The organism is Pseudomonas sp. GW821-FHT10B02, from assembly GCF_059415665.1.
Map to the genome: position 1 here is coordinate 1 of NZ_JBWKNR010000011.1, position 115,343 is coordinate 115,343.

Here is a 115,343-nt window from a genome sequence, read left to right on the forward strand (position 1 = left end):
CTAACTCGTTGAATCTCAAGGAGTTTTCCGTTCCGACTGCGCCGGAAGTGGGGCGAATTATAGAGAGATTAAACGGGCCGTCAAGGACTTATTTACGCTTTTGTTGCAGAAGCTGCTTTTCGACCCGCAAGGCGCGGAATTCGCTTGGCAAACAGCGGGATACGCAGCGCCAGCAGTAAGGCGCCAATGCCCGCATAAACAGCCCACTCCTTAAGGTCGGCCCGCACAACCCAAAGAAAGTGCAACAAACCCAAGGCAAGAATTACATAGACCAACTTGTGAAGCTTCTTCCAACGCGCTCCCAGACGTCGCTGACTGTAACGATTGGATGTTACGGCCAAAGCCAGCAATCCAACAAAGCCCAATGCCCCGACAATGATATAGGGTCGCTTGCTCAGCTCCACGCCCAACTGCCCCCAGTCCAACCCCAGCACGAAGACCATATACGAGGTCATGTGCAGCACTATATAAGCAAAGCACCACAACCCTAACTGCCGGCGCGAAACGATCCACCCCGCCCAACCGGTCAAACGCTGCAGCGGTGTCATGCTCAGAGTGATCAGCAGAAAGATCAGCGCGCCCAGCCCCAGCCGGTCGACGAGGATCTTGCCGGGATCCGGTCCCAGCGCATTCATGGCCGCCTCGTATAGCCACCACAACGGCCAGATGCTGGCCAGGACAAAGATGCCGAGTCGAAACAGTGGATAGCGCATCAATAGTTCTTCCGCAGATCAAGCCCGCTATAAAGCCCCGCCACTTCCTCGGCGTAGCCGTTGAACATCTGGGTAGGACGCACATTGGGACTGAACAGCCCGCTGGGCAGGCGCCGCTCCCGGGCCTGGGTCCAGCGCGGGTGATCTACCTCGGGATTGACGTTGGCGTAGAAGCCATATTCCTCTGGCGCGATGGCCTGCCAGGTAGTACGCGGCTGCTCCGCCACCAGGCTGATACGCACAATCGACTTGATACTCTTGAAGCCGTACTTCCAAGGCACCACCAAGCGTAACGGCGCCCCATTCTGATTGGGCAACTCGCGTCCATACATGCCAACGGCCAGAATCGCCAAAGGATTCATCGCCTCATCCAGACGCAAGCCCTCTACATAAGGCCAGTCGATAAGGGCGAAGCTGGAGCGCTGCCCCGGCATGCTCTTGGGATCCTGCAGTGTTTCGAAGCGAATGAAGCGCGCCTTCGAGGTTGGTTCTACCTGCTTGAGCAGAGTCGACAGTGGAAAGCCAAGCCAGGGAATGACCATGGACCAGGCCTCGACGCAACGCAGGCGATAGATACGCTCCTCCAGCTGATAAGGCTGAATGAAGTCTTCCAGCGCATAGCGCCCAGGCTTGCTCACTTCGCCGTCAATCACCACCGTCCAGGGTTCGGTCTTCAGGCTGCCGGCATTGGCTGCCGGATCGCCCTTGTCGGTACCGAACTCATAGAAGTTGTTGTAGTGAGTGGCATCTTTATAGGGGGTGATCGCCTCCCCCGGCGCAGTAACCGCCTGCCAGCGGGTCGCCGCCAGTTTGTCACTGAACCAGGCGGGCGCCGCGCCCGCCTCGGCATCGGCATCGGCGTAGCGCGACATTTCAGCAGCGCCAGCCCATCGAGGCAGTGCGCAAACCGCCAATGTAGCCGCCGTACCGCCGAGCAAGGCACGGCGCGAGACATACAGGGATTCTGGAGTGACGTCCGCTTCGCGGCAATCGGAGGCTTTGGACAGCTTGATGAGCATGATGGCTCCGTAGAACTGGAGGGCTGATGCACCAGTAGACTACGGAGCCCGAGCGAAATTACATCACTCGACGTTTTTACGCCGACGCATGCGCAACAGGTATTGCACAGGACCGGAGGCCGCATAGCCGAGGAACACCAGCAGCAGAATGCGTGGTGGATCACTGAAGACTACCGCGAACACCAGCACTACGGCGAGGATCGCTACGAACGGCACGCGCCCTTTGAGATCCAGCTCCTTGAAGCTGTTGTATTTGATGTTGCTGACCATCAGCATGCCCGCCGCGGCCACCAGCAACGCCACCAGGAACGAAAGCTTCGAACCCTGGATGCCAAAGTCACTGAAAGCCCAGACGGTACCGGCCACCACGCCGGCCGCTGCCGGGCTGGCCAGACCGATGAAGTAGCGTTTGTCGGCCGTGCCGACCTGGGTGTTAAAGCGCGCCAGACGCAATGCAGCACCAGCGACATAGATGAAGGCGACCATCCAGCCGACCTTGCCCATGTCACCCAGGGCCCAGCCGAACGCCAGCAACGCAGGCGCCACACCAAAGGCAACCATGTCCGACAGCGAGTCGTACTCGGCACCGAAGGCGCTTTGGGTGTTGGTCATGCGTGCAACACGGCCATCGAGGCCGTCGAGCACCATCGCGACAAAAATGGCAATGGCGGCAAATGCGAAGTACTTGCTCGCTTCACGCGGATCGCCAGCGCTCAGGGCAGCCTGGGCACTCATGGAATTGATGATGGAATAGAAACCGGCGAACAGGTTCGCGGTGGTGAACAGGTTGGGCAGCAGATAGATACCGCGATGCCGAACCTTGCGTCCTTCGGCGTCATGCCCTTCTTCAACATGCTCATCGATCGGTAGCAGGCTTTCGGCGTCAGAGGCCTTGTTCGGCTCTTCGGGACGTTCGCTCATGGACATTACCTTGCAACGGTGTGGAAAGTTTCGACAGAGGTCTGCGACGAGGGTTCGCCGACAGACGATGAAGCTTTATACCAGAAGCTGACCGCCTAAACGAAAAAACGCGGCCGAAGCCGCGTTTTCATCGCATCAAAAGCCGATTAGTTCTTGGCTTTGTCGACGATTTTGTTGGCTGCGATCCAAGGCATCATCGAGCGCAGTTGCTCGCCGATGACTTCGATGCCATGAGCGGCGTTGTTACGGCGCTTGGCGGTCATCGATGGGTAGCCGGTAGCACCTTCGCTGATGAACATCTTGGCGTACTCGCCGTCCTGGATGCGCTTCAGAGCGTTACGCATGGCCTGACGGGATTCGGCGTTGATGACTTCAGGGCCGGTCACGTACTCGCCGTATTCGGCGTTGTTGGAGATCGAGTAGTTCATGTTGGCGATACCGCCTTCGTACATGAGGTCAACGATCAGCTTCAGTTCGTGCAGGCACTCGAAGTAGGCCATTTCTGGCGCGTAGCCCGCCTCAACCAGGGTTTCGAAGCCAGCTTTGACCAGCTCGACGGTACCACCGCACAGAACAGCCTGCTCGCCGAACAGGTCGGTTTCGGTCTCGTCCTTGAAGGTGGTTTCGATGATGCCGGTACGGCCGCCACCAACGCCAGCGGCGTAGGACAGTGCGACGTTCTTGGCATTGCCCGAGGCGTCCTGGTAGATAGCGATCAGGTCAGGAATACCGCCGCCTTTGACGAACTCGGAACGCACGGTGTGACCTGGCGCTTTTGGCGCGATCATGATCACGTCCAGATCAGCGCGTGGCACAACCTGGTTGTAGTGGATGGCAAAACCGTGGGAGAAGGCCAGGGTGGCGCCTTTCTTGATGTTCGGTTCAATTTCGTTCTTGTACAGCTGGCCTTGGAATTCGTCCGGGGTCAGGATCATGACCAGGTCGGCAGCCGCAACGGCAGAAGCCACATCGGCAACTTTCAGGCCGTGAGCTTCGGCTTTGGCAACGGTAGCCGAGCCTTTACGCAGACCGACAGTGACATCCACACCGGAGTCTTTCAGGTTGCACGCTTGAGCGTGACCCTGTGAGCCGTAACCGATGATGGCAACTTTTTTGCCCTGGATGATCGAAAGGTCGCAGTCTTTGTCGTAGAAAACTTTCATGAACATACCCCTGTTATCTCGGCCCGATAGGGCCATCGCTAATTTTTTGAGTTAGATGCTGAGCACTTTGTCGCCACGGGCAATGCCGGTAACGCCGCTGCGCACTGTTTCGAGAATGGACGCGGTACCGATGGCCTGAATGAAGCTGTCAAGCTTGTCGCTGGCGCCAGTCAGCTGCACGGTGTAGACGCTGCTGCTGACATCGACGATCTGCCCACGATAGATATCGGTGGTGCGCTTGATCTCGGCACGCTGTGCGCCCGTGGCCTTGATCTTGACCAGCATCAGTTCACGTTCGATGTGCGCGCTTTCCGAGAGGTCGACCAGCTTGACGACTTCAACCAGCTTGTTCAGGTTTTTGGTGATCTGCTCGATCACCTCATCATGACCGACCGTGGTCAACGTCAGACGCGACAGGGTCGGGTCTTCGGTCGGGGCTACGGTCAGGCTTTCGATGTTGTAGTTACGCTGCGAGAACAGACCAACCACGCGAGACAAGGCACCGGGTTCGTTTTCCAACAGCAGGGAAATAATGTGCCGCATGATTAGGTACGCTCCGTCTTGCTCAGCCACATGTCGCGCATAGAGCCGTCTTTGATCTGCATCGGGTAGACGTGTTCGCTGTTGTCGACCTGGATGTCGATGAACACCAGGCGGTCTTTCATCGCGAACGCTTCTTCGAGCTTGGGCTTGAGGTCTTTCAGGCTGGTGATACGGATGCCCACGTGACCATAGGCTTCAGCCAGCTTGACGAAGTCAGGCAGCGATTCCATATAGGAGTGCGAGTGACGGCTGTTGTAGGCCATGTCCTGCCACTGGCGGACCATACCCAATACACCGTTGTTCAGGTTGACGATCTTCACCGGCAGGTCGTACTGCAGGCAGGTCGACAGCTCCTGAATGTTCATCTGGATGCTGCCCTCGCCGGTGACGCAGGCAACGTCCTGGTCCGGGAAGTTCAGCTTGACACCCATGGCCGCCGGGAAACCGAAGCCCATGGTGCCCAGACCACCGGAGTTGATCCAGCGGTTGGGTTTGTTGAAGCGGTAGTACTGCGCCGCGAACATCTGGTGCTGCCCCACATCGGAAGTGATGAAGGCATCGCCCTTGGTCACTTCGCAGAGGGTCTCGATCACGGTCTGCGGCTTGATGACGTTACCGTCGCCCTTGTCATAAGGGAACATGTCACGATCACCGCGCCACTCTTCGATCTGCTTCCACCAGGCATCCATCGCAGCTTTTTCCGGCTGCTCGCCGATTTCGCGCAGGGTCGCAACCATTTCGGTCAGGACGCTCTCGACCGGACCAACAATCGGCACGTCGGCCTTGATGGTCTTGGAGATCGACGCCGGATCGATATCGATGTGGATAACCTTGGCGTTCGGGCAGAACTTGGCCGGACCGTTGACCACACGGTCGTCAAAGCGCGCACCGACGGCGAAAATCACATCGGCGTGGTGCATGGCCAGGTTGGCGGTGTAGCTGCCGTGCATACCGAGCATGCCGAGGAACTGGCGATCGGTACCCGGATAGCCACCCAGCCCCATCAGGGTATTGGTGACTGGCAGATTGAGCATCTGCGCGATCTCGGTCAGGGCAGCCGAGCCGCCACCGAGGATCACGCCGCCACCGGCGTAGACCACTGGACGTTTGGCAGCCAGGAGCATTTCAGCTGCTTTGCGGATCTGCCCCGAGTGACCACGGACAGCCGGGCTGTAAGAGCGCAGCTTGACCTTTTTCGGGTAGACGTATTCGAACTTTTCCGCCGGGTTGGTCATGTCTTTCGGGATATCGACCACCACCGGACCCGGACGACCAGACTGCGCCAGGTAGAAGGCTTTTTTCAGGACTTCCGGGATTTCCGAGGCATGTTTGATCATGAAGCTGTGCTTCACGATCGGCCGGGAAATACCGATCATGTCGGTTTCCTGGAAGGCATCGGTACCTACCATGGTGCTAGGCACCTGGCCGGAAAGGATAACCATCGGAATGGAGTCCATGTACGCAGTGGCAATACCGGTAATAGCATTGGTTGCGCCCGGACCGGAGGTTACCAGTACCACGCCGGCCTTGCCGGTGGCACGGGCGTAACCGTCCGCCATATGGGTAGCCGCCTGCTCGTGACGAACCAGGATGTGGCTTACTTCCGGTTCTTTGAACAGGGCATCGTAAACATGCAGGAGAGCACCACCAGGGTACCCGTAGATGTGCTTAACGCCTTCGTCACGCAAAAAGCGGACGACCATCTCAGCGCCAGATAAAAGCTCCACGTTGTTCACCTCTAAAACGCCAGAATACCGCCCACGGTGGACGGGTCTTAATAGGTTTACTGCCAAGCAGAGCATGAGCGACGGAATCGCCGACTACGTCAGCACTGACTGAGCAAGTATTGGGAGCGCCCCAAAGTGTTGCGGGGTTTTCCCACCCAGCGCGAGGTAACGCGTTGCGGGGTGTAACAGGTCGGCGCGGGTGTGCGCCTCATGATCTGCTTAGCGGGTCTGCTTCTGGCAGTCCCTCTACAGCGGAATCTGGATTCTTCTTTTTCGGCGCGCGCAAGTCAAGAAAAATTATTGCCAATTTAGCGCAAGGACGAACTACAGCCACCACTAATGCTAGCGACAGCAGCAGAAAAACCAACATTACAAACAAAAAGAGCCACAAACTGTGGCTCCAAGGGTGAAAAGAGGGAAATTCAGGCAGATGGACTGATCAATTGGTCAAACTCTGCTAGCAGCCTGCGTAGCTCGCGGCTTTCCTCCGGGCGATCGGCATAAACCGTTTCAGCCATGACCAGGATCCCGGAGGCGTTTGGCAGCGCCAGGCCCTTCTCGAGAATCTCTTTCATTTTCGGCAGGAAAATCCACTGCAGCCACTGATCGAAGTTCATGCTGTCGACAGCAAAAGGCACAGTGCTGGCCAGTGCCTGGGCACTGGGCGCGGTCTCACTCCACCAACCCTGGGCGTGCAGCTCGTGCTCGATCAGCAACAGGTGATCGGCGATATCCAGAATGCGCGGGTCCATTACAGGTTGACCTGGGCTTTCTGCCGCGCCAGCGCCGCACCTGCCGAGTCGCCCTGCTTCTCGCGTGCCTGGGCAATGATGCCCCACAGGCCTGCTTGCAGGTCGGGGCGGCCGTTGGCATAAGTCAGGGCACGGCGGGCAAGCTGTTCCGATTGCGCTGCATCGCCCTGAGCCAGGCGCACCTGGGCCAGACGGTAAAGCACCTGCGGCTCGCGCGGGGCGATACGCTGGGCACGCTCAAGGCTCGACGAGGCACCGTTGTAATCACCACTGCCCTGCTGTTGCTGGGCGGTAGTCAGCAGCGCCAGCACCGGGCCGTCGAGCTGCTCGTCAGCCGACAGGCCACCACTGACCGCGCCGCTGCGCGGAATGCCACTAGGCGCGCTCGGAGCGCTAGTGCTCGGCATGGTGTAGCTGCCGGCATTGGTCGAACCGCTATCGAATGGCACCGAACTGCTTGGCCCCGGTGTAATCGGACCGGTGCTGATCGGCGCAGACGCCGTCGAAGCCGGGAATGTCTGAATCGGTGCCGCACCCGCGCCCTGCGGGACCATCACGGTGACACCGGAGTCCTGCGGCACGGCTTGGGCCTGACGAGTACCGGCGTTGACCTGGGCACCACGACTGGCCGTGACCCGTTCGCTATTGGACACGCGCGTACTCGAGTCGACCACGGGAATCGAGCCACGCTGAACGTTGGCGCAACCGTTGAGCAAAGCCAGTGCCGTCAAGGCAGGAATCCACCACTTGTTCACTTCACACCCTCTTTGCTTAATTCATCCAGCCCTTGACCCAGTCCATGACGGACTCGGCGGGATCCTGCGTGCCGCCACAGGCGGCGCCGGCAGGCGGCTCACTGCCGCGAATATACGGCATCTGTACTGCGCCCGGGCAACTGCTGTCGGAGCCCTGCCCGGAGTGTGGATCAATCCAGGCCTGGACCACGTTGTCAGGCAACGGCATGTCCAGCGGCAACGGGTCGGCCTTGCGCATGAAACTGGTCCAGACCTGCAGGGCACCGGTGGCACCGGTGAACGGCGTCTTGCCATTATCGTCCCGACCGAGCCAGACCACCGCCAGCAGATCCTGGCTGAAACCTGCGAACCAGCTGTCACGCGAATCGTTACTGGTACCGGTCTTGCCCGCCAGGTTCAACGAACTTGGCAATACACTGTAGACCGAGCGGCCGGTGCCTTCGCGCATCACCCGCTGCATGGCGTTCTGAACCAGATAGATCGCCCCCGGATCGAAGCTCTGCTGGATCTGGAACGGATAACGCTTGAGCGGTTCGCCCTCGGCGGTCAGTACACTGCGGATGCCGCGCATTGGCGTATTGAAACCACCGTTGGCCAGGGTCTGGTACATGGTCGCAACCTGCATCGGCGACATGCCGCCGGCACCCAGCAGCATCGACGGGAAGGCCGGCCAATCGACATTCACACCCAGCCGCCCAATGGTTTTGAGTACATTCGGCACGCCCAGTTCCAGACCGAGCTTGGCCGTCGACAGGTTGTAGGAGTTGGCCAGGCCCTGGTACAGATAAACGGTGCCATGGGAGCGGCGGTCATAGTTCTGCGGCCGCCAAACCTGGCCATCGCCACCTTTGACCGAGAACGGTTCATCCTGCACCCAACTGGTCAGGGTGTATTGGCTCGGCTTTTCCAGCGCCGTCAGGTAGACCGCCGGCTTGACCAGCGAGCCGATCGGCCGTACGGCGTCAATCGCCCGGTTGAAACCGGCAAATCCAGCCTGACGGCTGCCGATCAACGCCTGTACCTCACCGGTTTCAGGGTTGGTGACCACCATCGCCGCCTCGACCTCGTCGGCACCTTTGCGTCCGGCCAGGCGCTTGAAGGTCTCGGACATGGCCGATTCGGACTTCATCTGCAGGATCGGGTCAAAGCTGGTGAAGATTCGCAGGCCTTCTTCGGTCAAGTCTTCGTCACGGTAGTCCTGACGCAACTGACGTTTGACCAGATCAAGGAAACCGGGGAACGAGCTGTCGGCCAGGCTGCCGCGCTTGGTCACGCCGAGCGGCATTTTCTTCGCCGCAGCAACGGCTTCTGGTGTGGCCACGCCCTGCTCGGCCAACAGGTCCAGTACCAGGTTACGCCGCACGGTGGCGCGATCCGGGTAACGACGCGGATTGTAGTAGGACGGCCCCTTGACCATGCCCACCAGCAGCGCCACCTGATGCAGCTTCAATTCCGACAGCGGCTGACTGAAGAAGAACTGGCTGGCCAGGCCAAAACCGTGCACCGCACGTTGACCATCCTGACCGACGAACACCTCGTTGAGGTAAGCCTCAAGGATCTCGCGCTTGTCGTAGTGCAATTCCAGCAGCAAGGCCATCATGGCCTCGGTCAGCTTACGACTGAGGCTACGCTCGTTGGTCAGGTAGAAGTTTTTGACCAACTGCTGGGTCAGGGTACTGCCGCCCTGACGCATGGCACCCGACGAAGTGTTGACCCAGACCGCACGGGCGATCGACTTCGGCGATACACCAAAGTGACTGTAGAAGTCGCGATCTTCCACGGCCACCAGGGTTTCCAGCAGGTACGGCGGCACCTGGTCGAGCTTGATCAGGATGCGGTCTTCCAGGTTCTTCGGGTACAGCCCGCCGATCATCAGCGGCTCCAGCCGAACTACGTCGAGCTTGGAACCATTGATGCCACTCAAACCCGCCACATAGTCGCCGGAGAAGCGCACACGCACCGCTTGCGCCTGCTCCATGCCTTCATAGAACTGGAAACCACGGGTATTGAGGTCGACGGTATTGCCGCTGACGGCGGCGGCACCCGGGCCGTTGGCAACGCTTTCACGGCGATAGCCCAGGGCATCGAGTTCGATGAGGAAGTCGTTTTTGCTCAGTTTTTGCCCGACGAACAGTTCCAGCGGCCGGGCATACACCTTGGCCGGGATGGTCCAGCGCTTGCCGGAGAACTTCTCCTGGACCACAGCATCGAGGTAAATGGCAAAGCCGGCCAGCACCACAAGGCCAACCAGGCTGAGCTTGATGGCCCAGCCCAGCCAGGCGCGCGAGCGGCCAGACGGGCGTTTTTTAGCGGTACGGGGGGATCGGGTACGAGTCATGGCGGCGGATTATACGCACTTTATTGATCCTCGACAGGCGCCCTCCGGCGGTTTGCACCAGCCTCGCTTACCGCCATAATGGCCCACTCGAAATCACCAAGACCCAGAAGGATCGCCCGTGAGCCAAGCCTTGATCACCGCGCTGCAGAACCCCGCCCTGTTCCCTCACCCGGTGAAGGAGTTTCAGCTCATCGAGACCCACATCTCCTGGGTACTGCTGACTGGCGACTATGCCTACAAGATCAAGAAGCCGATGAATTTCGGCTTCCTCGATTTCACCGAACTGTCCGCACGCAAGCACTTCTGCAACGAAGAGCTGCGCCTGAACCAGCGCCTGACCGAAGGCCTGTACCTGGACGTCCTGCCGATCACCGGTAGCGCCGAAGCGCCGCAACTGGGTGGCGAAGGCGAAGCGATCGAGTACGCGCTGAAAATGCGCCAGTTCCCGCAGAACCAGATGCTCAGCACCCTGCAAGCCAACGGTGAACTGACTGCCGAACACATCGACCAGATGGCCCGGCAAATCGCCGAGTTCCACCTGCAGGCACCCAAGGTCTCGGTGGAGCATCCGCTGGGTACCCCGGACAGCGTCATGGCGCCGGTGGAGCAGAACTTCGAGCAGATTCGCCCGTTCCTCAGCGACAAAGCCGACCTGCAGCAACTCGACGCCCTGCAGGCCTGGGCCCAGGACAGCTTCAAGCGCCTTCACGGCTTGCTCGAGGCACGCAAGGCCGAAGGCTTCATTCGTGAGTGCCATGGTGACATCCACCTGGGCAACGCCACCCTGATCGACGGCAAGGTCGTCATCTTCGACTGCATCGAATTCAACGAGCCGTTCCGCCTGACCGACGTCTACGCCGACACCGCGTTCCTGGCCATGGACCTTGAAGACCGTGGCCTGAAGTCGCTGTCACGGCGCTTCATCAGCCAGTACCTGGAACTGACCGGCGACTATGCAGGCCTTGAACTGCTGAACTTCTACAAGGCTTACCGCGCCCTGGTCCGGGCCAAGGTCGCCCTGTTCAGCATGCCGGCCAATGCCGATGCCGTGCAGCGTGCCACCACCCTGCGCACCTACCGCAACTATGCCAACCTGGCCGAAAGCTACAGCGCCATTCCTTCGCGCTTCCTGGCCATCACCCACGGTGTTTCCGCGGTGGGCAAAAGCCATGTGGCGATGCGCCTGGTCGATGCCCTGGGCGCGATCCGTCTGCGCTCGGATGTAGAGCGCAAGCGTATGTTCGGCGAGCAGCAGGCAGGCGATGCCGGTCAGCTGCAGCAAGGAATCTATAACAACGATGCCAGCCAGGCCACCTATGCCCGCCTGCACAACCTGGCCGAAACCATCCTGCGTGCCGGTTTCCCGGTGGTCATTGACGCCACCTACCTCAAGCAGGCTCAGCGCCAGGCGGCGGCCGGCGTTGCCAGCGAGACCGGGGTGCCTTTCCTGATCCTCGACTGCAATGCCCCGCAAGCGGTTATCGCCAGCTGGCTGGCACAACGTCAGGCCGACAAGAATGATCCTTCCGATGCAACGCTGGAAGTGGTCGAAGCCCAGCTGGCCAGTCGAGAGCCGCTGAGCAGCGAAGAACTGCTGCAAAGCAAGCGTGTCGAAACCAACGAAAGCGGCAGCCTCGATCTGCTGGTCAAGCAGATCCGTCAGCGCCTTCCCGGGCTCTGATATGCCCCAGGACGTGAAGCAGTCGACACTTCACGCCTGATCTCCGGCGCCTCCGCAATGATGGCACTATAGTGTCACCACAAGTGCAAACAAGGAGGCGCCTTCATGAATCAGCCACGGCAACTGGACAGCGCACTGTATGCGCTGGTGCATGACGAACAGATCGCCAGCTTCAACCGCGAAAAACCCAGGGACGTCAGTATCGACTTTCGCGGCGGCGATTTCCGCGGCCTCGACCTGCGGGAGCTGGACACCAGCGGAATTGATTTCACCGATGCCTATTTCCGCGCTGCCGATCTGCGCGGCCTCGACCTGCGCCACAACGGGCTCGAAGGCGCAAGCCTGGCCCATGCCCAGATCTCCGGTACCTACTTCCCCACTGAGCTGAGCGCCGACGAAATTCTCATGTCAGTCAATTTCGGCACTCGACTGCGCTATCGCACCCGCTGATTTTTCCGCTGAACCCCCGCCAGCCGTGGCCTGGCGGGTTTCTTTCGGCTACTTGTCGGCAGCCCGATGGCAAAACGCCGCGTATTTCCCAAGTGCCGCTACACTGCTCATTGACCTGCCAGCGATTCCTCCACAAGACCCGTTCAGCCGTCGCAAGGAGGCTTGATGAACGATGAACTCCAGCATCTGAAAAACCTTGGCAAGACTTCCGCGCAGTGGTTGCATGCGGTCGGCATCCACAGTGCTTCGGATCTGCGCCGGCTGGGTGCGGTAAACGCCTACAAAGCGGTGCGCACCCGTGGCTTCCGGGCCTCGAAGGTATTGCTCTACGCGATTGAAGGCGCCTTGCTCGACGTGCACTGGAATGACATTCCGGCCGAACGCAAGGAAGCCCTGAACCAACAGCTCGATGCAAAAGCCGTTCAGAAAAATAATTGAGAATATTGAGTAGCGGCGGTTGACACCGTAATGAGAATCGTTATGATTATCACAACTGGTCGCGAGACTGGTTGGGTAACCTGAAAGCCCCTGGTTCGGACTCTCAGATTATCTCCTCATCAGGCTAATCACGGTTATTGACCCGGCTCTTTGCCGGGTCTTTTTTTTGCCCGGAGTTGGTATCGTTTGGTAGCGTCAAACCAACAGTGACTCCAGGTAACTCCCTGCTATGCATTTTCTCTGCTTATCCGACCAATTAGGCGAAGGCCGCAGTCGTGGCTTCAGCGTTGACGACACCGCCGTGTTTGCCGTGCGCCGCGCAGGCCGGGTCTACCTGTACCGCAACCGCTGCCCGCACCGCGGCATCCCGCTGAACTGGGAGCCCGATCAGTTTCTCGACAGCAGCGCCAGCCTGATCGCCTGCGGCCGGCATGGCGCCCTGTTTCTGATCGAGTCCGGAGAATGCGTGGCCGGCCCCTGCGCCGGGGAGCAACTGACCGCCCTGGACTGCCTTGAAGACAGCCAGGGCATCTGGCTCATGGCGTAAGCAGGACCGGCAAAGCCCGGTCGATATAGACCTGCTCACCATCGACGCGCGTGCCATAGGCCAGCACCTCGACACCATCGGCTACGGCGGCGCGCAACGCTTGCGCGTAGACCGCATCGATTTCCTCGGCTGGCCGCACGGCTTCGATCGCGCTGAGATTTACGCAGTACAGTTGCACCGCCCGCACACCCTGGCGGGCCAGCGCCGCCAGTTCGCGCAGGTGCTTGGCGCCCCGCTGGGTGACCGCATCAGGGAAAGCCGCAACGGCTGAACCTTCAAAACCCAGGGTCACGCTCTTGACCTCGACATAAGCCGGCCCATCGGCAAACTCCAGACGAAAGTCCACCCGGCTGCGCTCCTCGCCGTAGGCCACTTCGCGCCTGAGCCCGGTAAAACCTGCCAGTTCGCTGATGATTCCGGCGTGCAGAGCTTCCTCGACCAGCGCATTGGCCCGCCCGGTATTCACACAGGCCAGACGCCCTTGCGGCGTCTCACTGATTTCCCAGGTGCCAGGCAACTTGCGTTTGGGATCATTGGAACGACTGAACCAGACCTGCCCCCCTTCGACCATGCAATTGAGCATCGAGCCGGTATTGGGGCAATGAATGGTGATCTGCTCGCCACTGGCCAGTTCGATATCGGCCAGAAAGCGCTTGTAGCGACGCAGCAGTCGCGCGGTTTCCAGTGCTGGAGAAAAACGCATCAGCCTTGCCAGCTCCGCAGACCACGGGCAATGCGCTCCACCGCTTCCTGCAGGCGTGGCAGGCTCTGGGTGTAGGCAAACCGCACGTGATGCCCGGCCTGATAGCGACCGAAGTCCAGGCCCGGCGTAAAGGCAACATGCTCGGTTTCAAGGAAGTGCTGGCAGAAGGCGAAGGCATCACCGCCAAAGGCGCTGATATCCGCGTACAGATAAAAAGCCCCCTGCGGCTCGACGGCAATCTTGAAGCCCAGCTCACGCAGAGCAGGCAACAGGAAGTCGCGACGACGGCCGAATTCGGCACGACGCTCTTCGAGAATCGCCAGTGTCTGTGGCTGGAAACAGGCCAGAGCGGCATGTTGAGCCATGCTCGGGGCACTGATGTAGAGGTTCTGTGCCAGCTTTTCCAGGTCACTGACCGCTGCCGGTGGCGCCACCAGCCAGCCGAGTCGCCAACCGGTCATCCCGAAATATTTGGAAAAACTGTTCAGGACGAAGGCATGGTCATCGACTTCCAGAACGCTGGCTGCATCCATGCCGTAGGTGAGCCCGTGGTAGATCTCATCGACCACCAGATGCCCATTGTGAGCACGGGTTGCCGCCGACAGACTGGCCAACTCGCTGCGGTCAAGCACGGTGCCGGTCGGGTTGGCCGGGGACGCCACCAGTGCGCCAACGGTGTCCTGATCCCAATAGCGTTCGACCAGGTCAGCGGTCAGTTGGTAGTTGACCTCGGGGCCCACCGGTACCAGTTGCGCGCCGCCTTCGACCAAACGCAAAAAGTGCCGATTGCACGGGTAGCCGGGGTCCGCCAGCAGCCAGTGTTTGCCCGGATCCACCAGCAAACTGCTGGCCAGCAGCAAGGCACCGGAGCCGCCCGGCGTGATGAGGATTCGTTCGGGGTCGATGCTCAGGCCATAGCGCTGCTGGTAAAAGCCGGCAATCGCCTCACGCAGCGCCGGCACACCTCGCGCCGCGGTGTAGCGGGTATGCCCGGCGGCCAGGGCAGCCTGGCCAGCCTCGACGATCGGCGCGGCGGTGGTGAAGTCCGGTTCACCGATTTCCAGGTGAATCACATCACGGCCGCTGGCTTGCAGCTCGTTGGCGCGGGCCAGCAGGGCCATGACGTGGAACGGTTCTATGGCGCGGCTGCGCGCACTGTAGGACTGGGCCATCAACCTTCTCTCAAATAGGTCTAGAATGATGATTCTACCCGTGTGCTGAAGCGAACGTGTGGCTAAACCTGCTGTCAACCACGAAGACACCGGGAGTAGCGCGCCCCGATTCGATCTGGTAAGTTCGGCGGCTCGCAGTCGCAGGGCCGGCGGGCGCCGGAGATGGAGCAGCCTGCGCAATGGATTAGAAGAGTGAGAGGCGGTCTATTCATGTCCACCCAAGAAAAGCAACAAAGTCAACTCGTTCGCGGCTTCGAACCCTATAAAGAAACCAAGGGTGAGGAGTACATGGGTGCCCCAATGCGCGCGCACTTCACTAAACTTCTGCACAAATGGAAGCAGGAGCTGATGGAAGGCGTAGACAAGACTGTGGACCACATGAAAGACGAGGCAGCCAACTTCCCTGACCCGGCCGATCGCGCCAGCCAGGAAGAAGAGTTCGCCCTGGAGTTGCGTAATCGCGACCGCGAACGCAAGCTGATCAAGAAAATCGACAAAACCTTGCAGTTGATCGAAGACGAAGAGTACGGCTGGTGCGAAAGCTGCGGCGTGGAAATCGGTATTCGTCGCCTGGAGGCCCGTCCGACTGCAGACCTGTGCTACGACTGCAAGACACTGGCGGAAATCAAGGAAAAACAGGTCGGCAAAGCCTGATCTGACCAGAACGGGGCGCTCAAGGCGCCCCGCTTCATTTATGGCTGCGACGATTGCCCAGTACCTGCATTGATGAGTATGAACAACCCTCGCTACATCGGGCGTTTCGCCCCCACCCCAAGCGGGTTCCTGCACTTCGGTTCGTTGGTCGCTGCGCTCGCCTCCTGGCTTGATGCCCGCGCGGTTGGCGGCCAGTGGCTGCTGCGCATGGAAGATATCGACCCTCCCCGCGAAGCCCCCGGCGCTCAGGCGGCAATCCTGCACACCCTGGAAAGCTACGGCCTGGAGTGGGATGGCGAGGTGGTCTACCAGAGTCAGCGCCATGAGGCCTACGCCGAAGTCGTCGAGCGTCTGTTCCGCCAGGGCCTGGCTTATGCCTGCACCTGTTCGCGCAAGCAACTGGAGGGTTACAACGGCATTTACCCCGGCCTGTGCCGCAATGCCGGCCATGCTCAACAGGACGCCGCCATCCGCCTGCGCGTGCCGGAGCTGACCTACCGGTTCGAAGACCGCGTTCAGGGCCCTTTCGAACAACACCTGGGCCGTGAGGTGGGTGATTTCGTCATCCGTCGTCGCGACGGGCTCTATGCGTATCAACTGGCGGTGGTGCTGGACGATGCCTGGCAAGGGGTGACCGACATCGTACGCGGCGCCGACTTGCTGGATAACACCCCGCGCCAGCTTTACCTACAGGAACTGCTGGGGCTGTCGCAACCGCGTTATCTACATGTGCCGCTGATTACCCAGCCTGATGGCCATAAGCTGGGCAAGAGCTACCGTTCCGCGCCGTTACCCGCCGAGCACGCCACGCCGCTGCTCCTGCGGGCCCTGCGCGCCCTGGGCCAAACCACCGACACAGCGATGGAACAGGCCCGGCCCGCCGAAGTACTGGCCCATGCCACCCGACACTGGTCGAGCGGTGCGATCCCACGCAGTCGAACCCTGGCCGAGGCGCAACTGGCCTGACCCTTGCCGATAGACAGAAAGCCCAATAAATTCAAATCTTTGGCTAAAACGTGCAAGGACGTTTGCAGCCGTCAGCCCATCCGTTACCATCGCCGCAGCCATTTGCGCCAATAATAAGTCCAAGCAGCAACGCCCTAACCTTTGAGGCCAGCATGTATATCTATCGTTTGGTCCTGCTTCTGGTCGTGGGGATCTATCTGTTCTCCCCGGCCATCATGGACTGGTGGATCGAGCCAACCGGAGCCTGGTATCGCCCTTACCTGCTCTGGCTGATCCTGATCGTCGTGACCTTTATCCTGCAGAGCCAACGTGATGCCGATGAGCTTTAGCCTGACCCAGATGATCCTGATCAGCGCCGCCTACCTGCTGGTGCTGTTCGGCGTGGCCTGGATCAGCGAACGCGGCATGATCCCGCGCGCAATCATTCGCCACCCCCTGACCTACACCCTGTCGCTAGGTGTCTATGCCAGTGCCTGGGCGTTCTACGGCTCAGTCGGTCTGGCCTACCAGTACGGTTACGGTTTTCTGGCCTGTTACCTGGGGGTTTCCGGGGCTTTCCTGCTGGCGCCGGTACTGCTTTACCCGATTTTGAAGATCACCCGCACCTATCAGCTGTCGTCACTGGCCGACCTCATCGCCTTCCGCTTTCGCAGCACCTGGGCCGGGGCGCTGACCACGATATTCATGCTGATCGGCGTCCTGCCGTTGCTGGCCCTGCAGATCCAGGCGGTGGCCGACTCGATCAGCATCCTCACCGGCGAGCCGGTCAAGGCCCGGGTGGCGATGGCCTTCTGTGCCTTGATTACCTTGTTCACCATCTTTTTCGGCTCCCGGCACATCGCTACCCGGGAAAAGCACGAAGGCCTGGTGTTCGCCATTGCCTTTGAGTCGGTGATCAAGCTGCTGGCCCTGGGCGGAATTGGTCTGTACGCGCTGTACGGCGTATTCGGCGGGCCGCACCAGCTGGAAGTCTGGCTGCTGCAGAACCAGACCGCCCTGGCCGCTCTGCACACACCATTGCAGGAAGGCCCATGGCGGACCCTGCTGCTGGTGTTCTTCGCCTCGGCCATCGTCATGCCGCACATGTATCACATGGCCTTCACCGAGAACCTCAACCCGCGCTCGCTGGTCAGCGCCAGTTGGGGCTTGCCGCTGTTCCTGCTGCTGATGAGCCTGGCCGTGCCTTTGATCCTCTGGGCGGGTTTGAAGATGGGCGCCAGCACCAGCCCGGAATACTTCACCCTGGGCCTGGGGATCGCCGCCAACAACCAGGCGCTGGCACTGCTCGCATATGTCGGTGGGCTGTCAGCCTCCAGCGGCTTGATCATCGTTACCACCCTCGCCCTCTCGGGCATGGCCCTGAACCACCTGGTACTGCCGCTCTACCAGCCACCGGCCGAGGGCAATATCTATCGTTGGCTGAAATGGACCCGCCGCGCGCTGATCGTCGCGATCATCGCCGCCGGCTTCGGCTTCTACCTGACCCTTGGCAGCCAGCAAGACCTGGCCAACCTCGGCATCGTCGCCTTTGTCGCCACCCTGCAGTTCCTGCCAGGCGTGCTTTCGGTACTGTACTGGCCGACCGCCAACCGCCGCGGCTTCATCGCCGGTTTGCTGGCCGGGATCCTGGTGTGGATGGTGACCATGTTGCTGCCACTGGTGGGCAACCTGCAGGGTTTCTACATCCCGTTGCTGAACATGATCTATGTGCTCGACGACACCAGTTGGCACATGGCGGCCATTGCCTCGCTGGCGGCCAACGTGTTGCTGTTCACCCTGATTTCGCTGTTCACCAACGCCAGCAGTGAAGAAGTCAGCGCCGCCGAAGCGTGCGCGGTGGATAACGTGCGCCGTCCGCAACGCCGCGAACTGCATGCCGCCTCGCCGCAGGAATTCGCCACGCAACTGGCCAAGCCCCTGGGCGCCAAGGCCGCCCAGAAGGAAGTCGAACAAGCCCTGCGTGATCTCTACCTGCCCTTCGACGAGCGCCGTCCCTACGCCTTGCGCCGCCTGCGCGACCGTATCGAAGCCAACCTGTCGGGGCTGATGGGGCCAAGTGTGGCTCAGGACATGGTCGAGACCTTCCTTCCTTACAAGTCGGGTAACGAAAACTACGTTACCGAAGACATTCACTTCATCGAAAGTCGCCTGGAAGACTACCACTCGCGCCTCACCGGCCTTGCCGCCGAGCTCGATGCCCTGCGCCGCTACCACCGCCAGACCTTGCAGGAACTGCCCATGGGTGTCTGCTCGCTGGCCAAGGATCAGGAGATCCTGATGTGGAACAAGGCCATGGAAGAACTCACCGGCATTCCCGCCAAGCGTGTGGTCGGCTCACGCCTGACCACCATCAGCGAACCTTGGCGTGGCCTGCTGCTGGGCTTCACCAACATCCCCGATGAACACCTGCACAAGCAGCGCCTGGGCCTGGACGGCCAGACCCGCTGGCTGAACCTGCACAAGGCCGCCATTGACGAGCCCCTGGCGCCGGGCAACAGTGGTCTGGTGGTGCTGGTCGAAGACCTCACCGAGACCCAGGCTCTGGAAGACAAGCTGGTGCACTCCGAACGCCTGGCCAGCATCGGTCGCCTGGCGGCCGGGGTGGCCCACGAAATCGGCAACCCGGTCACCGGCATCGCTTGCCTGGCGCAGAATCTGCGTGAAGAGCGCGAGGAAGATGGCGAGATTACCGAGTTGAGCAGCCAGATCCTCGAGCAGACCAAGCGCATTTCCCGCATCGTTCAGTCACTGATGAGCTTTGCCCACGCCGGCAGCCATCAGCACAGCGACGAGCCGGTGTGCCTGGCCGAAGTGGCGCAGGACGCCATCGGCCTGCTGGCCTTGAACCGGCGCAATTTCGAAGTACAGTTCTTCAACCTGTGCGATCCCGAGCACTGGGTCGATGGCGACCCGCAACGCCTGGCCCAGGTCCTGATCAACTTGCTGTCCAACGCCCGCGATGCCTCACCGCCCGGCAGTGCCGTGCGGGTCAAGAGCGAAGCGAGCGAGCATACCGTTGACCTGATCGTCGAGGACGAAGGCAGCGGTATTCCGAAAAACATCATGGATCGTCTGTTCGAACCCTTCTTCACTACCAAGGACCCGGGCGAAGGTACCGGACTGGGGCTTGCTCTGGTCTATTCCATCGTGGAAGAGCATTATGGACAAATCACCATCGACAGCCCGGCCGATACCCAGAGCCAGCGTGGCACTCGGATCCGAGTCACCCTGCCGCGCCATGTCGTAGCGACGTCCGCTGTGAACTGAGACCGTCGAGAGAATTGAATCAATGCCGCATATTCTGATCGTCGAAGACGAAACCATCATCCGCTCGGCACTGCGTCGACTACTGGAACGGAACCAGTATCAGGTCAGCGAAGCCGGATCGGTGCAGGAAGCACAGGAGCGCTTCAGCATTGCCACCTTCGACCTGATTGTCAGTGACCTGCGCCTGCCCGGCGCCCCGGGTACCGAACTGATCAAGCTCGGCCAGGGCACACCGGTGCTGATCATGACCAGCTACGCGAGCCTGCGCTCTGCCGTCGATTCGATGAAAATGGGCGCGGTGGACTACATCGCCAAGCCTTTCGATCATGACGAAATGCTCCAGGCCGTGGCGCGCATCCTGCGTGACCGCCAGAACGCGCCAGCCGCGCCTGCCGAAGCACGTGGTAACGGCAAGACCGGCATGGCCGACAAAGGCAGCAGCAATGCCGCCAATGGCGAAATCGGCATCATCGGTTCCTGCCCACCGATGCAAGACCTGTACGGCAAGATCCGCAAGGTTGCCCCGACTGACTCGAATGTACTGATCCAGGGCGAATCGGGGACCGGTAAAGAGCTGGTTGCCCGCGCCCTGCACAACCTCTCGCGCCGCGCCAAGGCACCGATGATCTCGGTGAACTGTGCGGCCATTCCGGAAACCCTGATCGAGTCGGAACTGTTCGGCCATGAAAAAGGCGCCTTCACCGGTGCCAGCGCCGGTCGCGCCGGCCTGGTCGAAGCTGCCGACGGCGGTACCCTGTTCCTCGACGAAATCGGTGAATTGCCACTGGAAGCCCAGGCTCGCCTGCTGCGGGTGCTTCAGGAAGGCGAAATCCGCCGGGTCGGTTCGGTGCAGTCACAAAAGGTCGATGTGCGCCTGATCGCTGCGACCCACCGTGACCTGAAAAACCTGGCCAAGATCGGCCAGTTCCGCGAAGACCTTTATTACCGTCTGCACGTTATCGCCCTCAAGCTGCCTGCCCTGCGCGAGCGCGGCGCCGACGTCAACGAAATCGCCAATGCCTTCCTCGCCCGCCAAAGCGCGCGTGTCGGCCGTAACGACCTGCGCTTTGGCCACGATGCCGAACAGGCCATCCGTCATTACTCCTGGCCGGGTAACGTCCGTGAGCTGGAAAACGCCGTTGAGCGTGCGGTGATTCTCTGCGAGAGCCCGGAAATCTCTGCCGACCTGCTGGGCATCGATATTGAGCTGAGCGACCTGGAAGACGACGAACCGTTCGCCAGCCTGTCCGGCAATGGCAGCACGGCCAACAACACCAGCCACGAACCAACCGAAGACCTGTCCCTGGAAGACTACTTCCAGCACTTCGTCCTCGAACATCAGGACCACATGACCGAGACCGAGCTGGCGCGCAAACTCGGGGTCAGTCGCAAGTGCCTGTGGGAACGTCGCCAGCGCCTGGGCATCCCGCGGCGCAAGAGCGGTGCCACCAGCGACAGCTGATCCCTTTCAGCTGTCACCGAGGCGCGAAGGGGTAACACGGGCAAATGTGAAAAAACTGTTACCTCGCCACAATCTCGTAACAAAAACCGGGGCTTACGGTAACGAAGCCCCGGTTTTTTTTCGCCTCAACAACACCGTGAAATCGCTCCAAGCCCTTGTTTTACTGGGGTTTGCAAAAGTTGGCACGGCACCTGCTATATGTTTGGTACAAGAACAATAACAAGCACTGCAAAAGACAATAAAAATAAGACGAATCGGCTCACGCACAATAAGAACAAGACGGCGGAGGCGCAGCTAACTGATTCTTTTGGAGAGGAGTTGTATTTGGGGCTTGCCCCACAACCAGGCAGAGAATAATAAAAACTGCACTCAAGCAGGGCCTGAACTGGTTGGATCGCATGATCATTGCAACCTCAGCGACCAAAGCAATCCGTTTGCTCTTGAATCCCGGTTAGGGAGATCGTCCACAAGCTTTGCGTTTTGTGGATAGGGCACTCAACAAAAACAAGAAGCCCGGCAAAAAAACAATAAGAGCACGCAACTACTTTCTTGGGGAGCTTCGGCTCCCCTTGTAGTTTCTCCCCTCCGCATCACCCCCGCTTTGCTAGCGCCTACACCATCCTCCCAGTAAATGCTAGAATCCCCGCCCATCATGCGGCCATTCTTCGTTTTTGGCCGAACATTCCTTCAAACAGTGCATCCCATGCTGAAGAAGCTGTTCCAGTCGTTCCGTCCTCCCGTACGTGGCCCGCACCACAAGCGCACCACGCCTGAAGTGATCAATAGCGGTCAACACTCGCTGCAACGTGGCCAATTCAGTCGTCATGCGGTGAGTATCGTTGAGCGCCTGCAAAATGCTGGCTACCAGGCCTACCTGGTCGGTGGCTGCGTGCGCGACCAACTCCTGGGTATCACCCCCAAGGACTTCGATGTCGCCACCAGCGCCACCCCCGAACAAGTCCGTGCCGAATTTCGCAATGCGCGCATCATCGGCCGCCGTTTCAAGCTGGTTCACATCCATTTCGGTCGTGAAATCATCGAAGTCGCCACCTTCCGTGCCAATCACCCGGAAAGCGAAGCAGAAGACAGCCACACCTCGTCGCGTAACGAGAGCGGGCGCATCCTGCGTGACAATGTCTACGGCACCCTGGAAGAAGACGCGCAGCGCCGTGACTTCACCATCAACGCCCTGTACTACGATCCGGTCAGCGAACGCATCCTCGACTACGCCAATGGTGTACACGACATCCGCAATCGTTTGATCCGCCTGATCGGTGATCCGACCCAGCGTTACCAGGAAGACCCGGTGCGGATGCTGCGCGCCGTGCGTTTCGCGGCCAAGCTGAACTTCGGCATCGAGAAGCACACGGTGCAGCCGATTCGCCAGCTGGCACCGATGCTGCGCGAGATCCCGTCTGCCCGCCTGTTCGAAGAAACGCTCAAGCTGTTCCTCTCCGGGCATGCTGCCGACACCTTCGAAATGCTGGTCGACCTGCAGTTGTTCGATCCGCTGTTCCCGGCCAGTGCCGAGGCACTGGAAGAACACCCGACCTACACCCACACCCTGATCAGCCAGGCATTGATCAACACCGACCTGCGCATCAAGCAGGGCAAACCGGTAACCCCTGCCTTCCTGTTCGCCGCCCTGCTCTGGCCAGCCTTGCCAGGCCGTGCACTACGCCTGCAAAGCCGTGGCATGCCGCCGATTCCGGCGATGAACGAAGCCGCCCACGAGCTGATCAGCGAACAGTGCCAGCGCATCGCGATTCCGAAACGCTTCACCCTGCCGATCCGCGAGATCTGGGATATGCAGGAGCGCCTGCCACGCCGCAGCGGCAAGCGTGCCGACCTGCTGCTCGACAACCCGCGCTTCCGTGCCGGTTACGACTTCCTGCTGCTGCGTGAAAGCGCAGGTGAGGAAACCGATGGCCTGGGCCAATGGTGGACCGACTATCAGGACAGTAATGACAGCGAGCGGCGCGACATGATCCGTGACCTGGGCAGCCGCGATGAAGGCGCCTCTGCCGGCCCGCGTAAACGCAAGCGCAGCCCGAGCAAACGCAAGCGTGCCGATGGCGGCGCAGGCGAATAAGCATGGAACGCGTGTACATCGGCCTGGGCAGTAATCTGGATGAACCGCAGGAACAACTGCGCAGTGCTATCGATGCGCTGCGTGAGTTGCCCGACACATCGCTGGCGGCGGCCTCTGCTTTCTACAGCAGCGAATCGCTGTCACCCGGCCAGCCACGCTACACCAATGCCGTGGCCGCTCTGGACACCAGGTTAGCGCCCCTGGACCTGCTCGACAGCCTGCAGGCCATCGAAGCCGCCCAGGGCCGTGAGCGCAAGGAGCGCTGGGGCCCGCGCACCCTGGACCTGGATATCCTGCTGTACGGCGATCATCTGATCGACATCCCGCGCCTGAAAGTCCCGCACTACCACATGCAGGCGCGACCGTTCGTCCTTTACCCGCTGGCCGAACTGGTCCCGGCCGACTTCCTGCTGGCCGACCAGCGCAGCCTTGCCCAACTGCTGGCAGATTGCCCGTTCGTCGGTCTGGAACGCCTGTAAACCGGGCGTTCCCCCATGCGGTAACGCCTGTAACAGTGCATTCGTAACAATGCGGTAACAGGGTAATTGACTTCAGCCCCCTCCCTCACGACTATAGGCGTCCGACGGCGCCTGTGCGCCGAAAAAAGGCGTATATAGGCCTGGAACAGGTCGCAATTAAAACACCACGATCGATGATGTGCTGTTCCAGAAGATGAATACACGCGTTGTACGCAGTCGTTTTTCACAGCGCCTGAATGAGGATTCCTTTTCATGCCAGATGTAACCCTGACCACCCTGCAGAGCCTCAAGGCCAAGGGTGAGAAAATAGCCATGCTGACCTGCTACGACGCAACCTTCGCCCAGGCTGCCAGCCGTGCCGGCGTGGAAATCCTGCTGGTCGGAGACTCGCTGGGCATGGTCCTGCAGGGTCATGACAGTACCTTGCCGGTGACCAACGCCGAGATGGCTTATCACACCGCCTGCGTCAAACGTGGCAACGACGGCGCATTGATCCTCGCTGACTTGCCATTCATGGCCTGTGCCACCATTGAGCAGGCTTTCGCCAACAGCGGCGCCCTGATGCAAGCGGGCGCGCACATGGTCAAAGTCGAGGGCGCCGCCTGGCTCGCGGAAACCATCCGCCTTCTGGCCGAACGTGGCGTTCCGGTTTGCGCGCATATGGGCCTGACCCCGCAGACCGTGAACATCCTCGGCGGCTACAAAGTCCAGGGCCGCCAGGAAAACCAGGCGCGGCAGATGCGTGCCGACGCCATTGCCCTGGAGCAGGCTGGTGCGGCGATGCTGCTGCTCGAATGCGTACCCAGCGAACTTGCCGCGGAAATCACCCAGGCGGTGAGCATCCCGGTGATCGGTATCGGTGCCGGCAGTGCCACCGATGGCCAGGTACTGGTGCTACACGACATGCTCGGCTTGTCGCTGACCGGACGCGTGCCGAAGTTCGTGAAAAACTTCATGGTCGGCCAGAGCGATATCCAGGCTGCGCTCAAGGCTTACGTAACAGCCGTCAAGGACGTCAGCTTCCCAGGCAGCGAACACGGGTTCAGTGCATGAATACAGTCAAGACCGTCCGCGAACTGCGCGCCGCCGTGGCGCGGGCACGCAGTGAAGGCAAACGCATCGGTTTCGTACCGACCATGGGCAACCTGCACAGCGGCCACGCCGCCTTGGTGACCAAGGCCGCACAGCGCGTCGATTTCGTCGTTGCGAGTATCTTCGTCAACCCGCTGCAGTTCGGCCCCAGCGAAGACCTCGACAAGTACCCGCGAACCCTCGCTGCCGACCAGGAGAAACTGCTCCAGGCCGGGTGCCACCTGCTGTTCGCCCCCAGCGTCGAAGAGATGTACCCCGACGGTATGGACGGCCAGACCCGCGTCAACGTTGCGCAGCTGTCCGAAGGCCTGTGTGGCGCCAGCCGTCCAGGCCATTTCGAAGGTGTGGCGACAGTGGTCAGCAAGCTGTTCAACATGGTCCAGCCGGATCTGGCCGTCTTCGGTCAGAAAGACTTCCAGCAGTTGGCGGTGATCCGCGCCCTGGTGCGCGATCTGAACATGCCGATCCAGATCATTGGCGAACCGACCGTGCGTGCCGAAGATGGCCTGGCGCTGTCTTCTCGCAACGGTTATCTGAACGAAGAACAACGTGCCATCGCGCCAGCGCTGTATCGACTCCTGGGCCAGATGGCCGCGGCCATCGAACAGGGTGAACGCGACTATCCGGCCTTGATCGCTAACGGTCAGCAACAGCTGAAAAACGCCGGTTTGCGCCCTGACTACCTGGAAATTCGCCAGGCCCTGAGCCTGCGTCCGGCGACAGCCGAAGACCGCGATGTGGTGATCCTGGCCGCGGCCTACCTCGGTGCCACCCGCCTGATCGACAACCTGCACCTGAATCTCGACGACAAGTAACAAGGTCGCCCGCCGAGCCCACTCCCTGTAAGCCGGGCTGATGCCTATAATTGGCATCAGCCTGCAAACGGGGCGCTGGTTTCAGTGTCCAAGGCAGTTCACGCAATAAGGAAATCCGCAGCGATGGCTTACTACCGCACCCCTCATGATGTCACCGCTCTGCCCGCCTGGCAGGCGCTCCAGCAACACCGCGAAGCCATGCAGGACTTCAGCATGCGCGAGGCATTCAATGCCGAACCGCAGCGCTTCGACCGGTTCTCTCTGAGTACCTGCGGACTGTTCCTCGACTACTCGAAGAACCTGATCAATGGCCAGACTCGCGACCTGCTGGTCAACCTGGCCAATGAAGTCGGCCTGCAAGAGGCAATCAAGGCACTGTTCGCCGGTGAAATCCTCAACGCCTCAGAAGGCCGCCCGGCCCTGCACACCGCACTGCGCCGGCCAGTAGGCGATAAATTGAGTGTCAACGGCGTCAACGTGATGCCTGAAGTGCACAAAGTCCTCAACCAGGTCACCGAGCTGGTTGGCCGTATCCATGACGGGCTGTGGCGCGGCTACAGCGAGAAGCCGATCACCGACGTGGTCAACATCGGTATCGGTGGCTCGTTCCTCGGCCCTGAACTGGTCTCCGAGGCGCTGCTGCCCTACGCCCAGCGCGGCGTACGCTGCCATTACCTGGCCAATATCGACGGCAGCGAGTTCCATGAACTGTCGGCCAAACTGCGCGCTGAAACCACCCTGTTCATCGTTTCCTCGAAATCCTTCAACACCCTGGAAACGTTGAAGAACGCCCAGGCTGCACGTGGCTGGTACCTGGCCCAGGGCGGCTCGGAAGCCGAGCTGTACAAACACTTCATCGCCGTGTCGAGCAACAAGGCCGCCGCTGTGGCCTTCGGCATCCGCGAAGAAAACATCTTCCCGATGTGGGACTGGGTCGGCGGTCGTTACTCGCTGTGGTCAGCCATTGGTCTGCCAATTGCCCTGGCCATTGGCACCGCCAACTTCAAAGAGCTGCTGTCCGGTGCCTACACCATGGACCAGCATTTCCAGAACGCCCCGTTCGAGCAGAACATGCCCGTACTGCTGGCTTTGCTGGGCGTGTGGTACGGTAACTTCTGGGGTGCGCAGAGCCACGCGATCCTGCCGTACGATCACTACCTGCGTAACATCACCAAGCACCTGCAGCAGCTGGATATGGAGTCCAACGGCAAGAGCGTTCGCCAGGATGGCACACCGGTCAACCATGACACCGGTCCGGTGATCTGGGGTGGCGTTGGCTGCAACGGCCAGCATGCCTACCACCAGTTGCTGCACCAGGGCACTCAACTGATCCCGGCGGACTTCATCGTTCCGGTGGTCAGCTTCAACCCGGTTGCCGACCACCATCAATGGCTGTATGCCAACTGCCTGTCGCAGAGCCAGGCGCTGATGCTCGGCAAGACCCGTAGCGAGGCCGAAGCCGAGCTGCGCGACAAGGGCATGAGCGAAGCCGATATCCAGAAGCTGGCACCCCACAAGGTGATCCCGGGCAACCGTCCGAGCAACACCCTGGTGGTCGAGCGCATCAGCCCACGCCGTCTCGGCGCGCTGGTAGCGATGTACGAACACAAGGTGTTTGTGCAGAGCGTGGTCTGGGGCATCAATGCCTTCGACCAGTGGGGCGTGGAACTGGGCAAAGAGCTCGGCAAAGGCGTTTATCAGCGCCTGACCGGCGGCATCGAAGATGCGGCCGAAGACCCATCGACCCAGGGCCTGATCAATTTCTTCCGTAGTCGTCACCGCGGTTGATCGCCTGCGCTACCCCTGGCTGAGCGAACGCAGCCGGGGGTAGCGGCTACACTGTCCTGACAAAAACAATCAGGACAGGACCCCGCCATGTTCGATATCAGCGACTTTCCCCAAGCCGATGCCGTCAGCAAAGCGGCGCAACTGAGCCAGGCCGACTATCAGCGCCTGTACCGCCAGTCCATCGAAGACCCCGACGTTTTCTGGGCAGACCAGGCCAAAGTTCTCGACTGGATCAAGCCTTGGAGCAGCATCCAGCGCAGTGACATGAAGACCGGCCAGGCCACCTGGTTCGAGGGTGCCCGACTTAACGTCAGCTATAACTGCATCGACCGTCACCTCACCACCCGAGGCGACCAGCCGGCGATCATCCGCGAAGGCGACAATCCTGCCGACTCCAGCGTCATTACCTACCGTGAACTGCACCAGCATGTCTGCCGTCTGGCCAATGTGCTTAAACAGCGCGGCGTTAAAAAAGGTGATCGGGTATGCATCTACATGCCCATGGTCCCCGAGGCCGCCTATGCCATGCTTGCCTGCAGCCGCATCGGCGCGATTCATTCGGTGGTGTTCGGCGGTTTCTCACCCGATGCTCTGCGTGACCGTATCCTCGACGCCGATTGCCGCACCGTAATCACTGCCGATGAAGGCATTCGCGGCGCCAAGACCGTAGCGCTGAAGAACAACGTCGACAAGGCGCTGCTCAGTTGCCCGGATGTCAGTACGGTGGTGGTGATCAAGCGCACCGGCGGCCAGGTCGCCTGGAGTGAAGGCCGCGACCTCTGGTACCACGAAGCGATCAAACAGGTCAGCGATGACTGCCCGCCCGAGCCGATGGACGCTGAAGACCCGCTATTCATCCTCTACACCTCCGGCAGCACCGGCAAACCCAAAGGAGTGCTGCACACCACCGCCGGCTACCTGCTGCAGGCCACCCTGACCTTCAAGACCGTATTCGATTACCGTGACGGCGAAGTGTTCTGGTGCACCGCCGATGTCGGCTGGGTAACCGGGCACAGCTATATCGTTTACGGGCCGCTGGCCAATGGTGCTATCACCCTGATGTTCGAAGGCGTGCCCAACTACCCCGACACCTCGCGCTTCTGGCAGGTGGTCGACAAACACCAGGTGAACATTTTCTATACCGCCCCCACCGCCCTGCGCGCCTTGATGCGTGATGGTAATGGGCCGCTGCAGAACACTTCGCGCAAGAGCCTGCGCCTGCTCGGCAGCGTCGGCGAACCGATCAACCCGGAAGCCTGGGAGTGGTATTTCAATGCAGTGGGCGAGCAACGCTGCCCCATCGTCGACACCTGGTGGCAGACCGAAACCGGCGGCATCATGATCAGCCCACTGGTAAGCAGCCGGCGGATAAAACCCGGGTGCGCCACCCAACCGATGTTCGGCATACAACCCGTGCTGCTCGATGACCAGGGCAAGCTGATCGAAGGTCCGGGTAGCGGCATGCTGGCGATCAAGGCCAGCTGGCCCGGGCAGATCCGCAGCGTGTATGGCGACCCGCAACGGATGATCGACACCTACTTCAAACCGCTGCCGGGTTACTACTTCACTGGCGACGGTGCCCGCCGCGACGAGGACGGCGACCTGTGGATAACCGGGCGCATCGATGACGTGATCAACGTCTCAGGGCACCGCATCGGCACCGCCGAAGTCGAAAGTGCGCTGGTATTGCACGACAGCATCGCCGAGGCCGCTGTAGTCGGGTACCCTCACGATCTCAAGGGGCAAGGCATCTATGCCTTTGTCACGCCGATGAACGGGGTGAACCCGGACGACACGCTCAAGCAGGCGCTGCTGGCCCTGGTCAGCAAGGAAATCGGCAGCTTCGCCAAGCCGGAACTGATCCAGTGGGCACCAGCACTGCCCAAGACTCGCTCCGGCAAGATCATGCGCCGCATCCTGCGCAAGATCGCCTGCAACGAGCTGGACAACCTGGGCGACACTTCGACCCTGGCTGACCCCAGTGTGGTCCAGGGCCTGATCGACAAACGTTTGAATACATAACCGGCAGCAGGTCATGGCTGCCTCGCACGCAAGGTAACCATGGAAGCGATTCGCCGCCGTATCGAAACCCAGGTGATGAGCCTGACTGGCTTGTCCCTGGGGCAGCTTGACCTGGAAAACCCCAAGGGCGACCCCGGCCTGTTCGGCCCGGACAGCATCAGCTGGCGTGTACACGGCGACTTCCCGAGCATGCTGGTGGGCGGTATCAGTGCTCTGCTCCTGCAACTGCTGCATCCGCTGGCCCTGGCCGGGGTCTGGGATCACTCCAATTTTCGCCAGGACCTGCTCGGACGCCTGCGCCGCACCAGTCAGTTCATCTCCGGCACCACCTTCGGTGCCACCGGCGATGCCAACTGGCTGATCGAGAAAGTCCGCACCATCCATCTACAAGTCGTCGGTAGCGCTGCCGATGGGCGCCCCTATGCAGCCAGCGACCCAGTGCTGTTGACCTGGGTGCATGTGGCCGAGGTCAGCAGCTTTCTTGCCGCCCACCTGCGTTACCGCAATCCGAACCTGCCCCACGCCGAACAGGATGCCTACTACGCCGAAATCGCCCTGATCGCCGAACGCCTGGGGGCCCGGGATGTACCACGCTCGCGTCAACAGGTAACGGATTACCTGCAGGCCATGCGTCCACAGTTGTACGCCGATGAACGAAGCCAGGAAGTGGTGCAGGTATTGCTCGATGCCCCCGCGCCCAGCCGTCTGGCCAAGCCGGTGGGCAGCCTGATGCTGCGTGCCGGCATCGATCTGCTGCCAGAATGGGCCCGTGACATGCTGGAGCTGCAACAGCATCCCTTGCAGCAGCGATTGATTCGCCTGGGTATCAACAGCACGGCCCCGGTGCTGCGCTGGGCCATGCGTGACGGCTCGGCGCATCGAGCGCGGCGGCGCATGGGTATTCACTGAAGGCGACCGAGCGGTTCGCCATTAGCGATTCCCCGAGCATCTATGCCACCATGACGGTTGATCAAGGCCCCGCAGGGGCCTGTGCTGTTCTGACGCCAAATCGAATAATAGTGAGGACCCGCGCCATGCAAGATGTTGTTATCGTTGCCGCCACCCGAACCGCTGTCGGTAGCTACCAAGGAGCGCTGGCCGCCATTCCCGCCGTTGACCTCGGCGCTGCGGTGATTCGCCAACTGCTGACCCTGACCGGTATCGATGCCGAGCTGGTCGATGAAGTGATCCTTGGCCAGGTGCTGACCGCTGGTGCCGGGCAAAACCCTGCGCGCCAGGCCGCGATCAAGGCCGGCCTGCCTCACGCGGTACCGGCCATGACCCTGAACAAAGTCTGCGGCTCCGGCCTCAAGGCCCTGCACCTGGCAACCCAGGCCATCCGCTGCGGCGACGCCGAAGTGATCATCGCCGGCGGCCAGGAAAACATGAGCCTGGCCAACTACGTCATGCCCGGCGCCCGTACCGGTTTGCGCATGGGCCACAGCACGCTGATCGACAGCATGATCAGCGACGGTCTGTGGGATGCCTTCAACGACTACCACATGGGCATCACCGCCGAGAACCTGGTGGAAAAGTACGGCATCAGCCGTGAAGACCAGGATGCGTTCGCCGCCGCCTCCCAGCAAAAAGCCGCTGCCGCCATCGAAGCCCGACGCTTCGTCGACGAAATCACCCCGATCCTGATTCCTCAGCGCAAGGGCGATCCGGTTGCCTTCGCCACTGACGAACAACCACGTGCCGGCACCACTGCCGAATCGCTGGGCAAACTCAAGCCGGCCTTCAAGAAAGACGGTACTGTCACTGCCGGTAACGCTTCGTCGCTCAACGACGGTGCCGCCGCCGTGATGCTGATGAGTGCAGCCAAGGCCCAGCAACTGGGCCTGCCGATCCTGGCGCGGATCAAGGCTTACGCCAATGCCGGTGTCGACCCTGCGATCATGGGCATTGGCCCGGTCAGCGCCACCCGCCGCTGCCTGGAAAAAGCTGGCTGGGATCTGGCCGACCTCGACCTGATCGAAGCCAACGAGGCCTTTGCCGCCCAGGCCCTGTCGGTAGGCAAGGAGCTGGGTTGGGACGCCAGCAAGGTCAACGTCAACGGCGGCGCCATTGCCCTGGGTCACCCGATCGGTGCTTCGGGTTGCCGGGTGCTGGTAACCCTGTTGCACGAAATGATCAAGCGTGATGCCAGCAAAGGCCTGGCCACCTTGTGCATCGGCGGCGGTCAGGGTGTAGCCCTGGCGATCGAACGCTGATAACAGCGGGAGGGGCTGCAACGGCCCCTCCCCTGGCTTGAACTGATAAACTGCACGTCCGCAAACCAAGGCCACGTGCATGTCCCTCTTGAATCAGGCGCTGCGCGCCGCCCTCGACGCCCGCCAGGGCCTAATCGCCGAACTGCATGCCCAGGGCACTGACTGCTACCGCCTGTTCCATGGCAGTCAGGAAGGCTCCAGCGGCCTGACCGTTGACCGCTATGGCCCGCAACTGCTGGTGCAGAGTTTCCATCAGACGCTTGAGAGCAGCGCCTTGCTTGAACTGCACGCCATGATTGAGGCGCAGCTTGGCCTTGAGCTGCTGCTGGTCTACAACGACCGCTCCCAGGGCAACAGCCGCATCGACCGCCGTGACCCGGTTTACCAGGCCAGCGAAGCGGCCCTGGCCGACCATGTCGGGCATGAGTGGGGGCTGAACTACCGTGTCCGTGGCCGCCATGCCGGTCAAGACCCACTGCTGTTCCTCGACCTGCGCAACGCCCGCGGCTGGGTCAAGCAACACAGTGCCGGCAAGCGTGTGCTGAACCTGTTCGCCTATACCTGCGGTGTCGGTCTCAGTGCTGCAGCAGGCGGCGCCCGTGAGGTGTGCAACCTGGACTTCGCCGAAGGCAACCTGGCAGTGGGCAAGGAGAACGCGGCACTCAACCCGGGGCTGGTGCCGATGAGCTTCATCCAGTCCGATTATTTTCCGGCGATCCGCCAGTTCGCCGGTTTGCCGATCAGTCAGCGCCGCGGTCACAAGCTGCCAGCGTACCCGCGCCTGGAGCAGCGCCAGTTCGATCTGGTGTTTCTCGACCCGCCGGCCTGGGCCAAAAGCGCCTTCGGCACCGTCGATCTGCTGCGCGACTACCAGAGCCTGCTCAAGCCGGCCCTGCTCAGCACCGCCGAAGACGGCGTACTGATCTGCTGTAACAACCTGGCCAAGGTCAGCCTCGACGACTGGCGCGAACAAGTACTGCGCTGCGCGGAGAAAGCCGGGCGCCCGGTACGCGACTGCCAGGTACTTAAACCGGCCAGTGACTTTCCGTCGCAGGACCAGCAACCACCGCTGAAGACCTTGATTCTTCAGCTTTAAAACAAAAAACCGGTAATTTCCGAGCTATCTTCGGAACCGATTTTACGTGCCATACTCCAAGCACTCCCGTTCCAGACAGACGACGCCGCACATGCCCAAAGGATTGAAACGCGCCCTAGGCGCCATGTTGGCCGCTTTGGCCCTGTACAGCCTGCTTGGCTTTCTGATTCTCCCAGGGGTTGCCCTGCGTATCGCCAACCAGCAATTGGCCAACTACGCCACGGTGCCTGCGCACTTGCAGCGTATCGAGCTCAACCCCTTCAGTCTTGAGCTGACTCTCTGGGGCCTGCAGATTGGCGAGCCGGACAAGAAACAGGTCGGCTTTGAACGCCTGTACGCCAACCTTGAGCTCGACAGCCTGTGGACCGGTGCCCTGCACCTGGCCGGCGTCGAGCTGGAAAAGCCGCATACCGAATTGCTGTTCGCCAAGGATGGAAAACTGAACCTGGCACAGCTGTTCAAACTTCCGCCCAGCGAAGCGAAACCCGAAGCGCCCCCCAGCGACCCGTTCCCGCTGCGCATCGACAGCATCAAGCTCGTTGAAGGCCTCCTGCACTTCGAGGACTTGCGGCCCAGCGAACCTATCGAGTTCCTCTACGATTCGATGAACCTGGAACTGAAGAACCTCAGCACCCTGCCTGAAGACAGCTCCGACATGACCCTGGTGGCGATCGGCCCGCACGGCGGCCGCATCGACTGGAGCGGAACGTTCAGCCTGATACCCATCGCTTCCGAAGGCACGCTGAAAATCACTGAAGGCAAGATGAAAGCCTTCTGGCCCTATGTCCGCGATGCCGTGCCGTTGGTACTGGAAGAAGGCGTCATCAGTCTCGACACCCACTACAAACTGAACCTGTCCAAGGAAACCGAGCTGCTGCTCGACAACACCTCGGTGAGCATCGCGCCCTTTGCCATCAAGGCGCCGGATGGTCGCCCACTGGCGCGTCTGGCACGCCTGGATGTCAGTGAAACGTCTGTAGACCTCGCCAAACAACTGGTAACCGTAGGCAAGATCCGCAGCGAGAAGCTGGAAACCTGGGCCGCGCTGGAAGCCGATGGCCAACTCGACTGGCAAAAGCTGTTCGCCAGCCAGCCGGCCAAGGCCACACCGAAGGAGAAAGCCGAACCTGCTGCAGCCGAGCCTGATAGCCAGGCGCAAGCGACCCCTGCCGAGCCAGGCAAGCCCTGGCAGGTGCTGCTCAAGGATGTGCAACTGCGCAACTACCAGGTGCACCTGGCCGATCGTTCGCAAAAACAGCCGGTAGCGCTGGACGTGGGCCCGTTGAACCTCGACCTGCAGAACTTCGACAGCCTCAACCAGTCGCCTTTCACCCTCAAGCTCGATACCGGCGTGGGCAAGCAAGGCAAGTTGCAGGCTGCCGGTGAAGTCAACCTGGCGCCGGTGACCGCCAAGCTCAAGGTCAGCACCCAGGACATCGACTTGCGCATCGCCCAGGCCTACATCACGCCGTACATCCGTCTGGAGCTGCGCAGCGGCATGCTTGGCAGTGACCTCAACGTCAACCTCAGCAACGTTGATCCGCTGGCCTTCAGCATTGACGGCAAGGCGCAAGTCAACCAGCTGCATACCCTGGACACCATCAAGGATCGCGACTTCGTCAAATGGCAGCAGCTCAACCTTGACGGGCTGTCGTACCGTCACGGTGATGCATTGAGCATCGGCAAGGTCAGCCTGAAGCAGCCTTATGCGCGCTTCATGATCAACGAAGACCGCACCACCAACGTCGACGACCTGCTGATCCCGCAGCCGGCCACCGCGCCAACCAGTGCCCAGGCGAAAACCAAGGCACCGGCCAGCAGCGACAAGCCGTTGGGCATCCGCATCGGTGCAATCGACATCAACGATGGCTCGGCGAACTTTGCCGACTTCAGCCTGACCCCCAACTTCGCCACCGCCATCCAGCAACTCAACGGCCAGATTGGCACCATCGACAACCGCCAGCCCAAGCCGGCCAAGGTCGATATCAAGGGCAAGGTCGATCGCTACGCACCCGTGACCATCAAGGGCGCGCTGAACCCTTTCGACCCGATGGCCAGCCTGGACATTGCCACCAGCTTCAAACGCGTCGAGCTGACCACCCTGACGCCTTACTCAGGCAAGTTCGCTGGCTTTCGCATCCGCAAGGGCCGGCTGAACATCGACCTGCACTACGTCATCACCCAGGGCAAGCTCAAAGCCGAGAACAAAGTGGTGGTCGAGCAGTTGCAGCTTGGTGAGAAGGTCGAAAGCCCGGATGCGGTGGATCTGCCGATTCGCCTGGCAGTGGCCTTGCTCAAGGACACCGAAGGCAAGATCTCCATCGAATTGCCGGTGACCGGCGACCTGAACGATCCGCAGTTCAGCGTCATGCCGATCGTCTGGCAGACCCTGCGTAACCTGGTGCTGCGCGCCGCCCAGGCACCATTCAAGTTCATCGGTGGCCTGATCACCGGCGGCGATGCCCAGGACCTGGGCAGCGTCGCCTTTGCCGCCGGTTCCAGCGATCTGGCACCTGATGCCAAGAGCGCCCTCGACAAGCTGGCGGCGGCGCTCAAGGAACGCCCTGCCCTGCGTCTGGAGATCGAAGGTACCAGCGCGCAAAGCAGCGATGGACCGTTGATTGCCCAGCAACGTCTGGAGCGTGAGTACCAGAGTACCTACTACAAGATCCTCCAGCGTCGCGGTGACAAGGTGCCAGCCCAGGCTTCCGACCTGAAGGTCCCGGATGGTGACAAACCGGCGATGCTTGAAGGGATCTACCGCACCCGCATGAAGCAGCAGCCACCGGCCGACTGGGAACAGCTGGACCGCGAGCAGCGCACCACTCAGTTGCGCGATGCGGTGCTCAAGTCCTGGGGCGAGAGCCCTCTACTGCTACGCCAGCTGGGTCAGGCCCGGGCCAGCAGTATCAAGGACTACCTGGTCGACAAGGGCAAGCTGGAAGATGATCGGGTGTACTTCATTGATGCCAGCCTCGGCCAGGCGGAAGCGGATGGGCGGGTAATCACGCCGCTGCATCTGGATGCTGAGTAACAGCTAGATCCCGCCGCCGTTCGCCCAGTAAAAAGCCCCGGCAACCTGTGCCGGGGCTTTTGTTTACGCAGGTCAGTCGGTTTTCAGGCCATCAGCCGAAACCGCCTTAACGCCATCGATCTTCTTGGTGATCATGACCGCCGTGTCTTTCTGCGACTTGGTCAGCGCAGTATCGGAAGACAGGGAAACCACACCTTTATTGGTTTCTACCTTGATGTCTGTGCCTGGAATACCTTTCTCGGTCATCAGGTCGGATTTGACCTTGGTGGTGATCCAGGTGTCTTTGGTCGCTTCTGTTGCCTTGTCCATTTCACCGGCAGCAACAGTCAGCGGAGCCTGGGCAGGCTGTTGGGCAAATGCCGCGTTAGCCAGGGTCAGAGTCAGGGCGGTGGCAGTAGCGGCAGCAATAGCGAACTTCTTCATACGAGACACTCCTGTTTTTCGAAAAGTCTGCGCCGTAAGTCCTGGCAGCAGGGGTATGACTACCGTTGCAGGGTCTATGCCAGCTTTTCTAATTGATTATTTCCTTATAAATCAGGCGTTTAGAGTTAGACGAAAAAACCGCAATCGTGCAATTTGCAAGCCTCGGCAGAATCCTGCATGCAAGATGCAAGTCCGCAAGACAATTGCCGCAGGCATAAAAAAAGGACCCCGAAGGGTCCTTTTCTTTACGCTACGTTCTTAGACGCCGGATGCCTTGGCAGCGGCAACGTCCTTGATCGACAGCTTGATACGACCGCGGTTGTCCACGTCCAGTACCAGTACTTCAACTTCCTGGCCTTCTTTGAGGATGTCGGTCACTTTCTCGACGCGAGCATCGCTCAGCATGGAGATGTGAACCAGACCGTCCTTGCCCGGCAGGATGTTGACGAAGGCACCGAAGTCAACGATGCGCTCGACCTTACCGACGTAGATCTTGCCGATTTCAGCTTCTGCAGTGATGCTCAGAACGCGCTGACGAGCAGCTTCAGCGGCGTCTTTGGTCTCACCGAAGATCTTGATCGAGCCGTCGTCTTCGATATCGATCGAAGCCTTGGTTTCTTCGCAGATGGCACGAATGGTCGCGCCGCCTTTGCCGATAACGTCACGGATCTTGTCGGTGTCGATCTTCATGGCGATCATGGTCGGAGCATTTTCCGACAGCTCGCTACGCGACTGACCGATGATCTGGTTCATCTGACCGAGGATGTTCAGGCGCGCTTCCAGGGCCTGACCCAGGGCGATTTCCATGATCTCTTCGGTGATGCCGTTGATCTTGATGTCCATCTGCAGCGCGGTAACACCTTTGGCGGTACCGGCTACTTTGAAGTCCATGTCGCCCAGGTGGTCTTCGTCACCGAGGATGTCGGTCAGAACAGCGAACTTCTCGCCTTCTTTAACCAGACCCATGGCGATACCGGCAACCGGAGCCTTCATCGGCACACCGGCGTCCATCAGAGCCAGGGAAGCACCGCAGACCGAAGCCATGGAGCTGGAGCCGTTGGATTCGGTGATTTCCGATACCACGCGGATGGTGTACGGGAACACGTCAGCGGCAGGCAGCATGGCCTGGACCGAACGACGGGCCAGACGGCCGTGACCGATTTCACGACGACCAGCACCGCCCATGCGACCACACTCGCCTACCGAGAACGGCGGGAAGTTGTAGTGCAGCATGAAGGGGTCTTTCTTCTCGCCTTCGAGGGTGTCCAGCAGCTGGGCGTCACGCGCAGTACCCAGGGTCGCAACGACCAGGGCCTGGGTTTCGCCACGGGTGAACAGCGCCGAACCGTGAGTCTTCGGCAGAACGCCGACTTCGATGTTCAGCGGACGAACAGTCTTGGTGTCGCGGCCGTCGATACGTGGCTTGCCGTTAACGATGTTTTCGCGAACGGTGCGGTATTCGATTTCACCGAAGATCTCTTTGACTTCGCCGGCCGATGGCTGGCCTTCTTCACCGGAGAACTTGGCAATCGCCTGATCGCGCAGTTCACCCAGGCGAGCGTAACGGTCAGCCTTGACGGTGATGGTATAAGCCTGGGAAACCGCTTCGCCCAGTTCAGCGCGAATGGCGCTCAGCAGGGAAGTGTTCTCAGCCTTGGCAGTCCAGTCCCAAGTAGGCTTGGCAGCTTCGGCGGCCAGCTCTTTGACAGCCTGGATAACAGCCTGGAATTCGTCGTGGGCGAACAGTACGGCGCCCAGCATCTGGTCTTCGGTCAGCTCTTTGGCTTCCGATTCAACCATCAGTACGGCGTCGGAAGTACCGGCAACGACCATGTCCAGGCTAGAGGCAGCCAGTTGCTCGTAAGTCGGGTTCAGCAGGTAGCCGGTGCTTTCGTGGAAAGCAACGCGCGCGGCACCGATCGGGCCTTCGAATGGAATACCGGAGATTGCCAGGGCAGCCGAGGTACCGATCATCGCAGCGATGTCCGGATCGGTCTTCTTGCTGGTGGAAACGACGGTGCAGACAACCTGCACTTCGTTCATGAAGCCTTCTGGGAACAGCGGACGGATCGGACGGTCGATCAGACGCGAGGTCAGGGTTTCTTTCTCGGAAGGACGGCCTTCACGCTTGAAGAAACCACCAGGGATCTTGCCGGCGGCGTAGGTCTTTTCCTGATAGTGAACGGACAGGGGGAAGAAGCCTTTGCCTGGATCGGCCTGTTTGGCACCGACCACGGTCACCAGTACGGTGACATCGTTGTCGACGGTGACCAATACGGCGCCGGACGCTTGACGAGCAATACGGCCCGTCTCGAGGGTAACGGTCGATTGACCGAACTGGAATTTCTTGATTACCGGGTTCACGGTTTCCTACCTTCTTCAGTGGCTCTGGGGGAACTGGTTCTTGCGAATTCTTGGGCAGCACAGGGAATCGGCCCTGTCGGCAGTCCAGATAAAACTAGAGGTTGGGAGCCTGCCCTGCCCTTGCGGAAAACCGCTCAGGCGAGACAGACAGCCAACCTCATAGATACGCGCAGCGTGCTCTTCGCTGCCGATGCCAGGCATCGGCAGCGAAGAATGCAGCACGCCGTGCACACCACTGGCCAGGCCGCTATTAGCGACGCAGACCCAGGCGACCGATCAGGGCGCTGTAACGAGTGGTGTCTTTGCCCTTCAGGTAGTCCAGCAGCTTACGACGCTGGTTAACCATGCGGATCAGACCACGACGGGAGTGGTGGTCTTTGCCGTTGGCCTTGAAGTGGCCTTGCAGCTTGTTGATGTTGGCGGTCAGCAGTGCAACTTGCACTTCTGGGCTACCGGTGTCACCGGCGGCTTGCTGGTATTCGCCAACGATCTTTGCTTTTTCTTCAACGCTGAGTGCCATCTGGCTTCTCCAAATCAAGGGAAACCGAACAAACGGTTTCCAATAGGCCAGGGACAAATCCCTGTATTCATAAAGTGAGGCGTAACCGTGCCTATTGACAGCCATCCTCTTTGCCACCAGTGCCAGGCCGGGGCCCGACACTGAAGGTTTCGATCATTCTGACCGAATCAGTCGACGCGGCGCGATGCGCCCGTCTTCGCTCACTTCACCGATACCGATGAAACGACCGTTGTGATCCTGTACCCGGACCATGCCGAACTTCGGCGCGTCGGGGGCTCTGACCGGCTGACCGTGCAGCCAGTAAAAAGCGCTGTGCTCGGAAAACTGCAGCAGAGGCCAGTCTTGCAGGCCGCTGTCCGAAGGCATCAGGAAGCGATCGACCGCTTCGTTGCCACCTTCGGCGTGAACCGCTTCGAGTTCTTCGAGGGTCACGGTCTGCGCCAGTTCGAATGGCCCGGCGTGCGTGCGACGCAGTTCGGCGACATAGGCGCCACAACCGAGCATCTCGCCGATATCTTCGACCAGGGTGCGGATGTAGGTGCCTTTGCTGCAGCCGACCGACAGTCGAACGCGGGTGCCTTCGCACTCGAGCAACTCCAAGCGGTTAATAGTAACAGAACGCGCCTCGCGCTCCACTACTTCACCTGCACGGGCGAGCTTGTACAACGGCTGTCCGTCGCGCTTGAGGGCCGAGTACATCGGCGGTATCTGACTGATTTCACCACGAAATTGTGGCAGAACGGCTTCAACATCGGCGCGACCAACGGTCACTTCGCGGGTTTTCAGCACTTCACCCTCGGCATCGCCGGTGGTGGTGGTCTGCCCCAGTTGCATGACCGTCTCGTAACCTTTATCGGAATCGAGCAGGTACTGGGAAAACTTGGTGGCTTCACCGAAGCACAGCGGCAGCACGCCACTGGCCAGCGGGTCGAGACTGCCGGTGTGACCGGCCTTCTCGGCATTGAGCAGCCAGCGGACCTTCTGCAGCGCAGCGTTGGAGGTAAACCCCAACGGCTTGTCGAGCAGGATGATGCCACTGACGTTACGACGAATACGTTTGACCTGGGCCACCGCTTACTCCTTGGTGTCCGGGGTATCGGCGGCCTGGTGCTGACTGTCTTCGGCAACAGCACGCTCGATCAGCGCCGACAGGTGGGCACCACGCGTCACGCTCTCGTCGTAGTGGAAATGCAGCTGCGGCACACTGCGCAGTTTCATTTCCTTGCCCAATTGCATGCGCAGGAAGCCTGCGGCGGAATTGAGCACTTTAAGGCTTTGCTTGATGTCTTCAGCGCTGTCCTGGCCCATCACGGTGATATACACCTTGGCGTGGCCGACATCGCGGCTGACGTCGACGGCAGTGATGGTCACAAGACCCACGCGTGGATCTTTGACTTCGCGACGAATCAGTTGCGCGAGTTCACGCTGCATCTGATCGCCAATGCGTTGGGTACGGCTATATTCTTTGGCCATTTTTGCTACCTGTAACTAAAGCGGCAAACGCCCGACCAGGCTTGAGCCTGACCGGGCGTTGCGTTCAGAGGCGCTGACAACCGCCTTGCGACGGGCATTTCGCGCTTCCCATGCTCGATGCTTAGAGCGTACGAGCCACTTGGACTTTCTCGAAGACTTCGATCTTGTCGCCGACTTTGACGTCGTTGTAGCTCTTCACGCCGATACCGCATTCCATGCCGGCACGCACTTCGGACGCATCGTCCTTGAAGCGACGCAGCGATTCCAGCTCGCCTTCGAAGATCACCACGTCGTCGCGCAGTACGCGGATCGGACGGTTGCGGTAGACCACACCCTCGGTGACCATGCAGCCAGCGATGGCGCCGAACTTCGGCGAACGGAACACATCACGCACTTCGGCGATACCCAGGATGTTCTCGCGAACATCGCTGCCGAGCATACCGGTCAGGGCTTTCTTGACGTCTTCAATGATGTCGTAGATCACGTTGTAGTAACGCATATCCAGACCTTCCTGCTCGACGATCTTGCGCGCGCCGGCATCGGCACGCACGTTGAAGCCGAACAGTACTGCATTGGAAGCCAGGGCCAGGTTGGCGTCGCTCTCGGTGATACCACCGACACCGCCACCGATCACACGAACCTGTACTTCGTCGTTGCCCAGACCGCTCAGGGAGCCCTGCAGGGCCTCGAGAGAACCACGTACATCGGACTTGAGTACGATGTTGAGGGTCTTCTTCTCTTCCTGGCCCATGTTCTCGAAGATGTTTTCGAGTTTGCCGGCATGTGCGCGAGCCAGTTTGACTTCGCGGAACTTGCCTTGACGGAACAGCGCGACTTCACGGGCTTTCTTCTCGTCAGCCACTACCGACAGCTCGTCACCCGCATCCGGGGTGCCGTCCAGGCCGAGGATCTCGACCGGGATTGCCGGGCCGGCTTCCTTAACAGGCTTGCCGTTTTCGTCGAGCATGGCCCGTACACGGCCATAGTTCGAACCGCACAGGACCATATCGCCCTGACGCAGGGTACCGTCCTGAACCAGCACGGTAGCCACCGGGCCGCGACCCTTGTCCAGACGCGACTCGACGACGACACCACGACCCGGGGCCGATGGCGTGGCCTTGAGCTCGAGGATCTCGGCTTGCAGCAGAACGGCTTCGAGCAGTTCGTCGACACCGGTACCCATCTTCGCGGAAACCTTGACGAACGGCGTGTCTCCACCCCAGTCCTCGGAGGTAACGCCTTCGACGGACAGCTCGTTACGGATGCGATCGAGGTCGGCACCCGGCTTGTCGATCTTGTTCACTGCAACAACCAGTGGAACGCCAGCAGCCTTGGCATGCTGAACGGCTTCACGGGTTTGCGGCATCACACCGTCGTCCGCCGCGACCACCAGGATCACGATGTCAGTAGCCTTGGCACCACGGGCACGCATGGCGGTAAACGCGGCGTGACCAGGGGTATCGAGGAAGGTGACCATGCCGCGGTCGGTTTCCACGTGGTAGGCACCGATGTGCTGGGTAATACCACCGGCTTCGCCAGCAGCTACCTTGGCACGACGGATGTAGTCGAGCAGCGAGGTCTTACCGTGGTCAACGTGGCCCATTACGGTCACGACCGGCGCACGGGTCTCGGTCTCACCTTCAAACTTCAGCGATTCGGCCAGGGAGTCTTCCAGGGCAGTGTCGCTGATCAGGGTGACCTTGTGGCCCAGCTCTTCGGCGACCAGCTGAGCGGTCTCCTGGTCGAGCACCTGGTTGATGGTCACCGGAGTGCCCAGCTTGAACATGAACTTGACCACTTCAGCGCCCTTGACGGACATCTGGTTGGCCAGATCGGAAACAGTGATGGTCTCGCCGATCTGCACGTCACGGATAACCGGACCGGTCGGGCTCTGGAAACCATGGGCATTGCGCTTCTTCGGCTTGCCCTTGCCACGGCCACCACGACGGAAGCCATCGCTTTCTTCGTCGGTGGTACGCGGAGCGGCACGCGGCGTTGGCGCCTTTTCCTTTTCCTTGACCTTGACCGAAACGCGTGGCGCTTCGTTACGGCGCTCGCCACCACGACGATCGTCGTCACGCGACTTGTCGTTGCGACGCACGTCGTCTTTCTTGCGCTCGGCAACCGGTGCCGGAGCGACGTCGGCAGTCTCGATCACCGGGGCCGGAGCCGGGGCAACCGGGGCAGCGGCGGCGGCAGCAGGTGCTGCAGCTGGCTGGCGACGGTTTTCTTCCTCGGCACGCTGACGTGCTTCGGCGTCGGCCTTCTCACGGGCAGCGTTTTCGGCTGCACGGCGCTCTTCCAGCTCGCGCTTCTGCTCGGCCTGGATTTCTTCCGGGCTGCGCTGAACGAATACTTTCTTCTTGCGTACTTCTACGCTGATGCTCTTGCTACCGGCAACACGCAGGGTGCTGGTGGTCTTGCGCTGCAAGGTGATCTTGCGCGGCTCTTCCACCTTCGCCTTGTGGCTGCTCTTCAAATGAGCCAGCAGAGCCTGCTTCTCATTGTCGGTCACTACCTGACCGGCGTCGGTGTGCGGCAGACCTGCCTCACGCATCTGCTGCAGCAGGCGCTCTACCGGTGCAGCGACCTCTTGGGCCAATTCTTTCACCGTGACTTGCGTCATGCACTTCTCTCCTCAGGCCGCGCCTAATTACTCGAACCAGTGGGCTCGGGCGGCCATGATCAACTTGCCGGCACGCTCTTGGTCGATGCCGTCGATGTCGAGCAGGTCGTCAATCGACTGCTCGGCCAGGTCTTCGCGGGTAACTACGCCGCGCACCGCCAGTTCCATCGCCAAATCCTTGTCCATACCCTCAAGCGAGAGCAGGTCTTCGGCCGGATGGGCGTCTGCCAGCTTTTCCTCAGTAGCGATGGCTTTGGTCAACAAACGATCCTTGGCGCGAGCACGAAGCTCATTGACGATGTCTTCGTCAAAGCCGTCGATGTTGAGCATTTCTTCCAACGGTACGTAGGCAATCTCTTCCAGGCTGGTGAAGCCTTCATCGACCAGCACCTGTGCCAGCTCTTCGTCGACTTCCAGCTCGTCGATGAAGTTGCGCAGGATGTCACCGGTTTCAGCTTGCTGCTTGGCCTGGATGTCCGATTCGGTCATCACGTTCAGGGTCCAGCCGGTCAACTGGCTGGCAAGACGCACGTTCTGGCCACCACGGCCAATTGCCTGGGCCAGGTTGTCGGCACCCACGGCGATATCCATGGCGTGGGCATCTTCATCGACGATGATCGCCGCGACTTCAGCCGGCGACATTGCGTTGATGACGAACTGTGCAGGGTTGTCGTCCCAGAGGACGATATCCACACGTTCGCCGCCCAGTTCACCGGACACAGCCTGGACACGCGAACCGCGCATGCCGATACAGGCACCTTGCGGGTCAATGCGCTTGTCCTTGGAGCGTACGGCGATTTTGGCGCGCGAACCCGGATCACGGGACGCGGCCATGACTTCGATCAGGCCCTCGGCGATTTCCGGCACTTCGATGCGGAACAGTTCGATCAGCATCTGTGGCGCGGTACGCGACAGGATCAACTGCGGGCCGCGGTTCTCGGTGCGGATTTCCTTGAGCAGGGCGCGCAGGCGCACACCGACACGGAAAGTCTCGCGAGAGATGATGTCTTCACGGGCCAGCAACGCTTCGGCGTTGTTGCCCAGGTCAACGATGACATTGTCACGGGTGACCTTCTTGACGGTACCGGAGATGATCTCGCCCAGACGCTCGCGGTAAGCATCTACCACCTGAGCGCGCTCGGCTTCACGGACCTTCTGGACGATGACTTGCTTGGCGGTCTGGGCGGCAATACGGCCGAACTCGATCGACTCGATCTTTTCTTCGATCACGTCACCGACTTTGGCTTCAGGATGAGTCTCCTGAATCTTCGCCGGCCACACTTCGATCGCCGGATCGTCCAGATCTTTCTCTTCGACGACAGTCCAGCGACGGAAGGTTTCGTAGCTACCGGTGTGGCGATTGATTTCCACACGCAGGTCAACTTCGTCGTCAAAACGTTTTTTGGTTGCAGTGGCCAGAGCCACTTCCAGCGCTTCAAAAATTACGCCGGCCGGTACGCCCTTTTCGTTGGATACCGACTCAACAACCAGCAGTACTTCTTTGCTCATCGTACGCCTCGCCTTTCGCAAGCCATTGGATCCGCGCGGTCCGCGGGATCCGGCACGTCTCAGTCAAAACTGGGAATAATGTTGGCCTTGTCGATCGAATCGATCGGCAACAGGAACTCTTGGTTGTCTACCTGGACAACCACGTCCTGCTCCTCCACGCCACGGAGAAGGCCCTGAAAGTTACGACGACCTTCAAAGGGCGTACGCAGCTTGATCTTCACTTGTTCGCCGGCATGCGAAGCAAACTGTTCCAAAGTGAACAGCGGGCGATCCATGCCAGGAGAGGACACTTCAAGGGTGTATTCGGAACTGATCGGATCTTCGACATCCAGAATTGCACTGGCCTGGTGACTGACGATTGCGCAGTCATCAACCAGAATGCCTTCCTCTTTATCGATATAGATACGCAGGACCGAATGTTTGCCTTGAGAGATGAATTCGATCCCCCAGCATTGATAGCCAAGAGCCTCGACCACCGGGGCCAACAAGGCCTGCAACTGTTCTAGCTTGCTCGACACCTGAACCCCCTCGTGCATGCTATGCAAATAAAAAATGGGCAAAGCGCCCATCCCTGATACGCCGTTGAATACCGGCGTTATGACTGTTCAGCCAAGAAAAAGCCCCTGCAAAAGGGGCTCCGCTGAAACTGGTTGCGGGGGCTGGATTTGAACCAACGACCTTCGGGTTATGAGCCCGACGAGCTACCAGACTGCTCCACCCCGCGACAAAGCTGGGGCGAAAGTATACGACCGAACCCTGTTAGGGTCAATCTAACCTCCACCTACAAGAAAGCCCGCTGTAGCGGGCTGTCTTGTTTCAATTGGTACCGAGAAGGGGACTCGAACCCCTACACCCTATGGGCACAACCACCTCAAGGTTGCGTGTCTACCAATTCCACCACCTCGGCAATACTACTTTGAAACCCGTTACTTCTGCTCTTGAGCGGGAGGAACATCGCCAGTGTTAGTGGCTTCGTTCTTCTGCTCCTGGAGCACCGGTACATCATCTGTTGCCGGTTTTTGCTGCTTCACTTCAAGTACCGCTGGATCTGGCAACCCTACCTGAGTCAGCTCATGAGCTTTCTCTTTAGCAAAGTATCCTAACCCAAGAGCAGTTAAGAAGAAAGAGGCAGCTAGTATAGCAGTAAACTTACTCAGAAAGGTAGCAGAACCTTGGCTTCCGAACACAGTATTTGAAGCACCTGCGCCGAAAGATGCACCCGCTTCCGCACCTTTACCCTGTTGCAGCAACACCAGCACTACCAAACCCAGTGCGCCCATCAGATGCAAAACAACGATCACTGTTTCCAGCATTTTTCAGTTTCCTGCGGCGCGACAAATTGCACCGAATTCGTCTGCGTTCAGAGAAGCCCCACCAATCAGGCCCCCATCGATATCCGGCATGCCGAACAGTTCAGCCGCATTGGCCGCCTTCACGCTGCCGCCGTATAGAAGCCGCACATTCTTCGCGACTTCCGGGTTCTTTGCCGCCAGCTGCTCACGAATGGCCTTATGCACATCCTGAGCCTGCTGTGGCGAGGCTGTCAGCCCTGTACCGATGGCCCATACAGGCTCATAAGCAATCACCGCACTGGCGAAGACATCAACACCGAACGCTTCGATGACGCTGTCCAGCTGACGCCCGACAATCTCAAGCGTTTTACCTGCTTCGCGCTCTTCGAGGGTTTCCCCTACACAGAGCACCGGCTTCAAACCGCAAGCCTGTGCCGCAGCGAACTTGCGATTGAGGACTTCGTCGTTCTCGCCAATGATCTGGCGGCGCTCGGAGTGCCCAATCAGTACCAGCTCGCAACCTGTCTCAGCCAGCTGGCTCGGTGCAATTTCACCGGTCAGCGCGCCTTGTTCAGGCTGTACCGCAGAATTCTGAGCGCCAACGGCGATCGACTTACCCTGCAATCCATCAATCACCTGATTGATGTACAGCGAGGAAGGAAACACCGCGACCTCAACACCGCTCGGCAAGGCCTGATTACTCAAGCCCTTGATCAGCTCAGCGACGCTGGCGCGGGTACCGTGCATCTTCCAGTTACCAGCTACCATAGGGCGACGCATGCTGTACCTCGTCGGTCAAAGTGGGCGCAGATGTTACCCAACCAAATCACTGCTGGCAAGCGTATTTCAAACGCAAACTTCACTTACCAGTTTTGCCAGGGTTTCGGCGTGTGCGCGAACCTGGCTTTCGTCATCGCCTTCGACCATTACCCGCACCAAAGGCTCTGTTCCGGACTTGCGCAGCAACACGCGACCACGCCCGGCCATTTCCTCGGTTACCCGGGCAGAAGCCTCCTTCACCGCCGGATGCTCCAGCGGGTCGACCTTGCTGGTACCGAAGCGAACATTGATCAGCACCTGCGGGCACTTGCGCAGGGCCTGACGGGCCTGGGCAAGGGTCTCGTCGCGACGCTTGAGGGCCATCAGCACCTGCAACGCAGCGATAATCGCATCCCCCGTGGTGGTGTGATTGAAACACACCACATGCCCGGAGTTCTCGCCGCCAATGATCCATTCGCGCTCTAGCAACTCGGCCATCACATAGCGGTCGCCGACCTTGGCGCGCACAAAGGGGATATCGAGGTCCTTGAGCGCCAGCTCCAGGCCCAGATTGCTCATCAGCGTACCAACCACCCCACCCTGCAGCTTGCCGCGCTCCTGCAGGTCACGGGCAATGATGAACAGCAATTCATCACCATCGACGACTGCACCGGTATGGTCGACCATCAACACCCGGTCGCCATCGCCATCGAAGGCAATACCCAGGTCAGCATGACCAACCAGAACCGCCGCTTGCAGCGATTCGATATGGGTCGAACCACAGTTTTCGTTGATATTCAGGCCGTCTGGCTGTGCCGAAAGCACCGTGACATCAGCACCCAGCTCGCGAAACACGCTTGGCGCGACCTTGTAGGTAGCGCCGTGAGCGCAATCGACCACCAGCTTGAGGCCGGCAAAATCGGTGCTGGTCGGCACGCTGCTTTTGCAGAACTCGATATAGCGCCCGGCAGCGTCGTTGATTCTCGACACCTTGCCCAGCTTGCTCGACTCGACCACGGTCATTGGCTGATCGAGCAACTCTTCGATCATCAGCTCGACTTCGTCAGGCAGCTTGGTGCCCTGGCCGGAGAAGAACTTGATACCGTTGTCATCATGTGGATTATGCGAGGCGCTGATAACGATACCCGCCTCGGCATGGAAGGTCCGGGTCAGGTAGGCGATGGCCGGGGTCGGCATCGGCCCGAGCAACATCACATCAGCACCGGCGGCGGACAAACCAGCTTCCAGGGCCGATTCGAACATGTACCCGGAAATGCGGGTATCCTTGCCCACCAGCACCCGGCAAGCGCCCATCTTGCGAAAGGCCATACCCGCGGCCCAGCCGAGCTTGAGCATGAAGTCAGGGGTGATGGGGTATTCACCGACACGGCCACGGATACCGTCGGTACCAAAATATTTTCTGCTCATAGATGCTCCATCACGCTTATTCGGCGGTTTGAACCGCTGCAATCATCCGCACTACATCGGCGGTTTCGGCGACATCGTGAACACGCAGGATGCTCGCACCCTTGGTCATCGCCAGTGCAGCCAGGGCAAGGCTGCCATAGAGCCGTTCTCCGACCGGACGACCAAGGGCCAGGCCGATCATGCTCTTGCGCGAAACGCCCACCAGCAAGGGACGCCCCAGCTGATAAAGCGCTTCCATGTGCTTGAACAGGCTAAGGTTGTGCTCCAGCTTCTTGGCAAAGCCGAAACCCGGATCAAGAATGATCCGCTCGGCCTCGATACCGACGGCCGCGCAAGCCGCCATTCGCTCTTCAAGATAGCTCGCAACCTCGGCAGTGACATCCTGGTAATGCGGATTGTCCTGCATGTCGCCCGGCTCGCCGCGCATATGCATCAGGCACACTGGCAAACCGGTAGCTGCAGCAGCATCCAGGGCACCGTCACGACTGAGTGAACGCACATCATTGATCAGCCCGGCACCGAGCCTGGCTGACTCGCGGATCACCGCTGGCGTCGAGGTATCAACCGAGATGATCACATCGAGCTCACGATTGATGGCTTCGACGATCGGGGCAACGCGCTCCAGCTCTTCAAGCGCAGACACCACTCGAGCACCAGGACGAGTGGACTCGCCACCGACATCGACCAGGGTCGCACCGGCAGCCACCATCGCCTCGGCATGACGCAATGCCGCATCACGCTGGGTGAAACGACCGCCATCGGAGAAGGAATCGGGGGTGATATTGAGGATACCCATGACATGGGTACGGGACAAATCAAGAACCCGGTTGCCGCAAGGCAACCGGGTTGGGTACTGCTTTGACGTCATAAAAGCCCTTAGATTTGCGCCGCCGGGCCGCCAATCGGCGATTCCGGGCGATCACTCTGCTGTGCAGGCGTACCCGAGCCATCCTCCCAGTCACGCGGCTCGCGCGGAGTACGGCCAGCCATGATGTCGTCGATCTGCTCGGCATCGATGGTCTCGTACTTCATCAATGCATCAGCCATGGCGTCGAGCTTGTCGCGGTTATCCGTAAGGATCTGCTTGGCGGTGGCATAGCACTGATCGATGATGCTGCGCACCTCGGAGTCGATCAGCTTGGCCGTTTCGCCCGAGACGCTGGCATGCTGGGAGCCGGCGCTGCGACCCAGGAAGACTTCACCTTCTTCTTCGGCATACATCAGCGGCCCGAGTTTTTCCGACAGGCCCCACTTGGTGACCATGTTCCGGGCAATCTGGCTCGCACGCATGATGTCGTTGGAAGCACCGGTAGTCACACCGTCGAAACCAAGGGTCATTTCCTCGGCGATACGGCCGCCGTACAGCGAGCAGATCTGGCTGATCAGCGCACGCTTGGACAGGCTGTAACGGTCTTCCTCAGGAAGGAACATGGTGACACCCAGGGCGCGACCACGTGGAATGATCGACACTTTGTAGACCGGATCATGCTCAGGCACGACGCGACCAACGATGGCATGACCCGCTTCGTGATAAGCCGTATTGCGCTTCTCTTTCTCGGACATGACCATGGTTTTGCGCTCGGCGCCCATCATGATCTTGTCTTTGGCCAGCTCGAACTCTTTCATCTCGACGACGCGCTTACCGCCACGGGCAGCAAACAGCGAGGCTTCATTGACCAGGTTGGCAAGGTCGGCACCGGAGAAACCAGGGGTACCACGGGCGATGACTGCCGGGTTGACGTTGTCGCCGACCGGCACTTTGCGCATGTGTACCTTGAGGATCTGCTCACGACCGCGAATGTCCGGCAAGCCGACCACGACCTGGCGGTCGAAGCGACCAGGACGCAGCAGCGCCGGGTCGAGCACATCAGGACGGTTGGTCGCGGCAATGACGATGATGCCGTCATTCATCTCGAAACCATCCATCTCCACCAGCAACTGGTTGAGGGTCTGCTCGCGCTCGTCGTGACCGCCACCCATGCCGGCGCCACGATGGCGACCGACGGCGTCGATTTCGTCGATGAAGATGATGCACGGTGCGTGTTTCTTGGCCTGTTCGAACATGTCGCGAACACGGCTGGCGCCGACACCGACGAACATTTCGACGAAGTCGGAACCGGAGATGGTGAAGAACGGAACCTTGGCTTCACCGGCAATCGCCTTGGCCAGCAAGGTTTTACCGGTACCCGGCGGGCCGACCATCAGCACGCCACGGGGAATGCGACCACCCAGGCGCTGGAACTTGCCTGGATCGCGCAGGAACTCTACCAGTTCGCCAACCTCTTCCTTGGCTTCGTCGCAACCTGCGACATCGGCCAGAGTAGTCTTGACCTGGTCTTCGGATAGCAGACGCGCCTTGCTCTTGCCGAAGCTCATCGGCCCGCCCTTGCCGCCGGCACCACCCTGCATCTGGCGCATGAAGAACATGAATACGGCAATGATGACCAGGATCGGGAAGCTGGCGACCAGCAGTTGGGTCCAGATGGACTGTTGCTCAGGCTGCTTGCCCTCGACCACGACGTGGTTGTCGACCAGATCACCGATCAGGCCGTTGTCCTGGATGGCCGGACGGATGGTCTTGAAGCTGTCGCCATCAGTACGCTTGCCGGTGATGACATAGCCATCGACCGCTACGCGCTCGACCTTGCCATCCTTGACCTGCTGAATGAAGTCGGAATAGTTGAGGGTCTGTGGCTCATTCGGGCTGGAGAAGTTGTTCATCACTGTCACCAGGACAGCCGCGATGATCAACCACAGGATCAAGTTCTTTGCCATATCGTTCAATTAGCTACCCTCTGAAGCCGGCTGACGGCGCAGCCGTGCCTCGCATGATATTCACCGGCCTAACTTACTACATAACCTACACATCTGCAGGCGCCGTCTGTAACCCTTTGTGAAACCTAGACTACACGATGTTCATCCAGGTAAGGCAGGACAGCCGATTGGAAATAACTATCGGGCGCCCTGAAAGTCACCGGCCTGAAGCCTTACTCGCCGCGATAACCCCTCGCCAGCAAGTACTGCTCGCGGGAGCGATCCCGCGAAGAGTCAGGCTTGATCATCTGAACCTTGTCGAATTTCTGACGAGCGTCCTTCAGATATACGTCAAAGCCTTCGCCCTGGAAAATCTTGATCAGGAAATCCCCACCCGGCTTGAGTACCCGGGTCGCCAGATCAAGGGCCAGTTCACACAGGAACATGGACTTGGGGATATCCACAGCAGGCGTACCACTCATATTGGGGGCCATATCGGAAATCACAAGGTCTACGTGTGAATTACCGACCGCCGCAAGGATCTGCTCCAGCACTTCGTCCTGGGTGAAGTCGCCCTGGACGAAGGTAACGTCCGGAATACTGTCCATCTCCAGAATGTCCGAAGCGATCAGACGACCCTGACCGCCGATCAGACGACTGGTCACCTGCGACCAGCCACCCGGCGCCGCGCCGAGATCGACTACGCTCATACCAGGGCGAATAATTCGGTACTTTTCCTGAATTTCCAGCAATTTGTAGCTCGCTCGCGAGCGATAACCATCCTTTTGCGCCTTTTTGACATAAGGATCGTTGAAGTGTTCTTTCAGCCAGCCAAGGCTTGTCTTGGAACGCGCCACTGGGCACCTCGATGATTAGGGTCGTGATTAACTGGGCGGATCCACGGGCCCTCGGGTAAAATGGCCGCCATTTTTACAGAATCAGACACAAGGGTCAGATTATGCCGCTCAATAACGAGCAGAAGAAACAGTACAAATCCATTGGCCACGATCTGAAACCAGTTCTGATTGTGGCAGGCAACGGGCTGACTGAGGGCGTTATCGCCGAACTCGAACGCGCTCTGGCCGATCACGAACTGATCAAGGTCGAGATTCGTTCGGAAGATCGGGAAGAACGTGCCGCCGCAATCGCCGCACTGTGCAAAGCCGGTCGCGCCGAGCTGGTACAGACCATCGGCAAAAAGGCGCTGATCTATCGCCGCAACCCACAGCCGAACAAGCAGCTGTCGAACATCCATCGCTACAAGTGATGTTCGCCGCGGTCAGTGGCGCGCCCTGCGCGCCCTGCCCGGCACCGGCTGCATGACCAGCAGCAAGCCGGTAAGACCCAACACCAGGTAGCAGAACAGCTGCCAGCGCAATTCCCCCGGCATGCCCACGCGCAAAGCGAAATACACCACGCACGCCAGCATTGCCATCGACAACAACTGCCCCCGCATGTCCCGCCACAGACTGGCCAGGCCCTGCGCCTGAATCAGCACCAGTGCCTGCACGCCTGCGCAAAATGCCGCAAACGCCACCAGCAACGATGCCATCAGGCTACCAATATCCTCGATCAACAGCGGCGCCAGGCCAATCTGGCCCAACGCCGGCAGCAGACCGAAATGCAGCATCCACAGGCCACCCACCCAGAACACCTGGGTCAGTTGCCAGATTGCCGGGGCGGCAGCAAAGCCCCGGCGACGGTCAGATGTGTTTGACTTCGACAATCTCGTACTCGACCGTACCGCTTGGCGTTTTGATCACCACGGTATCACCCTCTTCCTTGCCAATGATGGCGCGGGCGATCGGAGCACCGACCGAGAGTTTGCCCTGCTTCACGTCCGCTTCGTCTTCACCCACGATCTGGTAAGTCACCTGATCGCCGGTCTCGGTGTTTTCCAGGTCCACGGTGGTACCGAAAATCACTTTGCCAGTGTGGGCGATGGTGGTGACATCGATCACCACCGAGTTCTGCAGGCGGCCTTCGATATCGCGAATACGCGCCTCGACCATACCCTGCTCTTCGCGGGCAGCGTGGTACTCGGCGTTTTCCTTGAGATCGCCCAGTTCGCGGGCTTCACCAATGGCCTGGCTCAGGCGCGGACGCTCGGTCTTGCTCAGGAAAAGGTGCTCTTCCTCCAGGGCGCGAGCGCCCTGGACGGTCATCGGGTACTTGGTAATGCTCATGCTTTGAGTCCTGCATGCAGATCCTGCAAGCGGCGAACGGTCTTTTCAGGACCAAATTTCAGCGCTTCGCAGATGGCTTCACCGGCCGCAATGGTGGTGGTGCAGTAAATCTTGTGCTGCAACGCATTGCGACGAATCGAGTAGGAGTCGGCGATCGACTGGCGGCCTTCGGTGGTGTTGATGATCAGCGACACTTCGTCGTTCTTGATCATGTCGACCACGTGCGGACGACCTTCGGTCACCTTGTTCACGCGACGCACTTTCAGGCCAGCCGCTTCGATAACCTTGGCGGTACCGACGGTGGCAACCACTTCGAAGCCCAGGGCGATCAGATCACGGGCAACACCGGCCACTTGTGGCTTGTCGTCGTCACGCACGCTGATGAACGCAGTACCGCCGGTCGGCAGCACTTCGCTGGCACCCATCTGGGCTTTGGCGAAGGCCTCACCGAAGCTGTCGCCGACACCCATGACTTCACCGGTGGATTTCATCTCAGGGCCGAGGATCGGGTCAACACCCGGGAACTTGGCAAACGGGAACACCGCTTCTTTGACACTGTAGAAGTTAGGAATGATTTCCTGGGTGAAACCGATTTCTTTCAGCGATTTGCCAGCCATGACGCGCGCGGCAATCATCGCCAGCGAAGTGCCGATGCACTTGGAGACGAAAGGCACGGTACGCGAAGCGCGCGGGTTGACTTCGATCACGTAGATCTTGTCGCCCTGCAGCGCCAGCTGGACGTTCATCAGGCCGACAACACCCAGTTCCAGGGCCATTTTCTTGACCTGTTCGCGGACCTCGTCCTGAACATGGGCCGGCAGCGAGTACGGTGGCAGCGAGCAAGCCGAGTCACCGGAGTGGACACCCGCCTGTTCGATGTGCTGCATGATCGCGCCGATCACTACGTCCTTGCCGTCGCAGACCGCATCCACGTCCATCTCGATGGCGCAGTTGAGGAAGTGGTCGAGCAATACCGGGCTGTCGTTGGACACTTGTACCGCTTCGCGCAGGTAGCGCTTGAGCTCGTCCAGTTCGTAGACGATTTCCATCGCACGGCCGCCCAGTACGTAGGACGGGCGCACCACCAGCGGGTAACCGATAACGCCGGCAGCACGAATCGCTTCGTCTTCGCTGCGCACGGTGGCGTTAGGCGGCTGCAGCAGGTTCAGGCGCTGAACCATGTGCTGGAAGCGCTCACGGTCTTCCGCGCGGTCGATGGCGTCAGGGCTGGTGCCGATGATTGGTACGCCGGCTTCTTCCAGGGCACGCGCCAGCTTCAGCGGAGTCTGGCCGCCGTAGTGGACGATCACGCCTTTTGGCTTCTCGACACGCACCACTTCCAGCACGTCTTCCAGGGTCAGCGGCTCGAAGTACAGACGGTCGGAGGTGTCGTAGTCGGTGGAGACGGTTTCCGGGTTGCAGTTGACCATGATGGTCTCGTAACCGTCTTCACGCAGGGCCAGTGCCGCGTGTACGCAGCAGTAGTCGAACTCGATACCCTGACCGATACGGTTAGGACCGCCGCCGAGGATCATGATCTTGTCGCGGGTCGACGGGTTCGCTTCACACTCTTCCTCGTAGGTCGAGTACAGGTAGGCGGTGTCGGTGGCGAACTCGGCCGCGCAGGTGTCAACGCGCTTGTAGACCGGGAACACTTCCAGCTTGTGGCGGTGACGACGCAGGTTCTTGTCGGTGATACCCAGCAGCTTGGCCAGACGCTGGTCGGAGAAGCCCTTGCGCTTGAGACGCAGCATCAGGTCCTTGTCGATCGCCGACAGGGCCAGGGTCTTGACCTTCTCTTCTTCTTTGATCAGGTCTTCCATCTGCACCAGGAACCAGTGGTCGATACCGGTCAGGGCGAAGATTTCGTCGCAGGTCATGCCCGAGCGCATGGCGTCAGCCACGTACCAGATGCGCTCGGCACCCGGCACGGTCAGCTCGCGCTTGAGGATGCTGGCAGCGTCAGGGCTGGCCAGGTCGACTTTCGGGTCGAGGCCGCAAACACCGACTTCCAGACCGCGCAGGGCTTTCTGCAGGGATTCCTGGAAGGTCCGGCCGATGGCCATGACTTCACCCACGGATTTCATCTGGGTGGTCAGGCGGGCGTCGGCTTTCGGGAATTTTTCGAAGGCGAAACGTGGCAGCTTGGTAACGACGTAGTCGATCGACGGCTCGAAGGAAGCCGGGGTACGGCCGCCAGTGATGTCGTTCTGCAGTTCGTCGAGGGTGTAACCGACAGCCAGCTTGGCGGCGATCTTGGCGATCGGGAAGCCAGTGGCTTTCGAGGCCAGGGCCGAGGAACGCGATACCCGCGGGTTCATCTCGATCACGACCATGCGGCCGGTGTCCGGGCAGATGCCGAACTGCACGTTGGAACCGCCGGTTTCAACACCGATTTCACGCAGCACCGCCAGCGAGGCGTTGCGCATGATCTGGTATTCCTTGTCGGTCAAGGTCTGTGCCGGAGCCACGGTGATCGAGTCACCGGTGTGCACGCCCATCGGGTCGAAGTTCTCGATCGAGCAGACGATGATGCAGTTGTCCTTTTTGTCGCGGACCACTTCCATCTCGTACTCTTTCCAGCCGATCAGCGATTCGTCGATCAGCAGCTCTTTGGTCGGCGACAGGTCCAGACCACGGGCGCAGATTTCTTCGAATTCTTCCCGATTGTAAGCAATACCGCCACCGGTGCCGCCCATGGTGAAGGACGGACGGATGATGCACGGGAAGCCGAGCTTCTCGAGCACTGCGTTGGCTTCTTCCATGCTGTGGGCGATACCGGAGCGCGGGCATTCCAGGCCGATGGCCTTCATGGCGGTATCGAAGCGCGAACGGTCTTCGGCTTTGTCGATGGTGTCGGCGTTGGCACCGATCATTTCCACGCCGAACTTTTCCAGGACGCCTTCGCGCTCCAGGTCCAGGGCGCAGTTCAGGGCGGTCTGGCCACCCATGGTCGGCAGCAGCGCGTCAGGGCGTTCTTTTTCGATGATCTTGGCAACGGTCTGCCACTTGATCGGCTCGATGTAGGTGGCGTCGGCCATGGCCGGGTCGGTCATGATGGTGGCCGGGTTGGAGTTCACCAGGATGACGCGATAGCCCTCTTCGCGCAGGGCTTTACAGGCCTGGGCGCCGGAGTAGTCGAATTCGCAGGCCTGGCCGATCACGATCGGGCCAGCGCCAAGAATCAGGATGCTTTTAATGTCTGTACGTTTTGGCATGGGTATCACTCAATTCCGCAGGTCAGTCGGCAAGCCGCTTTGAACAATCTTGGGACAGCACCTGAACGCGGCTTGCACCGGTTCAGGGCCTTCTCGCAGGTGCTCAGCGGCGCTTGGCCATGGCATCGATGAAACGGTCGAACAGAGGCGCGACGTCAGTCGGGCCCGGGCTGGCTTCAGGGTGGCCCTGGAAGCTGAACGCGCTCTTGTCGGTGCGCTCGATACCCTGCAGGGTACCGTCGAACAGCGACTTGTGGATGGCGCGGACGTTGCCCGGCAGGGTGGCCTCATCAACCGCGAAACCGTGGTTCTGGCTGGTGATCATCACCACGCCGGTATCCAGGTCCTGGACCGGGTGGTTGGCACCGTGGTGACCATGACCCATTTTCACGGTCTTGGCACCGGAGGCCAGGGCCAGCAGCTGGTGACCCAGGCAGATACCGAATACCGGGATTTCGGTTTCGAGGATGTCCTTGATCGCCTGGATCGCGTAGTCGCATGGCTCCGGATCACCAGGGCCGTTGGACAGGAACACGCCATCCGGGTTGAGCGCCAGGACTTCGCTGGCCGGAGTTTGTGCCGGCACCACGGTCAGGCGGCAGCCGCGGGCAACCAGCATGCGCAGGATGTTCAGCTTGACGCCGTAGTCGTAGGCAACCACGTGGTACGGCAGATCGGCGGCATCGATGGTCGCGTGGCTGTCGGTTTTCAGCTCCCAGACGCTGGAGCGCCATTCGTAGCTAGACTTGGTGCTGACAACTTTCGCCAGGTCCATGCCCTTGAGGCCAGGGAAACCGCGAGCGGCGGCGATTGCAGCCTCTTCGCTGATGTTGTCGCCGGCCAGGATGCAACCGTTCTGCGCGCCCTTCTCACGCAGGATGCGCGTCAGACGACGCGTGTCGATGCCGGCGATCGCTACCACGTTATTGGCTTTGAGGTAGTCAGGCAGCGACTGCTTGTTGCGCCAGTTGCTCGCGATAAGTGGCAGGTCGCGAATCACCAGACCGGCCGACCAGACGCGATCGGACTCGGCGTCTTCCGGCGTGGTGCCGGTGTTGCCGATGTGTGGGTAAGTCAGGGTAACGATTTGCTGCGCATAGGAAGGGTCAGTCAGGATTTCCTGATAGCCGGTCATTGCGGTGTTAAACACCACCTCACCAACGGTTTGTCCGTCGGCTCCAATGGCTTCACCGCGAAAAATGCTGCCATCGGCAAGGGCGAGTATGGCTGGCTTAGTCAAGAAGACCTCCCGTAAATCTAGCCTGAAGGGGCGATCGCAGGTTGCAAAAAAGCGGAATGACGTATAGACACGTCACCCCGCTTTCTTAATCGAATTATCTGCGCGCTTTTAGTGGACACACTAAAGCTGTAGCTTACAGAAAAACGCTTTTTTGGTCTACCACTGATGTGCCTGAAAAGCTCAGGAATGCGACAGGGCGCATTGGAGGGGTGCTGTGGGAGGGGCAAGCCCGCCCCCACAGGAGTGTTGCCATCAACGCAGGTCGAGTACGTCCTGCATGTCGTACAAGCCAGGCTCGCGCCCGTCCAGCCACAGGGCGGCACGCACCGCACCCTTGGCAAAGGTCATGCGACTTGAAGCCTTGTGAGTGATCTCAAGGCGCTCACCGTCAGCGGCGAACAACACGGTGTGATCACCAACCACGTCGCCGGCACGCACAGTGGCGAAACCGATGGTCTGACGGTCACGGGCACCGGTCTGGCCTTCACGGCCGTACACCGCCACTTCCTGCAGGTCACGCCCCAGCGCATTGGCGACGACTTCGCCCATGCGCAGCGCGGTACCCGATGGCGCATCGACCTTGTGCCGATGGTGAGCTTCGATGATTTCGATATCGACATCATCCCCGAGCACTCGCGCAGCCATGTCCAGCAGTTTCAGACTGAGGTTGACGCCAACACTGAAGTTGGCCGCAAAGACGATCGGGATATCTTTACCCGCCTCGGCCAGCAACTGCTTCTCTTCGACACTGAAACCGGTAGTACCGATGATCATGGCCTTGCCCGCCTTACGGCAGAACTCCAGGTTCTTCAGGGTCACCGACGGGTGAGTGAAATCGATCAGCACGTCGAATTCGTCAGCAACCTTGGCCAGATCGTCGGACAGCGGTACGCCGATCCGACCCAGCGCCGCCAGCTCACCGGCATCAGCCCCGACCAGCGAACTGTCCGGACGATCAATCGCCGCAGTCAGCCCCGCACCCGGAGCCTGCTGTACTGCTTCGATCAGGGTCTTGCCCATGCGCCCTGCCGCGCCCATTACCGCTATACGTCGCATGCCCTATTCCTTCTTACAAGTCGCCGAAGAAGCGCTTTACGCCTTCGAACCAGCCATTGGCTTTCGGCGAATGGGAACTGTCGCCTTCCAGCGAATCGCGCAGCTCTTCGAGCAGCTCACGCTGGCGACGACTGAGGTTGACCGGTGTTTCGACTGCGACGCGGCACATCAGGTCGCCAGCACCACCACCACGAACCGGCGCCACACCCTTACCACGCAGTCGGAACTGCTTGCCGGTCTGGGTACCTTCCGGAATCTTCAGCTTGACCCGACCATCGAGAGTCGGCACTTCCAGCTCGCCACCCAGGGCAGCATCGGTGTAGCTGATCGGTACTTCGCAGTACAGGTGCTTGCCGTCACGCTGGAAGATCGGGTGTTCGCGCACGTTGATCACAACGTACAGATCACCGGTCGGACCGCCATGAGAACCGGCTTCACCTTCACCGGACAGACGAATGCGATCGCCCGTATCGACACCGGCCGGCACCTTGACCGAAAGGGTCTTGTATTCTTCGACACGACCTTCGCCGTGGCAGGAACCGCACGGATCAGTAATGATCTTGCCCTGGCCATGGCAACGCGGGCAGGTCTGCTGGACCGAGAAGAAGCCCTGCTGCATGCGCACCTGACCAATACCACCGCAGGTCGGACAGGTCGAAGGCGACGAGCCCTTCTTGGCACCGGAACCATCGCACGGCTCGCAGTTGACCAGTGTCGGCACACGGATATTGACCGTGGTACCACGCACCGCTTCTTCCAGGTTCAGCTCCAGGGTGTAGCGCAGGTCGCTGCCACGCTGGGCACCACCGCGCGAGCCACCGCGGCCGCCACCGAAGAAGTCGCTGAACACGTCACCAAAAATATCGGAGAAGTTCGCGCCACCAAAGCCGGCACCGCCGCCACCCATGCTCGGATCGACACCGGCATGACCGTACTGATCATAGGCGGCGCGCTTGCTGGCATCGGAGAGCACTTCGTAAGCCTCGTTGGCTTCCTTGAATTTCTCTTCCGACTCTTTGTCATCAGGGTTACGGTCCGGGTGATGCTTCATCGCCAGGCGGCGATAGGCCTTCTTCAGGTCCGCTTCACTGGAGCCGCGCTCAACTCCCAGAACTTCGTAATAGTCACGCTTTGCCATAAGTCTTTGCACTCTTGAGGACGTTCGGCAAACCTCTGCGCATTCCGCGCTGTGCCGCCAGCAGCTGCCTCAACCCCCTCCAGGAGGCCTGACAGATGCTGTAAAAATTCGGGTATTGCAGACACGCCAACGCGGGAGCAAGCCCCCGCGCGGCGACATCCTACCAGCCAACCACTAGAAAGCAGTCAACCGGCCGACAACCTGTAGCAATTACTTGTTGTCTTTGACTTCTTCGAACTCAGCATCAACGACGTCGTCGTGCTTGGCTTCTTCAGCCTGCTGTGCGCCAGCCTGTGGCTGCTCGGCCTGCTGCTCGGCGTACATCTTCTGAGCAACTGGAGCCGAAACTTTCGACAGCTCTTCGACCTTGGCGTCGATGGCAGCCTTGTCGTCGCCTTTGATAGCGGCTTCCAGGGCAACCACGGCAGCTTCGATCGCAGTCTTCTCTTCAGCAGTGACCTTGTCACCGGCGTCAGCGACCATCTTGCGAGTCGAGTGAACCAGTGCATCACCCTGGTTGCGGGCAGCGGCCAGTTCTTCGAACTTGCGGTCTTCTTCCGAGTTCGCTTCGGCGTCGCGGATCATCTGCTGAATTTCTTCATCAGACAGACCGGAGTTGGCCTTGATCACGATCGACTGAGTCTTGCCAGTAGCCTTGTCTTTGGCGCCTACGTGCAGGATGCCGTTGGCGTCGATGTCGAAGGTTACTTCGATCTGTGGCACGCCACGTGGTGCTGGTGGAATCTCGGCCAGGTCGAACTTGCCCAGGGACTTGTTCTGTGCAGCCTGCTTACGCTCACCTTGCAGCACGTGAATGGTCACGGCGCTCTGGTTGTCATCGGCAGTCGAGAACACCTGCGACTTTTTGGTCGGGATAGTGGTGTTCTTCTCGATCAGCGCAGTCATCACGCCACCCATGGTTTCGATACCCAGGGTCAGCGGGCTGACGTCCAGCAGCAGTACGTCTTTGACGTCACCGGCCAGTACCGCACCCTGGATAGCAGCACCCATGGCAACAGCTTCGTCAGGGTTGACGTCTTTACGCGCTTCTTTACCGAAGAAATCGGTAACCGCTTTCTGTACCAGCGGCATACGGGTCTGACCGCCAACCAGGATCACGTCGTCGATCTTGCTGACGTCGATACCGGCGTCTTTCATCGCAATGCGGCAAGGCTCGATGGTGCGCTGAACCAGGTCTTCGACCAGCGACTCCAGCTTGGCGCGGGAGATCTTCACGTTCAGGTGCTTAGGACCGGTGGCATCTGCAGTGATGTACGGCAGGTTGACGTCGGTCTGCTGGCTCGAGGACAGCTCGATCTTGGCTTTTTCAGCGGCTTCTTTCAGGCGCTGCATGGCCAGCGGGTCACCTTTGAGGTTCATGCCGCTTTCTTTCTTGAACTCGTCGACGAGGTAGTCGATCAGGCGAATGTCGAAGTCTTCACCACCGAGGAAAGTGTCACCGTTGGTGGCCAATACTTCGAACTGGTGCTCGCCATCGACTTCGGCGATTTCGATCACCGAAACGTCGAAGGTACCACCACCGAGGTCATAAACGATCACGGTGTGGTCGCCTTTGGCCTTGTCCATACCGTACGCCAGCGCAGCCGCGGTTGGTTCGTTGATGATACGTTTTACGTCCAGACCGGCGATGCGACCGGCATCCTTGGTGGCCTGACGCTGGCTGTCGTTGAAGTAGGCCGGAACGGTGATGACCGCCTCGGTCACTGGCTCGCCGAGGTAGTCTTCGGCGGTTTTCTTCATCTTTTTCAGGATTTCAGCCGAGATTTGTGGCGGTGCCATTTTCTGGCCGTTCACTTCAACCCAGGCGTCGCTGTTGTCCGCTTTGACAATTTTGTACGGAACCATCTGGATGTCTTTCTGCACGACGTCTTCATCGAAGCGACGGCCGATCAGACGCTTTACCGCGTACAGGGTGTTGTGCGGGTTGGTGACAGCCTGACGCTTGGCCGACTGGCCAACCAGGATCTCGCCATCGTTGGCATAAGCGATGATCGACGGCGTGGTACGCGCGCCTTCAGCGTTCTCGATAACCTTGGCGCTGCCGTTTTCCAGAATGGAGACGCAGGAGTTGGTGGTCCCCAGGTCGATACCGATGATTTTACCCATGTTAACTCTCCCGAAACTTGAATTTGGTTGCCGCAGCAGTGGTGGCTAACTGCGGTAATACTTGAATGCTTGACACCTAGATGGGGGCGCCAGAAACGATTTCAAGCCTGCTCGTCAATCGACGGCGAAACCGCTGCCGGGGCCTTGCTGACCACGACCATGGCCGGGCGCAGCAGGCGACCGTTGAGCTGGTAGCCCTTCTGGAACACCTTGAGCACGCTGTTGGGCTCGACCTCGGCGCTTTCCTGCATGGCCATGGCCTGGTGGTGCTCGGCATTGAAGGGTTCGCCGTGCGGGTCAATCGCCTCGAGGTTGTAGCGCTTGAGGGTGTCGTGGAACATCTTCAGGGTCAGCTCGATACCTTCGCGCATAGGGCGAATGTTCTCGTCCTCGGCGCTGGACAGTTCCAGGCCACGCTCGAGGCTGTCGATGACCGGCAGCAGGTCACCGGCGAATTTTTCCAGGGCGAACTTGTGCGCCTTCTCTACGTCCTGCTCGGCGCGACGGCGCACGTTCTGCAGGTCAGCGGCGGTGCGCAGGGATTGATCCTGGGCCGCCGCCAGCTGCTCTTCGAGCACCTGTACGCGGGCGCTCAGGTCTTGGTCGCCAGTCGCTTCGGCGTTCAGATTCTGTTCATCCAGCTGTTCGTCAGCCATAAAATCTCTCCTCTCGAATAAGGTCTGCGAGCATTACTCGCGCTTCTGCCGCCTATATGGGGTCGCAAAACCCAGGTTCAAGGGCTACGAAACAGCTCACGCGCATTCACTCATAACCCATCGCAATCAGAACCGCGCCCTGATAACCAAATTGAACTAAACGGCAGCATTGTCAGAGGATTTGAAAACACTGTATAAATAACCAGACTTAACGCCTGGGAGCCGCCCCAATGCTGGTGCACCTGTCCGTACACAACTATGCCATCGTCGAACACCTGGACCTCGAGCTCGCCCGCGGGATGAGCGTCATTACCGGCGAAACCGGGGCCGGCAAATCGATCATGCTCGACGCCCTCGGCCTGACTCTGGGTGATCGTGCCGACAGTGGCGTGGTGCGCCCAGGCGCCGACAAGGCCGACATCCTCGCCACCTTCGATCTGGCAGACATTCCCGAGGCCCGCACCTGGCTGGCCGAGCGCGACCTGGACAATGATGGTCCGTGCATCCTGCGCCGGGTGATCACCGCCGAAGGCCGCAGCCGCGGCTACATCAACGGCACGCCCTGCCCGCTCGGCGACCTCAAGGCCCTCGGCGAGCTGCTCATAGATATCCACAGCCAGCACGAGCACCAGTCGCTACTGAAGTCCGATACCCACCGCCGCCTGCTTGACGAGTACGCCGGTGCCACCGACCTGGCCCGCCAGGTGCAACTGGCCGCCCAGCGCTGGCGCCAGACCCGCCAGGAGCTGGAGCGCCTGTCCAACTCCGGCGACGAGCAGCGGGCGCAACATCAATTGCTCAGCTACCAGCTCGAAGAACTCGACAACCTCGGCCTGGGCGAGAACGAACTGGAGCAGCTGGAGCAGGAACACAAGAACCTGACCAACGCCGAAGCACTCTTTGGCATCTGCCGCCAGGTGATCGATCACTGCAGCGAAAACGATTCCGGGAATGTGCTCAACGCCCTGACCGCCAGCCTCAATCGCCTGACCGCAGTGCAAAATGCGCCCAAGGCACTGGGCGAAGCCGCCAACATGATCGCCAGCGCACAGATCCAGGTTGAAGAAGCGGTCGGCGAGCTGAACCGCTTCCTTGATCACTTCGACGCCGACCCCGCGCGCCTGCAGCAACTCGAAGAACGTCTCGACAGCATCTATACCCTCGCCCGCAAACACCGTGTGCACCCGACAGAACTGGCAAACCTGCAACAGCGGCTGATGGAAGAACTCGAAGGCCTGAATGCCAATGACGAGTCCATCGAGCGTCTTGGCGAAGAACTGGCGGCCTTTGCCCGCCATTACCAGGACAAAGCCGGTGAGTTGAGCGCCCTGCGCATTCAGGCTGCCAACCAGCTGGCCGGCGCGGTCGAGCAGGAAATCCAGCGCTTGGGCATGCCCGGCGGCCGCTTCAGCATCGAACTGCACGCCAATGGCAGCGACGAGCTGTCTCCCCACGGCCTGGAGCAGGTGGAGCTACTGGTCAGCGCCAACCCCGGCCAGCCGCTCAAGGGCCTAGCCAAAGTCGCCTCCGGAGGTGAGCTGTCACGGATCAGCCTGGCCATCCAGGTGATCACCGCGCAAACCTCGCGCATCCCGACGCTGGTCTTCGACGAAGTCGATGTCGGGATCGGCGGCCCGACGGCAGAGATCGTCGGTCAATTGTTGCGACGCCTGGGCGAACGCGGCCAGGTACTGACCGTGACCCACCTGCCACAAGTGGCCGCCCAGGGCCATCATCACCTGTTTGTCCACAAGGTGCGCAACAGTGACGCCACACATACCGCCGTGGCCAACCTGGGCAAGCGCGAACGGGTTGAAGAAGTGGCGCGGATGCTCGGCGGTATCGACCTGACCAAGGAGTCCCTGGCCCACGCCCGCAAGATGGTGGTCACCAGCAAAGCCTGATACCCGACCCAGAAAGCACAAAGGCGACCCCAGGGTCGCCTTTGATGCTGCGCAACAAGAAGTGTTACTTACTTTTCTTGCGCACGTACAGGACCAGATTATGGTCAACCAGTTCGAAACCATGTTCGGCAACGATTTCTTTCTGGCGCTTTTCAATTTCGCTATCGAAGAACTCGATAACTTCGCCAGTCTCCATGTTGACCATATGGTCATGGTGGCCGCCATCGGCCAGCTCGAACACGGCGTGACCGCCGTCGAAGTTGTGGCGCACTACCAGACCGGCAGCTTCGAACTGGGTCAGAACACGGTAGACCGTGGCCAGACCGACATCCTCGCCTGCCTCCATCAGCGCCTTGTAGACATCCTCAGCACTCATGTGACGTTGCTCGGTAGAGTCGAGCATCTGTAGAATTTTTACTCGAGGCAGTGTCACCTTGAGACCGGCTTTGCGCAGTTCGCTATTTTCAACCATGGTCAGCTTTCTCGCCGATGCTGCTTCGCAGCTTCTCTGAATACGGGTATGATCGGGGTTTACGTTGTCCAGCCAAGATAGTGGAAGTCGCCCACCGATGCAAAACACCAAGCTCTTGCTAACCAGCCTCACCTTTGTGGGACTGCTCGCACTCGCCGGTTGCTCGTTCCCCGGGGTTTACAAAATCGACATCCAGCAGGGCAATGTCGTCACGCAAGACATGATAGACCAATTACGCCCCGGAATGACCCGCCGGCAAGTACGGTTTATCATGGGTAACCCGCTGATCCAGGATACCTTCCACACCAACCGCTGGGATTACCTGTACAGCTTGCAACCTGGTGGCGGCCAACGCCAGCAGGAACGCATGAGCATTTTCTTCAACGAGAACGATCAACTGGTCAGCCTGTCCGGCGACTTCATGCCAGGCGTCAGCCGCGACCAGGAAATCCTCGGCGGCAGCGGCGACACCAGCGTCAGCCCGGCACAGCCAGGCACCACCACGGAGCCGACCGAACAGGTCAAAGAAACCCCGGCCAAGCCAGGCTCCCTGGAAGAGAAGATCCAGCGCGAAGTCGATACCATCGAAACGATCCCGGTACCGACCCCAGCCCCACTGGAAACCTCGCCGCAGTAAGCATTCTGCAGGCAAAGAAAAGCCCGGACATTCCGGGCTTTTTTGTGCCTGCAATTCAGCGCTTGGCTTTCTTGAAGACCCTCGCCACCTTGTCGGCGCGCTGTTTACGCACTTCCTTGGGGTCGATCAACAAAGGCCTGTACAGCTCAATACGATCACCTTCAGCGACCGCCTGCTGCGCCGCCTCGTTGACGACTTTACCAAAGATGCCAAGCGGACACGCGTCTACATCCAGACCCGGCACTTGTTCGGCGATGCCCGACAACCGCACCGCTTCACGCAGTGTCGTGCCAGGCGCCACGTCCACAGCCAGCAACCATTGCTGCTCGGCCGTGGCGTAAACCACTTCAACCCGCAAGTTGTTTGGCCCGCTGACAGAAGGCATCGACCAGGGTATTGGCCGCCTGATTGAACAGCGGCCCGAGGGTCGCCCGCACTAGTGGTCCGGCGTAGTCGAAAGACAGGTCCAGACTGATCTTGCAGGCCTTCTCGCCCAATGGCTTGAAGATCCACAGACCGTGCAACTGATTGAACGGCCCCTCCTCCAGGTTCATCTCGATGGATTGCCCGGGCACCAGTACATTACGGGTAACAAACTTCTGGCTCATGCCTCCCTTGGCCACTTCCAGGCTGGCGCGCATCAACTCGTCATTGACCTCGAGCACCGTGCTGGACGAGCACCAGGGCAGGAACTCCGGGTAGCGCGCAACATCGTTGACCAGGTCGTACAACGCCTGGGCCGGATAGGGCAGCAGGGCCGAACGTTGAATATGGGTAGTCATCCAGGTGTCACTTCCAAAGCTGAGCGGCAAACACAACCAGAATGCCGAGTGGCGCCACATAGCGCATCAAGAAGAAAGTCAGAGCAAACAGCAACGGGCTGCGCATTGCCAATTCATCGCGCACCGCCTCACGCCCCATGATCCAACCCGCGAATATCACAAAGCACAAACCACCCAGCGGCAACATGATCCGCGAGGTGAAAAAGTCGATCACGCCAAAGAAGTCCAGCCCGCCGCTCACACCCCACTGGTAGAGCTGAAAACCGCTGCCGTCGTTCACGAAAAAGCGTGCCTGTTGCCAGATATTGAACGAAAACACTGTACCCAGGCCGACCAACCAGCAACTGAAAGCCAGCCAGGTAGTGATCCAGCCACGGCGTACGCCAGTACGTTCCACCAGGTAGGCGACCATGGGCTCAAGCAGGGAAATCGCCGAGCTCCAGGCCGCCACCGCCACTAGAACAAAGAATACGACGCCCATCAATTGACCAAAGGCCACATTACCGAAGGCAAACGGCAAGGCGACAAACATCAGGCCCGGGCCCTCGCTCGGGTTCAGGCCGGCAGCGAAGACGATCGGGAACAGGGCCAGGCCGGCCAGCAGCGAAACAAAGGTATCGAGCAAGGCAACAGCAACGATGGTGCCGCCAATAGAGGCGCCTTTCGGCATGTAGGCCCCATAGATCAACAGCGAGCCGACACCGACACTCAACGAGAAAAAGGCGTGCCCCATGGCCGGCAACAAGCCATCCAGTAGGCGCGAGGTGTCGAAGTCGAACATGAAGTGCAGGCCCTGCATGAAGTGCCCGGTCGTCAGGCTGTACCCCAGCAGGATTACCAGCAGCAGGAACAACAGCGGCATCATGATCCGCAGGCTTTTCTCCAACCCCGCCACCACGCCACGGGCAATCACCAGCGCCGACAGCAGCATGAACAGGCTGTGCCACAGCACCAGCCGCCAAGGGTCGCTGATCACGCCATTGAAGTAACCGCCGACCTGATCAGCCGTCACCCCCTGAAAATCGCCCCGGCCCATATTGATGATGTAGTCGAACGACCAACCACCGACCACGCTGTAAAACGACAGGATCAGCAACGCCGTGACCATCCCGGCGAATGCCCACCAGGACCAGCGCGGCGAATGCCCGGCCTCCAGCGCCAGGTCACGCAGGGCGTTGGCCGGGCTTTGCCGGGTGCGGCGGCCGATCAGGGTCTCGGCCAGCATCACCGGAATACCAATCAAGGCAATACAGGCCAGAAACACCAGAACAAAGGCACCGCCACCGTAGACGCCGACCATGTAGGGGAATTTCCAGATACTCCCCAAGCCCACCGCGGCACCGGTCGCCGCCAGTACAAATACCCAGCGACTGGCCCAGCCACCATGGACAGAAACCTTGTCCGTCGACATCAACACGCTCAACTGTGGAAAAAAAGAGCGCGCATTGTCCGGGATTCACCTCACAGGCTCAAGCGCACTGCTACCCCGTAGCCGACAGCGCAACGACTGCCTATAATGCCGCCCCTATGGCTAAACAAACGAAACATCCGACAGGGACCATCGCGCAGAATAAAAAGGCGCGACACGATTACTTCATCGAGCACAAGTTCGAGGCCGGATTGGTCCTGTCCGGTTGGGAAGTAAAAAGTCTGCGTGCCGGCAAGGCGCATCTGACCGACAGTTACGTGGTGCTCAAAGATGGCGAGGCCTGGCTGATGGGCAGCCATATCACGCCGCTGACGGCCGCCAGTACGCATGTCATTGCCGACCCGACACGCACCCGCAAACTGCTGCTCAATAAACGCGAGCTGGAGCGCCTGCACGCTGCCGTCCAGCAAAAGGGCTACACCTGCGTAGCCTTGTCGATTTATTGGAGCAAGCACCTGATCAAGTGCGAAATCGCGCTCGGCAAGGGCAAGAAGGAATACGACAAGCGCGATACCCAGCGCGAGCGTGATTCCAATCGCGAATTGCAGCGTGCGGTGCGCAACAAGGGCAAGGAAGACTGATTCTTTCTGGCAGGTGACCCCGGGTTGCCTGTTATGTCCTCATCGCTGGCAAGGCCAGCTCCCACAGCAGAGCTTCAGATTACTGCTATTTCTGTGGGAGCCGGCATTGCCGGCGATGCAAGGCACAGCCTTGCACGCGCCAACTAACGCCCACTACGCCGCTCCGCTCGCGCTGTTCGCTGCACTTCCTGGCGCACTTCATCGAGCACTTCCTGCACATACAGAATGTGTCGGCTGGACACCTCGCGAGCATCCTCTGCCCGCCCTTCGACGATCGCCAGGTACAGCTCACGGTGCTGATTGATCAGCATGTCGCGGGTTTCGGCACGCTGCTTGTACATGCCGCCAATGTTGGTCACCACGTTACGCTTGAGCAGATCGAACAGCCCACGGATGGTGTGCAGCAACACCGCATTGTGGCTGGCTTCAGCAATCGCCAGATGAAAACGTGCATCAGCAGCGCCCTCCTCGGCCCGATCCACTTCACCCGAGCGGGCGTAACAATCCTGCAAGGTATCGAACGCTGCCTTGAGGCGCTGACGATCCGGCTCAGTCGCGCGGATTGCCGCGTAATAGGCGCACGATGCCTCCAGGGTATGCCGGAATTCCAGCAGATCGCGCTGGGCCTCAGGATTACTCTCCAGTAGCTGCAACAACGGATCGCTGAAAGTCGAACCCAACGCCTCGGCCACATAGTTGCCGCCGCCCTGGCGACTGACCAGCAACCCTTTGGCCACCAGCTTCTGGATCGCTTCACGCAATGAAGGCCGCGACACCCCGAACTGTTCAGCCAATACCCGCTCGGCAGGCAGCCGCTGACCGGCAGTCAGGGTGCCCTCAAGAATCATCCCCTCAAGCCTGTCGACGATATCGTCGGACAAACGGCGTTGGCGGACCTGATCAAAAACCATCACATGCTCTCCACAATCCCGAGTGCGTTCGGGGCCGTCTATTCTGGCCTATCCGCTCCCTGCCGACACCCATCAGATTGCAACTTTCGCTGCCGCTCAGGCCAGTTCGCCGACACCCATCCGACGAAAGTTTTCTTGGGACAAATTGACACACCCACAGCGAGGCTTTTAACCTAGCGCCTCGACATTGTAAATTGGTCTTACCAATTATCCAATGCCAGTGCTGACCAACAACAATTAGGGGCCACCCCATATGCAAACCTGGCAACAGCTCTACAGTCCGCTTGGTAGTCTTGGCCTGTCCGCGCTCGCGGCAGTCATCCCGATCGTGTTCTTCTTTCTCGCTCTGGCAGTGTTCCGGCTCAAGGGCCACGTCGCCGGCAGCATCACCCTCGGTTTGTCGATCCTGGTAGCGATCTTCGCCTTCCAGATGCCCGCCGACATGGCGCTTGCCGCCGCCGGATACGGTTTTGCCTATGGCCTGTGGCCAATCGCCTGGATCATCGTCGCGGCGGTGTTCCTCTACAAACTGACAGTCAAGAGCGGCCAGTTCGAAGTGATCCGCAGCTCGGTGCTGTCGATTACCGATGACCAACGCCTGCAGGTGCTGCTGATCGGCTTCTGCTTCGGCGCCTTCCTTGAAGGTGCGGCAGGCTTCGGCGCGCCGGTGGCGATTACCGCTGCGCTGCTGGTCGGCCTGGGCTTCAATCCGCTGTACGCGGCCGGCCTGTGCCTGATCGCCAACACCGCGCCAGTGGCCTTCGGCGCTCTCGGCATCCCGATCATCGTCGCCGGTCAGGTGACCGGTATCGACGCCTTCAAGATCGGCGCCATGACCGGTCGCCAGCTGCCGCTGCTGTCGCTGTTCGTGCCGTTCTGGCTGGTGTTCATGATGGACGGCCTGCGCGGCGTCAAAGAGACCTGGCCTGCCGCGCTGGTAGCCGGCCTGAGCTTCGCTGTGACCCAGTACTTCACCTCGAACTTCATCGGCCCGGAACTGCCGGACATCACCTCGGCCCTGGCCAGCCTGGTATCCCTGACTCTGTTCCTCAAAGTCTGGCAGCCCAAGCGTTCGTTCGCTGGCGCCACCGGCAGCGTCGGCGCAGCAGTGGTCAAAGGCGGCAGTCAGCCTTCGCCATACAGCCTCGGCGAGATCTTCAAAGCCTGGTCGCCATTCCTGATCCTCACCGTGCTGGTCACCATCTGGACCCTCAAGCCGTTCAAGGCAGCCTTCGCCGCCGGCGGTTCGATGTACAGCTGGGTGTTCAACTTCGCCATCCCGCACCTTGATCAACTGGTGATCAAGACCGCCCCGATCGTCGCCACCCCGACTGCGATTCCGGCCGTGTTCAAACTCGACCCGATTTCCGCCACCGGTACAGCGATTTTCTTCTCGGCGCTGATCTCCATGCTGGTCCTGAAGATCAACTTCAAAACTGGTCTTACCACTTTGAAAGAGACCTTCTTCGAACTGCGCTGGCCGATTCTGTCGATCGGTATGGTTCTGGCCTTTGCCTTCGTTACCAACTACTCGGGCATGTCTTCGACCATGGCCCTGGTACTGGCCGGCACCGGCGCGGCATTCCCGTTCTTCTCGCCGTTCCTCGGCTGGCTGGGTGTGTTCCTGACCGGTTCCGACACCTCGTCCAACGCCCTGTTCAGCTCGCTGCAGGCCACCACTGCGCACCAGATCGGGGTCAACGACACCCTGCTAGTTGCGGCCAACACCAGCGGCGGCGTAACCGGCAAGATGATTTCGCCTCAGTCGATCGCGGTAGCCTGTGCGGCCACCGGCCTGGTCGGCAAGGAATCCGACCTGTTCCGCTTCACCCTCAAGCACAGCCTGTTCTTCGCCACCATCGTCGGCCTGATCACCCTGATCCAGGCATATTGGCTGACCGGCATGCTGGTTCACTAAAGTGTCAGAGGCCGGGCGCGTTGCTGCGCGCCCGGCATCCGCCCTTTTCCACCGACGCAGCGAGACCACATGATCATTTCTGCCTCTACCGACTACCGCGCCGCAGCACAACGCAAGCTGCCGCCGTTCCTGTTCCATTACGCCGACGGCGGCGCCTACGCCGAGTACACGCTGCGCCACAACGTCGAAGACCTGGCCAGCATTGCACTGCGTCAGCGCGTGCTGAAAAACATGTCCGAGCTGAGCCTTGAGACCCAACTGTTCAACGAAACGCTAAGCATGCCGGTGGCCCTGGCGCCGGTCGGCCTGACCGGCATGTACGCCCGACGCGGCGAAGTCCAGGCTGCCCGTGCGGCCGCGGCCAAGGGCATCCCCTTCACGATGTCGACGGTGTCGGTCTGCCCGATCGAGGAAGTCGCTCCGGCCATCAATCGTCCGATGTGGTTCCAGCTCTACGTCCTCAAGGACCGCGGTTTCATGCGCAATGCCCTGGAGCGGGCGAAAGCCGCCGGTGTCACCACCCTGGTGTTCACCGTCGACATGCCGGTACCTGGCGCCCGCTACCGTGACGCACACTCGGGCATGAGCGGCCCGAATGCGCCGCTGCGCCGCATCTGGCAAGCCATGACCCATCCGCAGTGGGCGCTGGATGTCGGCCTGCTGGGCAAGCCGCACGATCTGGGCAACATTTCCACCTACCGTGGCAGCCCAACGGGCCTGGCCGACTATATCGGCTGGCTGGGTGCGAACTTCGACCCGTCGATTTCCTGGAAGGACCTGGAGTGGATCCGCGAGTTCTGGGATGGCCCGATGGTGATCAAGGGCATCCTTGATCCGCAGGATGCCAAGGACGCGGTGAAGTTCGGTGCCGACGGTATCGTCGTTTCCAACCACGGCGGCCGCCAACTCGATGGCGTGCTGTCCAGCGCCCGAGCCCTGCCGGCGATCGCCGATGCGGTAAAAGGCGACCTGAAGATCCTCGCTGACTCCGGCATTCGCAGCGGCCTGGATGTGGTGCGCATGATCGCCCTGGGTGCAGACACGGTGCTGATCGGTCGTGCATTCCTCTATGCGCTGGCCACCGCCGGTGAAGCCGGAGTGAAGAACCTGCTGGACCTGTTCGAGAAAGAAATGCGCGTGGCCATGGTGCTAACCGGCGCCAAGACCATCAGCGAGATCACCCGTGATTCGCTGGTACGCGAACTGGGCGCCTGATTGCCGCGCCCGCACCGATCACCGCCTGATTGACCGGGACACATGGCGCACCAGACGCCGCGGTCCCGCGAGGAGATTGCATGAGTCTGCCCGCCGCGTTCCTCGACACGGTTGAACACCTGATCCCCCGCGAGCGGCGTTTCGACGACCCGCTCTCGACCCTGGCCTTCGGTACCGACGCGAGTTTTTACCGGCTGATTCCCAAGCTGGTGATCCGCGTCGAGAGCGAAGACGAAGTCGCCACCCTGCTCAAGGCAGCACACGCCCAGCAGGTTGCAGTCACCTTCCGCGCTGCCGGCACCAGCCTGTCCGGTCAGGCGGTGAGCGACTCGGTGCTGCTGGTGCTGGGGGACAACTGGAACGGCCGAGACATCCGCGATGGCGGCAAGCAGATCCGTCTGCAGCCAGGCGTGATCGGCGCCCAGGCCAACGCCTGGCTGACCCCGTTCGGACGCAAGATCGGCCCGGACCCAGCCTCGATCAATGCCTGCAAAATCGGCGGCATCGTCGCCAACAACGCCAGCGGCATGTGCTGCGGCACCGCGCAGAACAGCTACCACACCCTCGCCGGCATGCGTCTGCTGCTGGCCGACGGCACCTTGCTCGACAGCGAGATTCCCGAGAGCGTCACGCGTCTGCGCGAAAGTCACGGCGCGCTGCTCGATCAACTCGGTGAACTGGGTCGGCAGACCCGCGCCAACACCGAGCTGGCAGCCAGGATCCGCCATAAATACCGGCTGAAAAACACCACTGGACTGTCGCTCAATGCGCTGGTGGACTACGACGAACCGGTGGATATCCTCACCCACCTGATGGTCGGCTCCGAAGGTACCCTCGGTTTCATCAGCGCAGTGACCTACAACACCGTGCCGGACCATCCGCACAAGGCCAGTGCGCTGATCGTCTTCCCCGATGTCGAGACTTGTTGCAACGCAGTGCCGGTGCTCAAGCAGCAACCGGTGTCCGCTGTCGAGCTGCTCGACCGCCGCAGCCTGCGCTCGGTGGAGAACATGCAAGGCATGCCGGTGTGGGTGAAGAGCCTGTCCGCTGGTGCCTGTGCGCTGCTCATCGAATCCCGCGCCGCCACACAATCGCTGCTGCACGAGCAACTGGCACACATCAGTGCCTCGATCGCCGGCTTCCCGGTGGAAAAACAGGTTGATTTCAGCGAAGACCCGGTGGTTTACAACCAGCTCTGGCGCATCCGCAAAGACACCTTCCCGGCTGTCGGTGCAGTGCGCGAGACCGGCACCACGGTGATCATCGAAGACGTCACCTTCCCCGTGGAAAAACTGGCCGAAGGCGTCAATCGCCTGATCGCGCTGTTCGACAAGCACGGCTATGACGAGGCAATCCTGTTCGGTCATGCCCTGGAAGGCAACCTGCACTTTGTCTTCACCCAGGGCTTCGACTCGCCACAGCAGGTGGCGCGCTATTCGGCCTTCATGGATGACGTCGCCCAGCTGGTTGCCGTGGAGTACGGCGGTTCGCTGAAGGCCGAGCACGGCACCGGTCGCAACATGGCGCCCTTTGTCGAGCTGGAATGGGGTAGCGACGCCTATCAATTGATGTGGCAGCTCAAGCGTCTGCTCGACCCGGCCGGCATTCTCAACCCTGATGTGGTGCTGACCGACGATCCGCAACTGCACCTGAAAAACCTCAAGCCGCTGCCGGCCGCCGACGAGATTGTCGATAAATGCATCGAATGCGGCTTCTGCGAACCGGTGTGCCCATCCAAAGGGCTGACGCTCAGCCCGCGCCAGCGCATCGTCATGTGGCGCGATATCCAGGCGCAGAAACGTGCGGGCAACGATACCCGGCAGCTCGAACGTGACTACCAATACCAAGGCATCGACACCTGTGCCGCCACCGGCTTGTGCGCCCAGCGCTGCCCGGTGGGCATCAACACTGGCGAGTTGGTGAAGAAACTGCGCGGCCAGGTCGCGGAGCATGTGAAAACCGCCGACTGGCTGGCAGAAAATTTCCACACTGCCCTCAGTGGTGCACGCTTTACCCTGCGGGCTGCCAATGGCGCACGCAGGTTGCTCGGCGCCCCGCGCCTGAGTCGCCTCAGCGCCCACCTCAGCAAAGTCAGTCACGGCCGGATTCCGCAGTGGACGGCGGCCATGCCGCAACCGCTGAAGGCCATTTCGTTCGGCCCGACGAGCAACGATGCGCGGCCACGGGTGGTGTACCTGGCAGCGTGCGTGTCGCGGGTGATGGGCCCGGCGGCGGCCGACCGCGAACAGACCTCGTTGCTCGACAAAACCCGCGCCCTGCTGGAAAAAGCCGGCTATCAAGTGGTGTTCCCGGAAAACCAGGACAACCTGTGCTGCGGCCAGCCCTTTGCATCCAAGGGCTACGCCGAACAGGCCGAACACAAGCGCCAGGAGCTGATCAACGCGCTGCTGCATGCCAGCCGTGGCGGGCTTGATCCGATCTACTGCGACACCAGCCCCTGCACCCTGCGCCTGGTTCAGGACCTGGCCGAAACCCGCCTGGATCTCTATGACCCGGTGCGCTTCATCCGCACCCATCTGATCGACAGGCTGGAATTCACCCCGCAAGACGAACCGATTGCCGTGCACGTGACCTGCAGCACCCAGCACCTGGGCGAAAGCCAGGCGCTGATCGACCTTGCGCGGCGCTGCAGCAAGCAGGTGGTGATCCCTGAGGGTATCCACTGCTGTGGCTTTGCCGGTGACAAGGGCTTCACCACCCCTGAGCTCAACGCCCATTCGCTGCGCAGCCTCAAGGACGCGGTGCAATACTGCAGTGAAGGAATTTCCACCAGCCGTACCTGTGAAATCGGCCTGTCGAATCATGGCGGGATCGATTATCACGGACTAGTTTATCTGGTGGACCGCGTGACCCGACCTCGGAACCTCTGAACTCCGATCGCGGGGCAAGCCCGCTCCTACCGGTAGGAGCGGGATTGCCCCGCGAAGAGGCCATCTAATCTGAACCCCCGGCAAGCGTCGCAGTCCATCCAGAAAGGCCCGTTTTTCCCAGGGCCATCCCGCCAAGGAGATTCACATGAAGCGTACTGCGATTTCCGGACTGTTCATCACCGCCGCACTGCTTGCCTCCCCTGTGTTCGCGGCTGAAGACCTGTGCACTGCCAACCTGCAGAAAATCAGCGACTCTATGGCCACCGCCGGCGCCACCCCAGAAGGGCTCGACGAGAGCATTGCCAAACACGTCGAAGATGCCAAGAAAGCCCAGGCCGCAGGCAATGACAAAGATTGCATCGCGATCACCAGCAAAGTGATCGAGCGCCTGGAAAAAACCGAAAAAGGCGGCCAGTAGCGGATTAGCAGGGCGACTGGAACCGCAGTCGACGTCGCCCGACCGATGGCGTATACTGATCCCCGAGCGTTGAAAAACGCTTCAGCTAGAGCGCAACAAATGGGGCCGATTAGGATTCGACGCCGGTAGTGAAACTCTAGGTGCATGCCGAGTTGGTAACAGAACTCGTAAATCCACTGTTGCAACTTTCTATAGTTGCCAATGACGAAAACTACGAGGGTTACGCTCTCGCTGCGTAAGCAGCTGAGCCCGCTCTCCTGGTAGCTTCGGCTCCAGCAATCACTAGGGGATGCCTGTAAACCCGAAGTGATTGTCATACAGAACAGGATCGCCGTGCAGTACGTTGTGGACGAAGCGGCTAAAACTTACACAACTCGTCCAAAGCACCCTGCCCGTCGGGCGGCTGCGGATTAACTCAATAGACACGGCTAAGCATGTAGGACCGACAGCGGAGCACTGGCGGACGGGGGTTCAAATCCCCCCGGTTCCACCAATTTGTCTTCCCAGGAAGACCCAGAAAAGCCGTAAAGCCTAGAGAAATCAAAGCTTTACGGCTTTTTTATTGCCCACACTTTCCCACCTAATCCCAGGGCATCCCATGGTTGACGGGGGCATATATGGGGGCATAAAACGCTCATCAGCTCGCTCAGAGAGGATGTGCCCCCAATGCCTTTGAAAGACACCAATTGCCGAAACGCCAAGCCCCAGGACAAACCATATCGTCTGTATGACGAACAGGGTCTATACCTTGAAGTTCAGCCCAACGGAGGCCGTTACTGGCGCTTGAAGTACCGCTTTCTGGGAAAGGAAAAGCGGCTGGCTCTTGGTGTTTACCCCGAGGTCGGCTTGCAGGATGCTCGGCGCAAGCGTGATGACGCTCGTGTTCAGCTTGCCGGCGGCCAAGATCCTTCACTGCAAAGACGTATGGCCAAGGTGGTCAGCCAGCTCGATCACCAGCACACCTTTGAATCGGTTGCCGCGCAATGGCTCAGTATTCGCGAGTCCTCCTGGGACCCGGAGTACACCCGTACGGTACGCCAGCGCCTTGAGCTCAATGCCTACCCTTGGTTGGGAAAACTCCCGATCAGCAGCATCAGTACGCCCATGCTGGTCGAAAACCTGCAGCGCATCATCAAGCGCGGCGCTGGAGAGACGGCCCGCCGTGTCGCCCAGATCTACAAACAGATTTTCGAGTTCGCCGAAGCTGCCGGAATCACCCCACCCAACCAGATTGGAAATCTCTCACGTACGCTCCCAGCCAAGCGGGTGAAACATTTTGCTGCCGTAACCGATCCTGAAAAATTCGGCGCTCTGCTCAAAGCATTGGATAGCTATACGGGAACACTGCCAGTTTGTTGTGCACTCAAACTGGCCCCGTTGCTGTTCTGCCGGCCCGGAGACCTTCGGCACATGGAATGGTCGGAGGTCAATCTGGATGCTGGCGAATGGTTAATTCCTGGCCACAAGATGAAAGGACTCACTACCACCAAACAGGATCGCCCGGATCATTTGGTTCCCCTCAGCCAACAAGCAGTCGCCGTTTTGCGCGAGCTGAAACCACTCACCGGTAGACATCAATATGTCTTCCCCTCAGCCCGAGGAGGCTACCGACCGATGTCCAACAATGCCGTCCTCAGCGCGTTACGCCGTATGGACATCAGCGGCGACGAAATGACAGGGCATGGCTTTCGTGCGACCGCGAGAACCATAGGTGCTGAGGTGCTGGGGTTTCGTCCCGACCTACTTGAGCACCAATTGGCGCATACCGTGAAAAGCCCGCTAGGTAGAGCGTATGACCGCACCACATTCTTGCCGGAGCGCCGTGAAATGATGCAGATCTGGGCGGACTTTTTGGAGTCGATAAAACGCTGAATGCGAGTTTCCCCCTATCAATCAGCGATCCTTGAAGCTAGTACGAGCACTATCTTATCGCTCCAGTACTGGCCGAATTGCTAAACTGCGCCGATTTGGCGCCTGTAATGCGCCAGACGCAGACCAAAAGGAATTCCTACCGATGTCAGCCTTATCAGCTTTGCTGAATACCTACCGCAGCGCTTCTGTCACCGAACGCGAAAAAGGTACTTACTTCGAAGAGCTGATTTGCACTTACCTCCGTAATGAAGCCACCTACCGCGACCTGTACGACAAAGTATGGACGTATGCGGAATGGGCGAAGGAACAAAGCCTCAGTGGCAAGGATGCGGGCATTGATTTAGTGGCTCGCACCCAGGGCACCGGCGAGTACCACGCCATCCAGTGCAAGCTGTACGCCGAGGACTACAAAGTCCAGAAGAAGGACATAGACAGCTTCTTCACTGCCTCGGGCAAGGCGCCGTTCTCGCACCGCATCATCGTTGCCACCACCAACAACTGGAGCGAGCACGCCGAAGATGCATTGCAAGGCCAGCAGCCGCCGGTCAGCAAGATAGATCTACAAGCTCTGGAAGACAGCCAGATTGACTGGGCCAAATACCGGCCCAACCAGTCGGTGGTGCTCAAGACGCGCAAGCAGCTGCGCGATCATCAGCAGACCGCACTGAACGCCGTGGCCGCCGGCCTCAAGGATGCCGAGCGTGGCAAGCTGATCATGGCTTGCGGCACAGGCAAGACCTTCACTAGCCTGAAAATTGCCGAGCAGCAGGCCGGCAAGGGCAAGCGTGTACTGTTCCTAGTGCCCAGCCTGTCGCTGCTATCGCAGACCCTCACCGAGTGGACACAGGAAAGTGCAACCCCGCTCCACAGCTTTGCCGTCTGCTCCGACAGCGACGTAGGCAAGAAGCGCAAAGCCGAGGATGACGCGGTTCAGGTATTCACCCACGAGCTACGTTACCCGGCCACTACCAAGGCAGATCGCCTCGCGGCGGAAATGCTCAAGCGCCACGATGCCGACCACATGAGCGTGGTGTTCTCCACCTATCACTCCATCGACGTGATCAGCCGTGCCCAGGCAGATCATGGCCTGCCCGCTTTCGATCTGGTGATCTGCGACGAAGCGCACCGCACCACGGGAGCCACCTTTGGCGATGACGACGAAAGCAACTTCGTGCGCGTTCACGATGCCGACTACATCCGCGCCACCAAGCGTCTGTACATGACCGCCACGCCGCGCATCTACGGTGACAACGCGAAGATCAAGGCTGAGTCCGGCGAAGTCACACTTTGCTCGATGGATGACGACGCGCTATACGGCAAGGAACTGTTCGTCATCAACTTCTCCGAGGCCGTTCAGCGCGGCCTGCTCACCGATTACAAGGTGCTGGTACTCACCGTCGAGGAGAGCACCATCAGCCGCCGCCTTCAGGACATGCTGAAGGACGAGAACAACCAGCTCAAGGTGGATGACGCGGCCAAGATCGTAGGCTGCTGGAAGGCGTTGGCCAAGCAGGGCCTTCATGAGCAGCTTATAGGTGATGACGAGCCGATGAAGCGTGCCGTGGCTTTCTGCCAGGTTATCTCGCCCAACTACAAGGGCACCAAACACAAGGTCAGCTCTATCAACATCGCCAGCATGTTCCAGTCGGTGGTGGAGGCTTACCAAGAGTCTGAGGAAATCGAAGAGGCCTCACGACTGATCTGCGAGGCCGAGCACGTCGATGGCGGTATGAATGCCAGTGCCAAGGAAGCCAAGCTCAACTGGCTGAAGGAAGAACCGCCAGCCAATACCTGCCGCATCCTCAGCAACGTACGCTGCCTGTCCGAAGGCGTGGATGTGCCAGCGCTGGACGCCGTGCTCTTCCTCACCCCGCGTAATTCCCAGGTGGACGTGGTGCAATCGGTGGGCCGAGTGATGCGCAATGCACCGGGCAAAAAGCGTGGTTACGTGGTGCTGCCGGTGGTGATTCCTGCCGGCATGGAGCCCCACGAAGCGCTGAACGACAACCAGACCTACAAGGTGGTCTGGCAGGTGCTTCAGGCACTGCGTTCGCACGACGACAGCTTCGATGCCATGGTCAACAAGCTCGACCTGATCGGCTCTGACCCGCGCAAGATGGAAGTCATCGCCATCACCGACAAGGCCGAGAAAAAAGCTAGGAAAGCTAGCGGCACCAGCAACGGCCAGGCCGGCAAAGGCCAGTACGGCATTGGTGAGAAACGCACTAAGTACGAAGCCGAAGGCCAGATGACCCAGCAGGCCGAGCTGACCTACGAGGTGGGTGAAATCGAGAAGGCCATCTACGCCAAAATCGTCGACAAGTGCGGCAACCGCCACCACTGGGAAGACTGGGCCAACGACATCGCCAAAATCGCCCATACCCACATCGACCGCATCCAGGGCATTTTGGAGAACCCTGAATACACCAAGGAGAGAGCGACTTTCGAGGCCTTCGCCGCTGAGCTTCGCGATGATCTCAACGACAGCATCAGCGATGGCGAGATCGTCGAAATGCTTGCCCAGCATCTGGTAACCAAGCCAGTGTTCGATGCGCTGTTCGATGAATACAGCTTTGCCAGCCACAACCCTATGTCCAAGGCCATGCAAGGCGTACTGGACGCGCTTCATGAACATCATCTGGCCAAGGAAGCCGATACCCTGGAAAAGTTCTACGCCAGCGTGCGGCAACGCGCGGCCGGCATCGACAACGCCCAGGGCAAGCAGAAGATCATCGTCGAGCTGTACGACAAGTTCTTCCGCAATGCCTTCCCCAAGATGACCGAACGTTTGGGCATCGTTTACACCCCGGTCGAGGTGGTGGACTTCATCCTCCACAGCGTCAACCACCTGCTACAAAAGGAGTTCGGCCAAACCCTGGGCAGCAAGGGTGTTCACATCATTGACCCCTTTACTGGCACCGGCACCTTTATCACCCGCCTGATTCAGTCAGGCCTGATCAAGCCGGAAGAGTTGCCACACAAATACCGGCACGAGATCCACGCTAACGAGCTGGTACTACTGGCCTACTACATCGCTGCCATCAATATCGAAGCGGCCTACCACGGCGAAGTGATCGACGAATACACCCCGTTTGAAGGGATCTGCCTGACCGATACCTTCCAAATGTATGAGAAGGACGACCTGGTAGACGCGCTGCTGGAAGACAACAGCGCCCGGCGTAAGCGGCAGAAGGCGTTGGACATTCGGGTGATTGTGGGTAATCCGCCGTATTCGGCGGGACAGACTAGCGCTAATGACAACAACGCCAACGTTGGATACCCAACGCTGGACGAGCGAATTCGCACTACCTATGTTGTTCGTTCAGATGCCACCAACAAAAACGCCCTGTACGACAGCTACATTCGCGCCATCCGCTGGGCCAGTGATCGTATTGGCAATGCCGGCATCATCGGCTTTGTCACCAACGCCGGCTTTGTTGAGGCCAATACCGCCGATGGCTTGCGCAAGTGTCTGGCCGATGAATTCTCCAGCCTGTATGTGTTCCATCTACGCGGCAACCAGCGCACCAGTGGTGAAACCTCGCGCAAGGAAGGAGGCAAGATCTTTGGAAGTGGCAGCCGCGCCCCTATTGCAATTTCGCTGCTGGTCAAAAATCCCGACGCGCAGGCGCACGGGCAGATTTATTTCCATGACATTGGCGACTACCTAAGCCGCGAAGAAAAGCTGGAAAAAATCGAACAGTTCGCCAGCGTGGTCGGCATCGAAAACTGGCAAAGCATTACCCCGGATGAGCACGGCGACTGGCTCAAGCAGCGCGATGACAGTTTCAATCAGTTTATGGTATTGGGCGACAAGGGCAATAAACGGACATTGACGCAGTTCGAGAACTATTCAAATGGAGTGCAAACAAACAGAGATGCGTGGTGTTACAACCAGTCAAAGCTCTGTTTGGTGAAAAACATGGAAAGCATGATTTCTGTCTATAACGCCGAACTATCACGTTTCCAGCAAGAGCATGGCGATAAGGACAGAAAAACACGCGAAGACCTAGTTGATAATTTTATCAGCCTGGATGCTACTCAAATTAGCTGGTCAAGCAGCTTAGTTGCAGATCTTGTTAGGTTAAAGAAGGGTGTTTTTGACCAATCAAAAATCATGGTTTCGTTGTATAGACCATTCACTAAGTCTTGGATCTATTACGATAGGATGTTTAATCATCGCCCTTATCAAATGCCACACATATACCCTGATGCCTCCGTGGAAAATAGGGTTATTTGGACAACTGGTGTCAGCGCTTCAATGGCGTTTTGCTGTTTTATTAGTGACTGTGTCCCTGATCTTCAGGGGCCTGCAAAGGTGCAGTGCTTTCCTCTCTACCTCTACGACGAATCAGCTCAAGCCTCAGAACACGAACTTTTTTCAGAGCCGGTTGAGAGCGGCTTGCGCCGCCGAGATGCCATCTCTGACGCTGGTCTGGCTCACTTCCAGTCGGCTTACCCAGGCGAGTCGATTAGCAAAGAAGACCTGTTCTACTACGTCTACGGCATCCTCCATTCACCCGATTACCGAGAGCGCTATGCCGACAACCTGAGCAAGGAACTGCCGCGCATTCCGGCAGTGAAGAAAGCCGCCGACTTCTGGGCCTTCAGCAAAGCCGGCCGCGCCTTGGCCGACCTTCACCTTAACTACGAAACTGTCGAGCTGTACCCTCTGACCATCGAAACCAAGGGCCCGCTCACCAATGCCGATTACCGCGTAGAGAAGATAAAGTTCGCCAAGAAGGGCGACAAGAGCACTGTGATCTACAACCACCGCATTACCCTGAAAGGCATTCCCGAAGCGGCCTGGGACTACGTGGTAAACGGCAAGGCCGCACTGGACTGGGTTATGGAGCGCCAAGCCGTGCGCACCGACAAAGCCAGCGGCATCGTCAACGACGCCAACGACTGGGCCGTGGAAACCATGGGCAACCCCAAGTACCCACTGGAGCTGTTCCAGCGCGTGGTCACCGTGAGCTTAGAAACTCAGAAAATCGTCAAGGCGCTGCCCAAACTCGATATCGCTACAGATGACTAGTTGAGTCCGATCAAACGCTGAGCACTCAGTCAACTACTGCCCTGGTTGGGTCACCCTTTCCCAACCAAGGCGGAGCACCTGCTGATTGCCAGCCTGGCACTCTCATGTTAAACAGTCTCCGTCCCAAGCGATCCTTATCGATCCACAACGGTCCGCCACGTCGCCCTGGTAACGACGTTAAAAACTTTCGCCTCGTTCGCATCCGCTGAACGGGCCGCATCAGCTGCCATTAGTTGATTTGCGTATCTGGCCAGTACACTCTCAGCCCGTACTGCCACTAGAAGCCTTAGGACCCTAGAACTTCTGTAGCCCACAACGACCTCCGACGCTACCGAACATTAATCTCGGAAACGCGCACATACCTATGCGTGCGGCAAATGCCCGTGCTCGCTATATGGCCAGCCGATATCCGTCTTTTACCCTTTTTAGCAGTAGTGCCGGAGGACGCTGCCCCACGCTTCAGGACCTAGGACTCAAAACCTATGGCAATGCACGTTAGCAACTTTGACGACTTCGGCGACGATGACAAAATTCTTCGTTTACGCGATGTCGAGGCAATCGTCGGCCTAAAACGCTCAACAATCTATCGCAAAATATCGGAGGGCCATTTCCCGCGCCAACGCCTTTTGTGCGGCTCCAGCGTCGGCTGGCGTAACAGTGAAATCCAGGCTTGGATTCGGCAAAGGGAGGCGCTGTAATGCAGCGCCAAACGCCTAAACAATCAGGCTGGGCGGTAGAACTCACAGCAGCGGTCGACATTCCAGCGGAAAAAATCCAGTGGATATGGCCAGGCTGGTTACCAAGGGCAAAGCTATCAATTCTTGCCGGCGCTGGTGGGTGCGGTAAAACTACGCTGGCAATCTCGCTCGCCGCCACGCTCAGTAGGGGTAGTGACTGGCCAGACGGCAGCAAAGGTGAGACTGCTGGCAACGTCGTAATCTGGAGCGGCGAGGATGGTATAGCTGACACGATCATTCCTCGCCTTACGGCTGCAGATGCAGACCTAACCCGCGTGCACATCATCGAAGGGCTCAGGGATCAGTGTGGAAACAGGCGACAGTTTGATCCTGCAGCCAACTTTGCCCTTTTGAATGAGGCAACCGTACGGATTGACGGCGTCGCATTGCTTATTTTCGACCCACTGATCAATCTCATTCGTGGGGACATGCACCGAGCAAACGAAGTTCGACAGGGGCTACAAATGGTAGTGGATTTCGCAGAGCGACATTGTTGCGCTGTCCTAGGCATATCTCACCTGAGCAAAGGTGCGTCCCAGTCCTCCGCAGCTAATCGTGTAATAGGCAGCCAGGCATTCTCCGCACTCGCTCGGACTGTACTAGTGGCAGAGAAATGTCAGAATTCAGAAGCAAGGGTGCTTGTCCGAGCAAAATCCAACGTTTCGATTGATAGCGGAGGTATCGAGTATTTCGTTGAGCCCATCGTTATAGACGAGCAGCTGGAGACAACCTGCATCCGATGGGGAGCCGCCATCGAAGGAAGCGCTGAAGCCATCCTGGCTGCTGTCGAGCAACCGGGGGGCACAATACCAGCATCGGCGACTCAAGAAGCTTGCATTTTTCTTGACGCAGCACTGCAAGCAGGGCCCGTTGCAATCACTACGTTGCAGTCTTTAGCTGAGGAGTCTTGCATCTCTTGGGCGTCTGTTCGTAGAGCCCAGAAACAGCTGGGTATTCGCTCACACAAGACAGGTATGCAGGGCGGATGGGTATGGGCTCTGCCCGCCTCCCCCTGAAGGTGCTCAACACCCATCGAAGGTGCTCAATACTCATGTTGAGCACCTTCGTTATAATGAACGCCTTCGACTAACGAGAGAGTCTGTACGACTGATCACACTTCCCAGGCCACATTTGATTTCGGCGAACCGACGTAGCGGTATAGGGTTGTTCGAGAAACGCCATACCGTCGGGCAACATCGGTTACCTGTATCTCAGGATGTCTGAGAAGAGTCCGTATCTCGCGTACCTGACGATCATCCAGCGCAGGCTTGCGTCCCCCCTTCCGACCACGAGCCCGAGCCGCAGCCAGTCCTGCGCGAGTTCGCTCACGAATGAGGTTGCGCTCGAACTCTGCCAGCGCAGCGAAAACATGAAATATGAGCTTGCCGGCAGCGCTGGTAGTTTCGATTCGTTCGTTGATGGACTCGAAGGCCGCGCCCTCCTGTTCCAAGCGACTGACGATCCCAACCAGGTCAGGCAGAGAGCGGCCGAGACGATCCAGCCGCCATACGACCAGAGTGTCACCACTACGCAAAGCCTTGAGACAGTGCTCCAGCTCCGGCCTATCCGCTGACTTGCCGCTCATGGTCTCTTCGTAAACCACGTAGCACCCAGCCAGAGCAAGTGCATCTCGCTGCAGGTCGAGATTCTGATCATCAGTCGAAACTCGGGCGTACCCAATCCGCTTCCCCATACGTTTTTCTCACACTGATTTCGGTATGGGAAAATTGACAGGAAAGCGGTAAATCCCAAGCCCAAAAGCTCATCTGGAATAGGCGTGCTATAAACGACCGTTTACGGGACGGGCGTGCTCGTCAATTTCAGGCGCTGAAAGCGACCGAAAACGAATCCCAGAATACTTTCTATCGCTCAACATTTCCTTTAGCAGCTCAGCACCTGAGCTGAATGGAGGAGTGACCATGAAGCAGAGCTTCCATCTACATTTTGATCGGGACTTGAGCAAGGCCGGTTCGACGATCCTCTGGGAGGCAGTCCGGCGCGGCCGCCTCAGCCAACACGAGGCCATGATCCACGACCAGCAGTGGGCACAGTTTAGTATTTACGCCAAGGAGTCCCATGAGGTGGATATCCTTGAGTTCGTCAGTAAAAAACTGGTGCGGCAATACGGCGAAGAACTCTGTACGCAGGTGTACCACGGGAATCTTTCGGTGCAGACCGCGTTGGGCCTTCTTGAGACCGTGAGTTCAGTTATGACACTCGCGACCAGTGCTGCCTGGAAAGTCGTGATGCCTGATATTGGCTCTCCTGAGCATGCACGGATTACCGCCCCACACAGCCTTGATCAAGCGAAGTTCGAAGCCGCAGTGGAAGATGTTCAGACTCGCCTATCAGAGCACCTGGCGGCGGTGTTGATGTTAGTGCGGCACCTCGGCATCTCACTACGTGAAGCCGTTTTCTTCGACGCACAAGCGGCTCTAGAAGCAGCCAAGGGGGGCGAATGTATTTCTCTGGAAAGCGGTAAAAAAGGGCCATATACGGGCAGGACAATTAACATCTCTACGTCCAAACAGATCGCCGTTTTGGAGACTGCATCCGCCGTCCAAGATGTTCATCGCTATCCACAATCAAAGCAGACATGGCGGCTCTGGAAGCAAAACAGATTTCCTGCTGCTGAGGAGATTTTACTTGCTCATGGGCTGAGCTTCTGTGATTGCCGAGCAGCCTTCGCATGTGAGCTTTACGAGCAGTGGTCCGGTCATGAAGCCCCGATTCTTGGAGGGAGCGCTCCTAATGTCGAGGATCTAGAGGCGCGAAATCACATTGCCTACGAGCTCGGGAATTTGCGTATCTGGGAAACTGATGCGTATGTTGGTGCCCGAGCCAACCTGCGGAAGGAAGCCGCCGGCACCAGTCGCTAAGCCATCACACCGCAGATTTGGGATTAGATCAGGCGCCCTTAACCTTGGCAGATCTCGAATCAAAGGAGTCAGGGCATGGATCGTTTTGAGTTTCTTGTATATGCCGTGCTTGCCGTCATCAGTGCGCTGACTATCGCAGGTGTAATTGGCTATATGGTCGCAACGTATCTGGACAAGAAGCACGGCGACAATTGAGCCTTCAGCGGAACGACCAGATATCTGCAACAAACTGCCCGCTGCCCCTAGGCAGCGGGCGCTTACCCAAATCCATCGGCAAGGCACCCTACCGCTGCGATACGCAGTATTTTCCCAAGCCTATGAGGTCATGGGATGACTTCGTAGGGGCTGTCAATTTCCGCATAATAGCGAAAGTGACCGGAGCGCCGAAGCGTTTAGATCAGCGACATGCACGCCCGCCATGTGGCGAGCTAGCTCGACCAGTACGCTAAAACTCGTGCGCCGCCTCGCAGGCAACGTCTGTTCTTGGGTTTTCCGAAAGCCACCGGAGAGTGTCTAGCGACCTCATCTACCCGGAGCACCACCATGGAATTTCGTCACCTCGGTAACGGGCAGTACTTCCCACCTATTGCACCAAACGGTCGGGTTTACGCTGTACCTCTTGGACAGGAAACCCAGGTAGAAATTTTCTGCCTGACCCCAGTAGGTATCATTGGCGCGGGCATCCAATCGCACTGGTCAGAAATCGTTGGTTGTTACTACGACGACGAATCATGGGAGATCATCCCGCGCAATTACTCGGGACGAGGATTGCGCTTCCGTAGAGGCCTATCCTGCATCATGGTGATCGCAGGCAACGAAGCCATCACAACCCACATCCAGGGCTACCCCATCCCCATGTGCGTAATGAACCGCATTGCATTCGAACAGCAACGAGGCAGTGAGGGGTAGCGCGTCACCGTCACCACCCGCTACGCGACACGGGTACCAGCTAGGCCGACACCTACCAAAGATTATTTTATGAAAGTAAAGCCTTTCACTACTAATACAGATCGCAGTACGCCAGCCGACTCGGACTCACGCGTCACTGCTAATAGAAAATATAGCCTACAAGCCCCGCCTGTATGGCTTTGCCGGCTGGCCGCGGTCAGATGTAGCACCTTACACAGCTAATAGCCGCATCCTTCTAAAGCGCTACAGCATGTCGCGCAGGGGTTCACTGCTGATACAAGAAAGCCCCGTCAGACCAATATACACAGGGCTTCCGTGCGTTAAAGCCGGTTCAGGTCCATTTGGCACTGCTCATTAGCACTCGGCCTTTACTCTCCCGAATAAAGGTCGCCACGGTCGAGAGCTTGGTATCTAGACAGTTTCTTTTCATAAGCCACCAACGTCCGCCGCAGCTGGCGGTTCTCACTGGCGATGCGGCGAATCTCAGCAAGCTGCTCCTCAACCTGCAAAACCAGGTTGCGATAAGGGTATTTAACGAACTCGAACGAGGAAGTCGGATATTTGTGTTTGCCATTGCCCTTGGGAATAGTCAGGGGCGCGAATTTGTTTTTTTGCCCTTGCAATGGCACTAGTTTGCACCAGTAGATAGAGAACGCATTTGGGCTCACCTGCTTGATTGACACAGCAGCCACAACAGATCTGATCCCGGTCTTTTTGTACAGTTTCACGGACGCACTCACATAGGTTTGTACTAGGCTTCTCGCCTGCGCCAAAACCTGATCGTATTGCTGATCCAGTAGCGTGACTATCGTTTGTGCTTCTTTGCTCATGACCAAAGCTCCTCATTCTGTAAGAATCCAAATGATGACTGAACTCTTATCAATACAAACTCGCTTTCAAACGATTTTATCGACGGAAATTGGCAGAGACTTGAGTTAGTCCGGTATCGCTGATAAAGACTAAATGAGCCAAAATTATTTTTACCAAAAATGAAACCGCTTTAATCAGACTCAGTCTCGTTCACAGCAGACAAACAACTGTCGATTGCACTCACCGCCCGCATCAGGTCATTCCTCAATGATGGAAGCGTTGTTCGTATTATAGAGCTGCTTCGCCTTGACATATCGAGGAAAGTTGCCAATGCAGCGTCGGAGTGCTGTACAAGACGGGCTAGATGTTCACCGCGAGGACCACAAGTCCCTTTTAACCAGTTTTTTGCGGTACGTTCATTTGCATTCGTCCACCTCATCAATGTCTTCACAGCCTGGTGCGTCGAACCCAACTCACTTTGTAAAGCTAACGCCAGTCCCGACGCATACTCTTGTCTATCCGGAAAAGTTTTGCCCTTTTTAGGAAACATTTTTCCTCCTTAAGTCCTCTATGGTTGAAAAGGCACACCGCTGGCCTGAGTAGCAAGCAAAATGGGTGCGCCCGATGGAGCAAGTCCAGTGTGGATGCTCGCAGGAGCTATTGCGTATGCGCAGTCGAAAAAGTGCTCACTCAGGAAACTCCCTCCAAGCCCCAGGATTGGCAGCTGCTTATGTCCGGATGTCCACAGAACATCAGCAGTACTCAACTGAAAACCAGCTCGACACTATCAAGCTTTACGCAACATCACATTCTCTCGAAATCGTCAGAATTTATACCGACGCCGGAAAAAGTGGCCTTCGCTTAGAAGGACGTGATGCGCTAATTCAACTGTTCAGCGATGTAGAGAGCGGTGCACCCGGTTTTTCGACTGTTCTCGTCTACGACGTCAGCCGCTGGGGCCGCTTTCAAGATCCGGATTTGGCGGCCAGCTTCGAGGTCCGTTGCAGGCAGGCCGGCGTCTCGGTTCACTACTGCGCGGAGCAGTTCTCCAATGATGGCTCTCCCGTTTCTAACATCGTCAAAAGCCTGAAGCGCATGATGGCTGGCGAGTACAGTCGAGAGCTGTCTGTCAAAGTCTTTGCGGGACAATCCCGCCTCATTCAGCTGGGCTATCGGCAAGGGGGAATTGCGGGCTACGGGCTCAGGCGTCAGTTGGTGGACGCGGCTGGCACCCCCAAAGCGGAACTAGCAATTGGCGAACACAAAAGCATCCAAACCGACCGAGTAAAACTTGTTCCCGGACCACCAGTGGAGGTTTCAACCGTCCATTGGATCTATCAACAGTTTGTTGAAGCCGGTTACTCAGAGAAAGAGATCGCTCAACAACTAAATAGTCAAGGGCTTCGGAATGACTTAGCCAGGCCGTGGACCAAAGGGGGAATCCATCAGATCCTGACCAACGAGAAGTACATCGGCAACAACGTTTGGAATCGGTCCTCTTTCAAACTTAAAAAAGAACATGTACGGAATGATCCAGAGCACTGGATACGCGCGGACAGTGTCTTTCCCTCTTTAGTCGACCACGTAATATTCGCCGCCGCCCAAGAAATTATCCTGTCTCGCAGCTACCGCATGGCCGACTCCGAAATGCTGGAGAGGCTAAAAAAACTCTATGAGAAAGCCGGGTATTTATCCGGCATGATCATTGACGAGTCTGACGACTGCCCTTCCAGCACGGCGTATCAATACCGGTTTGGCAGCCTTCTGCGTACGTATTCGCTCATTGGCTACACCCCTTCACGGGACTACGACTACGTCGCCGCCAACCATCAGCTTCGACTGATGTATCCACTGCTGCTGGCTCGAACCGTGGAGCAAATTCAGCAAGTCGGGGGAAGAGTTGCAATAGACCCAACCAGTGACCTGCTCCTAGTCAACGAAGAACTACTGATTTCCCTCGTCCTGTGCCGATGCCAGCGCAGTGACTCGGGAGCAAATCGTTGGAAAATACGTTTCGATCTTGGCCTATCACCTGATATCACCGTTGCCGTCCGAATGGAACCCGGGGAAGAGATCGCCCGCGATTACTACATCCTGCCAACCATCGATATTCAACAGCCCAACATTCGTCTGAGTGAGTCAAACGCCTCCAGCCTGGAAATCTATCGTTACGACAGCCTCGAAGCCCTCGCGCAACTTTCTCGTCGAACTGTTGTGGGGAGAGCCGCATGAATATGCCGCAACAACCTCGAAGCCCACACCATGTTGGGGAAGCGACGACCGTTCTAATGGTCAGCCTGGATCGTATTCGCATCCTCAATCCCCGCGCGCGCAACAAGCAGGTATTTGCCAAACTGGTCGAAAACATTTCGAGCTTGGGCCTGAAGCGACCGATTACGGTCACTCCCAGCAGCGACCAAGACAATGCTGGTTTTTTCGAACTGGTCTGTGGGCAAGGTCGATACGAAGCCTTTTGTGCGTTGGGCGAGAGAGAAATTCCCTGTGTTGTCGTCAGTGCCGGTGAAGCCGACCGTTTTCTCATCAGCCTAGTCGAAAACCTGGCCCGTCGTAAGCACACGAACAAGGACCTGCTCTACTCTATTCAAATCCTGTCTGACCGCGGTTACACCACTAAACAAATCAGCATGAAAACCAGCCTGGACCCCACCTACATCAACGCCATTCTTCTGCTTTTACGTCAAGGGGAAGAGCGACTAATCGCAGCAGTCGAAAAAGGCTGGCTACCCATCTCGCTCGCGACAATGGTGGCTAGGTCGAGTGACACCGAAGTACAGATTGCGATGGTGGAAGCCTATGAAACGGGCGTCTTGAAAGGAGAGCAATTGCTTAAGGTCAGACGTCTGATTGATAGACGTCGATTTTTAGGAAAACACTACGGTCAAAAGCGATCAACCACCGAGCAACCGACGACGCCTCAAAAACTTCTAAGTACTTACCAGACCGAAGTTAGACGCCAACGAGTCATGCTCAAAAAAGCCGATATTAACGAGCAACGCGTACTGATCATTGTCACTGCTATGCGCCGACTGCTGGCTGACGACTATTTCTGTACGCTCCTACGCAGTGAGAACATCGCGGACATGCCCAAGTCGCTGGCAGACCGCATCCATGGAGAGGGGTGATCATGGGCCAGGTGAAACAAGGCTTTGAACGGCAGATCATCCCAGTCCCCCTCGACCGAATTCTTCCGACCCGATCTGTAGACAAGGATATAGAACAAACCAAAAAATACTTGACTATCCTAACTTCGATTCGGGAGTTGGGCGTCATTGAACCGCTGGCAGTGCATCGGCAACAGACCAATGTGGAGGGGGCAGCAACTTTCGTGTTGCTCGACGGCCATCTTCGCCTGCACGCCCTTAAAGCGCTGGGCGCTACTGAGGCACTGTGCCTGCTGTCAATCGATGATGAAAGCTTCACATACAACCGGCAGATCAACCGCTTAACTCCCGTGCAAGAACACAAGATGATTCTCACGGCTGTGCGTGAGGGCATTTCCCCCGCCCTGATCGCCAAGGTCTTGGGCATCAACATCGAGCGCATCCATGAACGGCAGCACTTGCTTGATGGCATCGCGCCCGAAGTGGTGGAAATGCTCAAAGTCAAAATGGTCAGCCAAGGAGTATTCCGCACATTAAGAAAAATGAAACCCATGCGCCAAATCGAAACCGTAGAGCTGATGATGTCCGCCAATTGCTTCACCCAGACCTACGCCGACATGGTGCTTGCTGCTTCACGTCCGGACATGCTGATCGAAAAAAAATCCAAGCTCTCCACCGAGGTCAGCGTCGAAGAACTGGCGAGGATGGAACGCGAGATGGAAAAGCTGTTTCACGATTACAAGGTCGTGGAGGACACGCTGGGAGAGACCATGTTGTTTTTGGTCGTTGCCAAGGGTTATCTCGCCCGTCTCCTGCGCAATGAAACCATTTCGGGCTACTTAACCCGTTGCCACGCCGAACTTCTAGATGAGTTAACCGCAATCATGGAGGCGGTTAGTTCCGATGCAAGAAAGCCAGAACGAGAGTGATTATTCGACTTAGCGAGGGTAGCGATATATTCAGCGATTCTGATGAATTTGGAACACAGAGTGTTGGCAATTTTTTAATGTCTTGAGGGTTTTGCCTGGACTCTCGGCATGACCAGAACTTCTGCTAGCAATTCAACACCTAGCGTCTCAACTGGGTGGGCTGGTTGCTGCCTGTCAATCGTCGATGAAACCCGTTTGTCAGCAGTCAACAAACCAATTGTAAAAACGATATCCCGCAGCCACCGACACTGCGCATGTTCCAAGACTTAATAGAGGCCACTGCCCCTCAATACCAAGCCACCACTGGACTTTGAACAAAAGTGCTCCCACAAGAATACAGGCCAGAACACCCAATGCCAGGCCAACCAACGCAAACAGCCGAGCCCCTAAACTTGGGTTTCCCCCGTGCCAGTTCTCGCTCAGGCAAAAAGGACAATGATTCGACGAAGGCAAGTAGCCCCAGAAACCACGGCTGTATGTCGCTCTCGGAATCATCGCTTTGCCACAGTTGTGACAGGTAACTATTGAATGCCTCACACCACACCTCAGATCAGATCGCCCTAGATGAGTCCATGGTGCGTTACCGCGAAAAATACCCAACAACATGACCCGACCGCTACCCAGCGTCCAGTTCGTCAATTCAACCTCTTTAAGAACCGTTCATCGGAATTGTGTGTGCGGGGCATTTGTGGGGGCACTTCCTTAACAGATAAAATAAAAATTTATTAAAAACATATAGTTATGATTTCTATTGAAATCCCCCCGGTTCCACCAAACACGCAAAACGAAAAAGGCATCTGACGCTCTGCGCAGATGCCTTTTTTGTTGCCTTAAATTCCCCTTACCAGCCCCCAGGCAACCAGCCCAGTGCACTGGCAATCGCATAGGCCATGCTGCACAGGTACAAAATCACCACCAGTACCTGAATCAGCGGATGAGCGATCCAGCCACACTGCCAGGCGGGAACAATGTCACCGTTCTTGCGCGCCGAACGCAGCATCAGGATCGGCATGATCGACAGGATCACGCCACTGAACACCCCGGCGAAGTACAGGGCGTTGACGAAGCCGACCATGCCACTGTAAGCCAGGATGAATGGCGGTACGCAGACGATACCAAGCACCAACAGACGGTTCTTGGGGTTGCTTTCCGAGCCCAGGCTTTTGAACTTGTCGAAGATGTTGGTCAGGAAGCTGCCGCCCAGGCCCCAGTAAGACGTCATCATGGCGCACAGGGCAAAGGTGTTGGCGGTGTAGAACGCCCACTGCCCAAGAGCCTGGCCCCAGGCCAGGGTGGCGACTTCGGTCTGGTTTTCCAGGCCGTTCAGGGCAATCACCGACATCGGCACGATCGCCAGCAAGATGAAGGTAATCACCATCCCGGTGATAACTGCGACAGGCAGGCGCTTGGGGGCATGGCTGAAACCACGGGCCATTTCCGGCACCACGTACTGCGCCGAAAAACAGAACACGGCAATGTTGAACACCGGGATCATGTAGATCCAGCTGCCCTCGAACAGGTTGGCAAAATCGGTGCGCTCGTTGATCAATGTCGCAATCACCAGCACCAGGGTCATCGAGACCATACCGATACTGATGAACTTTTCACCCTTGCCGATCGCCTTCAGTCCCAGGTACAGCACAAATGCCGCAGGCAGGAAGAACAGCAGGCTGCCCAACGCCGGACTGATACCGAAGAACTCGCTGAGGATCTTGCCGCTGCCGCTCATGTAGGCGGTCAAGGCGCCGATGCTGTTGACCGCCACCGAAAGGAAGATCGCCCAGGCACCGAAGGAGCCGACATAGCGTTGCGCCAGACCGCTCAACTGATGATGGCTGCGGGTACGCAAGGTCGTTTCCGAGACATAGAGCATGGAGATGGTGGTGAAGACACCGGCAACCGCCAGCCACAAAAGCAGCGGCATGTAACCGGCCAGACGGCTGGCGTAGGCCATCGACAACACGCCGGCACCGATGTTGGTGCCGACGATCATCGCCACGGCCTCGACGAAGGTCAGGCGTTTGACCTCCAGGCCCGATGATTCGGAAACGGACGCGTCAGCACCGCCCACGGCGATGTTGGGGTTTACACTCATGATCACACTCACTGCTATTTATATTTATTACCGGAAGCACCTGAAACGATGCGTCACAGGCCCATCGTCAGGACGAAGGCGCTGTGCCATGGATTTTTCGAGCGGCGGGCAAAATATCACACAAGGTGTTTGAAATAACATTCATTCGAGGCGTGAGAGTGTGAACCGAGATTTCAGGAAATTTGTTTAAAAGCAGGTGGTTAGTGATCTTCAGCGTTGTAGCGCAGAGGTCAAGCCCGACCAAGGTCGGGCTGCCTCGCAGGCGAGTACGATCAGAATTCCAGGCAGATCTTGCCGAAATGCTGGTTGCTTTCCTGGTAGCGGAACGCATCGACGATCTGCTCCAGAGCGAAGGTTTTGTCGATCACCGGACGCAAACCGTTGGCATCGATTGCCCGCACCATCGCCTGCTGCTGGGCTCGGCTGCCGACCAGTACCCCTTGCAAGCGGATCTGGCGTACCAGTGCCTGCACCAGCGGCAGCTGGCCAGCGACCCCGGTGAGAATTCCGATCAGCGAAATGTGCCCGCCAATACGCGCGGCGATCATCGATTGCTCGAGCGTCGCCGGGCCGCCCACTTCGATGACGTGATCCACTCCACGATTGCCCGTGAGCTGGCGTACCGTTTCGCCCCAGGCCGGCGTCTTGCGGTAGTTGATCAGGTGATCGGCGCCCATGGCCTTGAGGCGTTCGAGTTTCTCGTCACTGGACGAGGTGGCAATCACCGTGGCGCCGGCCAGTTTGGCGAATTGCAGGGCGAAGATCGAAACACCGCCAGTGCCCTGCACCAGCACGGTATCGCCCGGTTTGAGTGAGTCGTCGGCCATCAGCGCGCGCCAGGCGGTAAGCCCTGCGGTGGTGAGGGTCGCCGCCTCGGCATGGCTGTAGCCTTTGGGGGCATGGGTAAACGAGGTAGCACGCGCGGTGACCTGTTCGCGGGCATAGCCATCGATACCGTCTCCTGGCACCGTGGCAAAGCCTTCCACCAGCGCCTGGCCGTCGAGCCAGTCGGGGAAGAAGGTGCTGACCACGGCATCGCCCACTGCAAATTCCGTCACGCCGCTACCCACTGCCGTGACCACACCGGCACCGTCAGCCATGGGGATGCGCGACTCGGTCGGTCCCCACATGCCGCTGACCACGGCAAAATCGTGATAGTTGAGCGAGTTGGCGTGCAGACGAACGCTGATCTCGCCAGACTTGGGTGCGGCCGCCTCGCAGGTACCGACTTGAACCTTGTCGTAACCACCGCCCGCCTGGACATAAATAGCCTTGCTGGTCATGCGAACCTCCTGGTTGGATCGGGTAAATAGCTGATCAGTCTTTGCCTCGGCTTGGCAGCGGTCAAGCGCCAGTACTTGCGAAATATCCAGACAAACAACAATAATGCGACTAATTATCAATTACTGCGCTGGTTGTCGTTCATGCCCGCTCCCGATCATGCCGCTCTGCATACGCTCTACAGCGAACACCACGGTTGGCTGAAAAGCTGGCTACGCGCCCGCCTGGGCAACGCCAGCGATGCTGCTGACCTGGCCCAGGACACCTTTATCCGGGTACTGACCGCGCGCAATGCCCAGACCATTCGCGAGCCACGCAGCTATCTGGGCGCCATCGCCAATGCACTGATGATCGACAAATTCCGCCGCAAGGCGCTGGAGCAAGCTTATCTTGCCGAACTGGCAAGCCGCCCGGAACGGATGGCCGATTCACCGGAAAAACGCTTGCTGATCCTCGAAACCCTGGTGGCTGTCGATACCCTGCTCGACGGCCTGGGTGAACGCACCCGCCGCATCTTCCTCGCGGTGCAACTGGAAGGCCTGAGCTATGTCGCCACTGCTGAGCGCCTGGGGGTTTCGGTCACCACGGTGAAGAAGCACCTGATCCGTGCCATGACCCATTGCCTGCTGCTGACGGACGACTGAATGGCTCAAGCTCTGGATTACCGTACCCTCGAAGCCGCTGCCACCTGGTACGTCCAGCTCAACGCAGCGCAGCCCAGTGACGCCCAACTGCAAGCCTGGCAGGACTGGCTGGGCAAAAGTCAGGCGCATGCCCAGGCCTGGGCCCGGGTAGAAAAGCTGCAACGCCAATTTGGCAGCCTGCCGGCCGATGTCGCCCTGCCGACCCTGGCTGGCGTCCGGGCGCGCCGTCGCGCAGTGGTAAAGACCCTGGCCATGCTCCTGGCCGTCGGCGCCACCGGCTGGAGCGTGCATGAGAGCACCCCGGCGCTGGCGCTGATGGCCGAACTGCGTACCGCCAAGGGGCAACGGCGCCAGGTCAGGCTCAGCGATGGCAGCCAGCTCGAACTCAACTCCGACAGCGCCGTCGATATTCACTTTGATGGCCAGCAGCGCCAGTTACGCCTGTACCGCGGCGAGATCATGGTGCAAACCGCCAGCGACCCCGCCGCCCGCCCCTTCGAGGTGCAGACCGCCGAGGGCCGCGTGCGCGCCCTGGGTACACGCTTCAGTGTGCGCAGCGACGACGGCCAGAGCCGGGTCAGCGTGTTGCAGCACGCGGTGGAGATCCGTCCTGTGGATAACCCGCTGCTGATGCTGCGCCTGGAAGCCGGGCAATCGGTCAGCTTCGACCAGCGGCAGATCGGCAGCACCCATAGCGCTGCACCCGGCACCGGTGCCTGGACCCAAGGAATGCTGACGGTGATCGAATGGTGCCTGGCCGACTTTGTCAGCGAGCTGCGCCGCTATCGCCCGGGCATGCTGCGCTGCGCTGAAGGCATTGCCGATTTGCGCCTGTCCGGCGCCTTTCGCATCGACGATACCGACACCATTCTGGAAAACCTCAGCGCCTCGTTACCGGTCAAGGTGCGCTACCTGACCCGCTACTGGGTCAGCATCGAAGCGGTCTGAATAATTTCAACAAAAGGGTTGCCGATTTTCATTCTCATTCGGCTACGCAGTTAAAGCAGCAAATTCAGCTGCACCTCTGCCCAGCCAATCGAAGGAAAACCTGCATGACCCGTATTTGCCCCCGGGCACCCCGCCCTCTGGTTCGCGCCGTTCACCTGGCGTTGTTCGGCCTGACCCTGGCGCCGCTGCCGATGCTGGCATTGCTGCCGGCGCAGGCCATGGCACAGAGCGCCAGCAAAAATTTCCAGATCGCTCCGGGGGCACTGGGCACCAACCTCAGCCTGTTCGCCACCCGCGCCAACATCACCCTGTCGTTCGATGCCCGAGAAACCCAGGGAAAACAATCGGCCGGGCTGCAGGGCGACTATTCGGTGGAAGAAGGCCTTGCGCGCTTGCTGCAGGGCAGCGGCCTGCAGGCCCAGCGCCAGAGCAACGGTGGCTATGTACTGATCCCGGCCAGCAACGGTGACGCCCTGGAACTGGGGGCAACCAGCATCAACGGCCAGCTTCTCGGCGAAACCACGGAAAACACCGGCTCCTACACCACCGCCGCCTCCCGGACCGCAACCAAGCTGCCGTTGTCGATTCGCGAAACGCCGCAATCGATCACCGTTGTCACGCGCCAGTTGATGGATGACCAGGGCGCCCAGAGCATCTCCGATGTGTTACGCAATACTCCCGGTGTATCGGCGCAGACCTACGACAGCGACCGCACCGAATTTTCCAGCCGCGGCCTGGTCATCACCAACTACCAATATGACGGTGTGAACACCATTTATGACGGTGTTTATGACGAGGGCACCGCCCATGTCGACATGGCCATCTATGACCGGGTCGAAGTGCTCAAGGGCGCGACCGGCCTGATGACCGGCTCCGGCGATCCTTCCGCGACGGTGAACCTGATCCGCAAGAAACCCACCGCACAGTTCCAGGCCTCGCTCACCGGCAGTGCCGGCAGCTGGGACAACTATCGCGGCGAAGGCGATGTTTCCGGACCGCTTAACAGCAGCGGCACCCTGCGCGGCCGTTTTGTCGGCGCGCAACAGGACAAGAAGGGTTATCAGGATCACTACCAGCAGAAGAAAGAGGTGTACTACGGCATTCTCGAAGCCGACATCACTCCTGACACCCTGCTGACGGTCGGCATCGACCAACAGAACACCACCCCACGCGGCACCTCCTGGACCGGCAACCCGGTGTATTTTGCCGACGGCGGCCGTACGGATTTCTCCCGTTCATTCAATCCGGGCGCCGACTGGAGCCGTCGCGACTTCCAGAACCGCACCTACTTCGCCTCCCTGGAACAGGCACTGGCCAACGACTGGTCACTCAAGCTCAGCGTCAACCAGCTGCAAAGCGACCACGACACCCGCCTGGCGTCGGCCAGTGGCGGCTCACCGGACCGCGACGGCAACGGCATGTTCTTCTTCTGGGGGCGCTGGGAAGGTCATCGGGTACAAAACTCTGCCGACCTGAACCTCTCCGGACCTTTCAGCCTGTTCGGCCGCCAGCATGACCTGGTCGTCGGTTATAACACTGCCCACTCACGCCAGACCGGCAGCACCTGGGACACCAGCGAATTCGCCATGGTTCCGGGCAGCATTTTCGATTGGGACGGCCATATCGGCGTGCCGGACTTCCCGAAAAACGGCAAGTATGAACAGAAGAAAAGCCAGAACGGTGCCTACATCGCCACCCGCCTGCGCCCCACCGATGAGCTGTCGGTGATCCTCGGTACCCGTGTCAGCACCTTCAAGTACCACGATAACTACGATTACGACGGTCTGAACCCGACTGTCTTCGCCGACAACTCCGCGAGCTACAAACAGCATGGCGTGGTCACGCCCTATGCCGGCGTGGTGTATGACCTGAACGACACCTATTCGGTGTACACCAGCTACACCTCGATCTATCAGCCGCAGAGCAACAAGGACGCCAACGGCGCCACTCTCGACCCGGTCGAAGGCGACAGCTATGAAGCCGGTCTGAAGGCGGCTTACTTCGACGGCCGACTCAATGCCAGCCTGGCATTTTTCCGTATCGAGCAGGACAACGTCGCCGAGTCGATCGGCTCCAACCCGCTCACCAACGAGGGCATCTACAAAGCCACAAGCGGCGCAACCACCAAAGGCCTGGAACTGGAAGTTGCCGGTGAGCTGATGGAAGGCTGGAACCTCTCGGCCGGCTACACCTATGCCCGCTCCCGCGATGCCGACGAACAACACATCTACGGCTTCCCGATGAGCACCAGCAAGCCTGAGCACCTGGTGCGTGTGTTCACCACTTACCGCCTGCCAGGCATGCTGGACAAGGTCACCGTCGGTGGTGGAGTGAACTGGCAGAGCGCGTTTTACGGCAAGATCTACAGCGGTGCGGTGAACGACTACACCTACATCAAGCAAGGCGGCTATACCCTGGTCGACCTGATGAGCCGCTACCAGTATGACGAGCACCTGAGCTTCACGGTCAACGCCAACAACGTGTTCGACAAACGCTACCTGAGCGGGCTGGGCAACTTCGACACCACCTACTATGGTGAGCCGCGCAATGTGATGCTGACCACGCGTTGGGACTTCTGAGGCCGTATCGCGGGGCTTGCCCCCGCGATGGATTTCAACCCTGAAGCAACGCCTGCAACGCCCGGCAATCCGCCGCATGCCAGTCAGCCAATTCCGGCCATGGATTGTCGGGCAGGTTGACCAGGACGGTCCGGGTCCCCGCCGCACGACCGCAATCGAGGTCAAAGCGGTAATCACCGACCATGACCATCTCTGCAGGCGCCACATCCCACGCCTCGGCCAGCTTCAACAAGCCACCGGGGTGCGGCTTGGGTGGCGCTTCATCACGTCCCAGCACGTACGGTTCGGCAAAGCAGTCGGCCAGGCCGATGGTTTGCAGCGTGACATGCGCCAGTTCCCGCGCATTGCGGGTGAGGATACCCAGCTTACAGCCGCGTCCGGCCAGCTCACGCACCAGTTCCACGGCACCGACCGCAGCCTGCGAGCCAATCGCCAGATCACGTTCATGCTCCAGCAACCAGGCGTGCTTGGCCGCAGCTTCGGCAGCGGGCAACGCCGCCAAGTGAGTAAGGATGTCATCCGCCGGCGGAATCTCCAGGGCTTCGCGAATGGCCGCGAAGTCATGCACCGCGACGGTCAGGGTGCCGTCCATGTCGAACACCCAGTGACGAATATCCTTAAGGCTCATGCCCAGTCCTTGCGCTGACGGATCAGGCCTTCCTGGCAGGACGAAGCCACCAGTTGCCCGGCCTGGTTGAAGATGTTGCCACGGGAAAAGCCGCGGGCATTACCCGCCCAGGAACTGTCCATGGCATACAGCAGCCACTCGTCAGCGCGCAGATTGCCGTGGAACCACAGCGCATGATCGAGGCTGGCGACCTGCATGTCCTTCTGCCACACCGATTTGCCATGCGGCAGCAACGAGGTGGTCAACAGGCCGAAGTCCGAAGCATAGGCGAGCATGTACTTATGCAGTGCAGGCACATCCGGCAGGTTCCCGTCAGCCCGGAACCAGATGTACTTCACCGGCTCGCCCGGCTTGGGATTGAACGGGTCTTCTGCGGTGACCGGGCGCATTTCGATCGGCTTGGCGCACAGCATCTTGTCGCGGATCGCCTCTGGTAGACGGTCGGCCATGCGTTGGGCCAGCTCCACTTCCGAAGGCAGGTTTTCCGGGCCAACCACCGCAGGCATCTGCGTCTGGTGGGCGAAACCCTCTTCGTCATACTGGAACGATGCGCTGCAGGTAAAGATCGGCTGGCCCTTCTGGATCGCCGTCACCCGCCGGGTACTGAAACTGCCGCCATCGCGTACCCGGTCAACCGAGTAAACCACCGGCATCGTCGCATCACCCGGACGCAGGAAATAACCGTGCAATGAATGCACATGGCGGGCTTCTTCGACCGTCTGGCTGGCGGCCGACAACGACTGCCCCAGCACCTGGCCACCGTACAGCTGGCGAAAACCCAGATCCTGACTGCGTCCGCGGAACAGGTTTTCCTCAATGGCTTCCAGACTCAGCAAGTCGACCAGATCGTCCAACACGTGGCTCATTCAAGATTCTCCAAAGCAATGCGCAACTGCGACAAATGATACAGGGTTTGTCATAGCTCACCTGTATGTTGTGCAATTCAGCCACGCAGGGTCTGTTGCCACTGGGCCCGGTTGATGCGGTACAGCACATGGGCCCGCAAGGGGTGGTCCTCGGGCAGTTTCGGGTGCAGGAAACTGCCGGCCAGGTCCTGTTGCATGCCAATGGCCTGCATGACCTTCTGCGACGGTAAATTGCTTTCAGAAGTGAACGACACCACCTGCTCCAGGCCCAATTGGGCAAAGGCACAACGCAGGCTGGTCCAGGCCGCTTCGCTGGCGAATCCCAGGCCCCAATGGCGGCGAGCCAGGCGCCAGCCGATCTCCACGGCTGGGGCAAAATCGGCATCGAAGCTGACATTGAGCAAGCCGGTCATACCGATGAAGGCACCGGAATCCTTGCGTTCCAACGCCCACAAACCAAAACCGTACTCATTGAAATGGCCGCGGATGCGGCCGATCAGTGCGGCGCTTTCAAGGCGCGTCAGCGGGGCGGGAAAATAACGCATGACCTGAGGGTCGGCGCACAGGGTGGCGAACTCGCCGAGGTCGTCATCCTGCCATTGGCGCAGCACCAGTCGTGCGCTTTCCAACTCGAGTATGGGGGTCATCGCCTGCTCCTGAACACATCACCTGCAGTTTACAGCGTAGGCAGATGTAGCAAAGCTGGCGATCAGGGGCCAGGAAAAATCACAGTCTCGACAGCGCCGGCCAGGCCATCACTGTCGAGACATTCAGGGCGGGGGCAATCAGAACGTGAAGCTTGCAGTCAGCTCCGCCGAGCGGCCCGGTGCCACGGTGGCGAACAGACCAACATGGGACGCATCGTAGATGGTTTCGTCGGTCAGGTTGAGGACGTTGAGTTGCAGGTCCAGATTCTTGCTGACCTTGTAGCCAACCATTGCATCGTAGCGCCAGTAGTCATCCACGGTAATGGTGTTGGCGTCGTTCATGTAGCGATCATCCATGTAGTTGGCCCCGCCACCGACTCTCCAGCGGTCGGTGATGTCGTAGGAACTCCACAGGCTGAAACTGTTGGGTGCAATGAACTTGGACTGATTGCCGTCGTTGCTGCGGTCACCACCGGACTTCACCACTTCGGCGTCCAGGTAGGTGTAACCGGCCCAGATGGCCCAGGCGTCGGTGATTCGTCCGGTTGCCTGCAGCTCGAAGCCGGTAACTTTCTGATCGCCATCAAGGGCCACCAGGCCGGTGAGCGGGTCGGTTACACGGGCGTTGGTTTTTTCCGTGCGGAAAACCGCGGCGGTCAGCGACAGTTGCTCGTTGAGCACATCCCACTTGGTACCCAGTTCCACACTACGGGCTTTTTCCGGATCCAGGTTGGCCTTGTTGCCGTTCAGGTTACCGGCACCCGCACCATCAGCACCGCCAGACTGGGTGTTTTCCCCCGAGGGGTTGGACGATGTGCCGTAGGACAGGTAGATGCTGCCATTGGGCATAGGCTTGAAGACTACGCCGACCTGGTAGTTCCACAGTTCGCTGGACGACTCGGCACCACCGGCAACGCGGTTTTTCACGTCGTAGTCGTCATAACGCAAGCCCAGGTTCAGGTCCCACTGTTCGTGCAGTCCCAAGGTGTCGAAGGCGTACAGCGATTTGACCTCGGTCTGGTACTTGCTGGTGACCTGGCCAGTACCTGGCAACAGCGTCCAGCCACCGTCATGGGGGTTGGGGTTTTCCAGGTCGGCAGGACGACCGTTATTACCTTTGTGCTTATCCTTGTCGGTGATGGTTTCGCGGCTGAGTTCCAGACCGGTGGCATAAGTATGTTTGATGTTGCCGGTGTGGAAAGTACCAAACAGGTCGGTCTGGTTGATCAACGTCGTGTTGACCACATTGCGTGGCCGGAAACCCCGCCCGACCAGTCCGCTTTCTTCTTGCCCAACGTTGGCAAACACCGGACGGCTCATGACGTAGTTCTGCATGCTACGACCACCACGCAAGGTGTTTCGTGCTTTCAGCTCTTCGGAAAAGTCGTGTTCGAGAATCAACGTTGCCAGATCGGCAGAGGTTTTGCGGAAGTCGCGATCGACCAGACCGTAGAAGTTGTCACGATCAACGTCGGCCGGCTTGTTGGTTATCAGCGAAATCGGGTGCCCCTGATCAGGAATGTCATCTGTCTCAAGGTGGTAGTAACTGGCGGTGACACGGGTCGGTCCCTGCAGGCCCCAGGTGATGGTCGGGGCAATACCCCAGCGCTTGACCTCGACATCGTCACGACCGGGGGTATCGGCTTCGTGCTTCATCGCATTCAGGCGCAAGGCCAGGTCCTGCTCTGGCAGGTACTGGTTGATATCAATGGTGCTGCGCCACAGCTGGTCAGTACCCATGGTGACGGTGCCGGCGATGGAGTCATCCATCTTTGCCGCCTTGCTCACCAGGTTGATCGTGCCGCCGGTCGACCCCCTACCGCTATAGGAAGAGCCCGGGCCTTTGACGATTTCCACCGATTCGACGTTGAACGCCTCATGGGACATGCGCCCCAGGTCACGCACGCCATCAATCTGGATGTCTGTACTGGCTTCAAAGCCACGAATGAACGGACGATCGCCCAGCGGAGTGCCACCTTCGCCAGCGCCCAGGGTAATGCCCGGGGTAGTGCGCAGCACATCGGTCAACGAGGTTGCGCCACGCTCTTTGATCAAGGCTTCATTGATGATGGTGATCGACTTGGGCGTTTCAAGAAGGGGCGCGGTGAACTTTGGCGATGACATTTCATCGACTTTGAAAGTTTCGTGAGGCTTCCCGGTGATATCGGTTGCATCCAGTTCCACCGCTGTTGCCGGCTGCGCAACGGTGGTAGCGGAAGTTTCAGCCAGACTGCCGGAAGACCAGGAAGCCACTGCCAAGCCAAGTGCAGTGTAAAGGTGACCTGATTCTGAACGACGTGTTATTTCAGCCTTATGTGCCATTAGTATTGCCACCATCAGAAAATGATGCGCAATGCTATTTACGAGGAATTATCAGATGAAGCGAATTTACATTATTTACGCAGAGTAACAATTCGTTTCCAACGACAAAACTTAGTTACATATATTTAGTTACACACATTAAGTTACAACTTGCACTTCGACAGTGCCATCCACTCCAACTTGCAAGCTACGACAAACACTAAAACGCTTTGTTCAATCGCGCCGTTTATCGCCCTCGCCCCATAAAGATTTTTTTCACATCCACTTCACCTGCTCTCCACGGGGTGTCGCCTACAGTGCGGCCATGCTCGTGGTGCCTGCCCCAACCGGCTGCCCCCCGATCCGATTGCGCGTTATGGAGTTGCAGCATGTTGCCCGGTACCACTCGAAACACCGTCCTTTCAGCGCTCAAGCGCCAACGATTACCCGCCATCAGAACGATGCTCATCGGCCTGTGCGTCATGCTTGCATTGGCCACTCTGACCACATGGGCAGCAACGAGAACTCGAATTGTGGACTTGGGCAGTGACAATCAAATGCACAGCAGCGGTGTTTACAGTGAATGGTCCAAAGGCGCAGTGATCGTGCTGATCCGTCACGCTGAACGCTGTGATCGCTCAAGCAACACTTGTCTTGGCGACCCGACCGGGATCACCGTGGCCGGCAGCCAGGCCGCCACGGACGTTGGCCATGGTTTGCAGCACTTGGGCCTGGATAGCGCCAAAGTGCTCAGCAGCCCGCAGGTCAGGACCCGCCAGACCGCGCACTTCATCTTCGGTAAAGCCATCAGCAGCGAAGAATGGGTGCAACAGTGTGACCAGGACTTCGCCAAGACCGCCCTGGCGCACAAGGCGCCGAAGCACAACCTGGTGCTGGTGACCCACAGCGGCTGCATCGACCATATGGAGCGCCAGCTGAAGGTGCCCGGCGGCCAGCGCTCCAGCGACTATGCCAGTGCATTGTTCGTCTCGGTCGCTGCCAACGGCAAAGCGAGAATCCTCGGCCAGATGAACGCCAGCGAATGGCAAAAAATTCTTAACAGTACGCGGACCTGAGTATGCGAGCCGGCTCACGCAAAGCCTACTATCTGCTCAACCTGGGCATCCCGCTGTTGCTCGCCATGGCCGTTTTCCTGCTGTTCGACCTGACCCGGCTGGACCGGCTGATCAGCAACCTGCTGCTGGATCCGGCCACCGGCCAGTTTCCGCTGCTGCATGATCAATGGTTCGAAAAGGTCACGCACAAATGGCCACGGATCCTGCCGAACTGGACCGGTGAGGCGGCAATCATCGGCACACTGCTGTCATGTATCTGGCCCCTGCTGAGCAAGCATCCGCAGCTCGCCCACAGCCCTCTACTGGAAAAGTCCCGCATTGCCCCGCTGCTGCGCTTTAGCGCTGGGCATCGGCGCGACTTTCTCTTCGTCGTGGTGGCCTTCGCATTGTGCACGACGGTGATTCACTACCTGAAAAGTCATACCAGCGTGTACTGCCCGGTAGAGACCACCCTGTACGGCGGATCACAGTTGCGCACGGAATGGTTCGAAAACTTCAGCTGGTTCAGCAAACCCGGCGACGGGCGCTGTTGGCCAGGCGGCCATGCCTCCAGTGGCTTTACCCTGCTGGCCCTGTACTTCGTGGCCCGGCGTTACCGCTGGCAACATGCGCGCAAACTGCTGGTGGCGATTCTGCTGCTGGGCTTCGTCTATGGAACCACTCGCGTACTTCAAGGCTGGCATTACATGTCCCACACCTTCTGGGCAGGTATCTTCGTCTGGCTGACCACCTGGCTGACCGCGCTGTTTTTCTACGGACGTCAGGCCCTGCAAGCACCGGCCATTCGCCGCACAAGCGCATTGCCGACGGTCGGCATCAGCGCCATGCCAGCATCACTACGCCCAGAGTGACCAGGCTGATACCCGCCCACTGACGCAGATCGAGCTTCTCGCCGAGCAGGGTCACCCCCAGCACGGCGACCAACACCACGCTGAGTTTATCCACAGGGGCAACCTGAGACGCCTGGCCCAATTGCAGCGCGCGGAAATAGCAGATCCAGGAAGCCCCGGTGGCCAGCCCGGACAGCACCAGAAACAGGTAGCTGCGCGGCGAAATCGAAGCCAGTGACTGGTACTGCCCGGTGACGTAGAGGATCAGCGCCAGGCTGATCAGTACCACCACGGTACGCAGCAAGGTGGCGAAGTCGGAATTGATACCGCTGATGCCGACCTTGGCAAAGATCGCCGTCAGCGCCGCAAAGACAGCCGAGAGAACAGCCCAGAACGTCCAGGAAGCCAGCATGTATGCGCCTTTTAGAGAGTCGTGCCTCCTACAAAGTAGCGCAACGGCAAGCGCAACTGGCAAGATCGAGTTCTGACTTGCTCAAGAATCTGCCATGCCCCTGCCGCTGATCTACCACGACGACTACAGCCCGACGTTTCCCGCCGAGCACCGCTTTCCGATGGACAAGTTCCGCCTGCTGCGCGATCACCTGGTCGACAGTGGACTGACCACCGACCAGGACTTGCTGCGCCCGCAGATCTGCCCCAACGATATCCTCGCCCTGGCCCATGACCGCGATTACATCGAACGCTACATGAATGGCGAGTTGTCACGCGAGGACCAGCGCCGCCTCGGCCTGCCCTGGAGCGAAGCCCTGGCCCGACGCACGGTGAGAGCGGTCGGCGGCTCGCTGCTGGCCGCCGAACAGGCCCTGGAGTATGGCATCGCCTGTCACCTGGCCGGCGGCACCCACCACGCCCACTACGACCATCCCGCCGGCTTTTGCATCTTCAATGACCTGGCGGTCATCAGCCACTACCTGCTGGAAGCCGGACGGGTGCACAAGGTGCTGATCTTTGACTGCGACGTGCACCAGGGCGATGGCACCGCGCGGATTCTCCACAACACCCCCGATGCCATCACCGTGTCCTTGCACTGCGAGCAGAACTTCCCGGCACGCAAGGCCCAGAGTGACTGGGATATCCCCTTGCCCCGCGGCATGGGCGATCAGGCCTATCTGAAGGTGGTAGAGGACGCCCTCAACTACCTGTTGCCGATGTACCGTCCGGACCTGGTGCTGTATGACGCTGGCGTCGATGTGCACAAGGACGATGCCCTGGGTTACCTGCAACTGACCGATGAAGGCGTCGCAGCCCGTGATGAACATGTCCTGCGCCAGTGCCTGGGTCGCGATATCCCGGTGGTCGGGGTGATCGGTGGCGGCTACAGCAAGGACCGCCAGGCCCTGGCACGCCGCCATGGCATCCTCCATCACAGCGCCAAACGGGTACTGGGTTACTCACAATGACTGTGGAACCGCCTGTGGATAACCTGCGTGAAAGCCACTGCAGCCCTTTGCCCGTATGGGTTTGAAGCGGCTGTACATTTTTTGCTCAGTGTTTCCGCCTGCTGCGCTGAGGTAGAATGCCGGCTCTTTTCCCCAGCTTGCAGCCGACCATGACCGACACCCGCGCCCCCCACCGCCCACACGTTGTCATTATCGGAGGCGGGCCGGCCGGGTTGATGGCCGCCGAAGTGCTCGGCCAGGCCGGGGTCGCGGTGGATCTGTACGACGCCATGCCTTCGGTAGGACGAAAATTCCTCCTGGCCGGAGTCGGTGGCATGAACATCACCCATTCCGAACCCTACCCGGCGTTCATTTCCCGTTATGCCGAGCGCAGCGCTGAAATCGCCGGATTGCTCGAAGGCTTCGACGCCGACGCCCTGCGCCAGTGGATTCACGATCTGGGCATCGAAACCTTTGTCGGCAGCTCTGGCCGGGTGTTTCCCCGCGACATGAAGGCCGCCCCGCTGCTGCGCGCCTGGCTCAAGCGCCTGCGCGACACAGGAGTAGTTATCCACACCCGTCACCGCTGGCTTGGCTGGAATGCCGATGGCAGCTTGCGAGTGGCTTATCCACAGGGCGAACTGGCGCTCAAGCCTGCTGCCACCCTTCTGGCCTTGGGCGGCGGCAGCTGGGCACGCCTGGGTTCTGATGCTGCATGGTTGCCCTGGCTTGTGGATAAAGGCGTACAGGTCGCGCCGTTGCAGGCTGCCAACAGCGGCTTCGAGGTGCATGCCTGGAGCGATCTACTCAAAGACAAATTCGCCGGCGCACCGCTGAAAAACATCGCCCTGAGCCTTACAGGCCAGGCGCCACGGCTGGGTGAATGCATTGTCACCACGCAAGGACTGGAGGGCAGCCTGGTGTATGCCTGGTCGGCGCAGATCCGTGAAGCGATCAACCGTGCAGGCAGCGCCACCGTGTTGCTCGACCTGTTGCCCAATCGCACTGTGGATAACATTCAGAAGGCCTTGGCCAAGCCACGCGGCTCACGTTCGATGGCCAAGCACCTGCACAGCCAGTTGGGCCTGGACGGGGTCAAGGCGGCGTTGCTGCGCGAGCTGACCGACGCGCAGACCTTTGCCGACCCGACGTTGCTGGCCCAGGCGATCAAGGCCCTGCCGATTGTGCTGGTGCGCCCTCGCCCGCTGGATGAAGCGATCAGCAGCGCCGGTGGAGTTGTGTTTGAGGCGATGGATCAGCGTTTGATGCTCAAGGAACTGCCAGGGGTGTTTTGTGCCGGTGAGATGCTCGACTGGGAGGCGCCGACCGGGGGGTATCTGTTGACGGCGTGTTTTGCCAGTGGGCGCAAGGCAGGGCTTGGGGTTCTCGACTGGCTGAAAAACTGAGGGAAGGCTGCGCCTTCCATCGCCGGCAAGGCCGGCTCCCACAGAAGCCTGGCCAGGCAAAAGACCTGATGGACCATGGGTGTGGGAGCTGGTCTTGCCAGCGATGGGCCGCAACGCGGCCCCAAGGGCTCAAGGCTTACGCTTACGCGGCCCGGTATTGAAGGTCGGCACCTTGCGCACCGGTTTGGCTGCAGGCACTGCCGCCGGCGTCTCGCCACTGTCCATCCAGCGCCCCAGGCTACGCTTGCTGCTGCTTTCCTTGGGCTTCTTGGGTTTCTTCGGCTTCTTCAGCACCTGCCCATTGGCATCGGTCATTGGCACCTTGTGATCAGGAATGAAATCCGGTTCTTCATGGCGCGGCAGGGTCTTGCGGGTCAGGGTTTCAATAGCCGATAGCAGTTGCACCTCATCGGCGCACACCAGCGAGATCGCCTCGCCGCTGTTGCCTTTACGACCGGTGCGGCCAATACGGTGGATATAGTCTTCAGCCACGATCGGCAGGTCGAAGTTGACCACCAGCGGCAGGTCGTCAATGTCCAGGCCGCGCGCCGCAACGTCGGTGGCCACGAGGATCTGGATCTCACGCGCCTTGAAACTGTCCAGAGCACGCTGGCGGGTCGCCTGGGGTTTGTCACCATGGATGCCATCGGCGTTCACGCCCTGGCCGCGCAGGCGCTCGACCAGTTGATCGACACCATTACGCGTCTTGGCGAACACCAGCACCTGCTTCCAGCGCTGCTTGCGCATCAGGTGGCTGAACAGCTCCGGCTTGCGCTTCTTGTCCACCGGGACGATCCACTGCTTGACCGTGCTGGCGGTGACGTTGCGCGGACTGACTTCGATGCTCAACGGATCATTCAGGGTCTGCGCGGCCAGCTGGCGGATTTCGTCGGAGAAGGTGGCCGAAAACAGCAAGGTCTGCCGCCGTACCGGCAAGGCCGCGTACACCGCACGCAGCTCTTCGGCAAAGCCCAGGTCGAGCATGCGGTCAGCTTCGTCGAGTACCAACGCCTGAAGCTGATTGAACTTCACCGCGTTCTGACGGAACAGGTCGAGCAAGCGCCCCGGTGTTGCCACCAGCAGGTCGATGCCCTTGCGCAGTTTCATCATCTGCGGGTTGATGCTGACGCCACCGTATACCGCATAGGTGCTCAGCGGCAGGTGTTCGGCGTATTCGCGGATGTTGCTGTGCACCTGTTCGGCCAGCTCGCGGGTCGGAACCAGCACCAGCGCGCGCACCGAGTTGCTGGCAACCTTGGCGCCTTCCAGGGTCAGGCGCTGCAACAACGGCAGGGCGAAGCCTGCGGTCTTGCCGGTACCGGTCTGGGCTGCGGCCATCAGGTCGCGCCCGGCCAGCACGGCAGGAATGGCCTGGGCCTGGACCGGCGTCGGGGTGTTGTAGTCCAGGCGCTCAAGCGCGCGCAGCAAGGGTTCAATCAGGCCGAGTTTGGCGAATGTCATGGCAGTACCGTCAGGGGAATTCAGCAATGGCGGCAGTTTACCTTGTTCCGCCAGCGCCTTCCTGACAAACCGCTGTTACTTGCACAGCTCGCCTTCTACCTGCGCTTGTGGCTTGACCTGCTCAGCGGTCGGCTTGCGCCACTGCGGCAGACCGATCAACACCACCGCACCGATGATGACCGCCATGGCCACGCATTCCTCGAAACCGATCTGCTCGCCGGCAAACAGGATGCCGAGCAGCACCGCGACCGCCGGGTTGACGTAGGCGTAGCTGGTGGCCGCCGCCGGGCGCACATGCTTGAGCAGGTACATGTAGGCGCTGAAGGCCAGAATCGAGCCGAAGAACACCAGATAAGCCAGCGCGCCCCAACCGGCGGCGGTGGGCATCTGGGTCATGCGCTCGCCACTCAGGGCGCTGCCCAGCAGCAAGGCGGCCCCCCCCACGAGCATCTCCGCGGCACTGGCCATCGGCCCCTGAGGCAATGGCAGGCTTTTGCTCCAGACCGAGCCGAACGCCCACGATGCGGCGGCAAACAGGATCAACGCGGCGCCCATAGGGCTGGCCTGCAGGTTGGAACCCAGGTTGAGCATGGCAATACCGACCAGGCCGAGGACGATCCCGGCCCATTCCAGGCGGGTGTTGCGATGCCCCCAGAACAAGCCGAATACCAGGGTGAACAACGGCACCGTAGCCACCGCCAATGCCGCCACCCCGGAAGCCACGCCAGCGTGCTCAGCCAGCGTCACGCCGCCGTTGCCACAGCTGAGCAACAGCACGCCAATCACGCCTGCTGCACGCCATTGTGGCCAGGTCGGCGCCGGCACGCCGCGCCAGCGCAAAAAGCCGTACAGCAGCGTACCGGCAATAACGAAGCGCACGCCCGCCATCAGCAGCGGCGGCCAGGACTCGACACCGATGCGAATTACCAGGTAAGTCGAGCCCCAGACCAGGTACAAGGCGAGGAAGGCGCCGATCAAAACCAATGGAAAGCGACGAGAGGCAGACATGGGGGGCTCGAATTCTGATTGTCGGGGGATTAGTTTAGAAAGGCACGCGAGCAAACATAAGTTACAAAACCTGTTTAAACAAACCGTACACTTTGGAAAGAATGGTTATTTTGGCCTTTTACCTTTGATTCAAAACACGCCTCAGGAAGCCCATGGACAAGTACGATCGAATGCTCCTCAGCGCCTTGCTGGAAAACGGCCGCGCCTCGTTTGCAGAGCTCGCCCGCAAGGTTAACTTGTCTGCCCCGGCGGTCGCCGAACGGGTCGCCAAGCTTGAAGCCAGCGGCGTGATCACCGGCTATCAGGCCAAGGTCGATCTGGAAAAGATCGGCTTGCCGATCCAGTGCGTGATTGAACTGCGCCTGGCCAGCCACGGTAATCAGCAGACCTATGAAGAGCTCACGCAGATCCCGCAATTGACCGAGTGCCACCGGGTCACCGGCGATCCTTGCGTGATCATGCAGGCTGCCGTGGCCTCGATGCCTGAGCTGGAAGCGCTGATCAATCGCGTCGCCCAGTTCGGCTTCAGCAAGACCTCGATCATCCTCTCCAGCGCGGTGGAGCGGCGCTTGCCGCTGGGCCACCTCGAGCACAACGGCAAGAAACCCTAACGGTAGGTCTTCAGCGCCTCGGCGATCTTTGCCGCCGGGACTTTCTGCAAGCTGCAGAACAACTGGTGGGACACCGCGCTGACACCTTGCTCACGCAACTGCCCGGCCAGGTGCTGGGCCAGGTTGGCGGCCATTTCCGCATCGGCCATGGCCCGGTGAGCGGTGCCGGTGTCGGGCAGGCCGGCCCAGCGGGTCAGGGTGCCGAGCTTGTGATTCGGCGCCGCCGGCATCAAGCGCCGGGCCAAGAGCATCGAACAGGCGAAGCGCTGGCTACGGCTGCGTCCGATCTGCGCCAGTTCATAGTCCCAGAACTTCTGGTCGAACGAAGCATTGTGCGCCAGCATCGGCGTGTCACCGACGAACTCGGCGACCTCGTTCATCACCCGTGCAACAGGCGGCGCACTGCGGAGCATGGCCGTGGTGATACCGGTCAGCCCGGCAACGAAAGCCGGCACCGGCACACCTGCGTTCATCAGGCTCTGGTAGCGTTCGACAATACGCCCCCGTTCGAGCATGACCACCGCCACTTCAGTGGCCCGGCAATTGGCACCGGGCGAAATGCCGGTGGTTTCGAAGTCGATGACAGCAATACGTTCCAAAACAAAACCTCAGTAAAACCTAGTGCCTGAGCAGCAGGCCGCCCTCGATGGGCACATAGCGGCTGGCCGCGCGAATCAGCGAGTTGGCGGTAAGCCCCGGAACGCCATAAGCGACGGCTTCAATACCGTGACGGCTGATGACCCGCTCCAGCAGCAGATCGAAATCACCGTCGCCGGAAGCCAGCACCACTTCATCGACCCGCGCGGCGGCGTCGATCACGTCCAGGGTGATCCCCACATCCCAATCGCCCTTGGCCGAGCCATCGCTACGCTGAATGTAGGGTTTGAGTTTGACGGTGAAACCGAGGTTGCGCAGGATCTGCTGAAACTGCTGCTGTTTGCTGTCGCCGCGGTCGATGGCATAGGCGACTGCCTCGACGATCTGCCCATGCTGGCTGATATCGGCCCACAGCGCCGCGTAATTGAAATGACAGCCATAGGCTTGGCGCACGGTGTAGTAGAGGTTCTGCACATCGGCGAATACCGCGATCTTCTTCACCGTTCTTCCTCATGGCGCCGTGGCGCGGTTACCGGCCGCCGCACACCGGGGCCGTTTCGGCGCCCAGTATGCCAGCCTGGAGGCGGTGCGGGTATGCGCGCTCAGACGAAGCTGTCGTCGCCGCCGAAGAATCCGCCGTCGTCACTGCTGTAATCGCTGTCCATGAAGCCGCCCTGATCGTTGCCGTAGTCGCTGTTGTCGGCGCTCAGGCGCTGCTCGTCATTGCTGCCCCAGCCGCCGCTGTCGCTGGCGGGTGCAGGCTCTTCCTTGATCACCTCGACCACTTCTTCGGGTTGTGAGTGCTGGTTGAACAGGCTGCTGATGCCCTGTGCCAGCATGACCCCGCCCGCCACACCGGCAGCGGTCTGCAAGGCGCCGCCGAGAAAGCTGCTGGCACCCCCACGGGCAGGCGCCTGAGCGGGCGCTGCGTTGAAACCTTGCTGCGCGCCAGCGCCGGGCTGACTGAACGAACGCGACGGTTCACGCCAGCCGCCACCGCCCGGAGCACTGGCCGGTGCCTGTGACTGGGTCGGCTGAGGATCACGGGTACCGCTACCGAAGATGCTCGAAAGAAAGCCCCCGCTGTTGCTCGGCGTAGTGGCTGCCACTTGTGCCTTGGCCTGTTTCAGCTCGGCCTGCAGTTGCTTGTTCTGCTCGTCCAGACGTTTGAGCGCAGCTTCCTGAACCAGGATCGCCTGAGCCATGTAGTAGGGCGCCGCCGGTTGCTGCTGCAGGTGCTCGGCAATGCGCGCCTGAGCCTGGGCATCACGGGGGACGGCCGGGTCTTCGGCTTGCCTGAGTCGGCCGAACAGGCCATCGATCAGGGTTTGTTCTTCACTGTTCATGGGCAACCTCACACAAGAGCCGGGGGAATTCAGGTTCACTGAAAATGGGGTGCCAGGGCCGTGGATTCAACACAAGGCGCGATGAAACTTTCTTCAGGTTGAGGGCTGGCTGGGCTAAAGTTACGCCCTGCTTTTTTCAACTACGATATCGACCGATGAATCCGCTCAGCGTTCTGCGTGACTCCCTGTACTTCTTCCGCCGCCACCTGCTGAGCATCGCCCAGCTCTGTTTGCCGCTGGTGGTGCTTGAGGCACTGTGCACCCAATTGCTCTACCAACAGCTGGGCAAGGACGCGTCACAGGCCTATGGCATGCTTGCCAGCCTGTTGTTCTACCCACTGTACAGTGCCGCGCTGATTCTCTACCTCGACACCCGCAGCAACGGCTACACCCCGCTCAAGCGCAACCTGCTGGCCATGGCCCTGCGCCTGTGGCCATCGTTCGCCTTGATGGTGATGCTCAGCTCGCTGCTGATCATGGCCGGCGCCGCACTGTTCATCCTTCCGGGGATCTGGGTGATGATCAACCTGGTGTTTGCCGAGTACCTGCTGGTACTGCGCGGCCTGCCGCCGCTGGCTGCCATGCGCGAAAGCTTCCAGATGACCACCGGCAACTTCTGGCGAATCCTCACCTGCATCCTCGGTGTACTGGCCCCTTTGTGGTTGATCGATGGCCTGAGCCAGATGCTGATCCCCGAGCCTTCGCCCCTGGCGCAACTGGCCCTCGACAGCGCCAATGGCTTCTTGCAGCTGTTCAGCACGGTGGTGATGTTCCGTCTGTACATGCTGGTCAGTGAAGCGGTAGTGGAACCGCCAGCGCCCTGACCTGCCCCAGGGCCGGATGGCTACTTGCGCGGCTTGGCCCGCGCCGTAGCCTCGGCAATCAACGGGTCGTCCGGCCAGTAGTGTTTCGGGTAGCGGCCCTTGAGATCCTTCTTCACCTCGGCATAGGTACTGCGCCAGAAGTTGGCTAGGTCCTGGGTGACCTGCACCGGACGCCGCGCAGGCGACAGCAGGTGCAGCAGGACTTGCTGGCGCCCCTGGGCGATACGCGGGGTTTCGGCCAGGCCGAACAGCTCCTGCAGGCGCACGGCGAGGATCGGTGGCGTTTCGCTGTAGTCCAGGCGGATGTTCGACCCCGAAGGCACGCTCAGGTGCATCGGCGCCCATTCATCCAGACGCTGCGGCAGCGGCCAGGGCAACAGATTGCGCAGCATCGACGACAGGTCGAGCTGGGCAAAATGGCTCAGGCGGGTAACCTTGCCCAGGTAGGGTTGCAGCCAGTCCGGCAGGTTTGCCAGCAAGGCCTCGTCGCTCAGGTCAGGCCATTCGCTTGCACCGTTGGCTGCCAGATCAAGCTGGCGCAGCAGGGCAACCCGCGCTTGCCACTGACGCAGCTCGGGCGTCCATGACAGCAGTTCCAGGCCCTTGCGTCGTACCAACTCGAGCAGCGCCCGCGCACGGGCATCTGCATCCAGCCCGGTCAACGGCTCAC

General features: G+C 59.5%; 98 protein-coding genes, 2 tRNA genes and 1 other RNA gene (1 of these 101 running past the window's edge). 46 read left to right on the plus strand and 55 right to left on the minus strand.

Features of this window, described 5'->3' with window-relative positions; genetic code table 11:
• Positions 1 to 92 precede the first annotated feature (92 nt).
• From msrQ to mrcB, 9 genes are all read right to left on the minus strand, one after another.
• On the minus strand, positions 93 to 713 hold the full coding sequence (msrQ, locus tag AC07OF_RS16880) for a protein-methionine-sulfoxide reductase heme-binding subunit MsrQ (RefSeq protein WP_157191118.1): 621 nt from the start codon (positions 711 to 713) through the stop codon (positions 93 to 95).
• A complete protein-coding gene (gene msrP, locus AC07OF_RS16885) occupies positions 713 to 1,732 on the minus strand; it encodes a protein-methionine-sulfoxide reductase catalytic subunit MsrP (RefSeq protein WP_495073260.1) in 1,020 nt (339 codons plus the stop codon). Before msrP ends, msrQ begins: the two co-directional genes overlap by 1 nt.
• A gap of 63 nt (positions 1,733 to 1,795) precedes the next feature.
• Positions 1,796 to 2,653, minus strand: a complete 858-nt coding sequence (gene pssA / locus AC07OF_RS16890) for a CDP-diacylglycerol--serine O-phosphatidyltransferase (RefSeq protein WP_157191116.1) — start codon at positions 2,651 to 2,653, stop codon at positions 1,796 to 1,798.
• A 146-nt stretch (positions 2,654 to 2,799) separates the two neighbouring features.
• Positions 2,800 to 3,816 (minus strand): ketol-acid reductoisomerase, encoded by a 1,017-nt coding sequence (ilvC, locus tag AC07OF_RS16895; RefSeq protein ID WP_038616234.1) that lies wholly within the window; start codon positions 3,814 to 3,816, stop codon positions 2,800 to 2,802.
• Between the two features lie 51 nt (positions 3,817 to 3,867).
• Positions 3,868 to 4,359, minus strand: coding sequence for an acetolactate synthase small subunit (gene ilvN, locus AC07OF_RS16900; RefSeq protein WP_010223016.1), 492 nt, complete (start codon positions 4,357 to 4,359; stop codon positions 3,868 to 3,870).
• Positions 4,360 to 4,361: 2 nt separating this feature from the next.
• Positions 4,362 to 6,086: an acetolactate synthase 3 large subunit gene (locus tag AC07OF_RS16905; protein WP_038616232.1), complete on the minus strand. Its 1,725-nt coding sequence runs from the start codon at positions 6,084 to 6,086 to the stop codon at positions 4,362 to 4,364.
• A 422-nt stretch (positions 6,087 to 6,508) separates the two neighbouring features.
• On the minus strand, positions 6,509 to 6,838 hold the full coding sequence (locus tag AC07OF_RS16910) for a YqcC family protein (protein ID WP_342624182.1): 330 nt from the start codon (positions 6,836 to 6,838) through the stop codon (positions 6,509 to 6,511).
• A complete protein-coding gene (locus AC07OF_RS16915; RefSeq protein ID WP_157191114.1) occupies positions 6,838 to 7,593 on the minus strand; it encodes a tetratricopeptide repeat protein in 756 nt (251 codons plus the stop codon). The genes AC07OF_RS16910 and AC07OF_RS16915 overlap by 1 nt, the downstream gene beginning before the upstream one ends.
• A gap of 16 nt (positions 7,594 to 7,609) precedes the next feature.
• Entirely contained in the window at positions 7,610 to 9,931 is a 2,322-nt protein-coding gene (gene mrcB, locus AC07OF_RS16920; RefSeq protein WP_038606841.1) for a penicillin-binding protein 1B, read from the minus strand.
• Between the two features lie 118 nt (positions 9,932 to 10,049).
• Between mrcB and AC07OF_RS16925 the strand changes: the two genes are divergently transcribed.
• The 4 genes from AC07OF_RS16925 (at position 10,050) to AC07OF_RS16940 (ending at position 13,047) form a co-directional block, all read left to right on the plus strand.
• The gene (locus AC07OF_RS16925; protein WP_157191113.1) at positions 10,050 to 11,612 is read left to right on the plus strand and encodes a bifunctional aminoglycoside phosphotransferase/ATP-binding protein; all 1,563 of its coding nucleotides are present in this window, start codon (positions 10,050 to 10,052) and stop codon (positions 11,610 to 11,612) included.
• Between the two features lie 105 nt (positions 11,613 to 11,717).
• Positions 11,718 to 12,062, plus strand: coding sequence for a pentapeptide repeat-containing protein (locus tag AC07OF_RS16930; protein ID WP_157191112.1), 345 nt, complete (start codon positions 11,718 to 11,720; stop codon positions 12,060 to 12,062).
• 165 nt (positions 12,063 to 12,227) lie between these two features.
• Positions 12,228 to 12,500 (plus strand): TfoX/Sxy family protein, encoded by a 273-nt coding sequence (locus AC07OF_RS16935; RefSeq protein ID WP_157191111.1) that lies wholly within the window; start codon positions 12,228 to 12,230, stop codon positions 12,498 to 12,500.
• A 229-nt stretch (positions 12,501 to 12,729) separates the two neighbouring features.
• Positions 12,730 to 13,047: a Rieske (2Fe-2S) protein gene (locus AC07OF_RS16940; protein ID WP_157191110.1), complete on the plus strand. Its 318-nt coding sequence runs from the start codon at positions 12,730 to 12,732 to the stop codon at positions 13,045 to 13,047.
• On the opposite strand, the gene sfsA is transcribed toward AC07OF_RS16940, so the two are convergent.
• Both sfsA and AC07OF_RS16950 read right to left on the minus strand, forming a co-directional pair.
• Positions 13,037 to 13,750, minus strand: coding sequence for a DNA/RNA nuclease SfsA (gene sfsA / locus AC07OF_RS16945; RefSeq protein WP_157191109.1), 714 nt, complete (start codon positions 13,748 to 13,750; stop codon positions 13,037 to 13,039). The genes AC07OF_RS16940 and sfsA overlap by 11 nt on opposite strands.
• Positions 13,750 to 14,922: a pyridoxal phosphate-dependent aminotransferase gene (locus AC07OF_RS16950; protein WP_157191108.1), complete on the minus strand. Its 1,173-nt coding sequence runs from the start codon at positions 14,920 to 14,922 to the stop codon at positions 13,750 to 13,752. Before AC07OF_RS16950 ends, sfsA begins: the two co-directional genes overlap by 1 nt.
• 210 nt (positions 14,923 to 15,132) lie before the next feature.
• Between AC07OF_RS16950 and dksA the strand changes: the two genes are divergently transcribed.
• The 15 genes from dksA (at position 15,133) to AC07OF_RS17025 (ending at position 35,902) form a co-directional block, all read left to right on the plus strand.
• A complete protein-coding gene (gene dksA, locus AC07OF_RS16955) occupies positions 15,133 to 15,576 on the plus strand; it encodes an RNA polymerase-binding protein DksA (RefSeq protein WP_157191107.1) in 444 nt (147 codons plus the stop codon).
• 78 nt (positions 15,577 to 15,654) lie between these two features.
• The gene (gluQRS, locus tag AC07OF_RS16960; protein WP_157191106.1) at positions 15,655 to 16,542 is read left to right on the plus strand and encodes a tRNA glutamyl-Q(34) synthetase GluQRS; all 888 of its coding nucleotides are present in this window, start codon (positions 15,655 to 15,657) and stop codon (positions 16,540 to 16,542) included.
• Between the two features lie 152 nt (positions 16,543 to 16,694).
• On the plus strand, positions 16,695 to 16,871 hold the full coding sequence (locus AC07OF_RS16965) for a hypothetical protein (RefSeq protein ID WP_003250005.1): 177 nt from the start codon (positions 16,695 to 16,697) through the stop codon (positions 16,869 to 16,871).
• A complete protein-coding gene (locus AC07OF_RS16970; protein ID WP_198325398.1) occupies positions 16,855 to 19,809 on the plus strand; it encodes a sensor histidine kinase in 2,955 nt (984 codons plus the stop codon). Before AC07OF_RS16965 ends, AC07OF_RS16970 begins: the two co-directional genes overlap by 17 nt.
• Positions 19,810 to 19,831: 22 nt before the next feature.
• Positions 19,832 to 21,271, plus strand: a complete 1,440-nt coding sequence (locus AC07OF_RS16975; protein ID WP_157191104.1) for a sigma-54-dependent transcriptional regulator — start codon at positions 19,832 to 19,834, stop codon at positions 21,269 to 21,271.
• A gap of 703 nt (positions 21,272 to 21,974) precedes the next feature.
• A complete protein-coding gene (locus AC07OF_RS16980) occupies positions 21,975 to 23,363 on the plus strand; it encodes a polynucleotide adenylyltransferase PcnB (RefSeq protein WP_191831500.1) in 1,389 nt (462 codons plus the stop codon).
• A gap of 2 nt (positions 23,364 to 23,365) precedes the next feature.
• Positions 23,366 to 23,842, plus strand: coding sequence for a 2-amino-4-hydroxy-6-hydroxymethyldihydropteridine diphosphokinase (gene folK, locus AC07OF_RS16985; protein WP_157191102.1), 477 nt, complete (start codon positions 23,366 to 23,368; stop codon positions 23,840 to 23,842).
• A 252-nt stretch (positions 23,843 to 24,094) separates the two neighbouring features.
• Positions 24,095 to 24,895: a 3-methyl-2-oxobutanoate hydroxymethyltransferase gene (gene panB, locus AC07OF_RS16990; RefSeq protein ID WP_157191101.1), complete on the plus strand. Its 801-nt coding sequence runs from the start codon at positions 24,095 to 24,097 to the stop codon at positions 24,893 to 24,895.
• Positions 24,892 to 25,749 carry a pantoate--beta-alanine ligase gene (gene panC, locus AC07OF_RS16995; protein WP_157191100.1) on the plus strand — a complete coding sequence of 286 codons (858 nt, stop codon included), beginning with the start codon at positions 24,892 to 24,894 and terminating at the stop codon, positions 25,747 to 25,749. The genes panB and panC overlap by 4 nt, the downstream gene beginning before the upstream one ends.
• A gap of 123 nt (positions 25,750 to 25,872) precedes the next feature.
• On the plus strand, positions 25,873 to 27,537 hold the full coding sequence (gene pgi / locus AC07OF_RS17000) for a glucose-6-phosphate isomerase (protein WP_476446503.1): 1,665 nt from the start codon (positions 25,873 to 25,875) through the stop codon (positions 27,535 to 27,537).
• A gap of 87 nt (positions 27,538 to 27,624) precedes the next feature.
• On the plus strand, positions 27,625 to 29,559 hold the full coding sequence (gene acs / locus AC07OF_RS17005; RefSeq protein WP_495073261.1) for an acetate--CoA ligase: 1,935 nt from the start codon (positions 27,625 to 27,627) through the stop codon (positions 29,557 to 29,559).
• Between the two features lie 39 nt (positions 29,560 to 29,598).
• On the plus strand, positions 29,599 to 30,468 hold the full coding sequence (locus AC07OF_RS17010) for an oxygenase MpaB family protein (protein WP_495073262.1): 870 nt from the start codon (positions 29,599 to 29,601) through the stop codon (positions 30,466 to 30,468).
• 125 nt (positions 30,469 to 30,593) lie between these two features.
• Positions 30,594 to 31,772 (plus strand): acetyl-CoA C-acetyltransferase, encoded by a 1,179-nt coding sequence (locus tag AC07OF_RS17015; RefSeq protein WP_038606794.1) that lies wholly within the window; start codon positions 30,594 to 30,596, stop codon positions 31,770 to 31,772.
• Between the two features lie 79 nt (positions 31,773 to 31,851).
• Positions 31,852 to 32,868: a class I SAM-dependent rRNA methyltransferase gene (locus AC07OF_RS17020; RefSeq protein WP_157191096.1), complete on the plus strand. Its 1,017-nt coding sequence runs from the start codon at positions 31,852 to 31,854 to the stop codon at positions 32,866 to 32,868.
• Between the two features lie 46 nt (positions 32,869 to 32,914).
• The gene (locus AC07OF_RS17025; RefSeq protein ID WP_495073263.1) at positions 32,915 to 35,902 is read left to right on the plus strand and encodes a DUF748 domain-containing protein; all 2,988 of its coding nucleotides are present in this window, start codon (positions 32,915 to 32,917) and stop codon (positions 35,900 to 35,902) included.
• A 72-nt stretch (positions 35,903 to 35,974) separates the two neighbouring features.
• Here AC07OF_RS17025 and AC07OF_RS17030 read toward each other — a convergent pair whose 3' ends face one another.
• The 16 genes from AC07OF_RS17030 to rlmE all read right to left on the minus strand — a co-directional run bounded on the left by AC07OF_RS17030 (position 35,975) and on the right by rlmE (position 51,907).
• Positions 35,975 to 36,325 carry a BON domain-containing protein gene (locus AC07OF_RS17030; protein WP_038606786.1) on the minus strand — a complete coding sequence of 117 codons (351 nt, stop codon included), beginning with the start codon at positions 36,323 to 36,325 and terminating at the stop codon, positions 35,975 to 35,977.
• 258 nt (positions 36,326 to 36,583) lie between these two features.
• Entirely contained in the window at positions 36,584 to 38,689 is a 2,106-nt protein-coding gene (gene pnp, locus AC07OF_RS17035; protein ID WP_038606784.1) for a polyribonucleotide nucleotidyltransferase, read from the minus strand.
• Between the two features lie 250 nt (positions 38,690 to 38,939).
• Complete coding sequence (gene rpsO / locus AC07OF_RS17040) at positions 38,940 to 39,209, minus strand: 30S ribosomal protein S15 (RefSeq protein ID WP_010222985.1); 270 nt, start codon at positions 39,207 to 39,209, stop codon at positions 38,940 to 38,942.
• Positions 39,210 to 39,362: 153 nt separating this feature from the next.
• Positions 39,363 to 40,280: a tRNA pseudouridine(55) synthase TruB gene (gene truB / locus AC07OF_RS17045; RefSeq protein ID WP_038606780.1), complete on the minus strand. Its 918-nt coding sequence runs from the start codon at positions 40,278 to 40,280 to the stop codon at positions 39,363 to 39,365.
• Between the two features lie 3 nt (positions 40,281 to 40,283).
• The gene (gene rbfA, locus AC07OF_RS17050; protein ID WP_038606777.1) at positions 40,284 to 40,682 is read right to left on the minus strand and encodes a 30S ribosome-binding factor RbfA; all 399 of its coding nucleotides are present in this window, start codon (positions 40,680 to 40,682) and stop codon (positions 40,284 to 40,286) included.
• A 121-nt stretch (positions 40,683 to 40,803) separates the two neighbouring features.
• On the minus strand, positions 40,804 to 43,308 hold the full coding sequence (gene infB / locus AC07OF_RS17055; protein WP_157191094.1) for a translation initiation factor IF-2: 2,505 nt from the start codon (positions 43,306 to 43,308) through the stop codon (positions 40,804 to 40,806).
• 27 nt (positions 43,309 to 43,335) lie between these two features.
• Positions 43,336 to 44,817, minus strand: coding sequence for a transcription termination factor NusA (nusA, locus tag AC07OF_RS17060; RefSeq protein ID WP_038606771.1), 1,482 nt, complete (start codon positions 44,815 to 44,817; stop codon positions 43,336 to 43,338).
• Positions 44,818 to 44,876: 59 nt separating this feature from the next.
• Positions 44,877 to 45,335 carry a ribosome maturation factor RimP gene (gene rimP, locus AC07OF_RS17065; RefSeq protein WP_157194684.1) on the minus strand — a complete coding sequence of 153 codons (459 nt, stop codon included), beginning with the start codon at positions 45,333 to 45,335 and terminating at the stop codon, positions 44,877 to 44,879.
• A 129-nt stretch (positions 45,336 to 45,464) separates the two neighbouring features.
• A tRNA-Met gene (locus tag AC07OF_RS17070) sits at positions 45,465 to 45,541 on the minus strand.
• Between the two features lie 97 nt (positions 45,542 to 45,638).
• Positions 45,639 to 45,724 (minus strand) — tRNA-Leu (locus AC07OF_RS17075).
• A gap of 19 nt (positions 45,725 to 45,743) precedes the next feature.
• The gene (gene secG, locus AC07OF_RS17080) at positions 45,744 to 46,130 is read right to left on the minus strand and encodes a preprotein translocase subunit SecG (protein ID WP_157191093.1); all 387 of its coding nucleotides are present in this window, start codon (positions 46,128 to 46,130) and stop codon (positions 45,744 to 45,746) included.
• Positions 46,131 to 46,133: 3 nt separating this feature from the next.
• Complete coding sequence (gene tpiA / locus AC07OF_RS17085; protein ID WP_157191092.1) at positions 46,134 to 46,889, minus strand: triose-phosphate isomerase; 756 nt, start codon at positions 46,887 to 46,889, stop codon at positions 46,134 to 46,136.
• Between the two features lie 66 nt (positions 46,890 to 46,955).
• Positions 46,956 to 48,296: a phosphoglucosamine mutase gene (gene glmM / locus AC07OF_RS17090; protein ID WP_157191091.1), complete on the minus strand. Its 1,341-nt coding sequence runs from the start codon at positions 48,294 to 48,296 to the stop codon at positions 46,956 to 46,958.
• A gap of 16 nt (positions 48,297 to 48,312) precedes the next feature.
• Positions 48,313 to 49,164 carry a dihydropteroate synthase gene (gene folP / locus AC07OF_RS17095; protein WP_495073264.1) on the minus strand — a complete coding sequence of 284 codons (852 nt, stop codon included), beginning with the start codon at positions 49,162 to 49,164 and terminating at the stop codon, positions 48,313 to 48,315.
• A gap of 8 nt (positions 49,165 to 49,172) precedes the next feature.
• A complete protein-coding gene (gene ftsH / locus AC07OF_RS17100; protein ID WP_198325397.1) occupies positions 49,173 to 51,071 on the minus strand; it encodes an ATP-dependent zinc metalloprotease FtsH in 1,899 nt (632 codons plus the stop codon).
• A gap of 212 nt (positions 51,072 to 51,283) precedes the next feature.
• Entirely contained in the window at positions 51,284 to 51,907 is a 624-nt protein-coding gene (rlmE, locus tag AC07OF_RS17105; RefSeq protein ID WP_038606755.1) for a 23S rRNA (uridine(2552)-2'-O)-methyltransferase RlmE, read from the minus strand.
• 101 nt (positions 51,908 to 52,008) lie between these two features.
• Here rlmE and yhbY point away from each other — a divergent pair, with 101 nt between their 5' ends.
• A complete protein-coding gene (yhbY, locus tag AC07OF_RS17110) occupies positions 52,009 to 52,317 on the plus strand; it encodes a ribosome assembly RNA-binding protein YhbY (RefSeq protein WP_038606752.1) in 309 nt (102 codons plus the stop codon).
• 12 nt (positions 52,318 to 52,329) lie between these two features.
• Here the strand turns inward: yhbY and AC07OF_RS17115 are convergent, their stop codons facing one another.
• The 8 genes from AC07OF_RS17115 to grpE all read right to left on the minus strand — a co-directional run bounded on the left by AC07OF_RS17115 (position 52,330) and on the right by grpE (position 62,671).
• Positions 52,330 to 52,776 (minus strand): MFS transporter, encoded by a 447-nt coding sequence (locus AC07OF_RS17115; protein WP_198325396.1) that lies wholly within the window; start codon positions 52,774 to 52,776, stop codon positions 52,330 to 52,332.
• On the minus strand, positions 52,754 to 53,236 hold the full coding sequence (gene greA, locus AC07OF_RS17120; protein WP_084167971.1) for a transcription elongation factor GreA: 483 nt from the start codon (positions 53,234 to 53,236) through the stop codon (positions 52,754 to 52,756). Before greA ends, AC07OF_RS17115 begins: the two co-directional genes overlap by 23 nt.
• Positions 53,233 to 56,454, minus strand: a complete 3,222-nt coding sequence (carB, locus tag AC07OF_RS17125) for a carbamoyl-phosphate synthase large subunit (RefSeq protein ID WP_157191088.1) — start codon at positions 56,452 to 56,454, stop codon at positions 53,233 to 53,235. Before carB ends, greA begins: the two co-directional genes overlap by 4 nt.
• A 103-nt stretch (positions 56,455 to 56,557) precedes the next feature.
• A complete protein-coding gene (carA, locus tag AC07OF_RS17130; protein ID WP_157191087.1) occupies positions 56,558 to 57,694 on the minus strand; it encodes a glutamine-hydrolyzing carbamoyl-phosphate synthase small subunit in 1,137 nt (378 codons plus the stop codon).
• A gap of 252 nt (positions 57,695 to 57,946) precedes the next feature.
• The gene (gene dapB / locus AC07OF_RS17135; protein ID WP_157191086.1) at positions 57,947 to 58,750 is read right to left on the minus strand and encodes a 4-hydroxy-tetrahydrodipicolinate reductase; all 804 of its coding nucleotides are present in this window, start codon (positions 58,748 to 58,750) and stop codon (positions 57,947 to 57,949) included.
• 13 nt (positions 58,751 to 58,763) lie between these two features.
• Positions 58,764 to 59,888 (minus strand): molecular chaperone DnaJ, encoded by a 1,125-nt coding sequence (gene dnaJ, locus AC07OF_RS17140; protein WP_107026441.1) that lies wholly within the window; start codon positions 59,886 to 59,888, stop codon positions 58,764 to 58,766.
• 210 nt (positions 59,889 to 60,098) lie between these two features.
• Positions 60,099 to 62,015: a molecular chaperone DnaK gene (gene dnaK / locus AC07OF_RS17145; protein WP_038606732.1), complete on the minus strand. Its 1,917-nt coding sequence runs from the start codon at positions 62,013 to 62,015 to the stop codon at positions 60,099 to 60,101.
• Between the two features lie 101 nt (positions 62,016 to 62,116).
• Positions 62,117 to 62,671, minus strand: coding sequence for a nucleotide exchange factor GrpE (grpE, locus tag AC07OF_RS17150; protein ID WP_038606729.1), 555 nt, complete (start codon positions 62,669 to 62,671; stop codon positions 62,117 to 62,119).
• A gap of 230 nt (positions 62,672 to 62,901) precedes the next feature.
• Here grpE and recN point away from each other — a divergent pair, with 230 nt between their 5' ends.
• Positions 62,902 to 64,575: a DNA repair protein RecN gene (gene recN, locus AC07OF_RS17155; protein ID WP_461530479.1), complete on the plus strand. Its 1,674-nt coding sequence runs from the start codon at positions 62,902 to 62,904 to the stop codon at positions 64,573 to 64,575.
• A gap of 64 nt (positions 64,576 to 64,639) precedes the next feature.
• Here recN and fur read toward each other — a convergent pair whose 3' ends face one another.
• On the minus strand, positions 64,640 to 65,047 hold the full coding sequence (gene fur, locus AC07OF_RS17160; protein WP_157191082.1) for a ferric iron uptake transcriptional regulator: 408 nt from the start codon (positions 65,045 to 65,047) through the stop codon (positions 64,640 to 64,642).
• Positions 65,048 to 65,144: 97 nt separating this feature from the next.
• On the opposite strand from fur, the gene AC07OF_RS17165 reads away from it, so the two are divergent.
• Positions 65,145 to 65,684 (plus strand): outer membrane protein assembly factor BamE, encoded by a 540-nt coding sequence (locus AC07OF_RS17165; protein ID WP_157191081.1) that lies wholly within the window; start codon positions 65,145 to 65,147, stop codon positions 65,682 to 65,684.
• 55 nt (positions 65,685 to 65,739) lie between these two features.
• On the opposite strand, the gene AC07OF_RS17170 is transcribed toward AC07OF_RS17165, so the two are convergent.
• From AC07OF_RS17170 to AC07OF_RS17180, 3 genes are read right to left on the minus strand one after another with little or no spacing between them, the layout of a single operon-like run.
• The gene (locus AC07OF_RS17170; RefSeq protein ID WP_157191080.1) at positions 65,740 to 66,069 is read right to left on the minus strand and encodes an RnfH family protein; all 330 of its coding nucleotides are present in this window, start codon (positions 66,067 to 66,069) and stop codon (positions 65,740 to 65,742) included.
• Positions 66,032 to 66,466, minus strand: coding sequence for a type II toxin-antitoxin system RatA family toxin (locus AC07OF_RS17175; protein WP_038606715.1), 435 nt, complete (start codon positions 66,464 to 66,466; stop codon positions 66,032 to 66,034). Before AC07OF_RS17175 ends, AC07OF_RS17170 begins: the two co-directional genes overlap by 38 nt.
• Positions 66,467 to 66,473: 7 nt before the next feature.
• On the minus strand, positions 66,474 to 67,877 hold the full coding sequence (locus AC07OF_RS17180) for a sodium-dependent transporter (RefSeq protein ID WP_157191079.1): 1,404 nt from the start codon (positions 67,875 to 67,877) through the stop codon (positions 66,474 to 66,476).
• A 116-nt stretch (positions 67,878 to 67,993) separates the two neighbouring features.
• Between AC07OF_RS17180 and smpB the strand changes: the two genes are divergently transcribed.
• Positions 67,994 to 68,476: an SsrA-binding protein SmpB gene (gene smpB / locus AC07OF_RS17185; protein ID WP_038606709.1), complete on the plus strand. Its 483-nt coding sequence runs from the start codon at positions 67,994 to 67,996 to the stop codon at positions 68,474 to 68,476.
• Positions 68,477 to 68,619: 143 nt separating this feature from the next.
• Here the strand turns inward: smpB and AC07OF_RS17190 are convergent, their stop codons facing one another.
• Positions 68,620 to 69,387, minus strand: coding sequence for an FCD domain-containing protein (locus AC07OF_RS17190; protein WP_157191078.1), 768 nt, complete (start codon positions 69,385 to 69,387; stop codon positions 68,620 to 68,622).
• 253 nt (positions 69,388 to 69,640) lie between these two features.
• Between AC07OF_RS17190 and AC07OF_RS17195 the strand changes: the two genes are divergently transcribed.
• The 9 genes from AC07OF_RS17195 (at position 69,641) to AC07OF_RS17235 (ending at position 84,492) form a co-directional block, all read left to right on the plus strand.
• Positions 69,641 to 71,305, plus strand: coding sequence for a lactate permease LctP family transporter (locus tag AC07OF_RS17195; RefSeq protein WP_157191077.1), 1,665 nt, complete (start codon positions 69,641 to 69,643; stop codon positions 71,303 to 71,305).
• Between the two features lie 69 nt (positions 71,306 to 71,374).
• Complete coding sequence (gene lldD, locus AC07OF_RS17200; RefSeq protein ID WP_191831480.1) at positions 71,375 to 72,520, plus strand: FMN-dependent L-lactate dehydrogenase LldD; 1,146 nt, start codon at positions 71,375 to 71,377, stop codon at positions 72,518 to 72,520.
• A gap of 80 nt (positions 72,521 to 72,600) precedes the next feature.
• Positions 72,601 to 75,411: an FAD-binding and (Fe-S)-binding domain-containing protein gene (locus tag AC07OF_RS17205; RefSeq protein ID WP_495073265.1), complete on the plus strand. Its 2,811-nt coding sequence runs from the start codon at positions 72,601 to 72,603 to the stop codon at positions 75,409 to 75,411.
• Positions 75,412 to 75,556: 145 nt separating this feature from the next.
• The gene (locus AC07OF_RS17210) at positions 75,557 to 75,829 is read left to right on the plus strand and encodes a PA2433 domain-containing protein (protein ID WP_157191074.1); all 273 of its coding nucleotides are present in this window, start codon (positions 75,557 to 75,559) and stop codon (positions 75,827 to 75,829) included.
• A 101-nt stretch (positions 75,830 to 75,930) separates the two neighbouring features.
• Positions 75,931 to 76,322: a transfer-messenger RNA gene (ssrA, locus tag AC07OF_RS17215) on the plus strand.
• A 173-nt stretch (positions 76,323 to 76,495) separates the two neighbouring features.
• Positions 76,496 to 77,701, plus strand: coding sequence for a tyrosine-type recombinase/integrase (locus tag AC07OF_RS17220; protein ID WP_495073266.1), 1,206 nt, complete (start codon positions 76,496 to 76,498; stop codon positions 77,699 to 77,701).
• Between the two features lie 142 nt (positions 77,702 to 77,843).
• Positions 77,844 to 82,739, plus strand: a complete 4,896-nt coding sequence (locus tag AC07OF_RS17225) for a DEAD/DEAH box helicase (RefSeq protein WP_495073267.1) — start codon at positions 77,844 to 77,846, stop codon at positions 82,737 to 82,739.
• 482 nt (positions 82,740 to 83,221) lie between these two features.
• The gene (locus tag AC07OF_RS17230) at positions 83,222 to 83,437 is read left to right on the plus strand and encodes a helix-turn-helix transcriptional regulator (protein WP_495073268.1); all 216 of its coding nucleotides are present in this window, start codon (positions 83,222 to 83,224) and stop codon (positions 83,435 to 83,437) included.
• Positions 83,437 to 84,492 (plus strand): AAA family ATPase, encoded by a 1,056-nt coding sequence (locus AC07OF_RS17235; RefSeq protein ID WP_495073269.1) that lies wholly within the window; start codon positions 83,437 to 83,439, stop codon positions 84,490 to 84,492. Before AC07OF_RS17230 ends, AC07OF_RS17235 begins: the two co-directional genes overlap by 1 nt.
• Positions 84,493 to 84,587: 95 nt before the next feature.
• Here the strand turns inward: AC07OF_RS17235 and AC07OF_RS17240 are convergent, their stop codons facing one another.
• On the minus strand, positions 84,588 to 85,169 hold the full coding sequence (locus AC07OF_RS17240) for a recombinase family protein (protein ID WP_495073270.1): 582 nt from the start codon (positions 85,167 to 85,169) through the stop codon (positions 84,588 to 84,590).
• A 226-nt stretch (positions 85,170 to 85,395) separates the two neighbouring features.
• On the opposite strand from AC07OF_RS17240, the gene AC07OF_RS17245 reads away from it, so the two are divergent.
• Positions 85,396 to 86,355, plus strand: coding sequence for a site-specific integrase (locus AC07OF_RS17245; RefSeq protein ID WP_495073271.1), 960 nt, complete (start codon positions 85,396 to 85,398; stop codon positions 86,353 to 86,355).
• 543 nt (positions 86,356 to 86,898) lie between these two features.
• Positions 86,899 to 87,264, plus strand: coding sequence for a hypothetical protein (locus tag AC07OF_RS17250; protein WP_495073272.1), 366 nt, complete (start codon positions 86,899 to 86,901; stop codon positions 87,262 to 87,264).
• Positions 87,265 to 87,632: 368 nt separating this feature from the next.
• On the opposite strand, the gene mobI is transcribed toward AC07OF_RS17250, so the two are convergent.
• Positions 87,633 to 88,094 carry a conjugative transfer protein MobI(A/C) gene (mobI, locus tag AC07OF_RS17255; RefSeq protein ID WP_495073273.1) on the minus strand — a complete coding sequence of 154 codons (462 nt, stop codon included), beginning with the start codon at positions 88,092 to 88,094 and terminating at the stop codon, positions 87,633 to 87,635.
• A 646-nt stretch (positions 88,095 to 88,740) separates the two neighbouring features.
• On the opposite strand from mobI, the gene AC07OF_RS17260 reads away from it, so the two are divergent.
• The 3 genes from AC07OF_RS17260 to AC07OF_RS17270 are packed head-to-tail and all read left to right on the plus strand — an operon-like array spanning position 88,741 to position 92,125.
• Positions 88,741 to 90,306 carry a recombinase family protein gene (locus tag AC07OF_RS17260; protein ID WP_495073274.1) on the plus strand — a complete coding sequence of 522 codons (1,566 nt, stop codon included), beginning with the start codon at positions 88,741 to 88,743 and terminating at the stop codon, positions 90,304 to 90,306.
• Positions 90,303 to 91,217, plus strand: coding sequence for a plasmid partitioning protein RepB C-terminal domain-containing protein (locus tag AC07OF_RS17265; RefSeq protein ID WP_495073275.1), 915 nt, complete (start codon positions 90,303 to 90,305; stop codon positions 91,215 to 91,217). Before AC07OF_RS17260 ends, AC07OF_RS17265 begins: the two co-directional genes overlap by 4 nt.
• 2 nt (positions 91,218 to 91,219) lie before the next feature.
• Positions 91,220 to 92,125, plus strand: coding sequence for a plasmid partitioning protein RepB C-terminal domain-containing protein (locus AC07OF_RS17270; RefSeq protein ID WP_495073276.1), 906 nt, complete (start codon positions 91,220 to 91,222; stop codon positions 92,123 to 92,125).
• An 841-nt stretch (positions 92,126 to 92,966) separates the two neighbouring features.
• Here AC07OF_RS17270 and AC07OF_RS17275 read toward each other — a convergent pair.
• A complete protein-coding gene (locus tag AC07OF_RS17275; RefSeq protein ID WP_157191073.1) occupies positions 92,967 to 94,220 on the minus strand; it encodes an aromatic amino acid transport family protein in 1,254 nt (417 codons plus the stop codon).
• Positions 94,221 to 94,492: 272 nt separating this feature from the next.
• Positions 94,493 to 95,503 (minus strand): zinc-dependent alcohol dehydrogenase family protein, encoded by a 1,011-nt coding sequence (locus AC07OF_RS17280; protein WP_157191072.1) that lies wholly within the window; start codon positions 95,501 to 95,503, stop codon positions 94,493 to 94,495.
• A 141-nt stretch (positions 95,504 to 95,644) separates the two neighbouring features.
• On the opposite strand from AC07OF_RS17280, the gene AC07OF_RS17285 reads away from it, so the two are divergent.
• From AC07OF_RS17285 to AC07OF_RS17295, 3 genes are all read left to right on the plus strand, one after another.
• A complete protein-coding gene (locus AC07OF_RS17285; protein WP_157191071.1) occupies positions 95,645 to 96,145 on the plus strand; it encodes a sigma-70 family RNA polymerase sigma factor in 501 nt (166 codons plus the stop codon).
• Positions 96,146 to 97,093: a FecR domain-containing protein gene (locus AC07OF_RS17290; RefSeq protein WP_495073277.1), complete on the plus strand. Its 948-nt coding sequence runs from the start codon at positions 96,146 to 96,148 to the stop codon at positions 97,091 to 97,093.
• 104 nt (positions 97,094 to 97,197) lie between these two features.
• Positions 97,198 to 99,672 (plus strand): TonB-dependent siderophore receptor, encoded by a 2,475-nt coding sequence (locus AC07OF_RS17295; RefSeq protein WP_157191069.1) that lies wholly within the window; start codon positions 97,198 to 97,200, stop codon positions 99,670 to 99,672.
• 34 nt (positions 99,673 to 99,706) lie between these two features.
• On the opposite strand, the gene AC07OF_RS17300 is transcribed toward AC07OF_RS17295, so the two are convergent.
• The 4 genes from AC07OF_RS17300 to AC07OF_RS17315 form a co-directional block, all read right to left on the minus strand.
• Positions 99,707 to 100,300: an HAD family hydrolase gene (locus AC07OF_RS17300; protein WP_157191068.1), complete on the minus strand. Its 594-nt coding sequence runs from the start codon at positions 100,298 to 100,300 to the stop codon at positions 99,707 to 99,709.
• Positions 100,297 to 101,166 carry an acyl-CoA thioesterase II gene (gene tesB, locus AC07OF_RS17305; protein ID WP_038606666.1) on the minus strand — a complete coding sequence of 290 codons (870 nt, stop codon included), beginning with the start codon at positions 101,164 to 101,166 and terminating at the stop codon, positions 100,297 to 100,299. Before tesB ends, AC07OF_RS17300 begins: the two co-directional genes overlap by 4 nt.
• A 77-nt stretch (positions 101,167 to 101,243) precedes the next feature.
• Positions 101,244 to 101,813, minus strand: coding sequence for a GNAT family N-acetyltransferase (locus tag AC07OF_RS17310; RefSeq protein WP_157191067.1), 570 nt, complete (start codon positions 101,811 to 101,813; stop codon positions 101,244 to 101,246).
• Between the two features lie 138 nt (positions 101,814 to 101,951).
• On the minus strand, positions 101,952 to 103,937 hold the full coding sequence (locus AC07OF_RS17315; protein WP_232478231.1) for a TonB-dependent receptor: 1,986 nt from the start codon (positions 103,935 to 103,937) through the stop codon (positions 101,952 to 101,954).
• Between the two features lie 566 nt (positions 103,938 to 104,503).
• On the opposite strand from AC07OF_RS17315, the gene pmrG reads away from it, so the two are divergent.
• Together pmrG and AC07OF_RS17325 are read left to right on the plus strand one after the other, a co-directional pair.
• On the plus strand, positions 104,504 to 105,190 hold the full coding sequence (pmrG, locus tag AC07OF_RS17320; protein WP_157191065.1) for a lipopolysaccharide core heptose(II)-phosphate phosphatase PmrG: 687 nt from the start codon (positions 104,504 to 104,506) through the stop codon (positions 105,188 to 105,190).
• A 2-nt stretch (positions 105,191 to 105,192) separates the two neighbouring features.
• Complete coding sequence (locus tag AC07OF_RS17325; RefSeq protein WP_157191064.1) at positions 105,193 to 106,041, plus strand: phosphatase PAP2 family protein; 849 nt, start codon at positions 105,193 to 105,195, stop codon at positions 106,039 to 106,041.
• Here the strand turns inward: AC07OF_RS17325 and AC07OF_RS17330 are convergent.
• On the minus strand, positions 106,007 to 106,432 hold the full coding sequence (locus AC07OF_RS17330; protein WP_157191063.1) for an EamA family transporter: 426 nt from the start codon (positions 106,430 to 106,432) through the stop codon (positions 106,007 to 106,009). The genes AC07OF_RS17325 and AC07OF_RS17330 overlap by 35 nt on opposite strands.
• A gap of 94 nt (positions 106,433 to 106,526) precedes the next feature.
• Between AC07OF_RS17330 and AC07OF_RS17335 the strand changes: the two genes are divergently transcribed.
• Positions 106,527 to 107,441 carry a histone deacetylase family protein gene (locus tag AC07OF_RS17335; RefSeq protein WP_157191062.1) on the plus strand — a complete coding sequence of 305 codons (915 nt, stop codon included), beginning with the start codon at positions 106,527 to 106,529 and terminating at the stop codon, positions 107,439 to 107,441.
• Positions 107,442 to 107,590: 149 nt separating this feature from the next.
• Positions 107,591 to 108,826, plus strand: a complete 1,236-nt coding sequence (locus AC07OF_RS17340; RefSeq protein WP_157194682.1) for a TIGR03862 family flavoprotein — start codon at positions 107,591 to 107,593, stop codon at positions 108,824 to 108,826.
• Between the two features lie 129 nt (positions 108,827 to 108,955).
• Here AC07OF_RS17340 and rhlE1 read toward each other — a convergent pair whose 3' ends face one another.
• Together rhlE1 and yedA are read right to left on the minus strand one after the other, a co-directional pair.
• A complete protein-coding gene (rhlE1, locus tag AC07OF_RS17345; protein WP_157191061.1) occupies positions 108,956 to 110,287 on the minus strand; it encodes an RNA helicase RhlE1 in 1,332 nt (443 codons plus the stop codon).
• A 75-nt stretch (positions 110,288 to 110,362) separates the two neighbouring features.
• Positions 110,363 to 111,295 (minus strand): drug/metabolite exporter YedA, encoded by a 933-nt coding sequence (gene yedA, locus AC07OF_RS17350; protein ID WP_157191060.1) that lies wholly within the window; start codon positions 111,293 to 111,295, stop codon positions 110,363 to 110,365.
• Between the two features lie 152 nt (positions 111,296 to 111,447).
• On the opposite strand from yedA, the gene AC07OF_RS17355 reads away from it, so the two are divergent.
• Positions 111,448 to 111,906, plus strand: a complete 459-nt coding sequence (locus AC07OF_RS17355) for an Lrp/AsnC family transcriptional regulator (protein WP_157191059.1) — start codon at positions 111,448 to 111,450, stop codon at positions 111,904 to 111,906.
• Here the strand turns inward: AC07OF_RS17355 and AC07OF_RS17360 are convergent.
• The 3 genes from AC07OF_RS17360 to AC07OF_RS17370 all read right to left on the minus strand — a co-directional run bounded on the left by AC07OF_RS17360 (position 111,903) and on the right by AC07OF_RS17370 (position 113,849).
• The gene (locus tag AC07OF_RS17360; RefSeq protein ID WP_157191058.1) at positions 111,903 to 112,505 is read right to left on the minus strand and encodes a 3'-5' exonuclease; all 603 of its coding nucleotides are present in this window, start codon (positions 112,503 to 112,505) and stop codon (positions 111,903 to 111,905) included. The two genes, AC07OF_RS17355 and AC07OF_RS17360, sit on opposite strands and share 4 nt — an antisense overlap.
• Positions 112,506 to 112,524: 19 nt before the next feature.
• A complete protein-coding gene (locus AC07OF_RS17365) occupies positions 112,525 to 113,004 on the minus strand; it encodes a LabA-like NYN domain-containing protein (protein WP_045182683.1) in 480 nt (159 codons plus the stop codon).
• A 101-nt stretch (positions 113,005 to 113,105) separates the two neighbouring features.
• Entirely contained in the window at positions 113,106 to 113,849 is a 744-nt protein-coding gene (locus AC07OF_RS17370; protein WP_157191057.1) for a DUF2076 domain-containing protein, read from the minus strand.
• Positions 113,850 to 114,004: 155 nt separating this feature from the next.
• On the opposite strand from AC07OF_RS17370, the gene AC07OF_RS17375 reads away from it, so the two are divergent.
• On the plus strand, positions 114,005 to 114,673 hold the full coding sequence (locus tag AC07OF_RS17375) for a hypothetical protein (RefSeq protein ID WP_157191056.1): 669 nt from the start codon (positions 114,005 to 114,007) through the stop codon (positions 114,671 to 114,673).
• A 20-nt stretch (positions 114,674 to 114,693) separates the two neighbouring features.
• On the opposite strand, the gene hrpB is transcribed toward AC07OF_RS17375, so the two are convergent.
• Positions 114,694 to 115,343, minus strand: partial view of an ATP-dependent helicase HrpB gene (gene hrpB, locus AC07OF_RS17380; RefSeq protein ID WP_495073278.1) — the 3' end only. The gene runs 1,876 nt beyond the window's last position; only the last 650 of its 2,526 coding nucleotides appear in the window; the start codon falls outside the window, past its right edge — the gene reads right to left on this strand; its stop codon occupies positions 114,694 to 114,696.

What these genes read in the sequence shown, in the direction of transcription:
- msrQ (WP_157191118.1), bottom strand. Translation starts at nt 713, where the DNA reads ATGCGCTATCCACTGTTTCGACTCGGCATCTTTGTCCTGGCCAGCATC.
- msrP (WP_495073260.1), bottom strand. Translation starts at nt 1,732, where the DNA reads ATGCTCATCAAGCTGTCCAAAGCCTCCGATTGCCGCGAAGCGGACGTC.
- pssA (WP_157191116.1), bottom strand. Translation starts at nt 2,653, where the DNA reads ATGAGCGAACGTCCCGAAGAGCCGAACAAGGCCTCTGACGCCGAAAGC.
- ilvC (WP_038616234.1), bottom strand. Translation starts at nt 3,816, where the DNA reads ATGAAAGTTTTCTACGACAAAGACTGCGACCTTTCGATCATCCAGGGC.
- ilvN (WP_010223016.1), bottom strand. Translation starts at nt 4,359, where the DNA reads ATGCGGCACATTATTTCCCTGCTGTTGGAAAACGAACCCGGTGCCTTG.
- AC07OF_RS16910 (WP_342624182.1), bottom strand. Translation starts at nt 6,838, where the DNA reads ATGGACCCGCGCATTCTGGATATCGCCGATCACCTGTTGCTGATCGAG.
- mrcB (WP_038606841.1), bottom strand. Translation starts at nt 9,931, where the DNA reads ATGACTCGTACCCGATCCCCCCGTACCGCTAAAAAACGCCCGTCTGGC.
- AC07OF_RS16930 (WP_157191112.1), top strand. Translation starts at nt 11,718, where the DNA reads ATGAATCAGCCACGGCAACTGGACAGCGCACTGTATGCGCTGGTGCAT.
- AC07OF_RS16935 (WP_157191111.1), top strand. Translation starts at nt 12,228, where the DNA reads ATGAACGATGAACTCCAGCATCTGAAAAACCTTGGCAAGACTTCCGCG.
- AC07OF_RS16940 (WP_157191110.1), top strand. Translation starts at nt 12,730, where the DNA reads ATGCATTTTCTCTGCTTATCCGACCAATTAGGCGAAGGCCGCAGTCGT.
- sfsA (WP_157191109.1), bottom strand. Translation starts at nt 13,750, where the DNA reads ATGCGTTTTTCTCCAGCACTGGAAACCGCGCGACTGCTGCGTCGCTAC.
- AC07OF_RS16950 (WP_157191108.1), bottom strand. Translation starts at nt 14,922, where the DNA reads ATGGCCCAGTCCTACAGTGCGCGCAGCCGCGCCATAGAACCGTTCCAC.
- dksA (WP_157191107.1), top strand. Translation starts at nt 15,133, where the DNA reads ATGTCCACCCAAGAAAAGCAACAAAGTCAACTCGTTCGCGGCTTCGAA.
- gluQRS (WP_157191106.1), top strand. Translation starts at nt 15,655, where the DNA reads ATGAACAACCCTCGCTACATCGGGCGTTTCGCCCCCACCCCAAGCGGG.
- AC07OF_RS16965 (WP_003250005.1), top strand. Translation starts at nt 16,695, where the DNA reads ATGTATATCTATCGTTTGGTCCTGCTTCTGGTCGTGGGGATCTATCTG.
- AC07OF_RS16970 (WP_198325398.1), top strand. Translation starts at nt 16,855, where the DNA reads ATGCCGATGAGCTTTAGCCTGACCCAGATGATCCTGATCAGCGCCGCC.
- AC07OF_RS16975 (WP_157191104.1), top strand. Translation starts at nt 19,832, where the DNA reads ATGCCGCATATTCTGATCGTCGAAGACGAAACCATCATCCGCTCGGCA.
- AC07OF_RS16980 (WP_191831500.1), top strand. Translation starts at nt 21,975, where the DNA reads ATGCTGAAGAAGCTGTTCCAGTCGTTCCGTCCTCCCGTACGTGGCCCG.
- folK (WP_157191102.1), top strand. Translation starts at nt 23,366, where the DNA reads ATGGAACGCGTGTACATCGGCCTGGGCAGTAATCTGGATGAACCGCAG.
- panB (WP_157191101.1), top strand. Translation starts at nt 24,095, where the DNA reads ATGCCAGATGTAACCCTGACCACCCTGCAGAGCCTCAAGGCCAAGGGT.
- panC (WP_157191100.1), top strand. Translation starts at nt 24,892, where the DNA reads ATGAATACAGTCAAGACCGTCCGCGAACTGCGCGCCGCCGTGGCGCGG.
- pgi (WP_476446503.1), top strand. Translation starts at nt 25,873, where the DNA reads ATGGCTTACTACCGCACCCCTCATGATGTCACCGCTCTGCCCGCCTGG.
- acs (WP_495073261.1), top strand. Translation starts at nt 27,625, where the DNA reads ATGTTCGATATCAGCGACTTTCCCCAAGCCGATGCCGTCAGCAAAGCG.
- AC07OF_RS17010 (WP_495073262.1), top strand. Translation starts at nt 29,599, where the DNA reads ATGGAAGCGATTCGCCGCCGTATCGAAACCCAGGTGATGAGCCTGACT.
- AC07OF_RS17015 (WP_038606794.1), top strand. Translation starts at nt 30,594, where the DNA reads ATGCAAGATGTTGTTATCGTTGCCGCCACCCGAACCGCTGTCGGTAGC.
- AC07OF_RS17020 (WP_157191096.1), top strand. Translation starts at nt 31,852, where the DNA reads ATGTCCCTCTTGAATCAGGCGCTGCGCGCCGCCCTCGACGCCCGCCAG.
- AC07OF_RS17030 (WP_038606786.1), bottom strand. Translation starts at nt 36,325, where the DNA reads ATGAAGAAGTTCGCTATTGCTGCCGCTACTGCCACCGCCCTGACTCTG.
- rpsO (WP_010222985.1), bottom strand. Translation starts at nt 39,209, where the DNA reads ATGGCACTCAGCGTTGAAGAAAAAGCAAAGATCGTTGGCGAATACCAG.
- rbfA (WP_038606777.1), bottom strand. Translation starts at nt 40,682, where the DNA reads ATGGCCAAAGAATATAGCCGTACCCAACGCATTGGCGATCAGATGCAG.
- infB (WP_157191094.1), bottom strand. Translation starts at nt 43,308, where the DNA reads ATGACGCAAGTCACGGTGAAAGAATTGGCCCAAGAGGTCGCTGCACCG.
- nusA (WP_038606771.1), bottom strand. Translation starts at nt 44,817, where the DNA reads ATGAGCAAAGAAGTACTGCTGGTTGTTGAGTCGGTATCCAACGAAAAG.
- secG (WP_157191093.1), bottom strand. Translation starts at nt 46,130, where the DNA reads ATGCTGGAAACAGTGATCGTTGTTTTGCATCTGATGGGCGCACTGGGT.
- tpiA (WP_157191092.1), bottom strand. Translation starts at nt 46,889, where the DNA reads ATGCGTCGCCCTATGGTAGCTGGTAACTGGAAGATGCACGGTACCCGC.
- glmM (WP_157191091.1), bottom strand. Translation starts at nt 48,296, where the DNA reads ATGAGCAGAAAATATTTTGGTACCGACGGTATCCGTGGCCGTGTCGGT.
- folP (WP_495073264.1), bottom strand. Translation starts at nt 49,164, where the DNA reads ATGACGTCAAAGCAGTACCCAACCCGGTTGCCTTGCGGCAACCGGGTT.
- ftsH (WP_198325397.1), bottom strand. Translation starts at nt 51,071, where the DNA reads ATGGCAAAGAACTTGATCCTGTGGTTGATCATCGCGGCTGTCCTGGTG.
- yhbY (WP_038606752.1), top strand. Translation starts at nt 52,009, where the DNA reads ATGCCGCTCAATAACGAGCAGAAGAAACAGTACAAATCCATTGGCCAC.
- greA (WP_084167971.1), bottom strand. Translation starts at nt 53,236, where the DNA reads ATGAGCATTACCAAGTACCCGATGACCGTCCAGGGCGCTCGCGCCCTG.
- carB (WP_157191088.1), bottom strand. Translation starts at nt 56,454, where the DNA reads ATGCCAAAACGTACAGACATTAAAAGCATCCTGATTCTTGGCGCTGGC.
- dapB (WP_157191086.1), bottom strand. Translation starts at nt 58,750, where the DNA reads ATGCGACGTATAGCGGTAATGGGCGCGGCAGGGCGCATGGGCAAGACC.
- dnaJ (WP_107026441.1), bottom strand. Translation starts at nt 59,888, where the DNA reads ATGGCAAAGCGTGACTATTACGAAGTTCTGGGAGTTGAGCGCGGCTCC.
- dnaK (WP_038606732.1), bottom strand. Translation starts at nt 62,015, where the DNA reads ATGGGTAAAATCATCGGTATCGACCTGGGGACCACCAACTCCTGCGTC.
- grpE (WP_038606729.1), bottom strand. Translation starts at nt 62,671, where the DNA reads ATGGCTGACGAACAGCTGGATGAACAGAATCTGAACGCCGAAGCGACT.
- recN (WP_461530479.1), top strand. Translation starts at nt 62,902, where the DNA reads ATGCTGGTGCACCTGTCCGTACACAACTATGCCATCGTCGAACACCTG.
- fur (WP_157191082.1), bottom strand. Translation starts at nt 65,047, where the DNA reads ATGGTTGAAAATAGCGAACTGCGCAAAGCCGGTCTCAAGGTGACACTG.
- AC07OF_RS17165 (WP_157191081.1), top strand. Translation starts at nt 65,145, where the DNA reads ATGCAAAACACCAAGCTCTTGCTAACCAGCCTCACCTTTGTGGGACTG.
- AC07OF_RS17170 (WP_157191080.1), bottom strand. Translation starts at nt 66,069, where the DNA reads ATGCCTTCTGTCAGCGGGCCAAACAACTTGCGGGTTGAAGTGGTTTAC.
- AC07OF_RS17175 (WP_038606715.1), bottom strand. Translation starts at nt 66,466, where the DNA reads ATGACTACCCATATTCAACGTTCGGCCCTGCTGCCCTATCCGGCCCAG.
- AC07OF_RS17180 (WP_157191079.1), bottom strand. Translation starts at nt 67,877, where the DNA reads ATGTCGACGGACAAGGTTTCTGTCCATGGTGGCTGGGCCAGTCGCTGG.
- smpB (WP_038606709.1), top strand. Translation starts at nt 67,994, where the DNA reads ATGGCTAAACAAACGAAACATCCGACAGGGACCATCGCGCAGAATAAA.
- AC07OF_RS17190 (WP_157191078.1), bottom strand. Translation starts at nt 69,387, where the DNA reads ATGGTTTTTGATCAGGTCCGCCAACGCCGTTTGTCCGACGATATCGTC.
- AC07OF_RS17195 (WP_157191077.1), top strand. Translation starts at nt 69,641, where the DNA reads ATGCAAACCTGGCAACAGCTCTACAGTCCGCTTGGTAGTCTTGGCCTG.
- lldD (WP_191831480.1), top strand. Translation starts at nt 71,375, where the DNA reads ATGATCATTTCTGCCTCTACCGACTACCGCGCCGCAGCACAACGCAAG.
- AC07OF_RS17205 (WP_495073265.1), top strand. Translation starts at nt 72,601, where the DNA reads ATGAGTCTGCCCGCCGCGTTCCTCGACACGGTTGAACACCTGATCCCC.
- AC07OF_RS17210 (WP_157191074.1), top strand. Translation starts at nt 75,557, where the DNA reads ATGAAGCGTACTGCGATTTCCGGACTGTTCATCACCGCCGCACTGCTT.
- AC07OF_RS17220 (WP_495073266.1), top strand. Translation starts at nt 76,496, where the DNA reads ATGCCTTTGAAAGACACCAATTGCCGAAACGCCAAGCCCCAGGACAAA.
- AC07OF_RS17225 (WP_495073267.1), top strand. Translation starts at nt 77,844, where the DNA reads ATGTCAGCCTTATCAGCTTTGCTGAATACCTACCGCAGCGCTTCTGTC.
- AC07OF_RS17230 (WP_495073268.1), top strand. Translation starts at nt 83,222, where the DNA reads ATGGCAATGCACGTTAGCAACTTTGACGACTTCGGCGACGATGACAAA.
- AC07OF_RS17235 (WP_495073269.1), top strand. Translation starts at nt 83,437, where the DNA reads ATGCAGCGCCAAACGCCTAAACAATCAGGCTGGGCGGTAGAACTCACA.
- AC07OF_RS17240 (WP_495073270.1), bottom strand. Translation starts at nt 85,169, where the DNA reads ATGGGGAAGCGGATTGGGTACGCCCGAGTTTCGACTGATGATCAGAAT.
- AC07OF_RS17245 (WP_495073271.1), top strand. Translation starts at nt 85,396, where the DNA reads ATGAAGCAGAGCTTCCATCTACATTTTGATCGGGACTTGAGCAAGGCC.
- AC07OF_RS17250 (WP_495073272.1), top strand. Translation starts at nt 86,899, where the DNA reads ATGGAATTTCGTCACCTCGGTAACGGGCAGTACTTCCCACCTATTGCA.
- mobI (WP_495073273.1), bottom strand. Translation starts at nt 88,094, where the DNA reads ATGAGCAAAGAAGCACAAACGATAGTCACGCTACTGGATCAGCAATAC.
- AC07OF_RS17260 (WP_495073274.1), top strand. Translation starts at nt 88,741, where the DNA reads ATGCGCAGTCGAAAAAGTGCTCACTCAGGAAACTCCCTCCAAGCCCCA.
- AC07OF_RS17265 (WP_495073275.1), top strand. Translation starts at nt 90,303, where the DNA reads ATGAATATGCCGCAACAACCTCGAAGCCCACACCATGTTGGGGAAGCG.
- AC07OF_RS17270 (WP_495073276.1), top strand. Translation starts at nt 91,220, where the DNA reads ATGGGCCAGGTGAAACAAGGCTTTGAACGGCAGATCATCCCAGTCCCC.
- AC07OF_RS17275 (WP_157191073.1), bottom strand. Translation starts at nt 94,220, where the DNA reads ATGAGTGTAAACCCCAACATCGCCGTGGGCGGTGCTGACGCGTCCGTT.
- AC07OF_RS17280 (WP_157191072.1), bottom strand. Translation starts at nt 95,503, where the DNA reads ATGACCAGCAAGGCTATTTATGTCCAGGCGGGCGGTGGTTACGACAAG.
- AC07OF_RS17285 (WP_157191071.1), top strand. Translation starts at nt 95,645, where the DNA reads ATGCCCGCTCCCGATCATGCCGCTCTGCATACGCTCTACAGCGAACAC.
- AC07OF_RS17290 (WP_495073277.1), top strand. Translation starts at nt 96,146, where the DNA reads ATGGCTCAAGCTCTGGATTACCGTACCCTCGAAGCCGCTGCCACCTGG.
- AC07OF_RS17295 (WP_157191069.1), top strand. Translation starts at nt 97,198, where the DNA reads ATGACCCGTATTTGCCCCCGGGCACCCCGCCCTCTGGTTCGCGCCGTT.
- AC07OF_RS17300 (WP_157191068.1), bottom strand. Translation starts at nt 100,300, where the DNA reads ATGAGCCTTAAGGATATTCGTCACTGGGTGTTCGACATGGACGGCACC.
- tesB (WP_038606666.1), bottom strand. Translation starts at nt 101,166, where the DNA reads ATGAGCCACGTGTTGGACGATCTGGTCGACTTGCTGAGTCTGGAAGCC.
- AC07OF_RS17310 (WP_157191067.1), bottom strand. Translation starts at nt 101,813, where the DNA reads ATGACCCCCATACTCGAGTTGGAAAGCGCACGACTGGTGCTGCGCCAA.
- AC07OF_RS17315 (WP_232478231.1), bottom strand. Translation starts at nt 103,937, where the DNA reads ATGTCATCGCCAAAGTTCACCGCGCCCCTTCTTGAAACGCCCAAGTCG.
- pmrG (WP_157191065.1), top strand. Translation starts at nt 104,504, where the DNA reads ATGTTGCCCGGTACCACTCGAAACACCGTCCTTTCAGCGCTCAAGCGC.
- AC07OF_RS17325 (WP_157191064.1), top strand. Translation starts at nt 105,193, where the DNA reads ATGCGAGCCGGCTCACGCAAAGCCTACTATCTGCTCAACCTGGGCATC.
- AC07OF_RS17330 (WP_157191063.1), bottom strand. Translation starts at nt 106,432, where the DNA reads ATGCTGGCTTCCTGGACGTTCTGGGCTGTTCTCTCGGCTGTCTTTGCG.
- AC07OF_RS17335 (WP_157191062.1), top strand. Translation starts at nt 106,527, where the DNA reads ATGCCCCTGCCGCTGATCTACCACGACGACTACAGCCCGACGTTTCCC.
- AC07OF_RS17340 (WP_157194682.1), top strand. Translation starts at nt 107,591, where the DNA reads ATGACCGACACCCGCGCCCCCCACCGCCCACACGTTGTCATTATCGGA.
- rhlE1 (WP_157191061.1), bottom strand. Translation starts at nt 110,287, where the DNA reads ATGACATTCGCCAAACTCGGCCTGATTGAACCCTTGCTGCGCGCGCTT.
- yedA (WP_157191060.1), bottom strand. Translation starts at nt 111,295, where the DNA reads ATGTCTGCCTCTCGTCGCTTTCCATTGGTTTTGATCGGCGCCTTCCTC.
- AC07OF_RS17355 (WP_157191059.1), top strand. Translation starts at nt 111,448, where the DNA reads ATGGACAAGTACGATCGAATGCTCCTCAGCGCCTTGCTGGAAAACGGC.
- AC07OF_RS17370 (WP_157191057.1), bottom strand. Translation starts at nt 113,849, where the DNA reads ATGAACAGTGAAGAACAAACCCTGATCGATGGCCTGTTCGGCCGACTC.
- AC07OF_RS17375 (WP_157191056.1), top strand. Translation starts at nt 114,005, where the DNA reads ATGAATCCGCTCAGCGTTCTGCGTGACTCCCTGTACTTCTTCCGCCGC.